Raw genomic sequence first — 115,343 nt, 5'->3', positions numbered from 1 at the left:
TGGCGTTTCAGCTCCTTGCTCAGCACTTCAGACCACGCCACATCATTGTCATTGCCACCGCTTGCAATGATCTTCGGCCGATACTGCTTCGGCGCGCGCAGGAAGGTCTCGACTTGCTTGTACAGATCCGAGTAATACTGCGGGCTCATATTGCCGCCGCAGCCCCACGCCTCATTACCCACCGCGAAGTAAGCCACCTTGAACGGCTTGTCGTGGCCATTCTTGCGGCGCAGGTTAGCCAGCGTGGACTTGCTATCGGAGGTCATGTACTCGACCCACTCCGACATCTCTTGCGCGCTGCCGGTGCCGAGGTTACCGTTGACGTAAGCGTCCGCGCCCAGCAGATCGACCAGATCGAAGAATTCGTGCGTACCGACGGCGTTGGACTCATCCACGCCGCCCCAGTTGGTGTTGACCTTGACCGGACGCTTCTCGCGCGGGCCGACGCCGTCACGCCAATGGTATTCGTCGGCGAAGCAGCCACCCGGCCAGCGTACCAGCGGCACCTTGATGTCTTTCAGCGCGCCGACTACGTCGTTACGCCAGCCTTTGGTGTTGGGCGTTTTCGATTTCGGACCAACCCAGATGCCTTCGTAGATGCCGGTGCCAAGGTGTTCGGCGAACTGGCCGTAAACGTCCTTGTTGATCACGGCGCCCGGTTTGGTGGTGTCGATGGTGAGGTTGACAGCATCGGCCGCGAACACGCCGCCCGAGGCCAGCATGCACATGGCGAGTACGCCGCGCTTAATTTGATTCATGTTTCAGTCTCCTTGATTTTATAGTTGGATGACGAAGCCGCCGTGCGGCTTGACGCTTACTGCTATTTTTTTACCAGCAGCGATGCTGCGCTGACTGAAGCTGCGGGGCTGGTCGCCGTCGGTGAAGATGACGCCCTGCTTTTTGCCGACGAAGGACAGGTCCAGCGTCAGCGTTTTTTCTTTGCCGGTGCCGTTGATGCCGGCGATGTACCAGGTGTCGCCGGCGCGGCGCGCGATCACGGCGTATTGGCCGGGATAGCCGTCTATCAGGCGGCTGTCGTCCCAGCTGATCCGCAGGTTTTGCAGGAAGTGTTTGACATAGTCTGGCGCAGTGGCCATGCCTTCCGGCGTGTCCGCGAAGTGCTGAATGCCGGACAGGTACAACACGGAGGTGGCCAGTTCAAAGCCGTTAGTGCTCGAACGTTTGATGTTGGGGATGTCGCCAAACACCATCGGCGTGAAGTCCATCGGGTCGAACAGGTTGCGCGTGAACGGCAGCATGGCGGCGTGGCTCGGCATCAGGTCCTGGTCTTTTTGTTCGAAGGTGGTGAACTCAAAGCCACGGATGGCTTCCATCGTCATCAAGTTGGGCCAGGTGCGCGACCAGCCGCGTGGCAGCGTGGAGCCGTGGAAGTTGACCAGCAGACCAGCATCCGCAGCATCACGCAGGATGTCGTTGTAATAGGCGATGACGGACTGGCCATCACCGGCGAAGAAGTCGATCTTCAAGCCTTTGATGCCCATGTCGCGTACGCGTTTGAACTCTTTCACGCGCTGTTCGTGCGTCAGCAGCTGGCTTTTGGGCGAGTACTCAGTTTTGTTCCATGCGCCGGAGGAGTTGTACCAGAGGATAAGGCCGACGTTCTTGGTGGCGGCGTAGTCGGCCAGTTCCTTGATTTTGTCGTAGCCGATATTGCGGTCCCAGTTCACGTCGATCAGGGTGTAATCCCAGTGCATGTCGGCGGCGTAGTCGATGAACTTTTTCTGAACGTCGTAGACGATGGAGTCGTCTTTCAGGATGGCCCAGCTCCAGGAGGCGTGGCCGGGTTTGACCCGTGCTGCATCGAAGGCGACTGCCGGCGCGGCAAGGTCGGTGCCGAGCGTGGAGTTGGTGACGGTGGCCAGCGAGCCCAGTGCGATCAGGCGCCACGGCGAAGTCAGTGTGCCCTCCACTTCTGCCATCAAGCCGCCGTTGGTGGTGACTTCGGCGGACATGGGGTTGCCGATGCTGTATTTGCCGCCAGTGGAGTCGGCGGCCAGGCGTGAGGCTTGCCAGCTGCCGTCCATATTGGCTTCGGAGATGGCGAGCCAGTTGCTGCCTGCTTTGAATAGCGCCGGAAAGACCCAGCCGGCTTCGGTCGGCGCTTTTGTGCCGACCGGGATATCCATCTGGTAGTGCTCTTCGTAGGATGGATTGGTGTTGCTCCAGCCGGTTTGTGCGACGGACATAGGCTGCAGCCAGGCTTTGGAACCTTTTGGCAGGGCGAAGGTGGTGTGCTCCTGCACCAGTTTTTTCAGCGGCAGCGATGGCTCGGCGACGACGTAGCGGAAAGCGACGCCGTCGTTCGAGACGCGGAAGGTGATATCGATTTTTTGCTGTTTGGCGTTTTGCAGCGAGTAGGTTTGTTCGTTTGCGCGGTAGGTGATGTCGCGCTTTTTACCGACGGCCATTTGGTAATGGTCTTCCACAATCTGCGGCGTGGAGGTGGCGACCAGCGTGAGGTCCTCGTGCAGGCCCGCGCCGGCGAGTTGCAGGCCAAGGCCGGAGGCCAGCAAGACAGGCTTGCCGTCGCGGGCGATGGCGTACGTCAGCATGCCGCCATCTTCGCGCACCGTGACTGCGATATGCTTATCGGGACTGCGCAGCGCGGCGGTGGCCGGGCCAGCAAGCGATGCGGCGACGGCCGGCTGCGGCGCAACGGCGATGATTGCTGCGGCGCTGGTCAGCGCGGCGGCGATAATTGTCTTCACCATGTTCCTACCATTTTCTATGGTTGCTATACCCCGCCGCGTCGAATGCGCGGTGTCTCCGGGGGCGAACGGTGTTACTGCGGGCGGTTTAGACCCAGCCTGCGTCGACGATGAATTCCTGCGCGGTGCACATGGCGCCATCGTCGGCGGCCAGGAACAGCACCATCGATGCCACGTGCTGCGGCATCAGTTTGTTTTGCAGGCACTGGTTACGCCTGATGTCCTGCTCACCCGCATCGTCCAGCCACAGGTCGATCTGGCGCTGGGTCATCACCCAGCCCGGTGTGACGGTGTTGACGCGGATGCCGTGCGCGCCGTACTCGCGCGCCAAACCTCGCGTCAGGCCATGCACTGCGGCCTTGGTGGTCGCATACGCTGGATAGCCTGCGTTCTTAACGTGCCACGAAATCGAGCCAACGTTAATGATGGAACCAGAGCCCTTCTTTTTCATACCTTCCAATACCGCCTGGCAGGTGAAGAACATCGGACGCTGGTTAATGGCGATGCATTTGTCCCAGTAATCCGGCGTGACTTCGGCGGTGTTGTGGCGCTGGTCGTTGGCGGCGTTGTTGACGAGAATATCGAAGTCGCCGATCAGGCTAGCCAGCTCCGACATGGTCGCTTGCAGCGCCGGAATGTCGGTGATATCGCAAGGCCGGAACAGCGGTTCTGGATAGCCAGCTTCTTTCACACGGCGAACCAGCGCCAGACTGGCGTCACGGGCGATATCGACGAAGGCGACTTGCGCGCCCTGCTCTGCGAACGAAATCACCATCGCCTCGCCGATACCGGTGCCGCCGCCGGTAATGAATACACGCTTGCCGCGCAAGCTGCCAAACTTGGCCAGTTGGGTCATACAGTCTCCATTGTTATGCGCGGGTCAATTCGCCTTCGCGGCGCAGCCATTTTGCGGAACCATTGTCACGCAGGACTTCCGGCAGCAAGGCTTGCGACAGATTCTGGTAGCACACTGGGCGCAGGAAGCGCGAGATCGCACCGGTACCAACCGAAGTGGTACGGCCGTCCGACGTCGATGGGAATGGACCGCCGTGCACCATCGCGCTGCATACCTCAACACCGGTTGGATAGCCGTTGGCCAGGATGCGTCCGACTTTGCGCTCCAATACCGGCAGCAGCGACTGCGCCGCTTCCAGGTCGCCTTCGTCCATCAGCAGCGTGGCAGTCAGCTGGCCTTCCAGCTTGTCCGCAACGGCGCGCAGCTCGGCCACGTCCTTGCAGGCCACCACCAGCGAAGCTGGGCCAAAAATTTCTTCCTGCAGCGCGTGCTGCGAGAGGAACGCTGCGGCCGACGACACGAACAACGCCGGAGCGCCCTTGCCTTCCGCTTGCGGCGCCAAGGCTAACGTCTTCACATCCGCATGCTCCACCAGCTGGCTCACACCGCGCGCGAAGTTACCGGCGATCCCCGGCGACAGCATGGAGCACGCCGCACCGCCCGCCAGCGCCTGCGAAGCGGCAGCCGTGAAGCGGTCCAGGTCCGGGCCAGCAATCCCCAGCACCAGGCCAGGATTGGTGCACATCTGCCCCTCGCCCACTGTCAGCGATGCGGCGAAACCGGCAGCGATATCTTCCGCGCGGTTCTTCAGCGCCTGCGGCAACAGGAACACAGGATTGATCGAACTCATTTCGGCATACACCGGAATCGGCACCGGACGCGCAGCCGCAGCGGCCATCAGCGCCAGGCCACCGTCACGCGAGCCCGTAAACCCCACCGCCTTGATGGCTGGATGGCGCACCAGTGCTATACCCAGCTCATTGCCCACGCCAGTCAACAGCGAGAACACGCCAGCCGGCAGGCCGCAAATCTCAACCGCCTTGACGACAGCGCGGCCAACCAGCTCGGAGGTGCCAGGATGCGCAAAGTGCGCCTTCAACACCACCGGGCAGCCGGCGGCCAGCGCCGACGCGGTGTCGCCGCCCGCTACAGAAAAAGCCAACGGGAAGTTACTGGCAGCGAAAACCGCTACTGGTCCAAGGCCGATCATGCGCATGCGCAGGTCCGGACGCGGCGGCGTCCGATCCGGCAGGGCTTTATCAAAACGCACGTCGCTCCACGAACCTTCGCGCAGCAAGTTGGCAAACAGTTTGAGCTGGCCGACGGTGCGGGCGCGCTCGCCCTCCACGCGGGGGCGTGGCAGGCTGGTTTCGGCCATCACGCGCTCGACCAGCACATCGCCCAGTTCCATAATCTGGTCGGCGATGGTTTCGAGGAATACGGCGCGCTTGTCGTCGCTCAGCGCGCGGAAGGTGTCAAAAGCTTCGTCGGCCAGGCGGCAAGCCTGGTCGATCTGCGCCGCATCAACAGTGCGGAATTCAGGATCGATCACCTGCTGCGTAGCCGGGTTGTAGGCGCGGACGCCAGCGCCGGTGCCCTTGACGGACTGGCCGCCGATCAGTGCATCGCCGGTGATGATCATAATGCCGTCACCTTGGCGACTTCGGTTTTGTAGACGGCCAGCTTGTTGCGCAGCGCCGGGCCGAATTGCGGCGAGTGGATTTCAAACGTCTCACCCGGCTGCACCGAGATGTTGTCTGCCACGCTCAAAGTGGCAGTACCGAAGAAGTGCACGTGCACATCGCCTGGCCGCTTGAACAGCGAGTACTTGAAGTGATGATGCTCCAGGTTGGCGATGGTGTGCGACATATTGTGTTCGCCGCTGAAGAACGGCTTCTCCCAGCGTACCTTGCCCTCCTTGTCGAGGATGCGCGAAGTGCCTTCGATGCTGGCTGGCGCCTCGCCCACCAGCAGTGCGGGCCCGAGGCCGCACACGCGCAGTTTGGAGTGAGCGAGATACAAATAGTTCTGGCGCTCAGTCACGTGATCCGAGAACTCGTTACCGATGGCGAAACCGACGCGGTAAGGCTGGCCGTCATCGCCGATCACGTACAGGCCCGCCACTTCCGGCTCTTCACCGCCATCCAGCGCGAAGTCCGGCATGTTCAGATCCTGGCCGCTGGCGGCCACGATGGAGCCATCGCCTTTGTAGAACCACTCCGGCTGCACGCCGGCGGCGCCCGCAGCTGGCTTGCCGCCTTCAACGCCCATGCGGAACATCTTCATCGAATCGCTCAGCGATTCAACATCGCCGCCAATTTTCTTGTGCATGGCGTCGCGGGTGTCGGCAGAACCCAAGTGAGTCAGGCCAGTGCCGGTGACGTAGGTGTGCGCATCGTCACTGTGATCCAGCGGCGACAGCAGGCGGCCGGCTGCGGCAACGGCGTCAAACGAGGTGGTTTGCGCGCCAATGGCTTTTTCCGCCAGCACTGCCAGCGATACCGATTTGCGGATCGCATCCTGCGCCAGAGCGTAGGTGGTGCTGTAGCCGTCGATGATGCGGATGATGTCTTGTTCCAGCACGCCGATCTTGCGCGCGCCGGTTTCGTTCTTGAATTGTACGAGCAGCATAGTGAGTCTCCGGAATTAGTGCGAGTGGCGTGGCACGGCCGAACCGCGATTGCCAACCAGGAAGTCGAAATCGCAACCTTCATCGGCTTGCAGCACGTGTTCGATGTAGAGCTGCTGGTAGCCAGTCTTCGGCCCCGGCGCGCTGCCTGCTACGCGTACCGCCTGACGTGCGGCGATTTCTTCGTCCGACACTTCCAGATTCAATTGACCACCAGCGCAATCGAGCGTGATGTAGTCGCCATCCTTGACGATGCCCAGCGGGCCGCCGGCCATCGCTTCCGGCGCCACGTGCAGCACCACCGTGCCGTACGCGGTGCCGCTCATACGCGCATCCGAAATCCGCACCATGTCCTTCACGCCCGCTGCCAGCAGCTTAGGCGGCAGGCCCATATTGCCCACTTCCGCCATGCCCGGATAACCTTTCGGGCCGCAGTTTTTCATCACCAGTATCGAGTCTTTATCGACATCCAGATCGGGATCCATGATGCGCGACTTGTAGTGTTCAAAGTCTTCAAACACCACCGCCTTGCCGCGATGCTGCATCAGTTCCGGCGTGGCAGCCGATGGTTTCAGCACCGCGCCGCGCGGCGCCAGGTTGCCGCGCAAGATGCAGATGCCGCCGTCCTTGCGGATCGGGTTATCCAGCGTGCGGATCACTTCTTCATCATAGATCGGCGCGTCGTTGCAGTTTTCCCAGATGGTCTTGCCGTTGACGGTCAGCGCGTTCGGGTGTGGCAGGATGTTACCGTCGCCCATGCGACGGATCACGCCCGGTAAGCCGCCGGCGTAGTAGAACTCTTCCATCAGGAAGCGGCCCGATGGCAGCAGGTCAACGATGGTCGGGGTGCCACGGCCGACGCGAGTCCAGTCTTCCAGTTCCAGATCGACACCGATACGGCCGGCGATGGCTTTCAAGTGGATCACGGCGTTGGTCGAACCACCGATAGCGGCGTTGACGCGGATCGCGTTTTCAAAATTCTCTTTGGTCAGGATCTTCGACAGCTTCAGGTCCTGCTTCACCATCTCGACGATGCGGATGCCCGACATGTGGGCCAGCACGTAGCGGCGTGCATCCACCGCAGGGATAGCGGCGTTGTGTGGTAGCGAGGTGCCCAGCGATTCAGCCATGCAGGCCATGGTCGACGCGGTGCCCATGGTGTTGCAGGTACCGGCGGAACGCGAGTGGCCCGCTTCCGCGCCAATGAACTCGTGCATCGAGATTTCACCAGCCTTGACTTGTTCGTGCAGCTGCCAGACAGCGGTGCCGGAGCCGATATTTTTGCCGTTCAGTTTACCGTTCAGCATAGGGCCACCGGTAACGACGATGGTCGGGATATCAACCGAGGCAGCGCCCATCAGCAGCGCCGGGGTGGTCTTGTCGCAACCGACCAGCAGCACCACGCCGTCCATCGGATTGCCGCGGATCGACTCTTCCACATCCATCGACGCCAGGTTACGGGTCAACATCGCGGTCGGACGCAGGTTCGATTCGCCGTTGGAGAAGACTGGGAATTCAACCGGGAAGCCGCCGGCTTCGTAGATGCCGCGCTTGACGTGTTCCGCCAGTTTGCGGAAGTGCGCGTTACAGGGAGTGAGTTCGGACCAGGTATTGCAGATGCCGATAATCGGCTTGCCTTCAAATTCGTGATCAGGAATGCCCTGATTCTTCATCCAGCTACGGTACATGAAACCGTTTTTGTCTTGGGTACCAAACCACTCGGCGGAGCGCAGCTTCACCTTTTTGTCATTCTCAGACATGCAATTCTCCTCAGTATGTTCCTGTGCGGGGACGTGGATGTCATGCCCCCGCATCGATAAAGCATACTAAGTCGGACTGAGATAACTTTCCAATAAATTGTTTATCGATATCGATATCGAAATTGATATGGCTAGACCACCGAGAAGCGGTACGCCATCACCGAGGTGTACTCCTCGTTTGGACGCAGGATCGTCGACGGGAAATCCGGGCGATTCGGCGAATCCGGGAAGTGCTGCGGTTCAAGGCAAATACCACTGCGATAACCGTAGATGCGCCCTTTTCCAGTAATCGATTCATTCAGGAAGTTCCCGCTATAGAACTGGATGCCCGGTTCTTGCGACAGTACCTCCAGCACTCGGCCCGACGAAGGATCGGCCACGCGGGCCGACACTTCCAGCTTGCCTGGCGCGGATTTATTCAGCACGAAGTTATGGTCGTAGCCGGAACCGTAGCCCAATTGATCATCTTTTTGATCGATGCGGGCGCCGATGGCGGTGGCGGCGCGGAAGTCGAACGGCGTGCCGGCCACCGGCGCCGGCGGGCCGTCCGGGATCAGACCTTTACCGACTGGCGTGTAGGCGTCAGCCGGAATAGTCAGCTCGTGGCTCAGGATATCGCCCTTGCCTGCCAAATTAAAGTACGCGTGATTGGTCAGATTCATCGGCGTGGCCTTGTCGGCCACCGCGTGGAAAGCGATACGCAATTCGTTATTGTCACGTAGTTCGTAGATGGTGGTGATTTCGGCGGTGCCCGGATAACCCTGGTCGCCGTCGATGCTCAGATAAGTCAGGATCACGCCCGCCGATTTCGGCGTGGTGAAGATTTCAGCATCCCACAACTGGCGGTGGAAGCCCTCGGTACCACCATGCAGGTGATTGGCGCCATCGTTCAGATCCAGTTGATAAGTCTCGCCGTCCAGCGTGAAGCGGCCATTGGCAATGCGGTTGCCGTAGCGGCCCACCAGCGCGCCGAAATACTGCGATTCGCCGAGGTAGGCGTCAAGATTATCGTAGCCGTGGCAGACGTCGGCCAGTACGCCGTCGCGGTCAGGCACGTGCAATTCTGCGATCACGCCGCCAAGATTGCTGATTTTGGCGACCATGCCGTTGGCGTTGGTCAGGGTGTAGAGCGTGGCCTCACGGCCGTCCGGCAGTGTGCCAAATGGGGATTCAGTGATCGATGCTTGCATGTTGACTCTCAATGACAAGGCGGCCGAGAGGTTCCCCTGCTCGGCCGCCGGAATATGTGCGTTCGCGTTTTTTCAGGCGATCGACGGCTTTCCGAAAACGGGCATACCCTGCTCGTCCCACTTCAGCGGTTTAACGTAGGTGTGACGGTCCGGATTCCACAGCGGGTCGCCGATAATCTCGGTGTAGGTGCGTGCATGATAAACCAACATCACGGTTTCGCCATCATCGCCAATGGTAAAACTGTTATGGCCGGGGCCATACACCTTGTGTTCGAAGCAGGTTTGCAGCACCGGTTCTTTGGACTTGGTCCACGATGCCGGATCCAGCACGTCGGCGTTTTCGTCCGCCCACAGCAAGCCCATTGCGTAGTTTTCGTCGGTGGCGCTGGCCGAGTAGCTGAGGAAGATTTTGCCATGCTTTTTCAGGATGGACGGGCCTTCGTTGACCCAGAAGCCGCGAATCTCCCAGTCGAATTCCGGCTTGCTCAGCATGACCGGCGCGCCGCCCAGCTGCCACGGCGTTTTCATCGGCGCGATGTAGAGGTTCGAGTTACCCTCGATGGCGTTGTCCTTCTGCGCCCACACATAGTACAACTGGCCCTTGTGGGTGAAGGTGGTGGCGTCCAGGCAGAAGGTGTCGATGCCGGTGTCGACCTGGCCTTTGAACTCCCATTCGCCCTCCAGCGGATTGGCATTGGCGTTGCGGATGGCGTACATACGGTGCTGGAACAGCTTGAACTTGATCTCGCGGCTAGGCGCGGCGGCGAAGTAGACGTACCAGGCGCCGTCGTTGAAGTGCAGCTCCGGCGCCCAAACCAGTTCGCTGTATGGGCCGGTGTCTGGTTTATGCCAGACGCTGACTTTCTCCGCATCAGCCAGGCCGGCGATGGTTTGGGCGCGGCGCAGTTCAATGCGGTCATACTCCGGCACCGATGCGACAAAGTAGTAGTAGCCATCGGTGTGGCGGTAGATATGCGGATCGGCGCGCTGCTCGATCAGCGGAGTGAGTACGTTTTCCATTTCAATTTCCAAAAAATTAGACTGCCACATAGCCCTTTGCTCCCATCTGCTGCTTGACCTCCGAGTAGTAGTCGTCGTTGATACGATACTTGAACATCAGGAGGCCCATTACGGTATGGAAGAAACCAGGGAGCAACGTCATCATCAGTACGATGCCGTGCAATGCGAAATCGGTTTGCTCTACGTTCGGCACGTAGGCAAAGTATGCCAACAACTTGCCGACCACGATGCCGGCGATGCCCATGCCTGCCTTCTGGCACACGGAGATGCCGCCGAAAGCAAAGCCCGAAACGCGTTTGCCGGTTTTGAGTGTGCCATAGTCGATGGTCTCGGCGATGGCCGACCAGAATACCGGCGCATGCAAGTCCACCACGAAGGACAGCAGGAAGTACAGCACAAATGCCAGCGCCACGTCACCCGGTTTGACGACAAAATAGATGACGGCGCTAATCACACCGACGCCGATTTGGGTCCAGCGGAACAGCTTAATCTTGCAGTAAAACTTGGTGATCCAGGTTGAAGCGATCATCGACAGGATGGCCGCCACCACACCGGTGGACAGGAAAGCCGAGATCAGGGCGGCGTCGGCATGCAGATAGTATTTGGCGTAGTAGATCGCCACCGAACCGCGCAGCACATAGCCCACGGTGCCGGTGATGCACACGCCGCACAGGATCAGCCACTGGTCGTTGCGCACCAGGACTTTGATTTGTTCCCACAGCGGCTGGCGTTTGATGTCGTGCTGCACGCGCTCTTTGGTGGTGAAGAAGCAGAACAGGAACAGTGCCACGCCCATCGCCGCCATCACCGCCATTGCCAGTTCATAGCCGGCGGCCGCGTTGCCGTTGCCGAGACGTTCGGACAGCAGCGGCACAATCACCGTCACCATGAAGGCGCCGATCTTGGCGAAGAACAGGCGGTAGCCATTGGCCGACAAGGTCTCCTGCGGATCCTTGGACAGCACGCTAGGCAGCGAAATATACGGAATGCCCACACCGGCCGTCATGATGGTCATGACGATGTAGGTGGAATAAGCCCAAACCAGCTTGGCGCTGTAGTCCCAGTCCGGCGTGAGGAAGACGAAGAACACGCTGACGCCATAAGGCACGGCCAGCAACAGCAGCCACGGACGATAGCGCCCCCAGCGCATGGTAACGCGGTCGGTGATCTGGCCCATTACCAGGTCGGCCATCGCGCCGACGAATTTAACGACGCCGAACATCAGCGCCAGGTCCGTGGTCTTCAAGCCGTAGATATCGGTGTAGAAGAAGGTAATGATCAACATCATCGACGAGATCACCACATTGAGCGCCATATCGCCCGCGCCAAAACCGATTTTCTCCAGCACCGACATTTTTTGATTCGACATCGTGATTACCTCAAAGTGCGAGGCCGCGCCCTCGCTTAAACGGGGACGCGGCCAGAAAAATCAACTAAACATCTACCAAACTTAAATCTTCCAGTTCAAGAACAAGCCCACCGAACGATCATACTTGCGCGTGTCGCGTGGGTACAGTGCCCTGCTGTTCCAGTAGTCGGTGTGCTTGAAGTTAAGCAGATTAGCGCCGGTCAGAGTGATCGACGTATTCTCGTTGATCTTGTAGCCCAGCGAACCATCCAGCGACGACATAGGCGATGCGATCAAGTCCAAGCCAGGACCGCCGTCATTGTAGACGTCCGTGAACTTCGAGCGCCAGTTGTACGCCAGTCGCGCCGACACGCCATACTTCTCATATAGGCCCACCACGTTGTACGACCATTTCGACATACCAGCAAACGGCTTACCGCTCAGGTCTGGATTGCTCGACGTGCTGGTTTCGCCTTGCGTGAATGTCGCATTCGCTTCCACGCCAAAGCCACCCAGCCAACCCGGCAGCTTATCGAAGAAGGTGCGGTAGGACACTTCGGCGCCTTGCAGATAGCCGTCATCCGTATTGAACGGACGGGTGGTATCAAAGGTCACGCCATTGAAGGTCTCCTTCACCACCTTGTTCATGATGTAGCCTTTGAACTCGTGGCGGAACAACGCAAAACTGGCCATGCCGGTCGACGAGAAGTAATACTCCAGCGAGGCGTCGTAGTTACGCGCGGTGAACGGCTTCAGCTCTGGGTTACCGCCCGATGCCGTCGCCAGCACGGTGGTGCCGTTCGGGTTGATATAAGCGGTGCCCGGATTCAGTTGAGCGAAATCTGGGCGAGTCAGCGTTTTGGTCAACGAGAAGCGGGCGATCACGTCGTCGCGCAGCGAGGCCTTGAAGTTGGCGCTCGGCAGATAGGCGGTGTCGCTCGACGTTTTCGACGTCAGTACATAGGCGCCGTTGTTCTGCGAATTGCCCAGCAAGTTCGAATCGGTCTTGGTGACGCGCATACCCACCGTGCCGTCGAACGGAATGCCGGCGGTTTCCCAGCCCAAATGAGCCTTACCGTACAAGGCGTAGTTCTTTTCTTCGTTGGAGAAGAACGAGCCCGGATCAATCGCCTTGGCGCTGCTGCTGCCGGTAACGGCCTTGCGTACATCGGCGGTATTGGAAATCAGGTAGCTGGCGCATGGCGTGTACCACGCGGTGGTGCCCCAGTTATTTTGCATCTGCGCGGTGCAGTTCATGCCCGGCAGCGAGCTAGCCAGAATGCCGGCAGGCGCCGGCACCGAACCCTCGAATGACTTGATCGACGCTGCGGTCCGTTTGGCGGCGCGCACACCGAAGCCGAAATCTTTGAACACGCCTTCATCCGGGATGGTATAGGTACCGTCAGCACGCCAATCGGTAGAAGAACCTTGGTCGTGGCCGTAACGGTCAAACAATTGCGACAGCGTGTACTTGGTCGGATCGTTCAAGTTCATGCCGCCGTACGCCACGTAAGAGCTGCCGCCGACATTGGTGTTCACCGTGGCGTTAGGCACATTGGTGATGGTGTCGAGGATAGGATTCTGCCAATCGTAGTCAGACAGCGTGCGGGCGATCTCGCTGCTCAGGCGAAGGCCCGGCGCGGCGTTCCAGCGGCCACCGATGGCGTGCTGCTGGGTCACGGTGCTAGCGCGGTTGGCCTGCGTCGACATGATGGTGTTAACGTTGTGCGAGTTCAAAGTTTGCAGTTGGTCGGTACCCGGAATCTTGGTAGCGCTCATTTGATCGCCAGGACCCCACCATGGCAGGCCGACGAAGAAATCGGTCTCGAAATTATTCAGGTAGTGGGAAGTCAGGCCTTCTGCATACAGCTCAACGTCGCTGTTTGGCTTCCACTGCAAGGCATAGTTGGCGGAGCTACGACGGCGGTCGCCCTTGATGCTTTCGAGGCCGACCAAATCAGGACCGGTCAACTTCGGCAGCAGCCAACTCTTGTCGATTGGTTTGGTGTTGAAGACCCGCTCTTCGGTGTAGTGATTGCGCAGGTAGGACACGCCGACCAACGCGCCAAATTCACCGATATCGGTTTTCCAGCGGTTAGAGATCATGCCGCTGACATTAGGATCGGTGCGCTTGGCCAGCGAGTTGTTGGTAGCGCCGCCATTAACCACAGCGGTGAATCCTTTGAAGTCGAACGGACGGTTAGTACGCACGTCTATCACGCCGGCGATACCGCCTTCCGGCAAATCGGCACTCTGCGATTTGTACACGTCCACGCGTTGCAGCATAGTCGATGGGACGTCCGCCAATTTGGTGTAACGGCCAGTGGTGGTGAACATCTCACGGCCGTTCAGCAGCGTTGCGATACCCGGCAGACCACGAATCAGCACCGTATTGGCTTCACCGCCATCGCGGCGCACTTGCACGCCGGTGACGCGAGCCAGCGTTTCGGCCACGTTCGTATCCGGGAACTTGCCGATATCGTCCGCGACGATGGAGTCGATCACATTATCGGCGTCCTTCTTGATCTTCTGGGCGGTCTGCGCAGCACGGCGCACGCCGGTCACGGTAACCGTCGCCTGCTCCGGCACATCGGCGGCTGGCGTAGCGGGCGCTTCTTGCGCCATAACAGGGAAGGTGCTCAACAGGCCTGCGGCGGCCAGCACGGCAACGCCGGATTTAAGGACGAGACGATGCTTTGCCTGGGACTCGCTAGTCCCGGATTCGGTGTGTTTCATAGGTCTCCAGTATGTGTCTATTTTTCTAAGGAGCGGCACGAGGGGGCTGCCGTCTGAGACAAATCTTAGGTGCTGGAGAAAAAACAAACCAATCAATTTTTGGCGGTTTTCGATACCGAAAAGGATATCGAGCACGGGGGAATCCACAGTGTGGAGGCTTGATCCTCCAAGCCGGTGCATGCTGGCACTACAATTTTGTAGTGAATACACAACAAACTGCAAAAAACACAAAACTCCTTCCCCTACTGAAACTAGCTGCTATTCTGAAACTAGCAGTAACAGAACTCAAGAAAAACAGGGTGGGATGGCTGGGTGTATGTCCCCAGCGTCAACATCACCTTCCAGTTTGCACAGGCCATGAATTTCTCGCAACACCGGTTCCGTAGCCATCCACCTGGGCCATGCTGCTGCCGGCCTGCTGCTGGTGGCCGGATTGCGCCGCACCCGGTCACCTCGCCGATTCTACTGGAACGCCACTTCCGTAAAGCTGCGTAGCTTGCGGGAGTGGAGTTTGTCCACACCCAGTGCGCGCAGCAGCTCCACTGCGCGGATGCCGATGCGTAAATGCTGGTCGACGCGGTCGCGGTAGAACTGGTTGGCCATGCCCGGCAGCTTGATCTCGCCGTGCATCGGCTTATCGCTCACGCACAGCAGCGTGCCGTAGGGGACGCGGAAGCGGAAGCCATTGGCGGCGATAGTCGCACTCTCCATGTCCAGCGCAATCGCTCTGCTTTGGCTGAAACGGCGTTCCGGCGTCCGCTGCGGCATCAACTCCCAGTTGCGGTTATCGGTGCTGGCCACAGTCCCGGTGCGCATCACGCGCTTGAGGTCATGGCCAGTCAGCTGCGTGACTTCGGCCACGGCAGCTTCAATCGCCACCTGCACCTCGGCCAGCGGCGGAATCGGTACCCACAGCGGCAGGTCTTCATCCAGCACATGATCTTCGCGCACGTAGCCGTGTGCCAGCACATAGTCGCCCAGCTCCTGCGTGTTGCGCAAGCCGGCGCAGTGGCCCAGCATCAGCCAGGCGTGCGGACGCAGCACCGCAATGTGATCAGTGATGGTCTTGGCATTGGCGGGGCCGACGCCGATGTTCACCATCGAGATGCCGGTACCGTCGGCGCGTACCAAATGGTAGCCCGGCATCTGCGGCATACGCGGCGGCGCGGCGCCCAGCGCATCGCCCGGCTGCACCGACTGCCCCACGCGGCGCGTCACCAGGTTGCCCGGTTCAACGAAAGCGATGTAGTCGTCGCCCGGCGCGCCGGACGGATTGGCCATCAGCTCATGTCCCAGCTTGATAAATTCGTCGATATAGAACTGGTAATTGGTGAACAGGACGAACTTCTGGAAATGCTCGCACGAGGTGCCGGTGTAGTGGCGCAGGCGCTGCAGCGAGTAGTCCACGCGCGGTGCGGTGAACAGCGACAGCGGCTGCGCCTCGCCCACCGGCGCTTCGTGCGTGCCGTTGGCGATACCGTCATCCATTGCCGCCAAATTAGGCAGGTCGAACACGTCGCGCATCAGCAGGCGGCGTTCGGCTGTCATGCTGCCTTCGATGTGCTCATGCTCGGCGAACGAAAAGTGGATCGGGATCGGCTGCGAACTGGTGCCGACTTCAATCTTGACATGGTGGCTGCCGTGATTTTTCAGCAGCAGTTTGAATTGCTGGAGGTAGTAGCGCGCAAACAGGTCGGGCCGCGTGAGCGTGGTTTCGTAGGTGCCCGGACCGGCGACAAAACCAAACGCCAGCCGCGAATCGGCACGCGCCACGGTGTCGGTATGTACGCGAACGAACGGATAACAGGCCCGCACATGTTCGCCCACGTCTTCGCCGGCGACAAAGCGCTTCATGGCGTCGCGCAGGTAGGCGATGTTGGTGTCGTAGATGGCCAGTACCTGGTCGTACGCAGCTTGGGCGTCGTCGAACTGCACGGGGGCGATGAATGGGCGGTGCGTAGTCATGCGGCTCCTTCGGTTTCTCGGCTCGTATGTCCTATTGTAAAGGCTGTAAGCAGAACTTGCATTCATCCCCTAGGGGAACCATCTGCCGTACCGTACAATGCAGGTTAAATCCGAATAAAGTATCAGCATGAATCAACCTGTAACACCGCATAATCCCGACATTCTCTTTGGCCCGCCGCAAGCAGACCTGCTGCGCGAAGAAATCCTGGCCGATTTGCTTGAGGCCAGTGCCGCGCGCCATCCCGAGCGGATCGCGCTGATTTTCGGCGCACGCTCGCTGAGTTACGGGGAGTTGAACGAGCAAGCCGACCTGGTGGCGGCACGGTTGATCGCGGCCGGCGTGCAGCCGGGCCAGATCGTCGGCCTGTTGCTGCCGCGCGGGATCGAGCTGCTGGTGCTGCAGGCGGGGATCGCCAAGGCCGGCGCCGCGTGGCTGCCGGTCGATGAAGATACGCCGGTCGAGCGTTTGCAGGTCTGCCTCGACGACGCTTCCGGCGCGGGCGTGCTGACTTGTGCGGCATTTGCGCCGCGGCTGGCCGATATCGCCGCCACCGGCCGTGCCGTGTGGACGGCGGAGGCGCTGCTTGCGCCGCTCGCCGCTGGCGAAGTGCTGGCGCGGCGCGGTGCGGTGTCGCCGGATGTACCGGCGTATGTCATCTACACCTCCGGCTCCACCGGCAAGCCGAAAGGGATTCTGATCACCCAGCGCAGCATCTGCCATTTCCTGCGCAGCGAGAACGCGGTGCTGGGCGTGACCGGCGACGACAAGGTGTACCAAGGCTTCTCGGTCGCTTTCGACATGTCGTTCGAAGAGATCTGGATCGCGTATCTGGTCGGTGCCACGCTGTGGATCGGGCCGAAGGAGATCAGCGGCGATCCGGAAACGCTACCGCGCATGCTGGAGCAAAACGGCGTGACGGTGCTGCACGCGGTGCCGACGCTGCTGGCATTGTTCAATCAGGAGGTGCCGAGCCTGCGCCTGATTAACCTCGGCGGCGAAGCATGCCCGGAATCGCTGGTACAGCGCTGGTCGCGCAAGGACAGACAGATGTTCAACACCTACGGACCGACCGAAGCGACGGTATCCGCCAGCCTCGCGCGCCTGCAGCCCGGCCAGCCGGTCACCATCGGCACGCCGCTGCCGAACTACGGCTTGCTGGTCATCGATACCAACACCGATCCCGTACCGCTGGACGGCGACGGCCTTGCTGCCACCGGCCCGGTCCTGCGCCTGCTGACGCGCGGCGAAGTCGGTGAGCTGTGCATCACCGGCCCCGGCCTGGCCGCCGGTTACCTCGGCCGCCCTGACCTGACGGCTGAAAAATTCCTGCCCAACCCGTGGTCCTGCGGACCGCACGATGATCGCCTGTACCGCACCGGCGACCTCGCGCGCATCGGCGTGGACGGCGAAGTGGTGTGCCTCGGCCGCGCTGACGACCAGGTGAAAATCCGCGGCTTCCGTGTGGAGCTGGGCGAAATCGAAGCCCTGCTCGCGCAGCAAGCGGGCGTCGGCACCGTCGCCGTCCTGCTGCGCAAGGATGACGGTATCGACCAGTTGGTCACCTACATCGTACCCGAAGGCGCCAGCGCGCTGGATCCACGCGCGCTGCGCGCCGCCCTCGCCGCCAAGCTGCCGCCATATATGGTCCCCGGCCGCTACGAAATGCTGGACGCCATGCCGCGCCTGACTTCAGGCAAAATCGACCGCAAGACGCTGAAAGCCACGCCACTGAGCGCCGCCCCCGCAGGCAGCGCCGAAGACTCAGACCTGCCCGAAACGCCCGCTGAAGAAGCCTTGTTCGCCGCACTGGCAAGCCTGTTCCCCGGCCAGCCTATCCTGCGCAACGCCGACTTCTTCACCGACCTTGGCGGCCACTCCTTCTTCGCCGCGCGCCTGGCCTCCTCGCTGCGCGCCGATCCGCGCTATGCCCACGTGACGGTACGCGACATCTACCAGCAGCGCCAGGTCGGAAAAATCGCCCAGGTGTTGGCCGAGGCGCCCAACGCCGGTGCGGAAGAACAAGACTGGACGCCGCCGCCCCGGCTGAAGCGCTGGATCTGCGGGATCGCCCAGGCGGCAGCCATGCCGCCGCTGGTCACACTGCGCATGGCGCAGTGGCTGGCACCCTTCTTCACCTACCACTTCTTCACCGGCGATCCGGGCGACTCGGTGGCGCGCGCCATCGCCGCCTCGGTCGGCGTATTCCTGCTGGCGACCGTCGGCGAATTTGCCATCGCCGTCGCAGGCAAGTGGCTGATCGCCGGTCGCCTGAAAGCTGGCATCTATCCGCTGTGGGGCATCACCTATTACCGCTGGTGGCTGGCCGACCGGTTAGTGGAAGCCGCACCGGCCTACCTGCTGAGCGGTTCCTCTCTCAACGCATGGTGGCTGCGCGCACTCGGCGCCAAAGTCGGCAAGGATGTCATCATCGGCTCCATGACACTGCGTGTACCGGACCTGCTGCGCATCGATGACCGTGTCAGCATCGGCAACGCCGTCAACTTTGAAAACGCCCGCGTCGAGCGCGGCCAGCTGCACCTCGGCCAGATCACGCTGGAACAAGATGCCTGCGTGAGCTCCTTCGCCATCATGGAAGGGAATACCCGCGTCGAAGCGCTGGGCCACCTCGAAGGCCAGTCCGCACTGGGCGACGGCGGCGCGGTGCCGGCCGGCCGCGTGTGGGCCGGCTCTCCCGCACGCGACATGGGCGCGTTTGAAAACCATCTGCCGCCGCGTCCTGCCGCCAGTGCCGCGCGCCGCGCCGGCGAGGCGCTGTTCTTCACCTTCGGCATCCTGCTGATCGTGACGCTGTTCTTCATGCCGGTATTCCCAAGCTTTGTGCTGATCGACTGGTTCGACGAAGCGGGCTGGCTGCCCTGGATTCAGGGCGACGACGTACGCATCCAGCTGCTGCGCTACTTCCTGCTGGCCTTCCCCGCTAGTACGGTGCTGATCGTGCTGACCGCGCTGGTCTCGGCGGGCATCCGCTGGAGTATGCTGCCGCGCCTGAAGCCGGGCCAGTTCCCGATCCACGGCAACACCTACTGCGCCAAGTGGCTGGTGAGCCAGATCCAGGAATCGAGCCTGAACGTTTTGCATGGCATTTACGCCACCGTGTTTGCGCCGTACTGGTACCGCCTGCTGGGCGCGAAAGTCGGCAAGGACGCCGAAATCTCCACCGCGCTGGGCGTGGTGCCGGACATGCTGACCCTCGGCGATGAGACCTTCATCGCCGATGCGGTGATGCTGGGCGACGAGGAGATCGACGGCGGCTGGATGGTGATGAAGCCGACCGTGATATCGCATCGCAGCTTCGTCGGCAACGGCGCCTACATCCCGGACGGCACCGTGCTGCCGGAGCATGTGCTGATCGGCGTGCATTCGCGCGCGCCGGAGAATGCGCAGATGAAGAGCGGCGATACGTGGCTCGGCTCCCCGCCGATCAACCTGCCCGCGCGCGAGCAGACCAGCGGCTATCCGGAACGTCTGACGTTCCATCCATCGCCGCTGCGACGCCTGGGCCGCGGCTTGATCGAAGCATTCCGCATCGTCGCGCCGCATGCGCTGGTAATTGCGGTCGGCTACACGCTGGTGCTGGCGGTGATGCCAGCCGCCGGTGCTGGTCGCTGGGGCGAAGTGATCTGGGACCTGACGCTGGCCGGTTTGGTCTACGGTGTAGGCAACTACATCTTCGTGGTGCTGCTCAAGTGGCTGCTGATCGGTCGCTATCGCAAACAATCGGAACCGATGTGGACACCGTTTGTATGGCTGTCAGAAGGCGTGACCAACCTGTATGAAGGCATCGCCGTGCCGAACTTCATGCGTTATTTGCGCGGCACGCCGTGGCTGCCGATGGCGTTTAATTTACTCGGTTCGCGCATCGGCAGAGGCGTCTACATGGACACCACCGACATCACGGAGTTCGACTGCGTGCATATCGGCGACCATAGCGAACTGAATGCGCTCAGCTGCCCGCAAACGCACTTGTTCGAGGACCGCGTGATGAAGATCGACCACGTAATGATCGGCGCACGCGTCTACATGGGCGCGCGGGCATCAGTGCTATACAGCGCCAGCGTGGGCGACAATGCGCGGCTCGGCGCGCTGACGCTGGTGATGAAAGGCGAAACTATCCCGGCCAACGGCAACTGGGCCGGCTGCCCCGCCGCTCCGGCCCGCAAATGAAACCGCTGGCCGTCCACCTCTGGCCCGGCTCCACGCCGGCGCCGCAGGACGGTCTGTTCGCTATCCTGATCCGCACTGGCGGTCCAACGGCCGCGCAACGCGACGCTGCCCGTCACGCGATCCGGCTTGCCGCACGCGAGGCCTTGGCGATGGTGCTGGGCGTGCCGCTCGACGACATCGCCATCGAATCCGCGTCCGGCACGCCGCCGCGCATCCTGCTGGCCGGCCGTGCCAGCAGCATCGGCTGCTCCTTCAGCCACGACGCCAGCTGCGCGCTGGCCGCGTTCAACCTGCAAGGCCCCATCGGCGCGGACCTGATGCAGGTGCAGGATATCCCCGACTGGCAAGCCGTCACCCGCGACTACCTCGGCCCCACCGCCCTCGCCGCGCTGCTGGCCGCAGCCGACCGTCCACACGCCTTCACGCAAGCGTGGACACAACGCGAAGCCGCGTTAAAATGCCATGCACAACAAATCAGCGAATGGCAGGCCGACCTTCCCGGCACGTCCATCCCGCTAGCCCTGCCGGTTCCCGGCCTGCTGGGCCACATACATATCGGAGACAGAAGCGCATGAAAGTCATCGCATTGATACTGGCAGCACTTGCAGGAACCGCCACCGCAGCCGACTGCGGACCGGATAAACTAAACACCTCCCGCACCATCACCCTGAAACGCGAAGGCGCAGCATACGGCGCCAATCAGAACGCCGTACTGCCGCTGGCAAAGGGCGAAGTAGTACTCACCTTCGACGATGGCCCATCATTTGAAAACACACCGGCAGTCCTGAAAGCCTTGTCCGACCAATGCGCCAAGGCGACCTTCTTCATGGTTGGCCAGAACATCGCGCAGCAGCCGGAACTCGCGCGCCGGGTGGTACGTGAAGGCCACTCGGCCGGCATCCACAGCGACACCCACGCGCACCTCGCATCGTTCACCGTCGAGCAGCAACTGGAAGACCTCAAGCGCAGCCGCGCCGCCTACAAAGCCGCCTTCGGCGTCGAGACGCCAGCCTACCGCTTCCCCTTCCTCGAAGAGACACCCGCCCTGCTGGACGCACTCAAGCAAGCCAATATCACCGTCGCCTCGATCGACCTTGGCATCACCGACTGGCTGCCAGACGACACCACCGCCATTCTCGCCCAGCGATTAAGCGAAAACCTCGATAAAGCCGGCAGCGGTATCATCCTGATGCACGACGCGAACGGACCGACCGCCAAAGCCCTGCCAACACTGCTGCAAGTCCTGAAAGACAAAGGCTACAAAGTCGTCCATCTTGAATGGCAATGAGAGGAGCGCTATGACCAACGACAAAGTGGACGCCTTCCTGGGACGGGCCAAGAACTGGCAAGAGGAATTCGTCGCCCTGCGCGAGATCATCTCCGGCAGCGACGACCTGACCGAGGACTTCAAATGGGGCCAGCCCTGCTACACGCTGGACGGCCGCAATGTGGTGCTGATGCACGGCTTCAAAGAATACTGCGCGCTGCTGTTCTTCAAGGGCGCGCTGATGAAGGATCCGAAAAACCTGCTGATCCAGCAAACCGAAAACGTACAAGCCGCGCGCCAGATCCGCTTTAACGGCCTGTCCGAAATCACCAAGCACAAAACAGCGCTGAAGAGCTACATCAAAGACGCCATCTCCCTGGAAAAGTCCGGCGCCAAAGTGGAGCTGAAGAAGACGGCCGAATTCTCCTTCCCCGAAGAGCTGGAGCGCAAAATGGACGACATCCCGGCCCTGCGCACCGCCTTCGAAGAACTCACGCCCGGCCGCCAGCGCGCCTACCTGCTGCACTTCTCATCCGCCAAACAAGCCAAGACCCGCGAGTCCCGCATCGACAAATGCGTCCAGCGCATCCTCGATGGTAAAGGCCTGGACGACTAGTTGTGCCGCTCAAGCTCGCGCGGCTTTCGGCTCACAGATTGCCGCCGCTTGGCACAAGCTACCAATGCTCGCGCACAAAACGCAGCTGACCGGAGTGAGCGCCCTGTTGCACGGGGCTTAAGTCTGCTGCGGCACGGAAGAACGTCGAAAACATCTCACGCCTGAGCGTCCTGACCTGAACCTGGTTGTCGCCGCGCCTGCGCAGGTAATGCAATGCCGCGTTATCCTTGAACTGTTTGTCGCGCAAGTGCCGCATCACATAAGGCAGGCTCCCATACGGCACCAGGAGGTCGACGATCCAGAGCTGATTCCCCTCATTCCACTCACTTTCATGCAAGTTGAAGGTCCCTTTTGCGATTACCCGCTCGGCCACTTCTTCCGCCAACCAAGCCCACGCAACATAGCCGACGATACCGCCGTCTTCATTAAAATAGAATTTGATACGCCTTTGCCGGATTGCCGGCTCAATGACCTGCCGCATATACTCAAGATTAAGTTTGTGATGCGAGCGATTCTGACTCATCAGCTGGGCGGCATAACCACATTGCTCGGCGATTTCGCGGGTCAGATCCGCTGGCGTGTCGAGAACACGAAAATGGCTGATGTAATTTAATGGCATAAAATCGATATCATCTGTTTTTGTTGGTCGGAAAAATGCAGGGGATCGAGTTCGGAAATCGCGGCATCAAGCGCCACAGGACATGCATCGTGCCCCGTTACTGCGGTAGGCGTAGCGTACAGTGGCCGGCCGGCATACCAGCTGAGGTCGACACCTGCAACACCGGTTTCGGCCAGCAGCGTACGGGCCTGGCGCAGCAGATGGTCGATAAATCCCGGTACCGCAGAGATACTGTCCGGCTGACGCTGCAATGCGAGAATCGCCGGCTCCAGCTGGTTGCGGCATAACGCCATAAAAGGTGTATTGCGGCGCATTGCTTCCATGATCATCGTAAAGCTGGCTTGCGCACGCACGGTGGCTGGCAAGCTGCTCAGGTAATGCTCACGCGCTGCGGCATAGGCCTCAATGAACTGGCGGCGTAGTGAACTATCGTCCAGCAGCGACTGCAGCTCATCTTCCATCTGCGTTGCGTCGCGGCATAGGCAAGCAGCCCGAAAAATGGCGTTCAGATTGAAGGCCCCCATTGTCTCCGGCATCTGCGGCATCTGGAACGGCTCACGGTTCTTGCGCGCGATAATGCCTTGGATGCTACGCCAGAGGTCGGCCAACTTGACACTGCCATTTTGCAGCAGGCTGGCTTCGGGAATGCCGGTTAACTTGAGGAATTCCATAGTCAGTCTGGTGTGGTAATGCGCCAGAAAATGCGCATTGAGCCGTGCACCGCTGATAATCTCGGCGCCACCAGCACCTGGCAGATAATGGCGCAGATAAAAGGCCAGGTTGTAGAAGGTGGATTTGAAGTAGGTATGAGTGCGCCAGATATCCGGTTGGCCCTTGATGACGATCACGCGGCCATAGTCGGAAATGGCAGTCATGGTGCCGAAGTCGAGGAAGCGTCCATCCAGTGCGATATTTGAGCAGTTCAGCGCGCCGTGCGGAATGCGCTTCACGTTGGATGTCGCTAACTGACAAGCAAAGCGGCGCGCCATTTCCAGCAGCCCCTCATTGATAAAACTGGGATCATGCCGGTTTGTCGGTTGGCGGCCTACCAGCGTACTCAGGCCAAGATCCATTTCAGCTACAGCGGCGCGGGTCCGCGCAGCGTCGCTACAATGAAGCTCGATGGCGGGATCGGATAAATCGCAGTCAATCGCCCGCATATAATGCGCCGGCCGCAACAGGGCCTGACGCAAAATCAACACGCGTGGAATCATGCCGTCCTCTGCGCCAGCGCCCTGGAAGTAGGTGCGCGTTCCTGTGGCCAGGATGCCATGAACGCGAGCCGCGCCATAAGGCAATGCCATTGCCGCTACTTCGCCCCAAATCGCCTCGCGGACACCTTCTTCCAGCGAAGCACCACCATTGCTATGATTGAAGTCGGTGCGCTTGCCCAGTAAGCCGTTGCGGCCGGTTCCTTTCACCTGAATTGCCCCATCCAGGCCGCAACGTACGCCACCGCCATTGCTGGCCACCCCGATGCCACCATAACGCTCCGCTTGAAACGTCTTGGTCTGCGGCAGGAATGCGGCGCTGCTGTCGTCCAGATGAGGTGCACAATATGCGTAGGCATCAAGGTCGAGATCAGCAGCGATTGCAGCGTTGCGCCAAACCAGCTGCGGTGCCGCTAGTTTGGGGACGGTAAATTCGGGCAAAGATGTTGGCGGCAGCAAGAAAGAAGGCGATGCCGCGAATGATGCTTCATGGTTTTTCATGATGGTCTCCAGGCTGTGGTGGGTCCGCCTTCTCCGCTTTTGCCAACAAATAGTCGAGCATGCGGGTGGTGGCGTGTTCGATTGATAGTGAGGGGTCTGCCGCCGCAGCGCTACTTTCCACCATTGCCGGCGAAGTCACGAAACGATCAGCGACAACAAGGGTGGGCACTGCCCTGATCGCGTAGCTGTGACGCAAGGCTAGCGCGTGCTCGACCTGTTGCTGCACAACCGGCCCGCGATAGGCGGCCAGGAAATCTGTCCGCGCAATACCCAGCTGAACCATGTAGTCGGCAATCGCACTCTCGCTATCAAGGACTATTTTTTGCTGATGTATCGCCGAGAAAATACGCCGGTGCAAAAGCTCGGCATTGGGCTGGCTCTGCACCACGTAATACAAGCGCTGCAATGGCTCGTCGCGCACACTGAACGCCATCGGAATCCGCCGGAAACGGATCGCTCCCCGCTGCTGTGACCAGGCATTGAGCGGCGCCTCCAGACGATAGCAATGGCCGCATGAATACATGAAAAATTCGACGACCTCTGCGGAGCTAGCAGATGCCGCCGGGGGCGTCAGGCCAGCGTCCAATACCGCATAGCCTGATTGACTGGCGGACTGGTCCGCTGGCGCGCAGGCGACCAGCAAACTGATGATGGCAAATGCCGAGTAGCGGTGTAAAGGTTTCAACATGATGCGATGGGTGATGGATATGTCAAACGACGGCATAGGCAAGCAACAGCATCAGGACCCACAGGCCGTTACTCAGCGCCTCCCACAGCGCAGCCGCCATATGCGGCGCTGCCGGGTGTCCTTGCGCGATTGATGGTGCTGCAAACATGCGGCTGATACGGTTGGCTGAGTCGCTGGCGCCAATCAGGACAATAGCTGTCAATACTCCAAGTTTCGGATCGGCGACGCCCAGCCACAATGGCACAGGTAAACCCACCACCAGCGCTGGTATCAGGGCCGCCCAACGCTTGCCAGCCCGGATCGCAGCTGGCGCCACTGGCGAGGATGCCAGCAAGTCCCCTGCCTGTTCGCCCCCCTCTACCAACCGTGTCAGCGTGCCGGCCACCGCCGCAGTCGCGTACACCGTAATGGCGGCAATCACCGCCGGGCGCAGGCTGCTACTGCCGGCAGCCGCAAAGGCCACGACTAGCCATGCCAGCTTGATGCCCAGCTGGCTCAGGAAGATGGGCTGGCGCAGCAGCAGCAGCCACTCTTTGTAAAGAACGACACTGCGTATGCCATGTCCAAAGCGTAAACCTATCCCCAGTGCAGGACCAGGCAGGCGGCGCGGCAGTTCGCGGCCAAGCCGGAGGGCGTTCAGGAAGCGGCGCTGGAGGAACACGACTGTAAGTTGCGCCACTCCCACCGCTGCCAGACAAAACAACGCCAGTGCCCACAGGTCGCCCTGCAACGCCTGCACGGGAAGCCACAGCGGACTGGCCGGTCCCAGCAACGCACCCGCTTCAAGCAGCGAAGAGAACGCGTTCTGGATGTCGGCAGGGATGGCTTGCAGCAGTCTGGGCATCAGATACAGCCCTACGACGACGGCAGTGCCAGGCACCTGCGCCACAATCGCCGTGCGGCGCGGCCCAATCCAGTTGGCAAGCTGGATCGTGATCATCATGGCAAAGCTGGCGGCGAGGACCGCCATCGCGAGCAGTGCGGGATACAGCGCCAATAACCGCGGCCGGCCAGTGAGCAGGCCGATATGGATGACTGGGCTGACCAGAAACAGTACCAGCAAGAGTATGCCGGCAACCACGCCGCCCAGGCGCGCGCGCAGGATAGTGGCACCCGGAACAGGCGCGCTCAGTATTAAGTCCAGATCATTGCGGGTGTACATCACATGCACGCAGCGTATCATCGCCGCCGACAGCATCAGGATGAACAGCACAGCAGCGGCAAAGCCATCAAGATGGAGCTGCCCCAGGCTTTCCGTGGGCCGCCAATAAGGCAAGGTTGGCAGCGCGCTCCAGGCGGCGACATGAAGCACCAGGTATACCGTGACAATCCAGCCTAAAATCGGCGCCGGCAAGGCGCTCTGGTTGGCGGGACGATGTAGAGCCCGGCCGATGGCCGCAGCCGACTCAGCGACAAACAAGCGATGCTCGTGCCGCATCAGCCAGGCCGCGCCGCCCGGACGCAGCGACAGCACGTCAGGCAGCGACCGCATGGGCACTCTCCGTCAGGTGCAGGAAGACGTCCTCGAGCGAAGCGTCGCTTTGTTGCGCCCGATCCTGCAACTGAGCAAGACTGCCCTCGCCGATCAGGCGCCCCCCCTGGAGAATGCCGATGCGATCCGCTATGCGCTCAGCCACATCGAGAATATGCGTCGTCATCAGCACGGCGCCGCCAGCGGCGGTATGCTGCAGCAGCAGGTCTTTGACCTGTCGCGCAGCATGCGCATCAAGTCCGGTCAGCGGTTCGTCCATCACAATCAGCGCCGGCTGGTGAATCAAGGCCCCAGCAACGGCTAGTTTTTGTTTCATACCGCGGGAGTAGGTTTCGGTCAACTGCTGCGCATGGGAACTGAGCCCCAACATCGCCAACAGCATCTCCGCGCGAGCAGCGGCCTGGGCTGCGGGAAGGCTCCAGAGGCCCGCGACAAAGGCCAGATACTCCAGCGCAGTAAGCTTGCCGTACAACAGCGGCTCGTCAAACAAGCAAGCCAGGGGACGCTTGGCCACTTCCGGCTCGGTGTGCAAATCGACGCCGCAGATGCTTACCGTGCCAGTATCGGGTAGCAGCAGTCCCGTAGCCATGCGCAGCGTAGTCGTCTTACCTGCCCCATTGGCGCCGAGCAGGGCATAAATCTCCCCACACCGCACGCTCAAATCCAACCCATTCACGACAGGCCGGTCAAACCCTTTGCTCAGCCCGCGCAGCTCAAGCGCATAGTTGTTCAAAACGGGCATGTTTGTCTCCTGAAAAATTGTCTTATTCGAAGCGCAGCGCCTCGATGGGATCTAAATTAGCGGCCTTCGCGGCAGGTAGCAGGCCAAATAGCAGACCGACGACGGTTGAGAATCCTAGTGAAAGCGTAATCGCCCACCACGGTATCGAGGGTGTCGGCAGGGCTGGAGCCAAGGCACTGACCAACAGCGAAAGTAAATAGCCAAGCGCCACCCCTATGGCGCCGCCGATCAGCGAAAGCATCGCTGCTTCCATCAGGAACTGCACGAGAATATGGTGTCGTTGCGCGCCCAGGGCCTTGCAGATACCGATTTCGCGTGTGCGCTCTGTGACTGAGATCAGCATGACATTCATGATGCCGATACCGCCTACCAGAAGCGAAATGCCAACGATGCCAGCCAGGACCAGCGTCATGGAACCCACGACGCGCGACAAGATCTCCTGCAACTGCACGGCCGTGATGATTTCGAAATCATCTTTTGCACCGGGCGGAATGCGATGCAGTTGACGCAGCAAACTGGCCGTACGTTCCTGAACCGCAGTCAATTGCTCGCTGTCGGTGACATTGAAGGTCACCGACAGATCAACCAACGCCGGATCAGCGACCAGCGATTGTCCGGTCGAGAATGGAATCAAGGCCAGATCATCCTGGGCAGCGCCGAACGTTTCGGCATGGGGCTCAGTCACCCCAACCACCTTGAACCACTGCCCGCCCAATTCGATAAATTGCCCGACCGGATTGTCCGGCAGATGCAGTTTGTCCCTCAGTTTCCTGCCAATCACACAGACTCGCCGATGGGTGGCAACGTCATCGTTACTGATATAGCGGCCATGCTGCGGTGTGGACTGGCTCAGGATCTGATAGTTGGGGGTCACCGCACTGACCCTGGCAAATACCGTGCTCGATGCATACTTAATCGCCGTGCCGTAGTCGCCAAACGGCGAAAAAGATGGCGCAATATCGCTGATGTCATCCACGTGGCGCACAATCTGGCGGTAATCACTGAGGGTGAGCCGGTTAAACCGGCCCTGCAGCGCCTGTTCAGGTGTGGTCAGCGCGCGTATGCTCATGCTGTTGCTGCCAAGTCCCTTGAAATTACTGGCGATAATGTCGCCCAGCGCCTGGCTTAAGCCAACGATGGCAATGACTGAGGCGACGCCAATGATAATCCCCAGCATGGTAAGAACACTGCGGAAACCGTGGCTCCGAATACTTGACAGCGCCAGGCTAAAACTTTCGAGCGCGTTAAACACCGGCGTCCTCCATTGACTTGGCGGCCTCGACAATCCGACCATCGAGCAGCCTGACATGGCGGCGGCAACGTGCTGCGATGTTATCGTCGTGAGTGACGATGATCAGTGTGTGCCCTTCCGCATGCAGTTCGTCAAACAACGCCAATATTTCAGCGCTGGTGGTGCTGTCCAGGTTCCCCGTCGGTTCGTCAGCCAGCAGCAATGACGGCGAACTGCACAGTGCGCGCGCAATCGCCACACGCTGGCGCTGCCCGCCAGAGAGCTGGCTGGGCAAGTGTTCCATCCGGTGTTGCAGGCCGACTTTGGCCAGGGCTGCGCGCGCGCGCCGCTCACGCTCGCTCCGCCGCACCCCTTGGTAGATCAGCGGCTGCATGACGTTTTGTAATGCACTGGCACGCGCCAGTAAATTGAAACTCTGGAAAATAAAGCCGATTTCACGGCTGCGCAGCGTTGCCAACTGGGCGTCGCTCATGGCCGCTATATCGGTTCCGCGGAACAGGTAGCGCCCTGCCGTCGGACGATCCAGGCAACCGAGGATGTTCATCAGGGTCGACTTGCCCGAGCCCGAGGTTCCCGTCAACGCCAGATAATCATTCGTCTCGACGATCAGGTTGATATTGTCGAGGGCGCCAATATATTCGCCGCCCATGAGGAAGCTACGTTGCACCGCCTGTAGCGCCAGCAACACGCTCATGGCGCCTCCGCAGGGGCTGCCACGCGGTCGCCGTTCTTCAGCTGGCGTAACACCTTGTACGGCCCGGTAATGATGGCGTCACCCGGTTTGAGACCACTGGTGATCTCCTGCCGCTCATCGTCGGCGATTCCCAATGTTACCGCCTTGCGGGTGACCACGCCGTCGCGCGCCACCATCACATAATGACTGGCGTCCGTGTCGCGCTTGCGCGATGACGCGACGCTCCGTTCACCCAGTGTGGCCTCGGCGCTGCTGCTCTTGTCGCCGGCAGGACTGAGGATGGCCTGTAGTGGCGCGCTCAAGGCTGCACCGGCGGTAGCCGTGTAGATTTCTGCACGGCAGCTCATGCCAGCATGCAGGAGCACGCCGTTTGCGTTCTCCAGTAAGAGTTTGATGAGATAGCTGCGCGCCAGGACGCCGTTACCCGCAGCACCATCGTTGCGCTGTGGGGACAACGCAATATTTTTGACCGCACCGCGCAATACCAGATCTGGATGTGCCGCAGTAAAAATCGCCACCGGCTGTCCCGCCTTGATGCGGGCGATGTCAGCTTCATCAACACTGACCTCGGCCATGAGGGTGCTGGTATTGGCGATGGTGAGTAGGCTGGAACCACGATAACCGACCTGATTGGGAACGGCAGTCTCGCCTGTCTTGATATCAACTGCCGTGACCGTACCACTGAGGGGTGCGGTCACAACCGTCTTGGCGGCACGGTCGACAGCCTGCTTAAGCACGGCTTGCGTCTGCTGCAAGGCCTCGGCGCTGTTGCGTAGCTGGATCCTGGCTTGGTCGAGCGCGTACTGCGCATCTTCCAATGCGGAAGTGGCGATCATCTGGTGGCCGTATAGCGCCTGCTTGCGCTGGAACTGGCTTTCCTGATTGGCCAGGGCGAGGCGCTGGTTGTCGATATTGATCTGCTGCTGGCGCACCACCGACTGCTGCTGTGCGACCTCGGCACGCGACAGCGCATCGTCGATGCGCAACAGCGCTTGCCCCGCAGCGACCTGATCGCCTTCATGCACCAGAATGGCCGCGACGCGACCAATCACCTCTGACGACAACTGTACCTGCTGCTGGTAGACCAGCGAGCCGGAGGCCAGCACCGATGCGCGAAGCTGGCGCGGCGCAGCGGCTTCCACCGTCACCAGGCGGACCTGCGGCGGACGTAGCATGCGTGTCAGAAGCGGCGCGGCAAATACGGTCAACAACACAGCCGCAATCATCACATTCCGTTTCACTTGATGATACCCTGCGCAATCAACACTGCCCAACCACCATAGATGATGACCGGGGGCAGCAGCGCAACGGCCAGGCAAGCGGGCCAGCGACGGCCAGTCCAGTTCTGCACGCCCAAGGCTAGCAATATGATGCTCCAGATCAGGCCCACATCAACAGCTTCGGCAAAACCCATCCACGGGCCGCTTTGCTGTTGCAACACGAGTTGATTCAGCGAGAGTGGATGCAACTGGGACATGCTGATCTGGCCGTCGGTGTTGAGCAGCATTTGCGCGGCTGCCGACACCAGCAACAGAAAGTGGGGCATATTACTCCACACTACCAGCGCAAACCACTGGCGGAACGAGCGGCCGAAGCCCAGGATTTTGGCGATACCGGCCAGGTATAGCGCCATCAAGCACCATCCGAGCGGCATCAGCAGCAGATCATGGATCAGTGCGCTGGTCATCAATAGATGCCGCTGGATCGTCAGGCGCGCAGTCTCGCGTAGGTTCACATCGGCGATGCTCAGCAGCGCTTGCTCTTTGAGCCACTCGAAATCCACCACGCTGTAGTACCAGGCGGAGACCGCCGCCGTGCTCAAGGTCAACAGCAATAAAGGCGGCAACCAGCTCGCATGCGTGTTCAGCGCCGCGAACAGCTTACGTGGTTCGGTGATGCTCTGGCTGAACAGAGCGTTAAATGTAGGCCGTGCTGAAGCAGGCGCCAGTGGCGTGCGGATATCAGAAGTATTCATATGCTTAGTCCATGAAAAAAAAGTGGTGCAACGGTTTTTATCAATCGTCCGCTAGCGGGCGGCCTGCTTCAGATCCGTGTCCCTGGAACCGCGTTCGCGCAGCTTGCCTTCGCACACCTCGAAGATGCGATCGCCCTCTGAGATGGCTCCGGAGCGGTGAGCGACAATAATGCGCGTCAACTGCAATTGCCGTATCACCGCGCTAATGCGCCGCTCATTGTCATTGTCGAGATGGCTTGTGGCTTCGTCCAAAGCCAGGATGCGCGGTTGTTTGTACAACGCACGTGCCAGCAGGATGCGCTGTTTCTGGCCGCCGGAAAACACATTTCCCATTTCGCCTACCAGCGTTTGGTAGCCCATCGGCGTCGCCATGATGTCATTGTCAATTGCCGCCCGTCTTGCGCATTCACTGATGCGCTCTGGCTCAGCGTCGCGGGCAAAAAAGCTGATGTTGTCGGCGACCGATCCTTGCTGCAGGGTGTCGTCCTGCATCACTGCACCAACGAGCTGGCGATAGTTTGACAAGCCGAGCGACGTGACCGGAATGCCGTCCACTAGCATCTCGCCTTCTGTGGGCTCCAGCAGCCCCATCAGTATTTTGCATAGCGTGGTCTTGCCGCCGCCGCTGGCACCAGTAAGAACCACGCTTTCGCCGGCGTCGATCTGCAAATCGACGCCATCTAAAATCCACGGATCGGCTGGCGAATAGCGGAAGCGTACTTGTTTAAGAATGATGGCCCCGCGTATCTGGCCAAGATCGCTGCGGGCAGGCGGCGCCGGCTCGGTAGGCTCATGGACGATGCCGCTCAGGCGCTCGCCGTGGACCCGGGTCATATTCAGGTCCGACAGGAGGTCGATAAGGCGGGTAGCACGGGTGGAAAAGATCATGGCATACATGCTGCAGGCCATCAGCATGCCGATACTCATGACTTGATCCATCACCAGGCCGGCCCCCAGATAAAATATTCCCAGCGCTTGCACGCTAAAGATTGCGGTGTTGAACACCTTGACCAGCGCGATGATGCGTTGTCGCCGGGCTTCGCAATTGATCGCATCATGCTTCAGATTGAACCAGCGCGCGCTGCGTTCGCTTTCCTGTCCATATAGACGGATCGCTGTGATCGATCGCAAGGTTTCGAGGAAATAACTATGCTCTTTGGCGTGCAGCAGCAAGCCATCATTGGTCACGTCGCGCAATGGTTTCTGTATCAGTTCGCGCATTACGCCATATACCACCACACACCCCAGTGTGAGCAGCGCCAGCTTCCCAGAGTAGACCACCATGACGATCATCGAGAGCAATGCCAACATCAGGTCGAGCACCGTCTCCAGCATCAAGTTGGTGAGGGTGTTTTGCATTATGGTGATGCTCTCGAAGCGCGAGTTGATATCACCTAGATTGCGCTTTTCAAAGTACGCGATCGGCAAGCGCGTCAGATGGCTAAACACGCGCGCTACCCACTGCAGGTTTACCTCGAAGCTCCAGCGCATCAAGAACCGGGCCCGCGCATAATCAATGGCCGTATATATCACGATCAGCAGCAGAAACGCACAGAACAGCGTAGTCAGGAAAGAGCTACTGCCCGACAAAATGACTTCATCGACAACGACCTGATTGAATATGGGCAGCATCACGGCGAACAACTCCAGCGCGGCTGACCATAACAGCAATTGCAGCGTAGCGCGGCGTAGGCCACGGACTGGACCGATCAGGCTACGCAAAGACAGCGACGCCGTGTGATCATGACGCTCGAAACGTGGTGTCGGCGTGAACTCTAGCGCGATACCGGTAAATGACGTTGACACCTGCGCCAGCGAAAGTCGGCGCTTGCCTAAAGCGGGATCGAGCACAATGACACCGCGCGCACCGCCCAGTACCCGCGTCAGCACCACGAAATGGTTCAGGTTCCAATGCAGAATGCAGGGCAACTGCAGTTCAGGAAGATCCTCAAGATCCAGTCGCAGAGGACGCGCAACCAACTCCAATGCACCGGCGTGCTTGATCAGCTCGGCCGTAGTGGCGCCTCGTTGGCTAGTAGCGAACTGACGCCGCATACCAGGCATGTCATAGATTTTTCCGTAGTGTGATGCAATCATCGCTAGACAAGCGAGGCCACACTCGCTGGATTCTCCCTGGAGCACAACTCGCTGTTTCATGCTCGGCTTCCTAACAACCATTGGGACAATGGTGTGGATGATTGCGGCAAATTGACATTGAGCAGCAGCCCCTCAGGAATCTTTTGTGTTTTACCGGCAGCTCGAATTTCTGGAGTCAATAGCGTCAGCGTTATGCGCCGGTAAGTGACAACGCCGACGTTGCCTTTATTGCCTCCGCTCCGCAACTTGGCTTGCACTCCCTCGGGGAGGCGATTTGCATATAAAAAACCACTATCAACCGCACGCACGATGCCGGTTTGCAGGCCGAATTTTTGATAGGGGTAAGCATCGTAGTGCAGCGTGACGCGTTGACCAGGAGCCAGGGCAGCGGCATTGCTGACCGGAACAAAAATAGTGGCCACGACCGCCCTGCTTTCAGGACTTAATAATATTTCCTCGGTAACACCGGCAGCCATGACATTTTTAGCGATAGAGCCGTAATTAATAAGGAGAAAAAGCGCCATCGCCATACCGAGGCTAATAAATGTAATTACCCATCCCGATATGGAGTGCAATATACGAATTTCGCCGAAGTCGCCAGAACCATTTCCTGACAAAACCTCCGCGCGAAAAAAAGTATTTCTTACGACCGAAGCCATGATGTCTCGAGTTTTTTAAATTATTTTTTAAAATTTAAAAATGGGCTGCCCCTTGAAGAATGGAAAGCAGCCCACTTCTTAATTCAGGGCATCAGGAGACGCAGAAGGTCTCACCCAGCCAGCCGCCGACGACAGTTCCGACGACGCCGCCTACGATTGCGCCGGCAGGGCCGCCAGCCGCACCAATCGCAGCACCGAAGCCAGCAGTGAAGCTGGAGTAAATATCATTGCAAACACCAGCACCACTTGCTACATCAAACTCTTCTACAGCCAATTCACGAATTGCCATTTATTTCTCCATTAAGTTATGGTTATAGACTTAAACGGAAGTCTCCACCGATTAATGACCATCAAAATGATTAGTCAAAAATTAGTTAATTTTCTTCGATATTGTTTTTGCTAACTGTTGAGTGAAGATTAATGCAATTTCTAGATGGCAACCAATGACTTTTTTATTGAAATTGATATGCTTTTTCGTATCGCGTATTACGCAGATGATTACGGCAATCCAGAAATTGCGCGCAGTTACGGAGCCGCACCATTTTTGGAAGCAAATGAGGGAGGGGATTTGGAGGAGCTGCTATTACAGAAGGAAGGTAAAATCAGAGATATCTGACTTCGCCCGGCGGGGTAACCCAGTTGTCGCTCTTCCCGTCGAGGTAGGTGATGGGTGCGTTCACCAGTTCTTCGGTGCTGACGTCATCAAGGCAGGTGACATTGACTGAGTAGAATTCGCCCCAGCGCGGGGAGCGGCCGATGCCGAATGAGCGCACGCCGCAATGGCGGCAGAACAGGTGCTTGTCGGTCTTGGTGAGGAATTGGTAGAGCGTCAGGTCGGCCTCGCCGGACTTCAGCCTGAAGGCGTCGGGTTTGATGATGGCCGGCCAGTAGCGCGCCTTCACGCAGATCGAGCAGTTGCAGCGCAGCGTGCCTTGGCTAAGATCGATATCGGCTTCAAACGTCACTGCGCCGCAGTGACAGCTACCGTGATAGGTTTTCAGCATAGCTGCGTGGCCGTGTTGTTGCGCGGCGTGGCGTTTTCGTGGAATAGGTCAGACAGGTATTCGCACAGATCTGCTTCGGCAACGTCGCCGGGGATGATGAAGTCGGCGGGGCGGCGCTTGCCTTCGGCGCCGTAGTAGAAGGCGCGCCATGCGCCCTGCTCTCCGGTCACCAAAATATAGTCGCCGAAGATTTTGAATTTCAGCTCTTTCACCGGAACGCCTCGATCACGATTTTCGCGACGTCGCCGTGAATCTCAGGACGCGTTTTGTCATCCTTGTTCGGCTGCGTGATGTACACGGCCAGCACGATCGGTGCTTTCCCCGGCGGCCAGATGACGGCAATATCATTGACCGAACCATAGTCGCCCGAGCCGGTTTTATCGGCCACCGGCCAGCCGGCCGGCACGCCCGAACGAATACGGGTCGCGCCGGTGGTGTTCCCCAGCATCCAGTCCTTGAGCTGCTTGCGCGCCGCCGTTGGCAAGGCTTCGCCCAGCACCAGCTTTTGCAGCGACTTTGCCATCGCCAGCGGCGTGGTGGTGTCGCGCGGGTCACCCGGCAACGCGGTATTCAGCTCCGTCTCCCAGCGCTCTTGCCTGTATTCGGTGTCGCCGATCGAGCGCGCGTAGGCCGTCACCGCAGCCGGTCCGCCGATCTGTTTCATCAACAGGTTGGCAGCGGCGTTGTCGCTGATTTGCAGCGTCGCTTCGCACAGCTCAGCGACGGTCATGCCCTCGCCCACATGCTTGCTGGTGACCGGGGAATACGATACCAGATCGCTCTTGTCATATGCGATGCGCTTTTTCAGCAGCGCCGGCTCACGCGACAAAATCGCCGCCGACAACATCATTTTGAAGGTGCTGCAAAACGGGAAGCGCTCATCGGCGCGATGCAGCACCGTGCGGCCATCCGCCGTGTTCAGCGCCGCCACGCCCAGCCGCCCAGCCGATTCTTTTTCCAGCCGCGCCAGCAGCGCCGCCGGCGTCAGTGGCGCGCTAGTCGGCGACTGGTCCAACAGGTCGGCGGCACGCGCCAAGGGAGTCGAGACCAGCGCCAGCATCAGCGCGCGACGGGTTGTGAAATGCTTCATCGGCTGCGAATAATAGTTAAGTAAATGAAAACACATCATACCAGTGCGTCAGGAAAAAAGCTTCACTATTGCGCGCGCCGCATTCCGCCTTGGTTGTAGACTCTTTTCATGGCTACTCAAGTGCTCATCGTCGGCGCCGGACCTACCGGCTTGGTGCTTGCCATTGCGTTGGCAAGACGGGGCGTTGCTGTCCGCATCATCGATAAAAACAGCGGCGCCGGTCAGGCTTCGCGCGCGATGGCGGTGCACGCACGTACGCTGGAGTTCTATCGCCAGCTGGGCTTTGCCGAAGTGGTGCTCAACCAGGGCATCAAAATAGAAGCCATCCATTTGCGCGAACATGGCGAGGATATCGCCGAACTGCCGCTCAAGGACATCGGCGCTGGCCTCAGTCCCTATCCTTTCGTACTGGCCTATCCGCAGGACGATCACGAACGCTTCCTGGTCGCCCAGCTGCACGCGGAAGGCGTGGACGTCGAATGGAACACCGAACTCGAATCCTTCACGCAGGACGAATGGGGCGTGCGCGCCGTGCTGCAGCAGGACGGCGACTGCCACACAGCCAGCAGCGTTTATCTTTGCGGCTGCGACGGTGCACGCAGCCGCGTACGCGAATCGCTGCGGCTCGATTTCAGCGGCGGCACGTACCAGCACCAGTTCTACGTGGCCGACGTGCAGACCGCCGGCCCGCCGAACCGCGATCTGGTCGGCCACCTCGGCGCCAATACATTTGCGCTGATGCTGCCGGTGCGCTCGCGCGGCATGCAGCGCCTGATCGGCATCCTGCCGGAAGACGCGCCGCCCGAGCCGGATTTCGAAACCGTGCGCCCGGTGCTGGAACCGCTGCTCGGCATCCGCGTCGAGCAGGTGAACTGGTTCTCGACCTACCGCGTGCATCACCGCGTGGCCGCGCACTTCCGCGTCGGCCGCTGCTTCCTGGCCGGCGACGCGGCCCACATCCACAGCCCGGCCGGCGGCCAAGGCATGAACACCGGCATCGGCGACGCCATCAACCTCGCCTGGAAGCTGGCCCACGTGCTGCAAGGCCGCGCCGACGCAGCGCTGCTCGACACCTACGAGGCCGAGCGCATCGTCTTCGCCCGCAAGCTGGTGGCCACCACCGACCGCGCGTTCCAGCTGATCGTCTCGCAGGGCGCGGGCGGACAGCTGTTGCGTAGTTGGCTGCTGCCGCATGTGTTCCCGGTGCTAAGCGGCTTTGCGACGGCGCGCCGCACGCTGTTCAAGACCTTGTCGCAAGTGCTGATCCATTATCCCGACAGCCCGCTCAGCGCCGGCCGGGCGGGCGATGTGATTGGCGGCGACCGGCTGCCGTGGCTCCCATCCGATAACTTCAGCGCCCTGCAATCGCTGGAATGGCAGCTGCACGTCTACGGCCGCACCGATCCTATGCTGGCCGCAGCCGCGCAAGCTTTGCGCCTGCCGCTGCACGCCTGGCCGTGGAGCGAGGACGCCGCCCATGCCGGCCTGCTGGAAAATGCCGCCTATCTGGTGCGCCCCGACATGCACGTGGCGCTGGCCCTGCCCCGGCAGGAAGCCGACGTGCTGCAAACGCTGGCCACACGCTTTGCATTACGATTCAGCAGGGATAGCTAAATGCCATTGACATCCCATCAGCGGACAAGCTAAGGTCATTGTCCCGCTGATACCATGCAAAGGATGCCATGACTTATTCCCGCCGCGAGTTCCTGCTGGCCGCCCTCTCCGCCACCGCCGTTCCTGGGCTGTCGTGGGCCGACACCGGCACCGCCGACGCCACTTTCAGCAAGCTGCTGGAGGATATTGCGGAAGAAGTCCTGCGCCTGTCGCCAACCAGCGCCACCGGCTTAGGCCTGGACAAGGGCGCGCGCGCCGCGCTGAAGTCTCAGCTGGAAGACCTGTCGCCAACGGGCGATGCCGCGTGGGCAGCGGAAGTCAAATCCATCCACAGCCGCCTGCGCGCCATCGACCGCAAGGCCTTGAGCGCCGACGCGCAAATCCGCTACGACACCGTCGCCTACGCAGCGGAATCGGGCATCGCCGGCCTGCGCTTTCCATTCGGCGGCGCGGCGTCCGGCTTCAATGGCGGCACCGCACCTTTCCCTGTCACGCAGCAGGACGGCACGCTGACGCGCATCCCGGAATTTCTCGATTCGCAGCACCAGATCAACGACGCCGCCGACGCCGAGGCCTACCTCGAACGCCTGGCCGGCATGGCCAAAATGCTGGACCAGGAAACCGCGCGCATCGCCGAGCAAGCCGGCAAAGGTATCATGCCGCCGGACTTCATCTGCCGCACCGCCTTGGGCCAGTTGCAGGACTTCCGCAAGACCGCAGCCGCTGAACAAAAGCTGGTGACTTCGATCACCGAACGCACGCAAAAGCAGAGCATCTCGGGCGACTGGCACGCACGCGCACTGAAACTGGTGGAAGGCTCGGTCTACCCTGCGCTGGAACGCCAGATCGACACCTTCAGCAAAGCCTCGGCCAAAGCCACCAGCGTGGCCGGCGTGCACCGCCTGCCGGACGGCGCAGCCTATTACGAGTGGGCGCTGCGCCTTGGCACCTCGACCACCCGCAGCGCGAAAGAAATCCACGCCATCGGCCTGGAACAGAACAAGCAGCTGCAGGCGCGCATCGACGCCATCCTGAAAAAGCAAGGCCTCACCCAGGGCACCGTGGGCCAGCGCCTGCTCGGGTTGTCGAAAGACCCGCAACGCTTCTACGCCGATAACGACAAGGGCCGCGAAGAGCTGATCGCCTACTGCAATGAGCGAGTACTGGCGGTGCGCAAGCTGATGCCGCAGATTTCGCACCTCGACATGAAAGTGCCGCTGCAGATCAAGCGCGTGCCGATCGATATCGAAGCCGGTGCACCGCTGGGCTATATGAACTTCGCGTCGCTGGACGGTTCGCGCCCTGCGATCTACTACATCAACCTGAAATCGACCACGCTGTGGCCGAAATCGGAAATCGCTACGCTGACCGCGCACGAAGGCTTGCCGGGCCACGCGTGGCAAGGCGCCTACCTGGCCGAGCACCACGACCAGCTGCCGCTGATCTCTTCGCTGATCGGCTTCAACGCCTTCATCGAAGGCTGGGCGCTGTATGCGGAACAACTGGTCGATGAATTCGGCCTGTACACCAACGATCCATTTAGCCAGATCGGCTATCTCCAGGCGCAGCAATTCCGCGCTTGCCGCCTGGTGGTGGACACCGGCATGCACGCTTTGAAGTGGACGCGCGAACAGGCGATCCGCTTCCTGGTCGAGAACACCGGCCGTGGCCAGCAAGCCATGACCAGCGAAATCGACCGCTACACCGTATCGCCGGGCCAGGCCTGCGGCTACAAGATGGGCCACAACGAAATCCTGCGTCAGCGCGAGCGCGCCAAGGCGGCGCTGGGTGCCAAGTTCGACCTGGCCGGCTTCAACGACGCGCTGGTGACCAGCACCGGCGTGCCGCTGACGGTGCTGCCAACCGTAATTGACCGTTACATCGCCAAACAACAGAAAGCATAAAAGTCGTTTATACGGCGATGATTTTCTTGTAAGCTTGTTATCTCAATCATGAAAACCATCGCCATCATCGGCGGCGGCGTCACCGGGGTGACCACCGCCTATGCCCTCGCCAAGCGAGGTTTCGCCGTCACCCTGCTGGAACGCCATCGCTACGCGGCGATGGAGACCTCGTATGCCAACGGCGGCCAGCTGTCGGTCTCCAATGCAGAGGTATGGAATCACCGTTCCACCATAGCCAAGGCCTTGCAATGGATGCTGCGCAGCGATGCGCCGCTGCTGTTGCATGCGCATCCTACGTGGCACAAGCTGTCATGGCTGACTGAGTTTATCGGCGCCATGCCGCAATATCACGACAACACCATCGCCCTCGCCCGCATGGCGGTCGCCGCGCGCGAGCACCTGTTCCAGTGGGCCGATGATGAGGGCATCCAGTTTGACCTGAAACGCCAGGGCATCCTGCACATTCATCGCGACCGAGAAGAGTTCGAGCATGCGCTAGCCGTCAGTAAGCTGCTGGAGCGCGGCGGCGTACCGCGCCGCGCCGTCACGCCGGACGAGATGCGCGCGATTGAACCGGCGCTGCAAGGCCAGTACTACGGCGGTCATTACACCGAGAGCGATAGCAGCGGCGATATTCATAAATTTACCAACGGGCTGGCGCAAGCTGCGCAGCGCCTCGGTGCGCAGCTGCGCTTCAATCAAGAGGTGGTGCAGCTCAGCGCCAGCGGCGGTGGCGTCAGCGTCACCGTGCTGCAAGGCGATAGCGCCGACACCACCGATTACGATGCGGTCGTGATCTGCGCCGGCGCGGCCAGCCGCGAACTGGCGGCGCAAGTTGGCGATGACGTCAACGTCTATCCGGTCAAAGGCTATTCGGTCACGCTGCAGCTGGACGATGCGGCCAGCCAGGCCGCTGCGCCGCAAGTGAGCCTGGTCGACGACACCGTGAAGCTGGTAAGCAGCCGTCTTGGCGACAACCGCCTGCGGGTGGCTGGCACTGCGGAGTTCCACGGTTTTAACCGCGACATCCGCGCCGACCGCATCGCGCCGCTGACAGAGTGGGTGCAACAGAACTTCCCCAGCGTCAGCACGCGCAGCATCACCCCCTGGGCCGGACTGCGGCCGATGATGCCGGATTTGATGCCGCGCGTTGGTCCCGGCAAGGCGCCAGGCGTGTTCTATAACACTGGCCACGGCCACCTTGGCTGGACACTGTGCGCGGCCACCGCCGACATGGTCGCCGCCAGCATCGCGGCCGCGCGCGACTCTGTACTGCAACGCACCACAGGCCCCTTGAAATTAGCGTAAACTACCTTCATCTTAGGCCTGTCTTCACCAGGAGGTATCACATGAACCATATGACGGCACAATCTATTGCACGTGTCACCATGCTGGCCGGCGCTCTGGCGTTCGCAGCCCCAGTATTTGCCGCCGAACCGACCATTCACGATATCTACGTGGCGGCAGAAGCAGGTAAATACGCTGAGGCACAAACCATGTTGGACCAAGTGCTGAAGGCGCACCCCAACAGTGCCAAAGCCTATTTTGTCGAAGCCGAGCTCCAGGCCAAGCAAGGCCAATTTGCGGCGGCTAAGGCATCCTTTAACAAGGCGCAGCAGCTGGCACCGGGCTTACCTAAAGTCGATCCGCAGGCAGTTACCAAACTGCTCACGCTAATTGAAGAAGGCCAGAAGATCAATTATTCGCAGCAGCCGGCGCGTCACGCCAGTAACGGCAGCTACAGTAATGGTGGTTACGCTAATCCTCCGCAGAGCAGCGGTATCTCGCTGGGCAGCATCCTGATTTGGGGCGCGGGCCTGGCCGGTTTTATCTGGCTGGCGACGCGCTTCATGCAACGCCGCCAGCAACAGCAAGCGGCTAACGATGGTTTCAACCCGGCCGGCTACAATCCGGGTGCAGCGCCGGGCTATCCTCCGGGGGGCGGCTATCCGCAGCAGCAAGGTTATGGTCAACCGGGTTACGGACAGCCAGGCTATCCGCAGCCTGCGCAACCGGGCATGGGCTCGCGCATCATGGGCGGCCTGGCAACTGGTGCGGCGGTAGGTGCGGGTATTGTGGCTGGTGAGGCGATTGCACGCCAGTTCACCGGCGGCCACGATTCCAATTCGGGTAACCACGACCAGCAACGCAACGACATCATGTACGACGATCCTTCGTCGCGCGATGAACTGCTGCGCCGCGACGACATGGGCGGCAACGACTTCGGCACCAGCGGTGGCTGGGACGATGGCGGCAGCAGCAGCGGTGGCGATAGCGGCGGCGGTGGCGGTGGGGGCGACTGGGACTAATCCCAGCTAACTCACCTCACGGGGCGCGACGCTCGCCCGCCCCGGCAGCCTGCATCGCAAGGTCCCAGTAAGCGGGACTGCCAAAATACTCCCTCAAATGACGTATCAATAGCTGGGCCTTGGCCTGGTTCGAACGACCCGGCATATGCACCGCATGGATCGCCGGTTCGTTCGGATCACGGCGCGCGTTGGCGATATCACGCTCCACCGGCAGCATCGGGAACACCGGCACCAGCTGCCCCGCCACGATAGCGTCACTCGCCAGCCAGTTCGCCAGATGCACAATGCCCGCGCCGCTGATGGCCGCATGCAGCAGCGAGTCGGTATCGTCACAGCGCAAGCGCCCCTTTACCGGCAAGGGCTGGTACCCATTCACGCCTTCAAAGCGCCACCAGCCGCGCGGCGGCACGCGGCCGTTCACCGTCAGGCATTCATGATTGAGCAGGTCCACCGGCGAGGTAGGCCAGCCATGCCGCTCCAGATAGGCCGGGCTGGCGCTGACCACACGGTTCATGCCTGCCAGCCGCGTCGCCACCAGATCGCTGGCCGGCAGCACGCCGGCGCGCACCGCCACGTCCACGCGGCGTGCCGACAAGTCCACCACATCATCGCTGACATGCAGGTCCACTTCGATCAGCGGATGGCGTGCCAAAAAACTGGCAATGGCCGGCGCCACGTGCAGACGGCCGAATGCGGCGGGTGCGGTCACTGTCAACAAGCCGCGCGGCTCGCTGTCCAGTTCCTGCACGGCGTTTTTACCATCGGCCAGTTCGGCCAGGATATTGCGGGCGCGCGGCAAAAAGCGTTCGCCCGCATCGGTCAGGATCACCTTGCGCGAACTGCGTAGCAGCAGGCGCGCGCCCAGCTCCTCTTCCAGCGCATCGACCTTGCGCGACACTGAGGACACCGCCATTTCCAGCTGCACCGCCGCGCGCGACAAGCTACTCAGTTCCACTACCGTAACGAAGCATTTCAAAGCATCGATCATCATCTCTCCATCGCCAGACATCTTTGCGGATTTCGCAAAGACTATTTGCTTCTTTGCGTATTGTGCCATTTATTGCAAAGCAGCATACTGCTGTTTATCGATGAATTGTTAAGGATGACAGCAATGAAATTTACCCCACTACTGGCCGCACTGGCCTTCGCCGCTCCCGTCTTCGCCGCCGCGCCACTGGCCGGCACCAACGCTCCCGGTTTCCACCGCATCATGCTGGGCGACTTTGAAGTCACCGCCGTCAGCGACGGCACCGTCGACCTGCCGATCGACAAACTGCTGCACGAACCGGCCGACGTCACCGCCAAGGCGCTAGCGCGCAATTTCCAGAGCCTGCCGACCGAGACCTCGGTCAACGGCTTCCTGATCAACACCGGCAGCAAACTGATACTGGTCGATACCGGCGCGGGCAGCTTGTTCGGCCCTACCCTCGGCAAACTGGTGGCCAACATCAAGGCTTCCGGTTACCAGCCGGAGCAAGTCGATGAAATCTACCTGACCCATTTGCACCCGGACCACGTGGGCGGACTGGCAGCCAACAGCCAGCTGGTATTCCCGAACGCTGTGGTGCGCGCCGATAAGCGCGATACCGATTTCTGGCTCAGCCAAGCCAACCAGGATAAAGCGCCAGCCGACAGCAAGGGCTTCTTCCAGGGCGCGGTGGCGTCGCTGTCACCGTATGCGGCTGCGCAGCACCTGAAGCCATTCAGCGGCGATACCGAACTGGCGCCGGGCGTACGCGCGACGTCGAGCTACGGCCACACGCCGGGCCACACCATCTACACGGTGGAAAGCAAGGGCAAGAAGCTAGTGCTGCTGGGTGACTTGATCCACGTCGCTGCAGTGCAGTTCGACCATCTAGAAGTGACCATCGGCTTCGATAGCGACGCCAAGGCCGCAGCCGCAGCGCGCGCCAAGGTGTTCCAGGCCGTGGCCAAGGACGGCACGCTAGTCGGCGTATCGCACCTGTCCTTCCCCGGTCTGGGTCACTTGCGCAGCAACGGCAAGGGCTACCAGTGGGTGCCGGTGGCCTACAGCCAGCTGCGCTGATATGAGCGACGCCATCTCGGTGCTGATCGTCGACGACCATCCGCTGCTGCGCGAAGGTCTCGGCGAAGCCATCTCCGCGCAGGCAGACATGCGCGTGGTGGGCGAGGCATCCAATGGCCGCGAGGCTGTGGATGCCCACGTGCGGCTGCGGCCCGACGTCACCATCATGGATATCGCCATGCCGGTGATGGACGGCGTCACCGCGCTACATGAGATACGGCGCGAGCAAAACAATGCGCGCGTCGTCATGCTCACTACCTACAAAGGCGATGCGCAGATTCTACGCGCCGTACAAGGCGGTGCGGCAGGCTTCCTGTTGAAGAGCACTTTGCGCAAGGACTTGCTGGATACGGTGCGCGGCGTGCACATGGGCCAGCGCCGCATTCCGCCGGAGATCGCGATGGAACTGGCCCAGCACATGGGCCAGGGGCCGTTAAGCTCGCGCGAGATGGAAGTGCTGAATTGTGCGGCGAGCGGCAACTCGAATCGCCGCATCGCCGAGCACCTGTCGATTTCTGAAGAAACCGTAAAAGCGCATATGAAGAACGTGCTGGCCAAACTGGCCGCAAACGATCGCACCCACGCGGTGACGATCGCTTTGAAGCGCGGGATTATTACGATCTAGTCGAATTTAATCTTTTGCTGCGGCGGCCAGCCAGGCCAATATCACGCACGGCAGCAGCAAGCCGTGGAAGCCCGCCAGCATAAACGCCACGCCGCCGCTCAAGCAGCCGACGGTGAACGCGAACACCGGCCACGCCAGCTTTTTGCAGCGGCCTATCGCATCGCGGTCGCCGCGCAGCGAGTCCACCATCTCGATCACCAGCGTGGTCACATTCCCCGTCATGACGGTGGTTGCCGCCACCTTGCCCAGCAATAGCTTGCCGTAAGTGTTTTGCACCGCCATCGCGCCGGCGCACAAGGCACCGGTCAACAGCGTTAGTGGTGCGGAAGCCTCCACCACCGGCGCCGCCTGCCACGCGCACAGCACCGTCGCCAGCATCGTGAAAAGCTGGAACAGGAAGCTGTTACGCAGCGCCATGCCGCCGCTGCGCTCCCAGTGCAGTATCGCCAGCCGAGCCAACGCCACGAACAGGATAAACACCGGGAACACCAGCAGCTTGATAGCGATGGTTTGCGACGGCTCGATCAGCGCACGGCCGATCAGCACGAAGTTGCCGGTCACGTGGGCCGTGAACAGGCCGAATAGCCCGACGAAGCCCAGCGTGTCCACGTAGCCAGCCAGGAAGCCCAGCGCCACGGACTGTTTGATATCACCGCGCTCCATCGCCACCCTCCCGCAGATCGAGCCATGCCACTAGCAGGAAAGCGCCGGTCAGGCCGAGATGCTCAAAGAAGCTGTTGGCCGCCATGAAGCGATCATGGCCGCCCATCTCCCAGAAGCGGTTGGCCACAAAGGTCGCCATCAGCGTGAACACGCCGAGGAACCCCGCGCCCAGCCAGCGATAAAAGCCGGTGAGGATGGCCAGCGAGGCACCCAGTTCCAGCGCGATCACCAGCGCGGCCAGCGGCCCCGCCGGCGACAAGCCGAAATGCTGCATCTCGCCGACTGCCGCGTCGAAGTCGATTAGCTTGTTGATGCCGCCCTGAAGATACGCGGCGCACAGCAGCAACAGGCACACCCAGCGTATCCACGGCGCGTGCCGCGCAGCGGCTGTCGCAATCGCAGGCGCTCGCATCACACCGCCCAACAGGCGCAACCCAGCGCACCCCAGAAGCTTTTCAGGTCCGAGGTTGGCAGCTTGCTGCCCCACGCATTGGCGTGCTGGTGACCGTGCACATTGCAGTTGTTGGCGCAGCCGCAGGCAGCGGCTTGCTGCTCACGTTCGCGCTTCTGCTGCAGCTGGCGTTTCTCCAGTTCCTTGAGCGCGGCGCGGCTGGTACCCTGCTTCTCGCCCCATCCGGCGTAACCACCGAAACGGCGCACCGGCGACCAATCCGGCATGGCCGGCGGCGGCAGCGTGTCGTGGCTGGCGAAGGCGCCGGCCGCGTAGACGATTTTTCCGCCGACGATGGTCAGGTCGGAGGTCAGGTCCCAGATTTCGCTTTCGGCGCAAGCGTAGAAATCCTTGTCCGGCACGATCAAGTCGGCTAACTGGCCGGGCTGGATGCGGCCCTTCTTGCCTTCTTCGTTGGAGAACCAGGTGGTGTTCTCGGTCCACATGCGCAGCGCAGTTTCGCGGTCGAGGCAATTAGCGCGCGGGTAGAGCTGCGCGCCGCTCACGGTTTTGCCAGTAATCATCCACGCCAGCGACACCCACGGATTGTACGAAGCCACGCGGGTGGCGTCGGTGCCGGCCGAGGTTTTCACGCCTGCTTCAATGATTTTCTTGATCGGCGGCGTGGCTTCGGCCGCGCCGTGGCCATAGCGCTCGATGAAGTACTCACCCTGATAAGCCATGCGGTGCTGCACCGCCACACCGCCGCCCAGCGCAGCGATACGGTCGATCGAACGGTCAGAGATGGTTTCCGCGTGGTCGAAGAACCAGTTCAGGCCCTCCAGCGGAATGTCCTGGTTCACGCGCTCGAACACGTCCAGCGCGCGGCTGATGGTTTCGTCGTAGGTGGCGTGCATACGCCACGGCCAGCGGTTCTGGGCCAGCACGCGCACCACGCCTTCCAGGTCGTCTTCCATGGTTTCCGGCATGTCGGGACGCGGCTGGCGGAAGTCTTCAAAGTCGGCCGCCGAGAAGGTCAGCATCTCGCCTGCGCCGTTGTGGCGGAAGTAGTCATCGCCCTGCTGGTACTTCACGCTCTGCGTCCAGTTCAGGAAGTCCTCCTTTTCCTGCTTGGGCTTCTGCGTGAACAGGTTGTAGGCCATGCGGATAGTCAGCTGCTTGGCATCAGCCAGTTGCTGGATCACCTGATAGTCTTCCGGATAATTCTGGAAGCCGCCACCGGCGTCGATCACGCCGGTCACGCCGAGGCGATTCAATTCGCGCATGAAGTGGCGGGTCGAATTGACCTGGTATTCGAGCGGCAGCTTCGGACCTTTCGACAGCGTCGAATACAGGATGGAGGCATTCGGCTTGGCCAACAGCAGGCCGTTAGGATTGCCGGCGGCGTCGCGCAGGATCTGGCCGCCCTGCGGCTCCGGCGTATCCTTGGTGTAGCCGACGGCGCGCAGCGCAGCACCGTTCAGCAGCGCGCGGTCGTACAGGTGCAGGATGAATACCGGCGTATCGGGCGCCACAGCGTTCAGCTCTTCGATGGTCGGCAGGCGCTTTTCGGCGAATTGGTGTTCGGTGAAACCGCCCACCACGCGCACCCACTGCGGCGCCGGCGTAATCGCCACTTGTGCCTTCAGCATGGCCATCGCATCGGCCAGCGAACGCACGCCGTCCCAGCGCAGCTCAAGGTTGAAATTCAGGCCGCCGCGAATGATGTGGCAGTGGTTGTCGATCAAACCTGGCAGTACCCGTTTGCCTCGCAGGTCGATGATCTTGGTCTGCGGACCGGCCAGCGCCATGATCTCGTCGGCGCGGCCGACGTGGGTGAACTTGCCATCCTTGATGGCCACCGCTTCAGCATGCGGATTGCTACGGTCCAGCGTCGTGAACAGGCCGCGGTGGAGAATCAGGTCAGGTGTTTGGGACGTTTGTGACATCAGGTGCTCCTTTTATCATCGGTCTTCTGCGCGGAAGGCAGTTGGCCGAAGCAATGCGGTTTTACGTGGTCTTCGATCCACGATACTTGTTTGCTCTCCGGCTGCCACAACTGCCGTAACAACGGCGGCAGCTGCTCGCCAAGCAGCATGCCTAGCAGGCCAACCAGCGCAATCACCGGCGGCGCCGGCGAGCGTACGTTGAGGAAGCCGTAAATCAAACCGACCAGCAAGCCAACGGCCAACGACACAATATACATTTTCATGATTTAGCATAGCTCCAGTAAGTAAATCGTACATGTAGTTTAGAGAGTACGCGGCATTCCGGCATCACCGGTAATGATCGTGCATCCCCCTCCCATTTGGGGGATCACGGCTAGCACATAGATAGGTGCTAGAATGGCAAGATGACGACCGCACGCGCACAACAGCTCTTGCAGGCCGCAGCATTGTGCGGCCTGTTATGGTGCGCGCAAGCGCTGGCGCAGCAGCCCGCAGCGCGGCCGCACCAGCAATACACTCACACGGCATGGAGCGCGCTCGATAACGCGCCAGTCGATATCCTCAACATCACACAAACCAGCGACGGCTGGTTATGGCTGGCCGCCGGCACCGGCTTGTATCGCTTCGACGGCCGCCGCTACGAACGCACCGACAGCGGGAAGGCCATGCCCTGCTCTCGTCCAATGTCCGCACCCTGTATGCACCGCCGGAAGGCGGCTTGTGGGTCGGCTATCGCATGGGCGGCGGCATCAGCTACTTCCACAACAACCAGGCGCGCCACTACACCGCCGGGCAAGGCCTGCCTTCCGGCGCTATCACCAGCATCGCGCGCGCACCAGACGGCGTGCTGTGGGTCGCCGCGCGCGACGGTCTGGCGCGGCTTGCGGGCGACCGCTTCATCACCGTTGGCGCGGAGTCCGGGCTGCCGCTGCGGCGCGCGCGGCATGTGCTGTTCGATCGCAGCGGCAGGCAGTGGGTGGCCATGCAAGGTGGGGTTTATAGCCGCGCCGACCAGCATGCGCCGTTCCGTCCCGCCTGGCCGAGCGGTGACTTTAAAAATATTTCGCTGGCGCCCGACGGCACTGTGTGGGCTTCGGATGCGGACAGCTACTTCCGTATGCAGCCCGATGCGCCGGCAGGCGGCGCCGCCGCGCGCCCGGCCTTCGCCGGCAGCGATATGCACTACGACCGCGATGGCAATATGTGGCTGTTCCGCTCCGGCGGGCTGGAACGGCGCAATGCCGGCGGCAGCGCAGGACAACAGCAGGATCTGAGCGGCGGCCTGCCGCAAAGTTTTTTCCAGGACCGCGAAGGTAATGTGTGGATCGGCAGTTCTGCGGGCCTGAACCGCTTCCGCCGCAATCGCCTGCTAACGCTACCTTTGCAAACCTTGTTCAATCATCCTGCGATTGCACCGGCAAGCGGCGGCGGCGTGTGGGCCGGCGACCGCGCCGGCGCGCTGCACGCACTGGGAACAGAGGGAGAGCGGCGCAGCGTACTGTCCGGGCGCATCTCGGCGCTGTACCGCGATCCCGACGGCGTACTCTGGGCCGGCAACGACGAAGAAGTGTGGAGCGCCAATGCGGGACGCGTGGAGCGCTATTCGCTGCCAGCGGAAGCGCGCAGCTACGAAGTGCAGGCCATGAGCCGCGCAGCCGGCGGTGGCCTGTGGGTGTCGGTGGTGCGCGAAGGCTTGTATTTGCTGAAGGACGGCCATTGGCAGCACCAGCCCCCGCCGCCGGTGACCATGCCCGGTATGGGCGACCAGTTCCCTACCAGCCTCGCGGACGGCGGCAACGGCGTGTTATGGGCCGCCTACATTCGCAACCAGATTGTGCGCATTGCGGACGGCAAGACGGATAGCTATGGTGTCGAGCAAGGCGTCGATATAGGCAATGTGCTGTCCCTGTATCGCGACAAGGACTACCTGTGGGCTGGCGGGGAACGCGGCGTCGCCTGGTTCACCGGCGAGCGCTTTGTCTCACTGCACGGCCGCAATGGCGAGATGTTCCGCGGCGTGTCCGGCATCGCCCGTACCGCGCAAGGCGATCTATGGCTGTTCGGCACCGAAGGCTTGAGCCGCGTCAGCGCGCAGCAGGTGGCGCTGGCGCAGCGCCAGCAAGGCCACGAGGTCGAATACGAACGCTTTGACGCCCACGACGGCCTGCTGGGCGCAGCCTCGCAACTGCGTCCCATGCCATCGCTGGTATTGGGTGACGACGGCTTGCTGTGGATGGCGACCGCTAACCGCATCCATTGGATCGATCCCTCGCACATCACGCGCAACCCGGTGCCGCCGGCGGTGCAGGTGCAGCGGCTGGCGATCGGCGAGCGGCGCTACAGCCCCCTGCCCGGCCTGGTGCTGCCCAAGTCCACCAGCAGCCTGCGGCTTGACTACACGGCACTGAGCCTGGGCGTGCCGGAGCGCGTGCGCTTCCGCTATCGCCTCGACGGCGTAGACAACGACTGGCAAGATCCCGGCACGCGCCGCCAGGCCTTCTACACCAACCTCGATCCCGGCGACTACCGCTTCCGCGTGATGGCAGCCAATGAAGACGGCGTTTGGAACCCTGAGGAAGCGCAACTGGCGTTCAGCATTCCGCCAGCGTTTACCGAAACCGCCTGGTTCAAGCTCCTGTGCGCGCTGGCGCTTGGGCTGCTGCTATGGATCGCCTATCGCCTGCGCATGCAGCACGTAACACGCCAGCTACGCCGCCGGCTGGAAGACCGCGCCGATGAACGCGAACGTATCGCCCGCGCGCTGCACGACACCTTCCTGCAAAGCGTACAAGGCCTGATGCTGCGCGTGCAAACACTGATCAAGCGCCTGCCGCCCGGTAGCGAGGCCGCCCTGCTGGTGGAGAAAATTCTCAACCAGGCCGACGAGGTGCTGGCCGACGGCCGCAACCAGCTCAATGGCTTGCGCAGCGTGGCAGCGTGGCAGCACGAACTACCGCGCCTGTTCAGCGAACTGGGACAGCAGCTGCGCGAAGAGCACGCGGCCGACTTTGCGCTCATCGTCACCGGCCAGCTGACGGCATTGAGCGATGCGGCGGGCGAGCACCTCTACCACATCGGCCGCGAAGCGCTGTTCAACGCCTTCCGCCATGCCAACGCCTGCCGCATCGAACTGGAACTGGGCTACGCGCAGGACTACATCACACTACAGGTGCGCGATGATGGACGCGGTATTCCGGAGCCGGTGCTGGCATGCGGCGCACTGCCCGGCCATTGGGGCCTGATCGGCATGCGCGAACGCGCCTTGAAAATTGAAGCGACATTGGATTTGTGGTGCCCACCCGGCCACGGCACGGTGGTGGCAGTGCGCGCGCCAGCGGCCGCCGCGTACCAGCGCCGGCGCAGTGCGCTGCGCCGCTGGCTGATGCGGGAAGCGGCTTAACTACCGCGCTTAGCTACAACGCTTAGTTACAACGTTGTTCCGCAGGCATGCAGGTCGAGGATGCCGCGCTCGATCGCCAGCGTAACGGCGTGCGTGCGGTCGCTGGCATTCAGCTTGGCGAGGATGCTCTTCATGTGCACCTTCACCGTTTCTTCCGAAATCACCAGGTGCATGCCGATGCGCTTATTGCTCTGGCCTCCAGCCACCAGCTGCAGCACTTCCACTTCGCGCTTGCTTAGCGCTCCCTCGTGCCAATGCTCGGCGATGCCGCTGGCCACCGCCGCCGGGATGCTGCGCCGTCCTTCGTGCACGCAGCGGATGGTCGCCAGCAGCTCCTTGCGCAGCATGCTCTTTAACAGGTAGCCCGCAGCGCCGGCCGATATCGCGCGCTGCGCCAGCACGTCGCCTTCATAGGTGGTCAGCACCACGATGCGGGCGCCGGGAAATTCCTTGCGGATCGCGATGGTAGCGTCGATACCGTTCATCTCCGGCATCTGGATATCCATCAGCGTGACGTCCGGCCGCAAGCGGCGATACGCGTCCACCGCCTGCATGCCATTGGTGGCTTCTTCCACCAGCTGCATATCGTCTTCATCGGCGATCACACTGGCTATGCCCTCGCGGAACATCGGGTGGTCATCCACACTCAGGATGGTTATAGGTCGCGCATTCATACCCTAAGCATGACATAAACGCAAGCACTTGCCTATACCTCCATCTAGGTAGGAGCCACCTCCCGTATCGGGGCGTGGCAAAACGGGATGAAAACCTTATTCTTCTATTCATGCATGGATTCAGCTCCAGTTTCCCGCGCGGGAGTGCGGGTACGGGCCTCTTGACCTTGAGGATAGCCGTGAGCCTGCAGCTGCTCATAGAGAGCGGCTGCGGCGGGATCGCGCCCTGGTGGCTGGTGCTGCTGGAGCTGGCGGTGGTACTGGCGTTGGCGTTCGGCGTGCTGACACCAGTGGCGGCGCTGGCCAGCGCAGGCTTCCAGGTCACCTGCCTGCTGCACGCCGACTGGCCGCACGCGGCCTCGCTGATGACCGCCACCGTGACGGCGATCGCCCTGGTGCTGCTGGGCGCGGGCGCCTACTCGCTGGATGCGCGCCTGTTCGGACGTCGGCGGCTGGTGGTACCGCCGGATCCGGAACGACAGTGATTGTTTTTTTATTTTTAGGAGAGTGACATGCAAAATGAGCAAGTCAACGTCAACATCGCGCACGCAGATCCCATCGTCAGCGCCGGTCTGGCCGCGCTGCTGGGCGCGCACGGCGACATACGCATCATCACCGAGGGCATGGCCGATGTCGTCATCCTCGATCACCGCAACGGCATGGAGCACATGCGCCGTAGCGCCGCAGCGATGCATAGAGAGGCACAGCCGCGCGTACTGGTGGTAACCCAGCTGGAACGCGAATGGGAAGTCCGCACCGCCATGATGGCCGGCGTGCACGGCTACCTGCTGCAAAACGCCGACGCCGAGCAGTTGCTAACCGCCGTGCGCACCCTGAGCCGCGGCATGCGCTATCTGAGCCCTGAGCTGAGCCGCTGCGTGGCCGACAGCTTCACCCGCATCGGCCTGACCAACCGCGAAAGCGATGTGCTGCAGCTGCTGGCGCAAGGCCAGTGCAACAAGTCGATCGCGCGCGAGCTGGGAATCGGCGTCGGCACCGTCAAGACCCACGTCAAAGGCTTATTTGACAAGCTAGGCGCAACGGCACGCACCCACGCCGTGGTGCTGGCCACCCGGCGCGGACTGGTAGGAGATTCATATCTGAATCAGTCACATTAAGCACACATTGATGTAGAATCCGGGAATGCACGCCCAGACTATCAACCACAGCACCTCACATCGCCAGACGCGTTATCAACGCGTCATGATGTTCTTCGTGCTGCTGTTCCTGGCCTTGCAGCTGCTGGGCGCGAGTTCGCACACCCACGCCTACACCGACCACGAACCGGATTGCGCGGCATGCTCGGTGGTGCACCTGCCGACCGGCGGCGTGCCGCCTGCCACCCTGTCGATCGCCGCACTGGCACTGCCAAGCAGCCTGCCGGTGCTGGCGCCGCAAACTACTGCGCCGGTCGCCCAGACCAGCTACCTCACCCCGCCTTCCCACGCGCCGCCCGGCGTTGCTGTTTCTTCCATCTGAATTTTTTAATTCGCTGCGCGCCGATTAACGGCTTGCGCAGCTTCGCGTTCGTACATTCAAGGATTTAACATGCAACCCCGTATCCGTATCTTGCCGCTGCTGATCGCAGCCATTTTCTGCAACCACGCCTACGCCGAAGACGACGCGGTGATCCCGCAAGTCGAAGTCACCGCCGCCCACCTGAAAAATGCGCGCATTGATTTGTCGCCTAACGTCGGCACCACCATCTACAGCATCGACAAGCACATGATCGACCAGTTGGGCCAGGGCGACAACACGCCCTTCAACGAAGTGCTGCTGCGCCTTCCGGGCGTGAGCCAGGATTCGAAAGGCTCCGGCTCCATCCACGTGCGCGATGACCATGCCAACGTACAGTACCGCGTCAACGGCGTGCAGCTGCCGGAATCGATCAGCGGCTTTGGCCAGTCGATCGACACCCGCTTCGTATCGTCCACCGATTTCATTACCGGCGCGCTGCCGGCGCAATTCGGCCTGCGCACGTCCGGCATCGTCGACATCCAGACCAAGGAAGGCCAGCCGAATAACGGCGGTCGAATCGGCGTGCTGGTTGGCAGCCATGACCACGTGGAGCCGAGCGCGGAATTCTTCGGCACCCAGGGCGCGTTCAACTACTACCTGTCCGGTAGCTACCTCTCGAACAACCTCGGTATCGAAAACCCGCTGCCGACCACCAGCGCGCTGCACGACCAGACCAAGCAAACCAAATCGTTTGGCGCCCTGTCCTACTTCGTCGACGACAACACCCGTCTCGGCCTGATGTTCGGCACCTACAACGGCCGCTTCCAGATTCCGAATAATCCGAACCAGGAACCGGCGTACACCATCGCCAACACGCCTGATTCGGCGCAGCTGGACGAACGCCAGCGCGAAGTCAATCGCTTCCTGGTGCTGTCGCTGCAAAAGAGTATGGGCGACCTGAATTACCAGCTGTCGGCCTTCCACCAGTATTCGGAGCTGCACTACACGCCGGACGCGGTGGGCGACCTGGCCTACAACGGCGTCGCCTCCAACACGCTGCGCTCCAATTCGGCCAGCGGCACGCAATTCGACGCCAGCTACAAGCTGAATGCCACCCACACCCTGCGCGCCGGCCTGGCCTACACGCGGCAGACCACGCACAGCGACAACAGCGTCGGCGTGTTTGACCTGAACGACGACGGCACCCAGGCCAGCACCACGCCGCGCACCATCATCGACAACAGCAGCAAGACCGGCAAGCTGTCCAGCGTCTACCTGCAAGATGAATGGCATATCGGCGCGCCGCTGACCATCAACTACGGCGTGCGCTTCGATAAAGTGTCGGCCTTTGTCGATGAGCAGCAATGGAGCCCGCGTATCAACGTGGCCTACCAACTGGCCAAAGGCACGGCGCTGCATGCCGGCTACTCGCGCTACTTCACGCCACCGCCGCAGGAACTGGCGGCGCAGTCCAGCATCGACAAATACGCCGGCACGTCGAACGCGCCGGCAGTGGCGCAGTCGGACAACGTCAAGTCGGAGCGCACCCACTATTTCGACGTCGGCATGAGCCACCAGCTGAGCGACTCGCTGACCGTGACGGTGGACGCCTACTACAAGAAAATCCGCAACATGCTGGACGAAGGCCAGTTCGGCCAAGCCCTGATCCTGTCGCCGTTTAACTATGACCGCGGCTACGCCAAGGGCCTGGAGCTGTCCGGCGTCTACAGCCAGAAGTACTGGGGCGCTTTCCTCAACGTGACCACGCAGAAGGCCGAAGGCACCAACATCACCTCGGGTCAGTCGCTGTTTGGCCCGGACGAATTGGCCTACATCGCCAACCACTATATCCACGTGGACCACGACCAGACACTGACCGTGTCGGGCGGCGCGCACTACCACTGGGGCGACTCGCAGATCAGCAGCGATTTCCTGTACGGTAGCGGCTTGCGCATGACGCCAGACGGCGCGGCGCCGAACTCCGGCCACCTGCCGCACTACACCACCGTCAACTTCGCGCTGACGCACACCTGGAAAGCGACGCCGGTGGGCACAGTGGAAGGCCGCCTGGCGTTGATCAACGCTTTCGACAAGTCCTACCTGCTGCGCGACGGTTCGGGCGTGGGCGTGGGTGCGCCGCAGTATGGTGAACGCCGTTCGCTGTACGCCGGCATTTCAACCAGTTTTTAACCAGCTTTTAATTAGTTAAACATTAACGCTATAATCGGCCATCCCTGACAACGATGGCCGATATATGATCGCTCTGGCGCTGGCGTTTTACCTGGTCTTTATCCTGCCCGGCAGGCACTTGTGGCGCAGCGTCCGCCCGGACGACGCGCCCAAGCCTGCGCTCACACAACGCTACCTTCTCTCGATACGCGACATCGGCCTGACGCTGCTGGTACTGCTGGCCATCTGCTGGTGGAACGGCTACAGCGCGGCTGACATGGGCCTCGCAGCGCCAACCAGCGGCGCCCCGCTATGGTACCTGGTCGCCGCCGTCGTCGCCATGACCGCGCTACTCGCCGGCAGCGCGATCCAAAGTGCCCGCATGACGCCAGAAAAAGTAACGGAAGCGCTGGACAAGGGCCGCGACACCGGCATGCCAGCCGACGCCGATGAATTACGCCTGTTCGCCATTCTCGTCCTCTCCCTCGGCGCCGGCTGGGAACTGCTGTATCGCGGCTTCCTGCTGCTGGTGCTGACACCTTACATCGGCACCTGGGGCGCGGTGGCGGTGTCCGGCCTGACCTACGGTGCGGCGCACGGCTACAAGAACCCCAGGCAATTCACGCTCAGCGTCGTCTCGGCGCTGCTGTTCGCCGCCGGCTATGCGCTGAGCGGCAGTTTGTGGTGGCTGATGGTGATCCATATCGGCATGCCGCTGAGCGGCGCGGTCAGCATGATCCAGTTGCGCAGGCGCGAGCTTCAACTAGCTTCATCGGCCGACTAAAATCCGGCCTGATTGTGGGCGCCACGCGTCACACGGGCCGGTACTTCTTGAGTATTTGGCATGGTTGTAGGCATAATCGATGCGACCTAAACGATCGTGCCTTTCTTGTGAATCCTATCGTCTTCGCCATCCCCGTCTTCATGGCTTCCATCCTGCTGGAAGTCTGGATCGCACGCCGCCGCGGCCTCAAAGCCTACAATGCGGCAGACGCCCTCACCAGCCTGCACCTCGGTGTCCTGAGCCAGATCACCGGCTTGTTCGTCAAGCTGGCGGCGTTCGGCATCTACACCGCCATCTACGACCAGTGGCGCTTCGCCTCCCTGCCGATCAGCAGCGTGTGGGTCTGGGTCGGCGCGCTGGTGGCCTACGATTTCTTCTACTACTGGGCGCACCGCATGGGCCACGAGGTGGCGGTGCTGTGGGCCGCGCACGTGGTGCACCACTCGTCCGAGTTTTACAACCTGTCCACCGCCTTGCGCCAGACCTCCAGCGGCTGGATCTTCGGCTGGATCTTCTACCTGCCGATGGCGCTGGCCGGCGTGCCGCCGATCGTGATGGGTGGCGTGGCGCTGATCGATTTGCTGTACCAGTACTGGGTCCATACCGAAATGGTGGGCCGCCTGGGATGGGCCGACCGCGTGTTCGTCACGCCGTCCAACCACCGCGTACACCACGGCCAGAACGACTACTGCATCGACCGTAATTACGGCGGCATCCTGATCCTGTGGGACCGTCTGTTCGGCACCTTTGCCGATGAACGCGACGACGAAAAAATCATCTACGGCGTGCGCTCGCCGCTGCGCAGCCTCAATCCGCTGTGGGCCAACCTGCACTACTACGTTGATCTGTGGCGCTCCACCGGCGAAGCGCAGGGACTGCGCAAGAAGCTGCAAGTCTGGCTGGCGCCACCGGGCGCGTGGACCGGCGAACCGCTGGCCCATTTCGATGGCATCCAGTTTGAACACTATCGCCCGGCCACGCCGGCGCCAGCCGCGCCTTACGCGATAATGCAATTCGCGCTGCTGGCACCGTGCGTGATGCATTTGATCGCGACTGCCACCGAGCAGCCGCGGCCCTCCCTGGTGCTGTACGCGCTGGTGCTGGCCGCCAGCACGCTGTCGATCGGCGCTTTGCTGGAAGGCCGACGCCTGGGCGCGCGCATCGAACAGGCGCGCGGCGCGGCACTGGGCCTGGCCTTCGCGCTGTTGCCGGACTGGTTTGGATACGAAGCACCGTTGCTGTTGCGTGCAACGGTGCTGGCGCTGACGCTGGGCGCCGCAGTATGGTTGGACAAAAACATAAAAGCACATCAATGGGAGACAACATGAAAACGCATCGCACCGTCATTGCCGCCAGCCTGGCTGCAGCCTTCTTCGTTCCGCCGGCATGGGCCGCCGACGATATCCAGTCAGTCGTGGTCACCGCCCAGTCGCGCAAGCAGTTGGTGCAGGACGTGCCGATGACCATGCAAGTGGTGACCGCCAAGGACATCGCCTCGATCGGCGCCAAGGACCTGGCAGACCTGAACGGCTACATCCCCGGCCTGACGGTGGACGCCACCGAACCTACCCAGCCATCGTTCGGCATTCGCGGCGTGAACGCGGGCGACTTCGGCATCGCCACCGATTCGCCGGTCGGCATTTACGTCGACGGCGTCTACACCGGCAAGACCGGCGGTGCGCTGATGAACTTCATCGATGTGCAGCGCATTGAGGTAGTCAAGGGCCCGCAAGGCACGCTTTTCGGCCGTAACAGCGCAGCCGGCGCCATCTCCATCGCCACCAATGAACCGGGCAAAGAGCTCGACGCCAATGCCCACGTCAAACTGGGCAAATTCGGCCGCGCCAATGCAGATGTGATGCTTAACTTCCCGATTACCGACACCCTGGCTACGCGTCTGGTGGTGGTGCGTTCGGGCAGCGAGGGCTGGGTCGATAACACCTACACCGGCAAGAAGTCGGGCGGCGACAAGGATTGGGCTACCCGCCTGTCCGTGCGCAAGGACTTCGACGCCGCCAAACTGGTATTCGCGTGGGAACACGAGAACATGGAGCAGTACGGCCGTCCGGCCTTTGGCGTGATCAAGAATCCGGCGCTGCCGCTGGGCGGTTATCGCGGCGTGTACGACGCGGCCTACACTGCCAACTTCGTCAATCCGTTCGATGCGCCGCTGGCCAACGACGAACCGGGCACCGAAGGCCGCATGTTCGATGGCACCACCCTGCGCTTTGAAGCGCCGCTGGCCGGCATGACCTTCAACTCCACCACCGCGTATCGCCGCTTCCAGACCCACAACCTGACTGACAACGACGGCGGCGCGCGCGCCGACCTGCACCTGACCACGCAGGACGCCAAGCACGCCCGCAGCTTCCAGCAGGAGTTCAAGCTGTCAGGTAAAACCGATCAACTAGACTGGATCGCGGGCCTGAGCTTCTACCACAACAACGAGCACCAGGACGCCGGCGCCTACATCACCACCGGCACCATCGACACCCTGAGCCAGTTCGCCGGCGGCGATCCTAATTTTGCCATGCTGTTTGGCGGTCTGGCAGCAGCGGGTCTGCCGGGCATCAGCCCGAACACCCAATACACCTGGGATGAAACTCACTACAGCGATGTGCGCACCAAATCGGCATCGATCTACGGCGACACCATCTGGCACCTGACGCCAACCACCAACGCCACCGTCGGCCTGCGCTACACCCGCGACGACAAGAGCATGCGCTGGTATGTACCGGGCCGTGTGTCACCACAGCTGGACGACTTCCTGAACCGCTTCGGTCCACTGGCCGGCGTGAATGCCGCCACCTTCCCGTCCAACGTGGTGTTCTCCACCGCAGCGCAACTGGCGTCGTCGCCGGTGTCGCGCGAGAAGAACTGGACCGACTGGAGCCCGCGCCTGGTGCTGGATCATAAACTGGACAAGAACACGCTGCTGTTCACATCCTTGTCGCGCGGCTACCAGGCCGGCGGCTTCAATATCTTCACGCCGCCGAATCCTGCCTCCGCCACCAATGCCGGCAAGGACCCGAGCTTTGAACCGGAGAAGATGACCAACTTCGAGGTGGGGACGAAAATGGTGCTGCCGGCACTGAACGCCACCGTCAATGCCTCGCTGTTTGCCTACAAGTTCAAGAACCTGCAGGACATCCAGTTGTACAGCGTCGGCACCATCCCGACCTACAACGTGATCTCCAGCGACCAGAAGGCGCATGGTCTTGACGTTGATGGCCGCATCCGCCTGTCACCGCGTGTGACGCTGTTCGGCGGTTTCGAATACATCGATCAGACCTACACCCGCTACCAGCGCCTGGACGCCAGTGGCAACGTCACGCTGGATCTCGGCGGACAGCCGGTCGGCACGCCGCGCCTGACCGCAATGGGCGGCGTCAACGTCAACTGGGAAATGGCTGATGGCCGCGCCAGCGTCAACTTCCAGGGCACCCACGCCACCGGTACCCGCTGCAACAGCGACAAGGCGGCGCTCAGCTGCCTGAGCACCGCCAAGCTGCAAACCGGTACCGCGAAGAGCAAGTTCGATCTGCGCGTCGGCTGGGATAGCCCGACCGCCCGTTATGGCGTGGCGGTCATCGTCAACAACGTGTTCGACCAGCGTTACATCGAATCGCTGGGCGGTCAAACGGAGCAATACGGCGCGCCGTATGCTTACCTCACGCCGCCGCGCGCGATCGGCGTGGAATTCAGGGCGAGCATGTAATGGCATCGAAACTCGTACTGGCTGCTGCGGCAGTAGTGGTGATTGCGGCAGGCGGTGCGGCGACTCTGGCGGCGGTGTTGGCAACTAAGCCGCCAGAGTTGTTGAAGGTTGGCGCCAACTACGGCGCCAAAATCGTATGCTCCAACGTGTTTATCGCCGGGCGCGATGCGCAGGCCGTGCTGGCCGACGATGTGCAAGCGCCCGGCCATCCTGTTCTCAAGCACCTCAACGTGAAGGTGGACATGGAGCGCAAGACTGTGCGCGCGCAGTTCCTCGGCTTTATCGGCGACGGTTTGGCGGTCTACCGACCCGGTACCGGCTGCGCAGTGGCGCCGGATGGTGACGTGGCGCAGGCGTCGCAACACCAATTCAACCCGATCAAAATCTGGGCGCCCTCGCCTAACGTGACCTGGCCTACCGGCTCGCAGGCCGAAGGCAATCCGGCGGTACAAACCTTGCTGGAGCAAGACGCATTGGCGGGGCCGGGCATGCGCGGCATCGCGGTAATCCATCGTGGCCGCCTGATCGCGCAGCGCTACGGTGCAGGCTTCAACGCCGCCACGCCGCTGCTGGGATGGTCGATGACCAAGACCGTCACCGCAGCGCTGGTCGGCATGCAGGTCGCGGACGGCAAGCTGTCCTTGCAGCAGAGCGGCTTCTGGCCCGATGCGGCCGATCCGCGCGCGCAGATCACGTTGGCGCAGCTGATGGCCATGAGCAGCGGCTTACGCTACAACGAAGGCTATGGCGACGTCTCCGACGTCACCCGCATGCTGTACCTTGAACCGGACATGGCGTCCTTCACGGCGGCGCAACCGCTGGAGCAGGCGCCGGGCAGCAAGTGGAATTATTCGAGCGGCACCACGGTGCTGATTTCGCGCATCTGGCAGCGCGCTGCGGGCGGCGGCAAGGACTCGCTGTCGCTGCCGCATAACCAGCTATTCGCACCACTGGGCATGAGCAGCGCAATGATCGAAGCCGATGCGCGCGGCAACCTGGTTGGCTCCAGTTATATGTACGCCACCACGCAAGACTGGGCACGCTTTGGCCAGTTCCTGCTGCAGGACGGCGTGTGGCAAGGCAAGCGCATTTTGCCGGCCGGCTTTGTGGAAGGCATGCAGCAAGTGGCGCCAGCCTCCGGCGGCCAGTATGGACAAGGGCAGTTGTGGCGTTGGGGCCCGTCCGGCGATACGCCGGACGGCCAGAATCCCGATACGCGCTTCCAGCTGCCGGCCGACACCTATTGGATGGAAGGCCACGACGGCCAGAGTATCGCCATCGTGCCGTCGCAGCAGCTGGTGGTGGTTCGGCTAGGCCTGACGCCGCATCGGCTGCTGTACCAACCGCAAGCCCTGCTGGCGGCCGTGGTGAAAGCAGTGCAACCATGACGGCCACGGTGCCATACGGCCTGCTACGCCATCAAGGCGCGATGCTGCTGACCGGCGCGCGCGTGGTCGGCCACACGCTGCTTAATGCGCTGGCGCCATCCTCCCGGCCGCGCACCGCGCCAGACAGCGGCGCAACCGCGCGCAGCGCCCCGGTCACGCGCGTGATCGCCGCGCCGCCGCAGGAACTGGTGGAACAATACATCACCTGGGCCGGCGCTGCGCGCTGCTACGACGGCCTGCTGCCGCCACACATGGTGTCGCAATGGAGCTTGCCGCTGGTGGGCGAACTGCTGCTGCGCATGCCGTACCGCCTGACCAGCGTGATCAACCAGGGAGTCGGCCTGCGCGTGCACGGACCGCTGCCGCGTAATATACCGCTGCATTTACGCGCCACCGTCGAATCGATCGAACAAACGCCGGGCCGTATCAAGGTGGTGGTGGCCGTCACCACCGGCACCGCGCAGGAACCGTCGCTGGTGGAGGCGCGGCTGCATATGAGCTTCCTGCAACCCGGCCCGCGCGCGCCGAAAGCAGCGCAGGATCGCGGCCCTGAGCCAGACTGGGTCACCGCCGGCTTGTGGCACGCCGACGCGCGCGATGGCCTTCGCTTCGCTCTACTGACTGGCGACTTCAATCCTATCCACTGGTGCGGTCCCTTGGCGCGGCGCTCGGTGTTCCGCAGCATGGTGCTGCACGGCTTTGGCAGTTTTGTGCGCAGCTATGAAGTGCTGGCGCAGCAAGGCGTGCGCTTCGGCGAGATCGATGTCCGCTTCGTCAAGCCGGTGGCCTTGCCCTGCACTGCGCTGTCGGTGCAAGTGGCGCCGGAACAAGCAGCCGACGCCGAGGGCTGGCGCGCGCTGCGCCTGGCCGGCAGCGGCGATGCGGTACACTTGGCGGGCCGGCTGCGATAAACCTTACCTGGAGCGCGCGATGACGATATTGGTACTGGGCCTGATCATTTTCCTCGGACTGCACTCGGTCCGCATCGTCGCCGAAGACTGGCGCACTGCCACCCGCGCACGCATAGGCGAAAATGCATGGAAAGGCGCGTACTCGGTCATATCGCTGATCGGCTTCGGGTTGATTATCTGGGGCTACAGCATGGCGCGCCAAGCGCCGCTGGTGGTGTGGTCGCCGCCTCCGTTCACGCGCCACGCCGCTGCGGCGCTGGCAACCATCGCTTTCATTTTCATCGCAGCGGCTTATGTGCCGCGCAACCGCATCAAGGCCAAGCTGCATCACCCGATGACGCTGGGCGTGAAGACATGGGCGGCAGCGCACCTGATCGCCAACGGCACGCTGCACGACATCCTGCTGTTCGGCGCTTTCCTCGTGTGGTCGGTGCTGCTGTTCCGCGCCTCGCGCCGCCGCGACCGCGCTGTGGGCACGGTCTACCCGGCCGGTACCACCGGCGCTACTGTGCTAACCATCGTGGCTGGCGTCATCACAGCCCACATCTTCGCCACGTGGCTACACGCGCCGCTGATCGGCGTGCGGCCCTACTAACGGCACTTGCCACGCGCAGCGGCGGCGACTATCCACGGTAGCGAAAGGAGTCCGCCCACGGCGATTGGTCCGATATACGCGGGCTGCAACTTGAGCGCATCGCCGTGTAAGCAGTCCGGCACCTTGGCGTCGTCGAAAGCAGCGCTCATGCGCTCTTCCATGCTCACGGTGCCGGCGCGCAGCACGCCGGCCTGCTGGTTGGCTGCAGGCGGCGGATGCGGCTCCTCGGCGATGGTTTCGCGTACCGCTTTCTTGATTATTTCATCGGTAAGCACCGGCGTTGCCGATGGCGACTTGGCGCTCAGGTCGAGCGCAGGGATGGGCGCAGGCTCCGCTTGCTGCGCGTCCGCTGGCAGCACATACGCAAGCAGCGAGACGACAACAGCGGTGACGACATGCTTCATACAGTCTCCTGCTCCGCCACCCTCACCGCATTGCGGCCGCCTTGTTTGGCCGCGTACAGCATCTTGTCGGCCTGCGCCAGCCAGTCTGCCGGCGTACGCTCTTTGTCCATATGGGTCACGCCGATGGAGATGGTGATCGGGTGCCCTTCCAGCAGCGTCGATGCCGCCACCGCTGCGCGCAAGCCTTCCGCCAGCCGCGCCGCCGCGCTCAGGCCCGCGCCGCTGGCAAGAATCGCAAACTCTTCGCCGCCGTAGCGGAACAAGCGGTCCGACGACCGCGTATGCCGCCGCATCAGCTCCGCCAACCGGATTAGTACCTTGTCGCCGGCCGCATGGCCGTATTGGTCATTGACATCCTTGAAGTGGTCGAGGTCCAGCAGCAGCAAGCTGGATTCGAGGTGCGGCCGGCGCTCCTGCGCATGGTCGGCCAGCTTGCGCTCCAGCGCGCGGCGGTTGCCGATACCGGTCAGGAAATCCAGCTCCACCGCCGTATGCAACTCCTTGTTCTGCAAGCCGGTGCGATAGGCGAAGATGTAGGCGAACAGATTCACCAGGCCGATGGTGACCACCACCGTCATCAGGTTGACCACCTCCAGCCGCGTCACCAGAATACCGACCAGCCCCGCCAACGCGGCGCTGTTGATGGTCAGCGCCATCGCCGGCCGCAGCACAAAATAGGCGGCGATCATGGTCGGATAGACCCAGTACACCAGCGCCACGCCGCGCAAATACACGGTGACCAGCATGCCGGTCGAGTAGAAAATCGTCACCAGCAGGCTGGCCGCATGATAACGGCCGGTGCGCCACACATGCACGATCACCACCAGCATGCCGATCACCAGCGCCATATCGACGAAGGCCGAAGCCCAGCTGCCCTGCAGCATCCGGTACACGCCGAACGGCAGAATGCTCGGGATGCTGAGGGCGCACAGCAGCATCAGGATAACTTCCTCCTGTCGCCGCTGGCGCCCGCCCGACAGCCAGCGCCAGCGATCGGAGCTGGCTACTTCAGGCCTGTTCATCACCGTGCTCAGTGGGCAACTTGCGGCGCCGGTGCGTCGGCCGCAGGAGCCTCCGCCTTATGCTCGCCTGCGAGGAACATATACATGGCCGGCACCACGAACAACGTGAACAAAGTACCGATCGACAGGCCGGTGAAGATCACCAGGCCCATTGCATGGCGGCCCGCAGCACCGGCGCCGGACGCGATCACCAGCGGCACCACGCCAAACACCATCGCCGCAGTGGTCATCAGGATAGGACGCAGGCGGGTGGCCGCCGCTTCCTCGATGGCCTCGCGCTTGGACTTGCCGGCCGCGCGCAAATGATTCGCCACTTCCACGATCAAGATACCGTGCTTGGAGATGAGGCCCATCAGCGTCACCAGACCAACCTGCGTGTAGATGTTGATCGATGCGAAGCCGAGGAAGATAAATGTCATCGCGCCGAACAGCGCCATCGGCACCGAGAACAAAATCACGATCGGGTCGCGGAAGCTCTCAAACTGCGCCGCCAGCGCCAGGAACACGATGATCACGGCGAACAGCATGGTAACCAGGAAGCCGCCTGACTCTTTCGAGTACTGGCGCGACTCGCCCGAGAAGTCGGCCGTGTAGCCCGATGGCGCCACTTCCTTCAAGGCGTCGCGCAGGTACTGCTGGATTTCGCCCTGCGATGCACCGGTCACGCCGGAGATGGTGGCGGAATTCAGCTGCTGGAAGCGATTGATCGATTCTGGCTGCACGCTGTACTTGATGCTGGCCACGGTGCTGGCCGGGATCATGCCGCCGCTCGGCGTCTTGATGTAGAAATCCAGCACATCGTCAGGATTCAGGCGGTCCACCTGCTGCACTTGCGGAATCACCTTGTACGAACGACCGGCGATCGAGAAGTAGTTAACGTAGCCACCACCCAGCGCCGCCCCCATGGCGTTGCCGAAGTCTTGCTGCGTCAGGCCCAGCGTGGCCAGCTTGTCGCGGTCCACTTCCACCCGTGCTTGCGGCGTATCGATTTTCAGGTCGACGTCAACAAAGTAGAACTTGTTCTCCTTGCGTGCCTTGTCCAGCACCGCCTGCGCCACTGTGTTCAGGTTCTCGAACGGTTCGGTGGTGGTGATGACGAACTGCACCGGCAAGCCAGAGCTGCCCGGCAGCGCCGGAAACTGGAACGCCGCCACGCGGCCGCCGGCGATGCCGTTCCACTTGTGCTGCAGCTCCTGCTGGATTTCATGCGCCGAGCGGCTACGCTTGTCCCACGGTTTAAACAGCACGCCGCCGATACCGGAATTCACGGTCGGCACACCGGTGATCTGGAACATCTGCGCGTATTCTGGCAAGTCCTTGGCCACTTCGAACACCTGCTTGGCGTAAGCCTGCATCTGATCAGAGGTCGCGGTAGGCGCGCCCACCACTTGCGACAGCACGATGCCCTGGTCTTCTTCCGGCGCCAGCTCGGATTGCGACATCTTGAACTGCAAAATCAGCAGCGCAAACACGATCACGCCGAACACGATCAGCACCGGCCAGGTATTCAACAGCGAGTGCAGCAAGCGCAGATAGCCGTTGTGGACCTTGTCGAACACCTTGTCAATGGCCTTGACGAACTTACCCTCGTCCTGCGAATGGTCGAAGAAGTGGCCGCACATCATCGGCGACAACGTCAGCGCCACCACGCCGGACACCGCCACCGCACCGGCCAGCGTGAACGCAAATTCGGTGAACAGCGCGCCGGTCAGGCCGCCCTGGAAGCCGATCGGCACATACACTGCAATCAGCACCACCGTCATCGCCAGGATCGGGCTACCCAGTTCGCGCGCGGCGACAATGGCGGCGTCGAACGGCGTCATACCGGCCTTCATATGGCGGTCAACGTTTTCCACCACGATGATGGCGTCGTCTACCACCAGACCGATCGCCAGCACGATGGCCAGTAGCGTCAGCAGGTTGATGGAATAACCGAGCATCAGCATCACGAAGAAGGTACCGATCAGCGACAGCGGCATCGCCACCACCGGCACGATCACCGCGCGGAAGCTGCCCAGGAACAGATAGATAACCACCGTCACGATAATCAGTGCTTCCACAAGCGTTTTCACCACTTCATCAATCGAGGTGTTGATGAACTCCGTGGAGTCGTAGACGATTTCGCCAGTCAGGCCCGAAGGCAGCTGGTCGCGGATCGGCGGGAAGGCTTCGCGTACGCGCTTGGCCACATCAAGGATGTTGGCTTCGGGCGCCACCTTGATACCGATGAACACCGAGCGTACACCGCTAAAGGCGACGTTGAAGTCATAGTTTTCCGATCCCAGCGTGACGGTGGCGATATCCTCCAGCCGCACAATGGCGCCGCCGGCCTGCTTGACGGCCAGCTGCTTGAACTCTTCCACCGTGTGTAGATCGGTGCCGGCGGTCAGCGGCACGGTCACCATCTGGCCCTTGGTCGAGCCGAGGCCGGCGAGGTAGTTGTTGGACGCCAGCGCGGCACTGACTTCGCTCGCGGTGACGCTGTGCGCCGCCATCTTGTTCGCGTCCAGCCACGCGCGCAGCGCAAACTGGCGTGCGCCCAGCAGCTCAGCGGTCTGCACGCCCTGGATCGAATCCAGCTTGGGCTTGACCACGCGGTTCAGGAAGTCGGTCACGTTATTGGTGAGCAGCGTGTCGCTGTAGAAGCCCATGTACATGGCGTCCGTGGTCTGGCCGGTCTGCACCGTCAGCACCGGTTGCTGCGCCTGTTGCGGCAACTGGTTCTTGACCGAGTTGACTTGCGTGGTGATCTCGGTCAGCGCGCGGTTGGAGTCATAGTTCAAGCGCAGCGTGGCGGTGATGGTCGACACGCCGCTGTTGGACGACGACGACAGGTAGTCGATACCCTGCGCCTGCGCGATGGCTGATTCCAGCGGTTGGGTGATAAAGCCCGCCACCGTGGCAGCATCCGCGCCGTAGTAGGTAGTGGAGATGGTCACCACCGCATTCTGCGTCTTCGGATACTGGTTGATCGGAAGGCTGAACAGCGAGCGCAAACCCAGCACCACGATCAGTAAGCTGATCACGCTGGCGAGCACCGGCCGCTTGATGAAGATGTCGGTAAAGTTCATGGCGCGCTATCCTCAGTGTTCCTGCGGCGTCGGATTCGGATTATTGGCCGGCTGTACCTTGTTATCGATCACGGCCGGCGTGCCGTTCTTCAGTTTCAGCTGCCCGGTGGTGACCACGGTCTGGCCTTCTTTCAGGCCGGTAAGGACGGCCACCTGGTCGCCACGGGTCGAACCGGTGGTGACGAACACCTGCTGCGCGACCAGGTAAGGCTGGCCTTTTTCATCCTTGAGCGGATCTTTGGCGTCAGCCGCCGGCGGCGCCAGCACGAACACGGTGGAACCATACGGGTTGTAGGTAATGGCGGTCTGCGGCAAGGTCAGGTATTTTTTCAGGTCGCCCTGCTCCAGCGCCACATTGGCGAACATGCCCGGCAACAGCTGGCGCTTTGCATTCGGCACAGTGGCCTGCACTTGCACGTTACGGGTGGCGGCGTCCACTTTCGGGCTGATGGAAGTGACCTTGGCCGGGAACGCGACGCCGGGATAGGCGTCGGCGGTCAGGTTCAGTTTCTGGCCGATGGACAGGCTGGCCAATTGTTTTTGCGGCACGAAGAAATCGACATAAACAGTATCGATGGTTTGCAGCGTCACCAGCTTGTCGCCCGGGTTCAGGTACTGGCCCGGATTGATGGCGGTGATCCCCAGCTTGCCGGCGAACGGCGCGCGGATGGTCTTCTTGTCGACCGTGGCTTTTTGCTGTGCGACCAGCGCCTGCTTGCTCTTCAGGTCCGCTTCATCGCTGTCGACCTGCGCCTGGCTGATGGCTTGCGCCGCCAATTGCAGCTTGTCGCGTTTGAGGGTGGTGGCCGAGAGGTCGGCAGAGGCCTGCAGTGCGCGCAGTTGCGCCACATCGGAATCGGCATTCAGCTCAAACAGCACCTGCCCTGCCTTCACCTCGTCGCCCGACTTGAAGCGCACTTCGCGCACCAGGCCCGCGATCTCGGTGGTCACGTCGACGCCGCGCACCGGTGCCAGCGTGCCCACGGAACTGAGCTGTGGCTGCCATTCGGCGGTCTGCGTCTTGATCGCAGTGACCACCTGCGCGCCAGGTTTCGGTGCGCTGGCAATCAGTTTTTTAATCTGCATATACTTCCCGAACGCCAGCACTGCGATCAGTAAAAGTACGCCTCCAACCATGATGAGCATACGCTTGGTCATGAAGTTTTCTCCTGCCGTTTAATTATTGATTTTTACGATTCCACCAGCCGCCACCGAGCGCCTGGAACAAGGCCGCCGTGTCGGCGTAGCGTGCTGCCTGCGCCTGCACCAGGCTGATATGCGTCTGCTGGTAGCTGCGCTGTGCATCAAGCAGCACCAGGTAGCTGATGCCACCCAGTTTGTACTGCTGCTGCGTCAGCGCCAGCGTTTCGCGCGCCAGCGATTCCGCATCCGCCTGCGATTTCAGCGCCGCCGCATCGGCTTCCAGCGCACGCAGCGCGTCGGCCACGTTCTGGAACGCGCCCAGCACCGTGGCGCGATACTGCGCCGCCGCTGCGTCGTAGGCTGCTTCCGCCGCGCGGCGCTTGGCGCTCAAGGCGCCGCCGTTGAAGATCGGCTGCGCGATGCCGGCGGCGAGGTTCCACACATTGGTATCGGAGTCAAACAGCTTGCCGAAGGTAGTCGCCGACGAGCCGTAGCTGCCGCTCAGCGTAAACTGCGGGTACTGCGCCGCCGTTGCCACGCCCACTGCGGCACTGGCCTGGTGCAGCGCTTCCTCGCTGGCGCGGATGTCGGGCCGCTGGCGCACCAGCGCCGACGGCAGCGATACCGGCAGCTGCTCCGGCAAAGTCAGCGACTCCAGCGCAAACTGCGGCATGCCCGCCTCGCCCGGCAACTTGCCCGCCAGGACCGACAGCTGATGCTGCGCCGCCGCTAGCGACTTTTCCAGCGGCGCCACGGTGGCCGCCACCTGCGCCACCTGGTTGCGCTGGCTGAGCACCGTGGCGCGTGGTATCGCGCCGTATTCAAACTGCTTCTCGATCACGCCAAGTTGCTGGTTCAGCGCATCCAGCACTTCACGCGTGGCCTTCAATTGGGCCCGCAACGACGCTTCGCGGATCGCGGTGGTGACCACGTTAGCGCTCAGGGTCAGGTAAGTCGCCTCAACCTGGAAGCGCTGGTAATCAACCGCCGCCTGCGCGCCTTCCAGCGTACGGCGCGTGGCACCAAACACGTCCGGTGTGTAGGACACATTGACCGAGGCGTTATAAAGATTGAACACACCTGCCGCAGCGCCGGCAGTGGCCGTGCTGGTCTTCTGCCGGGTGGCGCCGAGCTGGCCGTTCACCGATGGATAGACCAGGCTGCCCGATTGGGCGTTATAGCTTTCCTGCGCCTGCCGCAGCGATGCTTCAGCCGCCGCCATACTGGGATTTTGCGCCAGCGCGTTGCGGATCAGCTGATCCAGTTCCGGCGAGCGGAACAGCGTCCACCACTGGGCCGGAATCTCCTGCCCAAAAGCAAACTGCTGCGCCGCGCCGCCAAGGCCGGGCGCCGATGCTGTGGTTGAAGGAAGCGGCGTTGGTGTGTAGCTGTCGTTGGCGGCCGCCGGCGCCGCAGGAGTATTGAAATTGGGTCCAAGCGCGCAGCCGCTCAGCCCTGCGGCAAGTAGCGCCGCCGTGAAGATCCGTTTGTCCACTACAGTCTCCCCTCCACCGTGTTACTGATTAATATACATTATTTAACATGTTCGCATTTTTTCTGACTCAAGTGTAGGTTTATTGCCGTGCGGCGACAAAAAAAACGGGCTTTGCCATCGCTGGCAAAGCCCGTTTTCGGGATCAGGTAGTTATCAGGCGGGTACCGGAGCGGCCGCAGCGCCATAAGCGGTGTTGACTTCGGTCAGCGAGAAGGCGTTCGGGCCATTGGTCTGGGCATCGACCGCATCGGCATGGGCCAGGCTGCGGTAGGTCAGCGGTGCTTCGTAGCGGATGCGCTCTTCTTCACTGACCTTGCCATCGTGATTGGTGTCGGCAGCCATTTCGCTATCCGGTGGCGGCACGCCCAGGATGCCATCCTTGCCTACGCCTGGCAGCGGCTCAGGCGACAGCTGGTTGTTGACGGCGTCCGCGCCTTTGGCGGCATCAGCTTCCGCGCCGAAGCGGGCCTGGAAGATCTGGGTCTCAGGACGTTCGGTCAGCTTTTTCAAGCCCTCGTCGAACTGCTGCAGCGCGGTTTTCAGCGACTCGTCTTCCGACACGGCCTTGACCAGCGCATGAGCCTGGTCGCCAGTGTTGGTGCTCGAGCTGGTGTCGATTTGCAGCGGGCTGGTGAAGCCGGGCAGCGACAGGTAAGCAGCCACCGAGGCGCTCAGGTCCGCGTTAGTGCTTTTATCCGTTTCGGCGACGTTGACAGGCGCAAGCGCCTTGTCAGCAACCAAAGCTGCGGAAAGGGTAGCACCACCAATGTTGTTCACCATAATCATAGTCGACTCCTGCAAGAAGATTCCTCACCCCTGAATTCTATCAGCGTTTTGGCAAGAGTTACCATTTGACGCGTGTTTCTCCTGCAAAAAAGTCTTCTTTTCTTGAAAAAAAATTTCCATACAACACTATGACTATTACCAAATTCAATTGCTTTTTTGTTTTGATAGTTTTACATGTGTTTCGTTGCAAGATTGGTCAGACCACCGTAGAATTGGTCAACCAGTAACATCCCACCGCATCACAGATTTTTGACCACCCGCGAGCCCGGCCCTCCCCTGGCCTTCCTCTCGGTGGCACGGCATACGCGAGGTGTGCCGACCGGCGACCGGCATAGACCGGCGTTGTTGAACTCAAACTATCTGGAGACAAAATGCACCTCACCTTACGTAAAGCCGCAGCTGCGGCCTGCCTGCTGTTTGCCGCCGCCGGCGCCGCGCAAGCGGCCGCCCCGTTGGACCATGCTGTCATCAGTGCCAGCTACAGTGCTGCCGGCATGCTCAGCATCGGTGACGACTACGCCGGTAGTCCGGTCAGCGGGCTCGATCCGCTCAATACCAGCGTTGAATTCATTAGCGCCGACTTTTTGTTCGGCTTCGATTTTGCGCCGGACGGCCAGCTCACCATCTATAACAACGGCGCCATTCCAGCCGGCTCCTACGTTGCCAGCTTCGATTTCGGCGGCTCGCTGGGCGCAGCCATCAACGGATTTAGCGTGACCGATGCCGGTGTCACCGGCGGCGTGCCGGTGCTCAGCGTGGTCGACGGCCACACCATCCGCATCGACTTGAGCGCGGTGGAGTGGAACGGCGACTACAACCCGCTGCGAACCGCCATCACGCTGCAGGCAGCGCAGGTGCCGGAACCGGCTGCCGCATGGATGCTGGCCGCCGGCCTGCTTGGACTCGCAACACAGACGCGCCGCCGCAGCTAAAACACCCACAATTCAAGGAGCATTAGATGAAACTATCTCGTTTCAGGGCCGCGCTTTGCCTGTTGGGTATGAGCGCCGCACTGCACGCAGCCACCATCGACCCGGCGCTGCAAACCGCACCGGCCGACGGCTTCGGTGCCGACACCACCGGTGGATCGGCTGCGCTTAGCTCGCAGATCTACAGCGTGAGCACGCGCCCGCAACTGCTGGCGGCGATCCAGCGCGGCGGCCTCAATCCCAAGATCATCAAGTTAAGCGGCACCATCGACATGACCGAAGGCGTACCGTATGCGAACACTGGCGACCAGGCCATTCGCGGCCTGATACGCCTGCCCAGCAATACCACGCTGATAGGCGCGGACGGCAATGCGGGCATCGTTAATGGGCATATCGTGGTGTCCAACGTTTCGCAAATCATCATCCGTAACCTGAAGATCGTGAACCCGTGCGATGTCGGGCCGATCTGGGATCCGACCGATGGCGCGCTCGGCAACTGGAATTCGGCCTACGACGGCATCGGCGTCTCGGGCTCGGACCACGTGTGGGTGGACCACGTCAGCTTCACCGACGGCGCCAAGACCGACGACCTGCTGCCGATCGAGAACGGTCAGGTCAAGCAATGCCACGACGGCGCGCTGGATATCACCAACGCTTCGGACTATGTGACGGTGTCGTACAACGTCTTCGGCCAGCACCGCAAAAATAACCTGATCGGTTCCAGCGATACGGCGATGGCAGACAACGGCAAGCTGCATGTCACCTTCAGTAATAATGTGTTCCGCGATATCGTCAGCCGTGCGCCGCGCGTGCGCTATGGGCAGGTCCACCTGTTCAACAACTACTTCGTGGGCAGCAAATCGCATCCGGCCTACCCGTACGAATACAGCGTGGGCGTGGGCCAGCAGGCGCAGATCCTGTCCAACAATAACGTGTTCGAAATCGCCGGCGTGTCGCGCTGCGACGAGGTGGTGACGCCGATCGGCGGCACCGTGCCGGGCGCGTTCAAGGATGCAGGATCGGCGCTGAACGGCGCCACGCTGGCCGGTTGCTCGACGCCGAGTAGCGTGGCCTACAGCGTGCCGTATGCTTACAGTGCACGTCCCGTGGCGCTGGTGAAGGCCAATGCCGTCGCGCAGGCCGGCGTCGGCAAGCTCAGTTCCACCATCAGCGGCAGCGGCAATGTCACGCCCGATGCGACCATCACCCTCACCTGCCCCGCCACCGGCTTGTACTTCTGCGACGACTTCCAGAACAGCAGCATGGCCAACTGGAACCTGCTGCCGGTGGCCGGCCCGAACGGCAGCTTTAGCGTGAAAGCCGAAAGCGTGGGCGCGTCGAACATCGTGATGCAGTACACGGCCGCCACCACCGGAGGCGTGCTGGCCACGCTCAAGCCTACGGCGATGAGCAGCGTACCGTCCGGCGATTACTTCGTCGAAGCGCGCATCAAGCCTATGACCAACAGCACCACCAGCAACAAGCTGCTTTACCTGCTGACGCGCTACAAGGACGCCAGCAACTGGTATGGCGCGGGCCTGAACGTGCAAGCCGCCACCACCAGCACGCAGGTCGAAATCGCCAAGATGCTGGCAGGGACGCTGACGCGGCCCAAGCAGGTGAAGAAAGCTATCCAGCTGGATGCGCAGTTCTACACCGTACGCTTTGAGATGAAGGGGACCACGCTGACCGTGTACCTGGATGGCGAATCACTGGGCTCCATCACCGACGCCAGCTTCGCGGAGCGCGGCATGGTAGGCCTGTACACCACCAACAAATCGTTCCAGATCGATGATGTGCGCATCGGCGATCCGTCGCTGAAACCTTCGCAGCTGACGCTCAATCCTTCTTCTCTGAGCTACGCGGCGGAAGTGGGCGATACGCCGCTGGCAGTGAGCGTGACCGCCATCAAACCGAATGGCACGCTGGATAGCTTCACCGCTTCGTCCAGCAATCCTGCAGTGGCGGCGGTCGGCGTGAACGGCACGGTGCTGAGCGTAACGCCGGTGGGCGCTGGTACGGCCACCATCACCGTCACCAGTGATTCCGATCCGACCTTGATGCGCACCATCGCGGTCACTATCAGCCCGCAGTTCATCCAGCCGACGCAGGCCTATGCCTTATCCGGCGCCGCCCTGCCGGCCGCGCATGCGGACGCAGTCAATATCGACGCCTCGCTCAAGCTGACTTTCGATGGCCCGCCAACCTTGGGTAGCGGCGGCAGCATCCGCATCTTCCGCAAGACCGATAACGCACTGGTGGACGTGATCCGCCTGTCCGGCGAAAGCGATATTCTCGGCTACGCTGGGCAAGCCAATGTACGCAAGGTCAACACCACGCCGGTCAGCATCAGCGGCAACACCGTCACCATCAAGCCGCACGCCAATAAACTGGCGTACGGCGTTGAATACTACGTGGCGATTTCCAACGGCGTGTTCACCGGCGCATCGCTGGGTGGTGTGCCATTCGTCGGCATCGGTGCGCTGGGCGACTGGTCCTTCACCACGCGTGGCAGCGCACCTGCATCAGCGGCCAGCCTCACCGTGGGCGATGCTGCCGATACCGACTTCACTACCGTACAAGGCGCGCTGAATTTCGCCATGCAGACGCTGGGCGCTTCAGATCCGGTCACCATCCACGTTCACAATGGCGTGTACAACGAGCTGCTCTACCTGCGCGGCAAGGATAATGTCACGCTGGTCGGCGAAAGCCGCGACGGCGCCATCATCCAGTACGCCAACTACGACACGTTAAATACCGGCTCCGGCGCCAGCCAGGCCAGCGTCGATGGGGCAGCTGCCGGTGGACGTGCGGTAATGCTGGTGGAGTCGTCCGACATGCTGGTGCTGGACACCATCACCTTGAAGAATACGACTTTGCGCTCCGCATCCATTTCAGCGCAAGCCGAAACGCTGTACTTCAACAACGACAGCGGACGCCTGGTCGCAAAAAACGCCAATTTCTACAGCGAGCAGGATACGCTCAACCTGAAAGGCTACGCGTGGTTCTGGCACTCGCTGGTCGCCGGCAATGTGGACTTCATCTGGGGCAGCAGCCGTGCCGCCCTGTTTGAGGAAAGCGAGATCCGCTCGGTGGGCGATACAAGCAACGCCAACAGCGGCGGCTACATCCTGCAGGCGCGCGCGGCCAACGCCAGCGACAAAGGCTACGTGTTCCTCAACAGCCGCCTGACGCACGGCCCCGGCCCCGGTCCATTGCACGGCGATGTGCCAAACGGCGCCACCTACCTGGCGCGCAGCGCGGGCAGCACCAGCTACTGGGACAACGTCGCCTTCATCAACACCAAGATGGATACGCATATCGCCATCGTAGGCTGGGCTGCGGCAGGCATGAACGGCCAGCCGGCGCCGAATCCTGCCGCCGCCACCGCAGCCAGCGGCTGGCGCGAATATGGCAGCACTACGCTGGCTGGCGATGCCATCAACCTGGCGGCGCGCGTCGGCGGCTTCCAGTTGAGCGCTAGCGACGTGGCGGCAGGTTTCGCCGATCGCGCCAAAGTGTTTGCGGCGTATGGCGGCGGCGCCGGCTGGAATCCAACGCCATAAGCTGCGTCATCGTTTCGTCACAAGAATGGGATAACATTGCATGTTATTCCATTCATTATCCCATTCAACCTGACGACGACCTATGACGAAAAAAATGTCCTTGCGCGCCATCGTACTGGCGGCATCCTGCCTCGCCCTGACCAGCTGCTACGCCGCACCGGCAGCCACCACCGCATCCACCCTGCCCAAGCTCGTCGTCGTGCTGGTGGTGGACGGCCTGCCGAACGAACAAGTGCAGCGCTACCGCGACCAGTTCGGCGAAGGCGGTTTGCGCCGCATGCTGGACCAGGGTGCGTCCTTCAGCAATGCGCACCAGGCGCATGGCGTGACCGTCACCGCCATCGGCCACAGCGCCGTGCTGACGGGTGCTTATCCTTATATGCACGGCATCATCGGCAATAACTGGATCGACCCAGTGACCAAGAAATCGGTCTACTGCACAGAAGACAGCAACTACACCTACATCGGTGAAGAGACCAAACCGTCCGACGGCACCTCGCCGGCCAAGCTGAAAGTCAACACCCTGGGCGATGAACTGCGCTATGCCACCGGCAGCCGCAGCAAGGTCGTTACCGTGTCAGGCAAGGACCGCGGCGCCATCCTGTTGGCGGGCAAAACCGGCACCGCCTATATGTATATGGACAAAACCGGCAACTTCGCCAGCAGCACCTATTACATGAAGCAGCATCCAGAATGGGCTACCAAGTATCTGGCGACCAAACCGCAAGACCGCTACTACGGCAAGACCTGGTCCGCCCTGCTGCCGGAAGCTGCCTACGCCGGCGACGCGCCGGAAGACCTGAATCTACCCAAAGCCGGCTCGCACAACCGCCTGCCATATAGCTACTACAGCGAAAGCGGCGAGATCGATTCCGGCTACTACGCCAGCCTGCGCGTCGGTCCGTATCTGGATCAACTGACGCTGGACTTCGCACGCGCAGCGGTAGAAGGCGAGAACCTGGGCAGCAATCCTGCCGGCGTGCCGGACCTGCTGGGCGTCAGCCTGTCGGCGCATGATTATGTGAACCATGCGTTTGGCCCGGAGAGCAAACTGTCGCACGACCACCTGCAGCGCCTCGATCGCATGCTGGCGGAGTTCTTCACCTATCTCGATAAACGCGTCGGCATGGATAACGTGCTGGTGGTGCTGACCGCCGATCACGGCTTCCCGAACACGCCGGAATTCGCGCAAACGCAGCATCTGGATGCGCAGCGTCTCGATGGCGACAAGCTGATGGCCGCGCTGGACAAGCACCTCGAAGGCAAATTTGGCGTCGCCAAGCTTGTACAAGCTTGGTCGCTGCCGAACATCCATCTGGACTACGCGCTGGCTGACCAAAACAAACTGAAACGCGAAGATGTGGAAACCGCAGCGGCCCGCTTCCTGTTAGCGCAGAACGGCATCGTCGACGCCTTCACGCGTACGCAGTTTGAAAGCGGCGCAGTACAAGGCACCCATATCAACACCCTGATGCGCCGCGCATGGAACCGCGAATCGTCGGGCGACCTGATGGTGATCACCAAGCCGTTCTGGTACTTCGGCACCGGCACCAGCGGCACTTCACACGGCTCGCCGTACGCCTACGACACCAACGTGCCGCTGATGATCATGGGTAAACGCTGGATCAAGGCGGGCGCCTACGGACAATACGCGGAAGTAGTCGACATCGCGCCTACCCTCGCCAATCTGCTGCACGTACGTCCTCCAGCCGGCGCCGAAGGCCGCGTGCTGACCGAGACCTTGCGCTAGCGATTCCCCGCTTAACTTCGAACTTAACTCAAGTTATTGAGATACTGGTTCAGATGGTCGAAGTTAAGCGGCTTTGAAAAGTGCTGTGTGAAGCCCGCTGCCACGGCCTTGCGGGCCGAATCGCGGTCTGCAGATCCCGTCAACGCAATGATCGGAAGCGACTGCGCACCGGGAATTCTGCGAATCGCACTCACGGCGCTAAATCCGTCCATCCAAGGCATGCCAAGGTCCATGATGATGGCCTTCGGCATCGCCTCACGCACCCAGTCGCAGGCTTCATAGCCGTTATGGGCGGCAGCAGTTTCGTAACCCTGGCATGCCAATAAGGCCGACAAGGACTCCACGACGTCGACGTTATCGTCCACTACTAATACCTGCTGCGTGCTTGCCATGATATGCCTCACATTGTTTGAATTCGTGTAGCCATCCTAGCAATGTGTGGAACAGTGGTATGTTCGCTACCGTACCTTCCTGACGTACGACAAGGCTGCTGTATCTTCAGATGCTAGCCGCGTACGGCCGCTTCGATTTTGGCGATGTCGATTTTGCGCATTTCCATCATGGCGCGGAAGGCGCGTTGGGCGACGTCACCGCCTTGGGACATCGCATCGGTCAGCGCGCGCGGCGTGATTTGCCATGACAGGCCCCACTTGTCCTTGCACCAGCCGCATGCGCTTTCCACTCCGCCGTTGCCGACGATGGCGTCCCAATAGCGATCGGTCTCGGCCTGGTCATCGGTGGCGATCTGGAAGGAGAATGCTTCGCTATGCTTGAAGATTGGGCCGCCGTTAAGGCCCATGCAGGAAATGCCGCACACAGTGAATTCCACCGTCAGCACCTGTCCTGCTTTCCCTCCCGGGAAATCGGACGGTGCGCGATGGACTGCGCCTACCGCACTGTCGGGAAACGTGCGGGCGTAAAAGTTCGCGGCTTCTTCCGCGTCCTGGTCGTACCACAGGCAAAGCGTGTTCTTGTTCTTCATCGTCCCTCTCCTCTGTTCGCCGCAACGGCAGCCAGAATGACTGCCGTTGCGGCGATTTTACAGCGTTGGGACTAGGCGCAGCACACTTCTTAGCTGACCATCAGCTTAGTCGATTTAAGGTTCACGCTATCCGGACCGGCGTGAATGGTGAAACTGCCCGGCTCCACCACGCGCTTCATCTCGGTGTTGTAGAACCACAGGTCCGACGGTTTGATATCAAAGCTCAGCGTGCGCTTCTCACCCGGCTGCAGCGTAACGCGCTTGAACGCCTTCAGCTCCAGCACCGGACGCGTGACCGAACTTACATCGTCGCGGATATAGATCTGCACCACTTCATCGCCCGTACGCTTGCCAGTGTTGGTCACATCCACTTCCACCTTGGTCGATTCGTTCACGCCGATGGTGGCCTTGGCCAGTCGCGGTTCGGAAATCGCAAACGTGGTGTAGCTCAAGCCGAAGCCAAATGGATACAGCGGCTTGGTCGAACCATCGATATAACCACGGCGCGCCGAAGGTTTGTGGTTATAGAAAATCGGCAGCTGGCCGACACTACGCGCAATCGACACCGGCAACTTGCCGCCCGGGTTGGCGCGGCCGAACAGCAGGTCGGCCGCAGCGTGGCCGGTTTCCTGACCCATGTACCAGCCTTCGATGATGGCGTCAGCCTTCTCGGCCAGCAGGTTGACCGACAGCGGACGGCCATTCAGCAGGAACACCACAGTCGGTTTTCCCAGTGCGAAGATGGCGCGCGCCAAATCATTCTGCTGGCCCATCAGGTCCAGCGAATCACGGTCACCGAGGTGATTATCGGCCCACGCCTCACGGCTGGTCTGCTCGTTATCGCCCAACACCATGATGATGGTGTCGGCCGACTTGGCCGCTTCCACCGCATCGGCGATCAGCTTTGCATTCACTTCCGGCGACACGAATTTGATTTCGTCCGAGCCCCACACGCGGCTCTCGGTAATGCGTACGCCTTCCGAGTACGACAGCGAGAAGCCCTGCGCCTTGGCCTCAGCTTCCAGGCCATCGTGAATCGACACCACATGACGCGGAATATCCGAGTAGCCGCCTATCGGCGTGTCCTTGGCGTGGGTGCCGATCAGCAGTAGTTTGCCGACCTTCTTGCCGTCCAGCGGCAGCAGGCCTTTGTCGTTCTTCAGCAGCACCGGCGTGCGCGTCGCGGCCACGCGGGCTAGCGCGACAGCGTCCGGCGCAGCGGTCAGGCCGTCAGCCGCATTGGCATCCACATACGGCTGCTCGAACAAGCCGGATTGGAATTTCATGGTCAGGATGCGACGCACCACGACGTCGATCTCTTTTTCGGAGATGCGCTTCTCCTTCACCAGCGCACCCAACTCCTTGTAGGCCAAACCGTCCGGCGTTTCCACATCCACGCCTGCCTTGATGGCGCGGTAGGCCGCTTCCTTCGGCGTCGCCGCCAGCTTGTGGCGCGTAATCAGTTCATTGATGCCGAAATAGTCCGACACCGTGATGCCTTTGAAGCCCCACTCTTCGCGCAGCACTTTGTGCAGTAGCCAGTGGTTGGCGTGCGACGGCACACCGCCAATCTCGTTATACGACGGCATAACGCAACCCACATTCGCTTCCTTGATCGCTTTTTCAAACGGCGGGAAGAACTCCTCGCGCAACGTGCGTTCGCTGACTTCCGCAGGGCCGATGTTGGTGCCGCTTTCCGGTTGGCCGTGGCCCGTCATGTGCTTCAGCGTGACGAACACTTTGTCCTTGGCCAGCTTGGGGCTGGTGCCGGCGAAACCAAGAATCGCCGCCTTGCCCATCTCGCCGCAGACATGCGGATCTTCACCGTAGGTTTCCTCGATACGTCCCCAGCGCGGTTCACGCGCCACGTCCACCACCGGCGCCAGCGCCAGGTTGGCGCCGCGTGCGCGCATCTCACGTGCGGCCACGCTGAAAATCCTGGTGGTCAAATCCGTATCGAACGACGACGCAATACCAATCGCCTGCGGGAAGCAGGTCGCATCCGGCGCCACGTAGCCATGCAGCGCTTCTTCGTGCATGAACAGCGGGATGCCGAGGCGGGTCTGTTCCACCGCCCATTTCTGGATGGCGTTGACGTAGGTAGCGGTTTCCAGCGCATTGCGGTTCTTCTGCGCACCGGTGTCGCCCGCGCCTGCGGCCTGTCCCAGCTGGCGGTCCGACGGACGGGCGATCATACCCAAACCGTTCGGATAAGCCTTCTGCGCCTTGGACGCCGAGAACTCGCCTTTGGCGTCCTGCATCTCGGTCTTCGCCTGCCAGGTGCACTGCATCTGTGCGATCTTTTCTTCCAGCGTCATGCGGCCCAGCAGGTCGTCGACGCGCTTTTCGAGCGGCAGCGACGCATTCTTGTACGGCGCTTGCGCGGTGGCGGCAAACGCCGGCAGCACGGTCATCCCGGCCAGGCCGGACACGGAAGTAAGGAACTGCCTACGGTGATTGGTCATGCGTTGTCTCCTCCTTGGATTTATTTTGTTTTATCGTTTGCCTGCACGGGTGCTGACGTCCACCCAGACAGCGAGCGTCAAAATCGCGCCCTTGACGATCATTTGCCAGTACGTGTCCACGTCCAGCATCGACATGCCGTTATCCAGCGACGCCATCACCAGCGCGCCGATCAGCGCACCGTGAACGGTGCCCGAACCGCCGCGCATCGAGGTGCCGCCGATGAAGCACGCCGCAATCGCATCCAGTTCGCCTGAAGTACCAGCCGATGGCGAACCTGCAGCCAAACGTGCGGTATTCACCAAGCCAGCCAATGCGCACATCAGGCCCATGATCCCGAAGATCCACAGCTTGATCGATTTGACGTTGATGCCGGACAGGCGGGTCGCCTCCATATTCGAACCGACCGAGTACACCCGGCGGCCAAACACGGTCTGCGTGGTGACGTAGCTGAATATACCCAGCAGCGCCAGGAGCAGCAGCACCGGCAGCGGAATGCCCTCATACGAATTGAAGGTGACCACGAAAGCCGCCAGTACCACGCCCAGGCCGGCCAGCTTGGCGGCGTCACGCCACACCGGCGCCACTTCCAGCGCGTGTGTTGCGCGGCTGCGGCGCTGCGCGAAGATCAGGTACACGGCCACCAGGAACAACAGGAAGCCCAGCGCAATGCCCAGCGTCGGCGACAGATAGGCCTGACCGATGTAGACCATATCGTCCGATACCGGTGCGATGGTGGTGCCACCGGTCACGCCCAGCACGATGCCGCGATAGGCCAGCATGCCACCCAGGCCAACGATGAACGATGGAATGCCTAGATACGCAGTCAGGTAACCGTTGAACAGGCCTATCGCCAGACCCACCACCAGTACCACAACCAGCGTGAGTGGCAGCGGCAAATGGTGCGTGACATCCAGCACCGCAGCCACGCCGCCCAGCAGGCCAAGCAGCGAACCAACCGACAAATCAATCTCACCGGCGATAATCACCAGCGACATGCCGCAAGCGACGATGCCGGTAATCGCCATCTGGCGCATCAGGTTCGACAGGTTACGAGGCGTGACGAAGCCACCCTCGGTGTGATAGCTAAAGAAAGCCCAGATCAATGCGACCGCAATCAGCAAGGCCAGCATCTTGTACTGCGTGAACAGCTGTTTCAAATTACTTTTCATGAGTAGTCCTAAAATCAGTGCGCTTGATCCAGCGCCGCAGCCAGCACGGTTTCCTGGCTCAGGTTATCGTTGACGAAATCGCCGCGCAGTTTGCCCTCGCCGATCACCAGCACGCGGTCCGAAATGCCCAGCACTTCGGCCAGTTCCGACGACACCATAATGATCGACATGCCCTGTTTCGCCAGATTGAAAATCAGCTGGTAGATCTCGAACTTGGCGCCGACGTCCACACCGCGCGTCGGTTCATCGAGAATCAGGATTTTCGGTTTGGTCAGCAGCATCTTGGACAGCACCGCCTTTTGCTGGTTACCGCCGGACAGGCCGGTAATCGGCAGGAACGGGCTGGAAGTTTTCAGCTTGACGCTCTTGATCTCCTGGCGGATGGTTGCCAGCTCGGCTTCCTGGTCGATGCGCGTGGCGCGTGCGAAATCCTTCAGCACCGCCAGCGTCATATTGTGACCCACGCCCAGGTCCGGCACAATGCCGTGATGCTTACGGTCTTCCGGCACCATCGCCAGGCCGTTGCGGATGGCCTTGACCGGCGTGCTGGTATCGAGCTTGACGCCGTTGAGATACACCTCCGCCTCGCTCGGTCCCGGATACGCGCCGAAGATGGCGGATACCAGCTCCGTGCGGCCCGCGCCAACCAGTCCTGCAATGCCCAGCACCTCGCCCTTGCGCAGCTTGAACGAGATATTGTCCACGCGCTTGCGCTCAGGATTATCGGCGTCGTAGCAGGTCACGTTACGGGCTTCGAAAACCACCTCGCCCGGCGTATGCTCGCGCTGTGGGTACAACTGCGTCATCTCGCGGCCCACCATTTGTGCGATGATGCGGTCGATATTCATCTCCGACATCGGCGTGGTGGCGATATGCTGGCCGTCGCGGATGGTCACGATGGTGTCGCAAATGTCCGCCACTTCATCCAGCTTGTGCGAGATGTAGACGCAGGTAACGCCCTTGGCTTTAAGCGAATGGATAATCGCCAACAGCACCTTGATCTCGGACGCGGTCAGCGAAGACGAAGGCTCGTCGAGAATCAGCAGGCGCGCATTTTTATTGAGCGCCTTGGCGATCTCGATCAGCTGCTGGTGGCCGCCGCCGTACTGCTTCACCGGCAGCACCACGTTCACATCGTTGATGTTCAGCTCTTTCAGCAGCTCCTCGGCGCGACGGTTCATGGCCGCGTAGTCCATGCGGCCGCCCGGCAGCGTGATCTCGTTACCGAGGAAGATGTTCTCCGCCACCGACAATTCAGGCACCAGCATCAGTTCCTGGTGAATGATGACGATGCCGGCCGCCTCGGTCTCACGGATCGACTGCGCCTGCAGCGGCTTGCCATCCCAGACAATCTCGCCGTCCCAGGTACCGTACGGGTACACGGCGGACAGCACTTTCATTAACGTCGACTTGCCGGCGCCGTTCTCGCCGCACAAACCAGCGCACTCGCCGGCTTTGAGCTTGATGTCGATGCCGTTCAAAGCGCGCACACCGCCAAACTCCTTGACGATGTTGCGCATTTCCAGAAGATATTCGGCCATGCTGATTCCTTAGTTGGCGCTCAGCTGGGCCTTGGTGTAAAAGCCGTCGTCAGACAGTACGTTGACATTCGCCTTGGTCAGCGCGATCGGCGCCAGCAGCAGCGTGCTGACGTTCTTCATGCCGTTCGGGTAGCTGGCATTGAAGGCCGGCGCTTCGTTGCGCACCAACTTCACCGACAGGCGCGCCGCTTCGGTAGCGATTATTTTGAGCGGTTTGTAGACGGTCATGGCCTGCGTTCCGGCGATCACGCGCTTGACGGCGGCGAGGTCGGCATCCTGGCCGGAGACCGGCACTTTTCCGGCCAGCTTTTGTGCAGCCAGCGCTTGAATCGCACCGCCGGCGGTGGCGTCGTTGGATGCGACCACGGCGTCGATCTTGTTGCCGTTGGCGGTCAGCGCGTTTTCCACGATGGACAGCGCTTCCGACGCACTCCAGTCCTTGGTCCACTGCTTGCCCACCACTTTGATGTCGCCCTTGTCGATCAGCGGTTGCAGCACTTTCAGCTGGCCTTCGCGCAGCACCTTGGCGTTGTTGTCGGTCGGCGCGCCGCCCAGCAGGTAGTAGTTACCCTTTGGCTTGATGGCCACCAGGCTGCTGGCTTGCAGCTCGCCGACCTTGGCGTTGTCGAAGGAGATGTAGGCGTCGATATCGGCGTTCAGGATCAGGCGGTCGTAGGACACCACTTTGATCTTGGCCTTCTTCGCTTCGCGCACGGCGTTGTTCAGCACCGTGGCGTTGTAGGGAACGATAACCAGCACGTCCACACCGCGCGAGATCAGGTTTTCGATCTGCGAGATCTGACGCTGTTCGCTAGCGTCAGCCGACTGCACAAACACCTTGGCGCCCAGCTTCTCCGCTTCTGCGGTGAAGTACTCACGGTCGCGCGCCCAGCGTTCCAGGCGCAGGTCGTCGATCGAGAAACCGATCTTCGGGTTCTTGGCGTCGGCCATGGCGCTGCCGCCGGCCAGTGCCATCATGGCGCCGAGTACGGCGCTGGCTACAATCTTCTTCATCTGTTTCGTCTCCTGTTATTTTTTGATATTAGTGGTTGTGGCGCGCCAGATTCTGCCCCACTCCCCTGTATTCGAGTGCCAGTTCCATGCAGGCGCCGGTATCCATCTGGCCGACGGTGGAGCGATACAGCTGCTGCCACGGCGTCTGGCTGGCTGGTATCGGCGGAATGCCTTCGGCTTTGCGCTTGGCCAGTTCCTCGTCGCTGATCAGCATATTGCAGCTGCCTTGGTTCAGGTCCACGCGGACGGTGTCGCCAGTGCGGATGTAGGCCAGGCCACCACCGACTGCGCTTTCCGGCGCGGCGTTCAGGATCGACGGGCTGTCCGAGGTGCCGGACTGACGGCCGTCGCCCAGCGTCGGCAACCAGTTCACACCGCGCTTGATCAGCGCATCCGGCGGTTGCATGTTCACGACTTCCGCCGAACCTGGCCAGCCAATCGGGCCTGCGCCACGGATCACCAGCATGCAGTCCTCGTCAATGTTCAGCGCCGGATCGTTGATGCGGTCGTGGTAATCGCCAGAACCGTCAAACACGATGGCGCGTGATTCAAACACATTTTCCTGACCGGGCTTGCTCAGGTAGCGCTGGCGGAATTCCGGCGAAATCACGCTGGTCTTCATGATGGCAAAGTCGAACAGGTTGCCCTTCAGGACGAAGAAGCCTGCGTCTTCCTTCAGCGGCGCATTGAACGGGTAAATCACTTCGCGGTCGTTGGTCTCGCGGTTCACCAGGTTCTCTTTCATGGTGGCGCCGGTGACGGTGAGGCGGTTGGAGCGCAGTTTGCCCTGCTGCTCCAGTTCCCACATCACGGCAGGCACGCCGCCCGCGCGGTGGAACCGCTCGCCGAGGAATTTGCCGGACGGCTGCATATTCAGCAGCAACGGCACTTTGTGGCCGTATTCCATCCAGTCGGTGGACTTCAGTTCCACGCCAGCGTGGCGCGCCATCGCGACGATGTGCTGCTGGGCGTTGGTCGATCCGCCAATGGCGGCGTTGACCACAATCGCGTCGAGGAAGGCATCGCGGTTCAGGATTTGCGACGGACGCAGGTCCAACTTGGCCATTTCAACGATGCGCTTACCGGTTTCGTAAGCCATCTGGCCACGTTCGCGGTAAGGCGCAGGAATCGCCGAGCAGCCGGTCAGCGACATGCCCAGTGCTTCGGCGATGGCGTTCATGGTCGATGCGGTGCCCATGGTGTTGCAGTGGCCCGCCGATGGCGCCGAGGCGGCAGCGATTTCCAGGAACTTTTCGTTATCGATTTTGCCTGCGGCCAGCTGCTTGCGGCCTTTCCAGATCGCCGAACCGGAACCTACCAGCTCACCATCGAGCCAGCCGTCCAGCATCGGACCGCCGGACAGCACGATGGCAGGAATGTCGATGGTGGCTGCAGCCATCAGCTGCGACGGCGTGGTCTTGTCGCAGCCGGTGGTCAGCACCACCGCGTCGATCGGGTAGCCGTGCAGGATTTCGACCAGGCCCATATACGCCAGGTTGCGGTCAATCGCAGCGGTAGGACGGCGGCAGTTTTCGAAGATTGGATGCAGCGGGAATTCCATCGCAATGCCGCCCGCATCGCGGATGCCGTCACGTACGCGCTTGGCCAATTCCAAGTGGATGCGGTTGCACGGGCTGATATCGCTGCCCGATTGAGCGATGCCGATGATAGGACGGCCGGAACGCAGTTCCTCCGGCGTGATCCCATAGTTCATGAAGCGCTCGAGATACAGCGCGGTCATATCGATGTGGTCCGGATTATCGAACCAGTCCTGCGAGCGGTAGCGACGCGATTGGGTGCTCATAAAGTGCCTATTCTGGTAAATACAAGTGCTGCAGTTGTCCCGGCGAGGCCACGCGGAAGCTGAATACGCCCCCTGCCAGCGGCTCGCGGCTTAATTCTTCGTCCGTCAAACCCTTGCGGGCCGTGGTCACGAACACGGTGCGCAAATCCTCGCCGCCGAAAGTGACCTTGGTGATATTCGAACACGGCATCGATACGGTGTCCAGCAATTCGCCCGATGCGGCATAACGCTCGATGCGCCCACCGGCGAACAGGCCGACCCACAGCGCGCCGTCGGCATCCACCGCCGTGCCGTCCGGGTATCCGCTGCCTTCGATACGCACGAACACGCGCTTGTTGGACAGCTCGCCCTCTTCATCAAGATCGAACGCGTAGATGGTTTTTTCCAGCGTGTCGGTGTGATAGAAGGTGCGGCCGTCCGGGCTGACGCACGGACCGTTGGTAATGATGTAGCCACTGTCCATGCGCAGCATGCGTTGATTGCCACTCAAACGATATAACGATCCGCTGGCCGCCACTTCGGCGTTATCCATGGAGCCGAACCACAGCGCACCGTGGCGATCGATGTAGCCATCATTGAGGCGATTACCCGGCAAGTCCGATTCCAGCTCGTGGATGGTCGTCAGCTCGCCGGTCTCGAACGAGAAGCGTTCAATGCGGCCCGGCAGGCCGCACACGAAATCGCCGCCGTGCATCGGCAAGGCAAAGCCCACTTCGGCCGGCACCGTCCAGCTTTGACGGCGGCTGCCGTCTTCTGCGCAACGGTGGATGGCGCGCTGCTTGATGTCGACGAAGTACAGCGCCTTGTCTTCCGGGTGCCATACCGGGCCTTCACCCAGGGTCGCGCCCAGCGACCAGATGCACTCAGGCTGGTAGAGGTTCATGCTCCATACCATCCGGCGTCTACGAAATAATCGCGGCCGGAGCAGCGGCGCGCATTGTTCGACGACAGGAACAGCACCATCGCGGCGATGTCCTCGGTTTCGACCGGCTCTGGCAAGCACTGTGCGGAGAGGATGGCCTGGCCGCCTTCTTCGTCATGCCACAGCGCCTTCTGGCGTGGCGTCAGCACCGATCCCGGAACTACGCAGTTGACGCGGATGCCGTCCTTGCCCAAGTCACGCGACAGGCCGCGCGTCAGCCCTTCGATGGCCGCTTTGGCAGTCATGTACAGCGTCAGCTCAGGCAATGCGAGGTGCCACGAGATCGAACCGAAGTTCAGGATCACGCCGCCGCCGGCCTTCTTCATACCCGGCGCCACGGCCTGCGCGCAGAAGAACTGGTGGCGCAGGTTGACGGCCAGGCTGTCGTCCCAGTACTTGGCGGTGACATCCTGCACTTGATGGCGGTGATCGTTGGCAGCGTTGTTGATCAGGATCTCAATCGCGCCATGGTCTTTCTCGATTTGCGCGATCACGTTGGACAGCGCATCGAGGTCGGTCAGGTCGCAATGGAAGAACACCGGTGCATGCTTGCCGCCTTTCAGGCTATCTGCCAGCTGTTGCGAAGCTTCGGCCGCGATGTCGACGAAGAACACCTGCGCACCTTGTTGAACGAAGGCGTCCACGATGCCGGCGCCGATGCCGGTGCCGCCACCGGTAATCAGGACCCGCTTGTCGGCGAGGTCCGGGTAAGTCGCGTAGACCAATGGTTGGCCCATATATATTCTCTCCAGTGATACGTTGTTTTTAGTTGAGCAGGCCGCGTTGGGCCAGATTGCGATATAGGGCACGCACGCCGAAGGTCCAGGGCGTGACTGCGTCGCTAAGATAAACGTGATTCACCAGCATGCCGAGCGACGGACTGCTGATACTGACGCGGTCTCCCAGCTTGTGGGTGAAGCCGGCTCCCGGCGCGCCACGGTCTTTAATCGGCGAGAACATGGTGCCGAGGAAGAGCATGAAGCCATCCGGGTATTGGTGGTGCGCGCCGCTGGTTTGAGCGACCAGGTCCAGCGGATCGCGGCTGATTTGGCGCATGCGGCTCTCGCCGTCGAGGCGGAAGCCATCTTCCGCGCCTTCGATCACCAGGCGCAGTTCTGCATTGCGCACGGTGTCGATGGTGAAGCGCTCATCGAACAGGCGGATGAACGGACCCACGCCGCAAGAGGCGTTGTTATCCTTGGCTTTACCTAGCAGCAGCGCGCTGCGGCCTTCGATGTCGCGCAGGTTGACATCGTTCCCCAGCGTAGCGCCGACGACTTCCGCGCGGCTGTTCACGGCCAGCACGATTTCAGGCTCAGGATTGTTCCATTTCGATTCAGGGTGCAGGCCGACGTCCGCGCCGAAGCCCACCGCCGACATAGGCTGCGACTTGGAGAACACTTCGGCGTAAGGGCCGATGCCCACTTCCATATACTGCGACCAGGCGCCGCGCGCGATGAATTCCTGCTTCAGTTTTTCCGCTTCCGGCGAGCCAGGTTTGATGGCCGACAGGTCGGCGCCGATGTCTTTCAGCAGCGAGGCGCGCAGTTCGTCGGCCTTGGCGGGATTGCCGCCCGCTTGCTCTTCAATCACGCGTTCCAGCAGGCTGACGGCGAAAGTTACGCCGCAGGCTTTGATGGCTTGCACATCGCACGGTGCCAGCAGGCGGACCGGCACGTTATCAGTGCCGACCAGCGCCGCTTCAACCAGCGCTTCCGCGCGGCCCAGCGATTCACCTTGCGCCGAGTGGGCAAACGCCACCACATCATCGCGGTCCAGCAGGTCCGAGACGGTCGGCGCGTGTGCCGTAATATCGAATACTTCGCCTTTGCGTACTACGACCACGCTTGGGCCATTGACGTCACTACGCCATACGCGGCCAACCAGCAGTGCATCGGGCAGGTCGGCGGGGAGGTGCGACAGCACCGGCGCATGTTTCAGGGTATTTTTCACAGGGTCTCCTTGAATTAACGTCCAAGACTTGGTTTTTTAGGGGAGTAAGTCCAGCCAGGTACTAAATAGCGCATCGCCATCGCGTCGTCGCGCGCCGTGGTGGCGACTTTTTTATAAAGCTCGTGGGCCGCCTCGATGCGGTCCATGTCCGGTTCGATGCCAAGGCCCGGTGCTTGTGGCACCTTCACCTCGCCGCCGACGATTTTCAGCGGCTCGCGGGTCAGGCGTTCCTGCCCTTCCTGCCAGATCCAGTGGGTATCGATGGCAGTGATCTTGCCCGGCGCTGCGGCGGCAGCGTGGGTAAACATCGCCAGCGATACATCAAAGTGATTATTCGAATGCGAGCCCCAGGTCAGGCCCCAATCGTCGCACAGTTGCGCGAGCCGTACGGAACCCTGCATGGTCCAGAAGTGCGGGTCGGCCAGCGGGATATCGACTGCGCCCAGCAAGTGCGAGTGCGCCATCTGGCGCCAGTCGGTGGCAATCATGTTGGTGGCGGTCGGGATGCCGGTGGCGCGGCGGAATTCAGCCATGATCTCGCGGCCGGAATAGCCATTCTCCGGGCCGCACGGGTCTTCGGCGTAGGCCATGATGTGGCCCTGGCCACGGCACAGGTCTATCGCTTCGCGCAGCGACCATGCGCCGTTCGGGTCCAGCGTCACGCGCGACTCGGGGAAGCGGGCCTTGATGGCGGCAATGGCTTCCATCTCCTCGGCGCCATGCATTACGCCGCCTTTCAGCTTAAAGTCGCGGAAGCCGTATTTGGCGACGGTGGTTTCGGCCAGTTCCACGATGGCGGCTGGCGTCATCGCTTCCTGGTTGCGGCGGTGATACCAGTCGGATGCTCCCTCGCCGCTCAGATAAGGCAGGTCGGTGCGATTACGGTCGCCGATGTAGAACAGATAGGCCAGCATCGGCACACTGTCACGTTGCTGGCCCGCGCCCAGCAGCTCGCACACCGGCACATTCAGGTGTTGGCCCAGCAGGTCGAGCAGCGCCGCTTCCACGGCGGTGACCACATTCTCAAGGCGCAGATTGATTTCGTGCGGCTGTTTCAGGACTTCGGCTTCGGCGGCATCGGTAACCTGGTGCTGGCCGCTGATGGATGCGCGGATGCTGTTCAAGGTGCGGTTGTAGCGGCCAATCGAGGTACCCACCACCAGCGACACGGCGTTTTGTAGCGCGCGCAGGATGCCAGCGCCGCCCGGCACTTCGCCCATGCCGGTGTGGCCGGCGCTATCTTTCAGCAGCACCAGGTTACGGGTGAAATACGGTGCATGCGCACCGCACAGATTAAGCAGCATGCTATCGTGACCTGCTACCGGGATTACCCGCATCTCCGTTATAACCGGACTGCCTGCATCCGGCGTTTTTGTTGCATGTACCATCTCTTTACCCTAAAATGAATAGCGCTAACATTTTATGAGTGTGAAGGATTTATGCGATCAAGTCAACACGCATTACGCAGCAGTTTAGGCGCCGTCCTTGCGGCCTTTATGATGCATGCACCGGCTGCAGAACCGGCCTCGCACTGGGTGGCGAGTTGGGGTGCGGCGCAGCAAATCCCGGAGCCGGCCAATGAGTTGGCAGCTGAATACTGGCGCGATGGGAGTATCCGCCAAGTGCTGCATCTCACTCTGGGCGGCAAGCAGTTCCGGGTCCGCATCAGCAATGCATACGGCACCGCACCATTGATGCTTGATGCAGCCAGCGTGATGGTCGCCAGCGCCGGCGCGCCGCGCGCCCTCACCTTCGATGGACGCAGCTCGGTCATGATTCCAGCCGGCGCGGAATACTACAGCGATGCGGTCAATATGACGCTCAAACCGGCCGCCGACGTCGCAGTATCACTCTATTTTAAAGAAGCACCGGCGCGCCAAACCGGCCATCCCGGCGCACGCGCCACTACTTTCCTCGCCAAGGGCAACCGCGTGAACGACGCGGCATGGGACGACGCGGCCAAAGTCACGCGCTGGTATGCGCTAAGTGATGTCGAGGTGCTGGCGCCGCGCAAGGTTGGCGCATTGGTAGCTATCGGCGATTCGATCACCGACGGCTATGGCGTTCCGGCCGACACCAACACCCGCTGGCCGGACGTATTGGCAGCGCGCCTGCGTGATAACGGCCTGGCACTGGGCGTGGTCAATGCGGGCATCGGCGGCGGGCGCATGCTGCGCGATGGCCTGGGTCCGAATCTAGTGGCGCGCTTCGAGCGCGACGTGCTGTCGCGAGCCGGCGTCACGCACGCGCTGGTGCTGGCCGGCGTGAATGATCTCGGCGGCCAGCATCGCAACACGCCGGATACGCAGGCTGACCGTCAACAGCTGTTGGCCGACCTGAAACTGGCGCACCGCCAGCTGGCCGAACGCGCGCGAGCCCATGGAATCTGTCTGATCGGCGCCACGGTCACGCCATATGTCGGCAGCGACTACTATCATCCCGAGCCGGAAAACGAGGCGGACCGCCAGCAATTGAACCAGTGGATACGCACTTCCGGCGTGTTCGACGCGGTGGCTGATTTCGACGCCGCGCTGCGTGATCCCGCACGGCCAGACCGCATCAAACCAGTTTACGATTCCGGCGACCACCTGCACCCATCGCTTGCCGGCTACCGCGCGCTGGCGGAAACCGTGCCGCTGGCCGCGCTGCGCAAGCAATGCGGAGCTGCGAAATGATGGCCCTACCCGCGCGCAAAACGCTGTCCGCCCTGTTGGCGGCCATCTCGCTGGCTGGTCCCGCAATGGCTGCGCCGACAGCAACTTACACCAATCCGATACTGAGCGGCTTTCACGCCGACCCTAGCATCTGCAGGGTTGGCAGCGACTACTACCTGGCCACTAGCAGCTTCGAATACTTCCCCGGTGTGCCGATCTACCACAGCAAGGACCTGGTCCACTGGCGCCAGATCGGCCACGCGCTCACGCGCGTGAGCCAACTCAATTTGGCACACACCCGTAGTTCGCAGGGCATCTACGCGCCGACGTTGCGCTGCCACGAAGGCGAGTTCTATATGGTCACCACTAATATGGAGGGTGGCGGCGCATTTTATGTTCATACCAAAGACCCGGCTGGGGAATGGTCGGAACCAGTGTGGCTCAACGATCCAAGCTTCGCCATGGATCCATCGCTGTTCTTCGACGACGATGGCAAAGTCTATTACACGCGCCACGGCGGCGGGGAACACGGCGGTGTGTACCAGGCGGAGATTGACCTCAAGGCCGGCAAGCTGCTGGAACAACCACGCCTGGTCTGGCCAGGCACCGGCGGCGTATGGCCGGAAGGCCCGCATTTATATAAGCACGATGGCCTGTACTACCTGATGATCTCCGAAGGTGGCACCTCATATAACCACAGCCTGACGATGACCCGCGCATCATCGCCGTGGGGACCGTTCATCGCCAACCCCGCCAATCCGATACTCACACATCGCGGCCATCCTGACCTGCCGCTGCAAGCCACCGGCCACGGCGACCTTGTACAAACGCCGGAAGGCAAATGGTGGGTGCCACTGCTTGGCATCCGTCCGGTCGCGCAGCAGCACCACCTCGGGCGCGAAACTTTGCTCGCACCTGCCGCATGGAACGACCAGGGCTGGCTAACCGTGAACAATGGTCGCCCGCTGTCGCTGGAGATGCCGGCCAATGGACTGCCGCCGTCCACGCCATGGCCTTCAGAACCGGTGCGCGACGATTTCAACACACCCAAGCTTGGCCTGCAATGGTCGCAACTGCGTGGCCCCGGCGACGGATTGTGGTCACTGGCCGAACGTCCCGGCTATCTGCGCCTGAAAGGCAGCAGCGTCACCATGAATGACATCGCGCAGCCGGCCTTCATCGCCCGCCGCCAGGAACACATGCGCATGCGCGCTGCAACGCAGCTGGAGTTCGAACCATCCGCCGCCACACATGCCGCAGGCCTGGTGCTGCGCCAGAACGAAAACAATTACTACGAATTGCGCGTGACCGGCACGCCGCAGCGCCGGCTGGAACTGCTGGCGCGCACCGGCGGCGTCACTTCGCTGCAGGCCACGGCACCGTTGCCGGCTGGTCCCGTCGTGCTGCAAGTGGAGTCGTGGGCCACCCGCTATGAATTCAGTTACAGCGTGGGCGGCGAGCCGCTCAAGCAGGTCGGCTCTTTGCCAACTGCTGCGCTGTCGTCGGAAGCGGCTGGCGGATTTACCGGCGTCTTTATCGGCATGTACGCCGAAGGCGCCCGGCAGCAAGCCATGTCTGCCGCAGATTTTGCATGGTTCGACTACCAGCCACTGGAAAAATAAAACAAAATGAGACAACGTGTTATCGCCGCTGGGGCCATGTTATTGGCCCTGCTCTCCCACGCCCTGCCCGCGCAAGCGCTGGGCCAGAAAAAACTGGCGTGGTTCGACACGCCGCCTGCCGATGCAGTGGCGCTGGTGCGCAATGGCCAGGCTGCGCGCCTGTACGTCGATGCCGCCGATTACCCCGGCGTGGTGCGCGCGGCGGGTGACCTGCAAGCGGATATCGCACGTGTCAGCGCCGTATGGCCGGCGCTCAACACTGGCGGCAAGCCATCCGGCGCGGACGTGATCATTATCGGTACGGTCGGCAAAAGCACCTTGATCGACAAGCTGGTGGCAGAAGGTAAGCTGGATGTCTCGGGCATTAAAGGAAAATGGGAAGGCTGGCAAGTGCAAACTCTGCGCAAACCGCTGCCGGGCGTGGAACGCGCACTGGTGATCGCAGGCAGCGACAAGCGCGGCACCGTCTACGGAATTTATGAAATGTCCGAGCAGATCGGCGTCTCGCCATGGAACTGGTGGGCCGACGTGCCGGCGGCGAAGCATGCCAACGTCTACGCATCGGCTGAAGCGGCAGTGAGCGATGCGCCGGTGGTGCAGTATCGCGGCATTTTCCTGAACGACGAAGCGCCGGCATTAACCGGCTGGGCTAAGCAGCATTACGGCGGCTTTAATCACCAGTTCTATTCAAAGGTGTTTGAACTAATACTGCGCCTGCGCGGCAATTACCTGTGGCCCGCCATGTGGGGTGAGGCTTTCTACGATGATGATAAATTGAACGGCAAAACCGCCGACGACTACGGCATCGTCATGGGCACCTCGCACCACGAGCCGATGATGCGCGCGCACGACGAGTGGCGGCGCTACGGCGGCGGCCAGCCCTGGGACTACAATCGCAGCGGCGAGAAGCTACGCGAATTCTGGACCCAAGGCCTGCGCACCTCCCAAGGCCAGGAAAAACTGATCACGCTCGGCATGCGCGGCGATGGCGATGAGCCGATGTCGCGCGATGCCAACGTATCGCTGCTGGAACGCATCGTCGGCGACCAGCGCAGCATCATCGCGAAGGAGATCAATCCTGACGTCACCAAAGTGCCGCAGATATGGGCGCTGTACAAGGAAGTGCAGGACTACTACGAGAAAGGCATGCGTGTGCCGGACGACGTGATGCTGCTGTGGTGCGACGACAACTGGGGCAATATCCGCCGCCTGCCAACGCCGGAAGAGCGCAAACGCAGCGGCGGCGCGGGCATCTACTACCACTTCGATTATGTCGGCGGCCCGCGTTCTTACAAGTGGATCAACGTAACGCCACTGCCGAAAGTGTGGGAGCAGATGCACCTGGCATGGCAGTACCAAGCCAACCGCATGTGGATAGTCAATGTCGGCGACCTGAAACCAATGGAGGTACCGATTGAGTTCTTCCTGACGTATGCGTGGAATCCTGCGGCATGGCCGGCCGAACGCCTGCCGGATTACCTGAAACTGTGGGCGACACGCGAGTTCGGACCAGAATATGCAGACGACATCGCAGACATCGTCGCCAGGTACGCCAAGTACAACGGCCGCCGCAAGCCCGAGCAACTGGAGGCGGATACCTACAGTCTGGTGAACTATAACGAGGCGGCACGCATCGTTGACGAGTACAAGTCGATTGCGGCCCGGGCCGAGAAGATTTCGGCTGCGCTGCCTGCAGCGAAGCGCGATGCGTTCTATCAGCTGGTGCTGTATCCGGCGAAGGCTGGTGCGGTGATGAACGAGTTGTACGTCACCGCAGGCATGAACCGCTTGTACGGCTTGCAGGGACGCGCATCCACCAACGATCTGGCGGCGCGTGCGCGCGCGCTGTTCGCGGAAGATGCAGAACTGGTGCGCCGCTATCACGAAGACATCAGCGGCGGAAAATGGAATCACATGATGTCGCAAACGCACCTGGGCTACACCTACTGGAACCATCCGCAGCGCAATGTGATGCCGCCTGTGACGGAGATACAGCTGCCGAAAGCTGCCGATATGGGCGTGGCAGTGGAAGGCAGCGAGCAGGCATGGCCTGGACCGGGCGGCGATGCGCTCTCGCTGCCCGCACTGGATGTCTTCGATCAGCGTACTCGCTTTGTTGATATTTTCAATCGCGGCCAGCAGCCGTTCGATTACAAGGTCGTGGCCAGCGAACCTTGGATTACGCTGGATAAGCCAACCGGCAAAGTCGCACGCGAACAGCGCGTGATGGTAGGTGTGCGCTGGACTGACGTGCCGGAAGGTGTGCGCACCGCGACGCTGAACATCAGCGGTGCCGGCGGCAAGACAGTGGTGAAGGTCCCGCTGCACAAGCCGGAGGGCACGGCAGCGATGACGGGCTTTATCGAAACCAATGGCGTGGTTGCCATGGAAGCGGAGCATTACACGCGAGCGGTGGCGGCCGGCCCGCGCACCTGGCTGAAAGTGCCGGATCATGGCCGTACCTTGTCCGGCATGACAGTGCTACCGGTGGATGCGCCGGCCGATGCTGCGCCGGCCATGCGGCTGGAGTATGAAATGCAGCTATTCAGCGCTGGCAAATTCGAAGTGCAAACCACGCTGGCGCCAACGCAGAAATTCCAGCCCGGCGAAGGCTTGCGCTATGCGATCTCGTTTGACGACGAGGCGCCGCAAATCATCAACGTGCATGCGGATGCTAGCGAAAAGGCCTGGGAGCGTTCGGTGTCCGATGGCGCAACGGTACTGGTTTCGCGCCACCAGATCGGCCAGCCCGGCAAGCATACGCTCAAGTTCTGGGCGCTGGATTCAGGGCTGGTGCTGCAAAAACTGGTGGTCAACGCCGGCGGCCAGAAACCGAGTTATCTTGGGCCGCCGGAGAGTCCGCGTAAATAATCAAGTTCGGTTTGGTGCGGCGTTGATTGCACCTGCAATCGCGTCGCGCAGCGGCTTGGCGCGCAACTGGTCGTCGAACGGCGTTGGACGCTGCTTCTGCCCATCCGTGCGCGGTGCCTCGTCCCATCCCTGTAGCCAGCTGGCGTTATCCGACATGCCCCACATTAGGAAGTCGCGGCACTGTGGATAGCTGAAGGTCACATCCAGATAATCCTTGGCCAACGCCGCCACGCCAGCATCGCGCACTTTCACGTCGGCCGGCAGCTTGCGGTCGTTCACATCGAACTCGGTGATCAGCAGATCCAGTCCCATGCCCGTTACCTCATCGAGGAACTTGCGCCAGTCACGCTGGTAAGTCGCACCGTTGCTATCGTCCCACGAACCGATATGGCTTTGCAGGCCCAGTGCATGTACCGGCGCGCCGCGAGATTTCAGATCATGCAGCAGCTTGAGCACACCGGCGCGATGCTTGGCGCTGCCCTCATCACCGCGCATATAATCGTTGTAGACCAGTTGCGCTTTCGGCGCGCGCTCGTGGGCGAGGCGGAAGCAAAGATCGATCTGCTCCACCGCGCCGAGACGCTGCGTGAACACATTCGAGCGCATCCCGCCAGTGGCCGGATCCACTGCTTCATTCACCACGTCATAGCTATAAATCGCATCGCCGAAGTGATCGCACACGGCGATGATATGCTCGCGCAGCAGCGCTTCCGCCGCTTTTGCCGGCTGCGCGCCGAAGTCGTATTCATTTACCCACTTCGGCATCCATTTACTTTCCTGCCAAACCAAGTTATGCCCGCGCACCAGCATGCCCTGGGCTTTGGCCCATGCATACATCTCATCGGCCGGCGCGAAGTTGGGCGGGCCCGGTACGCGCTGCAGCGCGCCCCACTTCCCTTCGTTCTCCGCCACCAGCATATTGCACTCGCGCGCCATCAAGGCTTTGTAGGCTGGATCGCGGAAGTAGCCGCCGCCAATGGCGTTACCGATATTGATACCTTTGCGTTTACCCAGTGTTTTCAGGGGTTCCTGCATTTCTGCAGCGTGCAAGGGAATAGCGCTGGCGGCAGCCATCAGCGCCATGAAGCTGCGACGAGATATCGTCATGGTGTCTCCTTCTTAGTTTAAATTATTCATTAACATCGTGGCATAATGAAATGGTTACGCTAACATAAAAATGGAGACATCATGCGTTTTTTCGTGCACGCGGCCCTGACGGCGCTGCTGCTTTCGCTCGCCGCTACCGCTTTTGGCGCGGACGAAGATGGCTACGATTTGTGGCTGCGCTATCGGCCACTGGAACGCGCCTCGCAACAGCGTGTGCAGGCGCAGGCTCGTAGCATCGTTCTGGCAGGCGCTTCATCACCGACGACGGATGCGGCGCTGGCGGAGTTGGATAAGGGCTTGTCCGGCACGATGGGACGTGCTCCGGCCCACACCGCGCGCATCGGCGATGGCGCTCTGCTGCTCGCCACGCCCGCGCGCTTGCCGGCGTTGGCCGACACCGCGTCACCATTGCGCACCGAGTTGGCAACGCTGGGCGACGAAGGCTATCTACTGCGCCAGACGCGCATGCAAGGCCACCAGGTGACACTTATCGCGGCCAACACCGACATCGGCCTGCTCTACGGCGCCTTCGCCTGGCTGCGCGAAGCCGCTATCGGCAACATGCGTGCTGCATCGTCCGCGCCCAAGCTACAACTGCGCTTACTGAATCACTGGGATAACCTGGACCGCACCGTGGAACGCGGCTACGCTGGCCAATCGATCTGGGACTGGTGGGCGCTGCCGGATATCAAAGACCAGCGCTACACCGACTACGCCCGCGCCAACGCCTCGCTGGGCATCAACGGCACGGTGCTCAACAACGTCAACTCCAAACCGGAAATCCTGACCGCCCCCTTCATCGCCAAAGCCGCCGCCGTGGCAGACATCCTGCGCCCCTACGGCATCAAGGTCTACTTGTCCGCCCGCTTCTCCACGCCGCTGGAGCTACACGAAACCAGCACCGCCGATCCACTCGCACCTGAAGTCCAGCAATGGTGGAACAAAAAGGCCGACGAAATCTACAAGTCCATCCCCGACTTCGGTGGCTTCCTCGTGAAGGCTAACTCCGAAGGCCAACCGGGCCCGCAGGACTACCATCGCACCCACGCCGACGGCGCCAACATGCTGGCCGCCGCCGTCGCACCGCACAAAGGCATCGTTATGTGGCGTGCCTTCGTCTATGCACCAAAAGGCGCGCACCTCGCCGACGACCGTGCCAAACAAGCCTACGAAGAATTCAAGCCGCTCGACGGCACATTCGCCGCCAACGTACTGGTACAAGTGAAGAACGGCGCCATCGACTTCCAGCCGCGCGAGCCATTCCATCCACTCTTCGGAGCGATGCCGAAAACACCGCTGATGATGGAGTTCCAGATCACCAAGGAGTACCTCGGCTACTCCACCGACCTCGCCTACCTCGGCACCCTGTTCGAAGAAACACTGGACAGCGACACCAGGACCGGCAAGACCGTCGCGCAAACCCTGAGCGGCATGGCCGGAGTGGCCAACATCGGCAGCGACCGTAACTGGGCCGGCTCGCACTTCGACCAGGCCAACTGGTACGCCTTCGGCAAACTCGCATGGAATCCGCAAGCGACAGCAAGCGACATCGCCATCGAATGGGCCGCCCTCACCTTCGGTCCGGACCAGCGCGTGACTACGCCAGTCACCGAGATGCTGATGATGTCGCGCGAAACAGTGGTGAACTACATGACGCCACTGGGCCTGCATCACATGATGGGCACCAGCCACCACTTCGGACCTGCACCGTGGGTCGACAATCTCGAACGTCCGGACTGGAATCCCGTCTACTATCACCGCGCGGACCGCAACGGCATAGGCTTCAACCGCACAGCAATAGGCAGCAACGCACTTGAGCAATACGCGCCGGAGATCGCGCGTCAGTACGCCGATCCACACACCACGCCGCAGCAACTGCTGCTGTGGTTCCATCATCTGCCGTGGGATTATGCGATGCCGTCGGGCCGCACTTTATGGGCCGAACTGTTGGCTCGATACGACAAAGGCGTCGCCGATACAAAATTATTACACGCACGCTGGACCGCACTAAAACCATTCATCGACACACGCCGCTACACCGAAGTCGAACAGCGGCTGGTGCGACAAACACAGAATGCCATCTTGTGGCGCGACGCCTGCATCGCGTACTTCCAATCGGTTTCCGGCCTTCCTCTGCCGCCCGGCGTGCAAGCCCCTGCGCATCCGCTCGAATACTACAAAGCCCTGCGCTATCCATACGCACCGGGACGCGGATAACAAAAATCCCGTTTGACTTGTCTTATGACTCGCTCTACACTGAAATGGTTGCGTTACCATTTACTGGTACATGATGTTATATAGCGACATAAAACTAATCAAATAAAGAGGAGACACTATATGAACCGAAGGACCGGCAAGGTGCTGTTTGGCCTGACGACGATGGCCAGCATGATTGCGCAAGCGTACGCGCAGGACGCAGCCCCGATGCAGCAAGTGCAAGTGACCGGCTATCGCGCCAGCCTTGAAACCTCCGCCAAGGACAAGCGCGAGGCCGTCGGCTTCCAGGATTCCGTGTTCGCTGAAGACCTGGGCAAATTCCCTGACTCGAATATCGCCGAATCGCTGAACCGCATTCCCGGCATCCAGATTTCGCGCGAGATCGACGGCGAAGGTCTGAACATCCAGATCCGCGGCCTGGGTACCAGCTTCACCAAGGTGCTGCTGAACGGCGCGCCGATCGCCGTTGCCTCCACCGGCCGCACCGACAACCAGAACACCAACCGCGAGGTGGATCTGGACCTGCTGCCGACTGACTTGTTCCGCAAGCTCACCGTCAGCAAGAGCCCTACCGCTGCGCAGATTGAAGGCGGCGCCGCTGGTGTCGTCGACATGCGCACTGCGCGTCCGTTCGATGATCCGGGCCGCCACTTTGCGCTTAACGTCACCGGCACCAACAACACCGTCGCCGACAAATGGGGCAATCGCGGCTCCATGCTGGGCAGCCAGACCTGGGGCAAGGAGTTCGGTATCCTCGGCGGCTTCGCGTGGTCGCAAGCCAAAGTCCACACCACCGGTTTTGAATCGGTCGGCTGGACCAACGCCAACCTGAGTGCAGCGCAGGACAGCGCGGCAAACCGCAACAGCACCGGCGGTGGCAACTTCACCGTGCCGTCCACCGTGCCTGCCACTGCGGGCAATGGACTGGCAGCGGGCACCGTAATCGACCAGGCCTTCCTGCTGGCGCATAACCCGGGCCTCACCATACAGCAAATTGATAACGCAATCATTCCGCGTCTCGGCCGTGTGATGGACGAAAGCGGCACCAAGGACAAGTACACCGCCGTGTTCAGCGCCGAGTATCGCCCGCTCGACTCGCTACGCTTCTACGTCGATACGATGTACAGCAAGAAGAACACCAAGATGGCGCGCCAGGACATGAACTGGAGCCTGCGTAACGGCTCCGTCATCCCGCTCAACATGAAGGTTGATGGCAGCTGCGAAAATGGTTGCGTTGCCACTGGCGGCACCTTTGCCAACACCCAGTCCTTCCTGGAATTCCGCCCGTACACCGAAGACACCAAACTGTGGGGCCTGAACCCTGGCGTGGAATGGGACCTCGGTGACAAGTGGAAGCTGGATGGCCAGGTCAATCTGACCAAGTCGGACTTCAAGCGCCAGTCGCCAACCGTGTTGCTCACCACCGGCAGCTCGACTATCACCTACGCCAACAACGGCGCCATTCCGAGCATCACCTCCAACCTGGACCTGAACAATCCAGCGAGCTTCGGCTACAACAGCGGCTCGCGCGTCAACGTGCAGGATGAACTGCGCAACACCCAGACCAAGGGCGCGCACACGAACCTAAGCTGGGGCGACAAAGCCTTTACCATTAAGGGCGGGCTGGCGTACGACGACATTTCGCGCCGCATCACCAGCCTGGATAACTCGGGCGCATGGCAGGCCGCCGTTTGCGGCAACAACCCTAGCCAGTGGATCAACGGGAATGCGCCTAGTGTGGCCTGCAACGGCATCGTCGCACCGGGCAGCGCAGCCGCCCTGTATCCGGGCTACGGCACCGGCTACACCGCCGGCCAGACCACGCCTATCGTCTATCAAGGTTCGCTGATTCCTGCTACCGCGCTGACCAACTACATCCACGCGAACCCTTCCACCGGCTTTGTCACCGTCGACTGGGATAAATTCTCCAAGGATTCCAACTACAACTACTACGAGTCGACCGCACCGCAAACCGGTTCGGCCAACACCGGCGCGTCGGCCGGCTACATCAGCGAAAAGACCAAGGCGATCTACCTGGAAGCCAGCGGCGCCACCGACGTTGCCGGCCTGCCGCTACGCTACGACGCCGGCGTGCGCTATGTGCGCACCAGCCAGGTGGTGGGCGGTTTCATCTCGGCGGCCGATCCGCGCAATGCAGCACAGAACCTGACGCTCAACGGCAGCAAGTACCCATCGATCAATAGCTTCTACTACCTGGACAACAACTACAGCAACACCCTGCCGTCGGCCAGCGCTGCGCTGAACCTGACCAAGGACCTGGTGGCGCGCGCCTCGGTCTCGCGTTCGATGACGCGCGCCGACCCGAATGCCATGCGTCCAGGGACCAATTTTAGCTCGCCGTCGGCGGATACCGGCTCGATCGGCAACCCAGCGCTGACGCCTTACATCTCGGATAACCTGGACCTGGGCCTGGAGTGGTACACCGGCCGCGAAGGCTACGTCAGCGCCACCGTGTTCCAGAAGCAGATTAACGGCTTCACGGTGCAGGAAAACGTCACCATGCCGTTCAGCGATTTGGCGGCGCAAGGCGTGACCTACGCGAGCCTGAGCCAGTCGCAGAAGGATGCGATCGATGCGCGCGGCGGTCCGACCACCGCCACCGTGGTAATGACCCGTTCACGTAACGCCACCGGCAAGCTGAAAATCCAGGGTCTGGAACTGGGCTGGGTGCAGCCGCTGGACAAATGGCTACCTAATATGCTGCGCGGCTTTGGCTTCAGCGAAAGCGCTACCCTGATCAACCAGAGCGCATCGGGCGAAGGTTCGAACGGCTTCATCGCACTGGGTGTACCGAAGAAGACCAACAGCTTCACGGCTTATTACCAGCAGCACGGCTACAGCGCGCGCCTGTCGCACACCTACTCGGACGGCAGCCAGGTATCGGGCGCGAACCAGAACGGCATCACCAAGGCCGCGATCTTCTCGGATCCTTACAAGCAGCTGGACCTGTCGACCAGCATCGACCTGGAACATGTGCTGGATCGCGATGGCTGGCCGACGCTGACCTTCGACATCGTCAACCTGAATCGCAACTCGCAACGTACCTACTTCCAATTCTCGAATGCGACGTACACCGAGTACAAACCTGGCCGCACGTTTAACATCGGTTTGCGCGCCAAGTTCTAAGTAAAAAGGCCGCCGAATGGGGCATTCCCTGCCCCGGCCGGCGGTCGCTTGTGGTAAAGTCTGACGCTGAACATAGCTTGATTTATAAATCGAGGTTACCAAGGCAGATGACAAAGAATAAGGTGAAACCGGCGCCGGTAACGGCCGTGCAGAGCCGCTCGCAGGCCCCGACTATGGCCGATGTGGCCGAGCTGGCAGGCGTGTCCCCGATGACGGTGTCGCGCGTGATGAACGGCGATACCAACGTCCGCGAAAAAACCCGCAATCGCGTTGATGCGGCCGTTGCCGCCCTCAATTACGTTCCCAATCAGGCCGCGCGCCGTCTCGCCGGATCGCGCCCGATCCGCGTCGGCTTCCTGTACTCGAATCCGAGCGCGGGCTACCTGAGCGAATTCCTGGTCGGCCTGTTGAACCAGGCCAGCCCAAACAATGTGCAGCTGGTGGTAGAAAAGTGCGAAGCCGATGAACACGGCGTCGAACAGGCGCGCCGTTTGATCGCCAATGGCGTGGACGGCATCATCCTGCCGCCGCCGCTGTGCGACACGCGCAAGCTGATCGACCTGATCGCCGCTTCCGGCACGCCGGCCATTACCGTCGCTTGCGGCCAGCCCGACCCGCGCGTGGCCGGCGTCAGCATCGACGACTATCAAGCTGCATATGCCATGACCTGCCACCTGATCGCGCTGGGCCACCAGCGCATCGGCTTCGTCATCGGCCATCCGAACCAGAGCGCCAGTGCGCGCCGTTTGGCCGGCTTCAAGGCCGCCATCGCGGAGAAGAATGCGCAGAGCGCCAAAGAGCTGATCGTGCAAGGCCTGTTCACGTATCGTTCCGGCCTCGATGCGGCGGAACAGCTGCTCGGCCTTGAGCAGCGCCCGACCGCCATCTTCGCCAGCAATGACGATATGGCCGCCGCCGTGGTGGCAATCGCACACCGCCTCGGCCTCGATGTGCCGGGCGACCTGACCGTGGCCGGCTTCGATGATACCGCGCTGGCGACCACCATCTGGCCCGAACTGACCACCGTGCGCCAGCCGATTACCGACATGGCGGAGGCCGCCGTGCAGTCGCTGGTGCGCCTGATCCGCGCCCAGCGCAACGGCACGCCGGAAGCGCCGGAACATGTCGTCATGGAACACGCACTGATACGCCGCCAGTCCGATGCTGCACCGCGTTTGCGGCCCAAACACTAAAAACATACCGAGACAATGACCAAACTCCATGTGCTGTTGATTGCTGCTAGCGTTATCTCCTCTTCTGCTTATGCCACCAACAGCGCACCGCGCGCCCCTTCCGCCAGTACCGCCTCCGGTGCGGTGAGCGGCGTGCAGGAGGCGTCTGGCGTCAAGGCGTTCAAAGGCATTCCGTATGCCGCGCCGCCGGTCGGCAAGCTGCGTTGGGCTGCGCCGCAAGCAGCGGCCAAGTGGAAAGGCGTGCGCAAGGCCGATCATTTCGCAGCGCGCTGCATGCAGCTGCCGCTGTTCAGCGATATGGTGTTCCGTTCCGACGGCGTGAGCGAAGACTGCCTGTATCTCAACGTCTGGACGCCTGCCAAATCAGCGAAAGAAAAGCTGCCGGTGCTGGTCTACTTCTACGGCGGCGGCTTTGCAGCAGGCGATGGCTCGGAGCCGCGCTACGACGGCGAGAGCATGGCGGCCAAAGGCATCGTCACGCTGACCGTCAACTACCGCCTCAACGTGTTCGGCTTCATGGCGCATCCGGAGCTAACCAAGGAATCGCCGCACCACGCGTCCGGCAACTACGGCCTGATGGACCAGGCGGCGGCGCTGCAGTGGGTGAAGCAGAATATTGCAGCCTTCGGCGGCGATCCAGCGCGCGTGACCATCGCGGGCGAATCGGCGGGTTCGTTCTCGGTCAGCGCGCAGATGATCAACCCGCAGGCTAAAGGCTTGATCTCGGGCGCGATAGGCGAAAGCGGCTCACTGCTTGGACTGATGGCGCCTGCCCCGCTCAAGGTCGCCGAACAAATCGGCACGGCATTCGCGCAAGGCGCCGGGGCGCCAACGCTGAAAGAACTGCGCGCCCTGCCCGCCCAGCAGTTGCTGGATGCGACCAAAAAACCGGGCGCATGGTTCTTCGCGATCCAGGATGGCTACGTGATCCCGCGCTCCCCGGTCGCCATCTACGCTGCCGGCGAACAAGCCAAAGTGCCTTTGCTGGCGGGCTGGAATTCGTATGAAGGCCACTACAAGCAAATCCTCGGCGAGACCGAAGCGACTAACGACAACTTCGCCGCCGCGCTACAAAAAATTTACGGCGACGAGGCCGCCGCCGCGCAGCAAGCCTACAGCGGCGATGTGAAGCAAGCTGCCACCGAGTTGGCGAGCGATCGCTTTATCGGCTATGGCACGTGGAAATGGATAGACTCGCACGCGCGCACCAGCGGCAAGCCGACCTACCGCTATTACTACACCCGTCCACGTCCGGGCCAGGATGGCGCTGGCCATTCGGTGGAAATCGAATACGCGCTCGGCAACCTGGCAGGGAATAAAGTCTATTCATGGACCGACGACGATCGCGCACTGTCGGCGCAGATGCAGGATTACTTCGCCAACTTCATCAAGACCGGCAATCCTAACGGCGCCGGCTTGCCGGAGTGGCCGCAAGCCAGCAGCAGCAAGGGCTCACGCTTAATGAAGCTTGATGTTCCGTCAACTGCCATCACCGCGACGGACGACGCGCACCAGCAATTCCAGGAGTCGCAAGTTAAAAAAGTTGAATAGGTGGTTTGTATATTTTTGTATCAGCAGGTAATCATGTGAAAACCTGCTATACAATTTATCCTCTTATCCAGAGGAACAACCCACATGCGCAAAAAAATTGGCTTCCTGGCCCTTTGCCTGACGGTGTCCGCTTATGCAGCGGAGCCGTTCGACGACAAATTCCGTCAACTCGACGAGATCCTGCCGACTCCTAACGTCTACCGCACCGCTTCCGGCGCGCCGGGCCACGCTTACTGGCAGCAGCGCGCCGACTACACCATCAGCGCCACGCTGGACGAAGCCAAACGCGCCCTTACCGGCAGCGAGCAAATCACCTATCACAATAACTCGCCGGACACGCTGAGCTACCTGTGGGTGCAGCTGGACCAGAACATCTACAAAAAAGATTCCGACGCCCGCATGATGCTCACCCAGCCTTCGCGCGAAGCGTGGGCCAAGGCGTCGCCGGAAGAAGGCTACAAGTTTGAAGGCATGCGCGGCATCCTGGCTGGCGGTGAATTCGACGGCGGCTTCAAGATCAAGAGCGTAGGCGCTGACGGCAAACCGCTGAAGTACGTGATCAACCGCACCATGATGCGCATCGACCTGCCAACGCCATTGAAGCCGGGCCAAAAGTTCGTCTTCAATATCGACTGGTCCTACAACATCAACGAGCAGTTGGTGCTGGGCGGCCGTTCCGGCTACGAACACTTTGAAGAAGACAAGAACGACCTGTTCGAAATCGCCCAGTGGTTCCCGCGCATGGCGGCCTACTACGACGTCTATGGCTGGCAGCACAAGCAGTTCCTGGGCACCGGCGAATTCACGCTGGAATTCGGCAACTACGATGTACAGCTGACCGTGCCGGCAGATCACGTGGTTGCGGCCACCGGCCAACTGCAAAATGCTAACGACGTACTGAGCGCCGTGCAGCGCGAGCGCCTGGAAAAAGCCAAGACCGCAACCGCACCGGTTGTTATCGTCACGCAGGAAGAGGCCACCAAGGCCGAGAAGTCGCACAGCAGCGCCACAAAGACCTGGCACTTCACCGCATCCAACGTGCGCGATTTCGCGTGGGCTTCGAGCCGCAAATTCATCTGGGATGCGCAAGGCTACAAGAAGGACTCCACCGACGTGCTGGCGATGTCCTACTATCCGAAGGAAGGCAATCCGCTGTGGGGCAAGTACAGCACGCAGGCCATCATCCACACCATCGACAAGTACAACAAGTACAGTTTCGACTACCCGTATCCGACCGCGATTTCGGTCAACGGTCCGGTGGGCGGCATGGAGTACCCGATGATTTCCTTCAATGGCCCGCGTCCAGCCAAGGATAAGAAAACTGGCGCGCTGACCTGGTCGCAGCAGACCAAGTACGGCTTGATCGGTGTGATCATCCACGAAGTAGGCCACAACTACTACCCGATGATCATCAACTCTGACGAGCGCCAGTGGACCTGGATGGATGAAGGCCTGAACACCTTCGTGCAGTATCTCGCCGAGCAGGAGTGGGAAGACAAGTACCCGTCGCGCCGCGGCGAGCCGCGCAACATCGTCGACTACATGCGCAGCCATAACCAGGTGCCGATCATGACCAACTCGGAGTCGCTGCTCCAGGTTGGGAATAACGCCTACGCCAAGCCAGCCACCGGTTTGAACATCCTGCGCGAGACGATTCTGGGCCGCGAGCTGTTCGACTATGCATTCCGCGAATACGCCCAGCGCTGGAAGTTCAAGCGCCCAACGCCTGCGGATTTCTTCCGCACCATGGAAGACGCTTCCGGCACGGACCTCGACTGGTTCTGGCGCGGCTGGTTCTACACCACCGATCCGGTGGATATCAGCATCGACGGCATCACCGAGTACGGCGTGAGTACCAAGGATCCTGAAAAGGAAAAGGCATGGAAGAAGGCGCAGAAGGACGCGCAGCCAATCTCGCTGTCCGAGCAGCGCAACAAGGCCCTGCCGAAACGCCTGGATGCACATCCGGAGCTGAAGGACTTCTACAACGATCACGATGAGTTCACGGTCACCAACAAGGACCGTAACACCTACGCTGAAGAAGTCGAGAAGCTGGAGCCGTGGGAGAAAAAACTGCTGGACCAGGGCAAGCACCTGTACCTGGTGGACTTCTCCAACCTTGGCGGCATGGTGATGCCGCTGATCCTGGAGATTGAACTCAAGAGCGGCAAGAAGTACATCGAGCGCGTTCCGGCCGAAGTATGGCGCTACAACTCGAAGAAGATCACCAAGTTGATCGTCACCGACGAACCGATGGTGGGCCTGACCCAGGATCCGAACTGGGAGACCGCCGACATCGACACGTCCAACAACTCGTGGCCGCGCAAGGTAACGGAGTCCCGCCTCGAACTGTTCAAGACCGAGCGTGATAAAAATAACCTGATGCGCGACTTTAATATGCCGCTGAAGAAGGACGAGAAAAAGTGATGTTACGCCGCCTGCGCGTCGTTGTCGCTACTGTGCTGACCTTGGCCAGCACGATGTCCCACGCCCACAACTTCCATATGGGCATAGCGGACATCAGCTACAACGAGCGCACCGGCAGCACCGAGATCGTGCACACCTACACCGCGCACGATCTCGCCACGCTGCTGACCAATCTCTATGGCCGCCAGTTTGACCTTGGCCGCGCCGACAGCGAAGCGCCACTGCAGCGCTACGTCGAAAAGCAGTTCACCATCGCCGACAAGGACGGCAAGCGCCTGCCGTTGCAATGGGTGGGCGTGAAGGTGGATGCCGACAGCGTCGTGATTTTCCAGGAAATCCCAAGTGTAAAACTGACGCAGGGTAGCCGCATTCACAACGGTTTGCTGATAGACTTCCTGCCGTCGCAAAAGAACACCGTGAACCTGCAAACCAATGGCGCCACCAAAACCCTCCTCTTCGATCAAAGCAGCATCGATCAAATCGCCCCTTAAATACCTGCTGTTGCTGGCCTTCGGTGCCGCGCAGGCCGACGACCAGATCCTGCAAAAGATTCTCGTCGAAGGCTCGCGCAGCAACCAGCTGGGCGTCGCCGATTCCGCCAGCGCGGGCAGCGTCACGCAGGAAGAGCTGGCGGCGCGCACCGTGTACCGGCCCGGCGAAGTGCTGGAGGCGGTGCCTGGCCTAGTGGTCAGCCAGCATAGCGGCGAGGGCAAGGCCAACCAGTTCTACCTGCGCGGTTTCAACCTCGATCACGGCACCGACTTGCGCACCAGCGTGGACGGCATGCCAGTCAACCAGCGCAGCCACGCGCATGGCCAGGGCTGGACCGACCTGAATTTCCTGATCCCTGAACTGGCGGTGCGGCTCGATTACAAGAAAGGCCCCTACTCCGCCGAGGAAGGCGACTTTGCATCGGCTGGCACCGCGTCCGTGGTGTATGCAAGCCGCTTGCTGCAAGGCGTGGCCAGCATCTCGGCTGGGCAAAACGGCTACGGCCGTGCGCTGCTGGCCGATTCGGTCGACACCTCGCGCGGCAGCCTGCTATACGCCATCGAAGCGATGCACAACGACGGTCCATTCACGCATCCAGACGATTACCAGAAACTGAATGCTGTGCTGCGTTACAGCGAGGGTTATACCAACAACGGTTTCAACGTCAGCCTGATGGCGTACAAGGCGGACTGGAATTCCACCGACCAGATTCCGCTGCGTGCCGTGCAGGATGGGCAGATCGGCCGCAACGATGCCATCGACAGCACGGACGGCGGCAAGGCCCACCGTTACAGCCTTTCCGGAGGGTGGCGACGCACCACCGACGACAGCGCGTTCAAGGTCAACGCCTACATCATCGCCAACCTGCTGGACTTGTGGTCCAACTTCACCTACTTCATGGACGATCCGCTACATGGCGACCAGTTTGCACAGCCGGACCGGCGCGTCACCAGCGGGCTGAATGCGTCTCACAGCTGGCACCATCATACCGAGACCGGCAACAGCGAAACCACGGTCGGCGTGCAGCTCCAGAACGACAATATCTTCAACGGTTTGTACAACACGCAGGCGCGCCGCACGCTGTCGGTGACGCGGCAGGATCATATCGTTGAATCCAGCGCCGGCCTGTACGTCGAGAATAATACGCGCTGGGATGCAGCCTTCCGCACCGTGGTCGGCGCGCGGGTGGACGGCTACCGCTTCGATGTGCAGAGCGACCTTGCAGCCAATTCGGGCAAGGCCAATGATCATTTGGTCAGCCCTAGTGTGAGCCTGATCTACGGGCCGTGGCAGACGGCCGAGGTGTACGCCAACTTTGGCAGCGGCTTCCATAGCAACGACGCGCGCGGCACCACTATCACCATCGATCCCAAGACCGGCCTTGCGGCGAACAAGGTCACGCCGCTGGTGCGTTCACGCGGCATGGAGCTGGGGGCGCGTACTGCGTGGCTGCCAGGCCTGCAAACCTCGCTATCGCTGTACCGCCTGGACTTTGATTCGGAACTGGTCTACATCGGCGACGCTGGCGCCACTGAAGCCGGTCCGCCAAGCCGCCGTTATGGCGTCGAGTTCTCCAACTACTACAAACCTTTGAAATGGCTGTCGGTCGACCTGGACTTGGCCTATGCGCGCGCGCGTTCACGCGGCTACGAGGAAGAAGGCAGCTACATTCCCGGTGCAATTGAAGGCACAGGGCAACTGGCGGTAACGGTGGATGATGGCGGACCGTATTCGGCCTCGCTCAAGCTGCGCTACTTCGGCCCGCGCCCGCTGATCGAAGATAACAGCGTGCGATCCAAAGCCAGCATGACGCTGAATGGCCGCTTCGGCTGGAAGATTCGCAAGAACCTGTCGCTGGAGCTGGAAGCCTTCAACATCACCAACCGCCGCGACTCCGCCATCGACTACTACTATGAGTCCCAACTAAAGGGCGAAGCGGCCGCCGTTGCCGACATCCACTTCCACCCTATCGAATCGCGCTCACTGCGCGCGACACTGGTCAAGAACTTCTAATTCAGAACTCTTCCCACTCATCGCCAGAGGCGGAAGCAGCTTTCTGTTTTTGCGGAGCGGGCTTCGGCAGCAGCTTGGCGCGCGGAGCGCCTTTCGCCAGTGGCGTTACCGAAGCGCTTGAGCGCGGCGCCGGACGTGCTACCGGCGGCACATAGGCGGCGCGCGAAGCATTAATCTTGAACGCGCTGACTACTTGATCCAGCTTGTCCGCCTGATCGCGCAGCGTGGTCGCAGCGGCGGCGGTCTGCTCCACCAGCGAAGAGTTCTGCTGCGTGGTCTGGTCCATCTCCGTCACGGCGCGATGCACTTGCGCGATGCCGTCGTTCTGCTCCTGTGTCGCCGCGCTGATCTCGCCGACAATGTCGGTCACCTGCTTGATACTGGAGACCACTTCGTTCATGGTGCTGCCGGCTTGCTCCACCAGCTTGGTGCCCGAGCCCACCTTCTCCACCGAATCATCAATCAGCGCCTTAATCTCCTTGGCCGCCGCCGCAGAACGCTGCGCCAGGTTACGCACCTCGGTCGCCACCACCGCAAAGCCACGGCCCTGCTCACCGGCACGCGCCGCTTCAACCGCCGCATTCAAGGCCAGGATATTGGTCTGGAACGCAATGCCGTCGATGACCGAAATAATATCCACAATCTTGCGCGACGATTCGTTGATGGAGCCCATCGTCACCACCACTTGCTCTACCACCGAACCGCCCTGCGTTGCCACTTCGGACGCGGAACGCGCCAGCTGGTTGGCCTGCCGCGCGTTGTCCGCATTCTGGCCGACGGTGGACGTCAGCTGCTCCATGCTGGCCGCAGTCTGTTCCAGTGCCGCCGCTTGCGACGAAGTACGCTGCGACAGGTCGCCGGTACCAGCCGCAATCTGCTGCGAAGCCGCGCCCACCGCGCTGGTGGACGCACGCACTGTCTCAATCACGCCTGCAATCTGCTCCAGTAGTTTGTTGAACGCCACCGCCGTGTGACCGATTTCGTCCATGCGCTCCACCTTGATTTGGTGCGTCAGGTCCAGCGACTGGCTCACATCTTCCAGCGTGCTGCGGATCGATTCCAGGCTGCCTTTGATGGTGACGTACAGCTGCCACGCCAATGCACCGGTAACCAGCACCGCCAGCACAATGACCGTCACCAGCAAGTTGAAAGCAAAGTTATACGCCGCCACGCTTTCAGCGCGCACGTCATCACTCAGCTTGTTGTTGTAGGCGATATGATCGTCAAAGGCTTTTTTAACAGCAGCCGCAGACGTGGCCAGCGGGGTGCCGGCTTGCAGCGTGGCGCGCACCGCATCCAGATCGCCGGCATGCGCGCCGGCCAGGAACGGAATCAGCGCCTGGCGATACGCGGCCATCGCGGCCTTGTCGGCCTCCAGCATCTTGCGGTCGGTGTCGTCGAAGATGCGTTCCTTCTCGTAGTTCGCGATCACCTCGTCGAACTTGGCGTGAGCATCGTTGTAGGCCTTGTCCAGCGCCGTCTTGTCGGACAAGTTGGAGAACACCGACAGGCGATAACCGGCAAGGCGGCTATCAGCCAGGTAGCCTTTCGCCAAATTCAGGCCGGCGATACTTGGAATCAGGTTGGTCTGCACCATGTCCAACCGGTGCTGCGCGCGCGAGAGCTGGGTAAGGCCGGTGACGCCAACAAAAATCAGCGCCACCAAAGCCAACGACAGGGTTAATATCAGTCGCTTCGTAATCGTCATTGTGACTTTTCTCATGTAAGTAGAAGGGATCCGGCCATCTATGCAGCCTGAAACCAGTATAACGCATGAGAAAAATCCGTCGAGGTCAAACTACGCGAAAACCATGCGTCCCATCGCGCCCCAATTGCGCCACCAGCCCGAACTCCCAATCGAGATAGGCTTGCATCGCTTCGGCACGATTGTCGGTGCCTTCATACGGACGGCGATAACGGTCGATCAGCGGCGAGGCCAAACGCGTAGCGCCTGATTCTACGGGCTTTCCAGCCGCAGCCCATGCACCCGTTCCACCAGTGAGCACCACCACCGGCAGCTTGGTTAGCACACGCAAGTCGGCGGCAACATAACGCGCCAGCAGGCTGCTGCCGCACGTGAGCACATAACGCTGCACGCCTTCCGGTAGCTGCGCCAGTGCCGCCGCCAGCTGCGAACGCAACGCAAACCAAGCACCGGGAATATGCCGCTTCTGGTAGTTGAAGCCGGAGGTGAAGTCCAGCACCGCCGTCTGTTGTGGTGCTTCTTCCAGCCACTGCGCCAGCGTATCGATGCTGATCTCCTCCACTTGCGGCTGCGGCGGCAGCTCGTCCTTCCACCCGCCTGGGATGCTGAAGTCCCCTGCTTGCAGGCCGTCTATCACATAGACATCGTGATTCATCTGGCGCAGCCAGTGTGCGGTGAGGTTGGCACGAACGCCGTCGCTATCAGCCAGTACGATGCGCGCGCCGCGCACCGGCGCAAATTGTTCGGTCTCCTGCACCAGCTGCCCGCCCGGCGCGTTGCGGAAGTGCGGTAACCTGCCGTCCCCATACTCGCCGGGGCTGCGCACGTCGAAGAAGTAGTTGGAACGCGTGCGGTCCGCATGCAGTGCTTCAAGCTGCGAGCGATCCAGCCGCTGCACGCCGGCGCGGTCGGCCAGCGCGCGTGCATCGCGCGCCGCCGTTTGCCGGTTGGCGTCCGATGCCGGCGGATAGCTGCGCGACTGGCCATGCTCCAGCTGCTGCTCGGCCAAGGTCCAGCCGATGGTGCCATTGCGTAGCGCCGATACGGGATTCGGCACACCAGCATTAATTAGCGACTGCGTGCCGATGATGCTGCGCGTGCGGCCGGCGCAATTGACGATGATGCGGGTCGATGGATCCGGCGCCAGCTCGCGCGCGCGCAAAGCCAACTCTGCTCCCGGCACGCTAATGCTGCCGGGGATGCTCATGGTCTGGTACTCATCGTAGCGGCGCGCATCAAGGATGACGATGTTCTCGCCTTTGTCGATCAGCGCCTTCACTTCCGGCGCGGACAGGGATGGCGTGTGGCGCTCATGCTCCACCAATTCACCAAACGATTTGCTCGGCACATTCACATCGCGGAATAACTCACCGCCTGCATCGCGCCAGCCGGACACGCCGCCTTCCAACACCGCCACGTTGGTGTAGCCCAGCTGATGCAAACGCAACGCCGACGGCAGCGCCAGGCCTTCGCCGTCATCCAGCACCACGATGGGCACATCGCGGCGCGGCAGCTTGGTGTAAGCGTCGATTTCGATACGGCCATATGGGAAGTTGGCCGCGAACAGCGGATGCGCCTGCGCGTGGGGATCTTCCTCGCGTACATCAAGCAAGGCGATTTCGCGGCCGGCCAGCAGCTCCGCCCTCACCTGCTGGTAGCTGCGGTAAGGGATCTGTGGCGTGTAGCCGGAGCGGAAAGGCTTGACCTGTCCATCCAGCGTGTACACACTGCGATCAACCGCGCCGATATCCGCACCATAGACGTGGATGCCTATCGATACGCGGTCGCTATACGCGTTGTAGACCTGATGGATATCGCCCAGCGTCGGCGACACCGCCACCACCGTGCCGGCCTCCAGGCGTTGTGGCTCGCCGTGGCGTTCCAGTTTGCCGTCGGCGCTGCGGCGGAAGTCATGCGAAATCTCCGCGCCGCGCAGCAAGCCTATCAAGCCCCAAACCGTGTGGTCGTGGATAGGCGTCGACTGGCCCGGTCCCCACACAAAGCTCACCACCGAAAAACGCGCGGCTGGATCGCGGTACAACAGGTACTGGCGATAGAACTGCGGATGCGGCGCAGCCGCTTCCGGCGGCAGCCAGTCGTCATGCGCCACCAAGTCGCGCAGCAGCGCCGAACCTTGTTCGACAACCTGCGCTTCTTCCTGCCCGATTACGGATTCCAGTTGCGTGACGAAATGCTGCAGGCGTTGTGGTAAATGCTGTACTTCACTCATCGTGTCTCCTCCTTACGCTGCCTTGCGGCGTGCCGCGGTATTCTGGTTTTCCGGCACATCGAGGCCCAGATTACCACGTAAGGTGCTGTGTTCATATTCGCGCCGGAACAGACCGCGCTCCTGCAGCACTGGCACCACTTCGGCCACGAAAGCATCCAACTGGCGGGGCAGCGATTCGAACAGAATAAAGCCATCGGCCGCACCGCCGTCGAACCAGTGCTGGATGGCGTCTGCCACCTGCACGCCTGTGCCAACGAATTCACGGCGCGGACTGGCGAAGCGCAATGCCGTTTCGCGCAGCGTGAGATTTTCTTCGCGGGCGATGCGGATGATGCGCTCGGACGAGCTGCGGTTGCTCTCAGCCCCGTATTGCGCGATGTCCGGGAATGGTCCGTCCAGCGGGTACTGCGTCAGGTCATGCTCATTGAAGGATCGAGCCAAAGCCACCAACGCGTCCTCAACGCGGATCAGGGCCACCGCTTCCTTGTACAGCCGCTCTGCATCTTCCTCGGTACGGCCGACGATGGCGCGCAAAGCTGGCAGCACGTTCAGGCGTTCCGGCGCACGGCCAAAGGCTGCGGCGCGTTTCTTGATGTCGGCGTAGTAGATTTGCGACGCTTCGAACGACGAATTCTCCGTGAAGAAGGCATCCGCGTAACGGGCCGAGAAATTGCGGCCATCTTCCGAAGCACCGGCCTGGAAGATCACCGGCTGGCCTTGCGGCGAGCGGCTGATGTTGAGCGGACCACGCACCGAGAAGAAATCGCCCTTGTGGTTCAGCGTGTGCAGCTTGGATGGATCGAAGAATTCGCCGCTGGCTTTATCGCGCAACAGCGCATCATCTTCCCACGAGTCCCACAGGCCGCGCACCGTTTCGAGATGCTCGGCAGCGATGCGGTAGCGGACTTCATGTGGCGGGTGCGTCGGTTTGCCGTAATTCTCTGCGCTGCCGGACAGCCACGAGGTCACCACGTTCCAGCCTGCGCGGCCCTTGCTGATATGGTCCAGTGAAGCAAACTGGCGCGCCACCGTGTATGGCTCGCTATAGCTGACGGTTAGCGTGCCGACCAGGCCAATTTTTTGCGTGGCCGTCGCCAGTGCCGACAAAATCGTCAGCGGTTCGAAGCGGTTCAGGTAGTGCGGGCTGGATTTCTCGGTAATGTGCACACTATCCGCGACAAACAAGAAATCGAACTTGGCCTGCTCCGCCAGTTTCGCCTGGCGCAGGTAAA

At 61.3% G+C, this 115,343-nt stretch carries 88 protein-coding genes (2 of these 88 cut by a window edge); 35 read left to right on the top strand and 53 right to left on the bottom strand.

The window, feature by feature from the left end:
- From GTP46_RS17190 to GTP46_RS17140, 11 genes are all read right to left on the bottom strand, one after another.
- On the bottom strand, positions 1-758 hold the 5' end (the start) of the coding sequence (locus GTP46_RS17190) for an alpha-N-arabinofuranosidase (protein WP_161007858.1). Its footprint begins 793 nt before the window's first position; the window shows 758 of its 1,551 coding nt (coding positions 1-758); the start codon lies at positions 756-758; its stop codon lies off the left edge, out of view.
- A gap of 18 nt (positions 759-776) precedes the next feature.
- The gene (locus GTP46_RS17185; RefSeq protein WP_161007857.1) at positions 777-2,732 is read right to left on the bottom strand and encodes a glycoside hydrolase family 97 protein; all 1,956 of its coding nucleotides are present in this window, start codon (positions 2,730-2,732) and stop codon (positions 777-779) included.
- Between the two features lie 85 nt (positions 2,733-2,817).
- A complete protein-coding gene (locus GTP46_RS17180; protein WP_161007856.1) occupies positions 2,818-3,585 on the bottom strand; it encodes an SDR family NAD(P)-dependent oxidoreductase in 768 nt (255 codons plus the stop codon).
- Between the two features lie 13 nt (positions 3,586-3,598).
- Positions 3,599-5,167, bottom strand: a complete 1,569-nt coding sequence (locus GTP46_RS17175) for an aldehyde dehydrogenase (NADP(+)) (RefSeq protein ID WP_161007855.1) — start codon at positions 5,165-5,167, stop codon at positions 3,599-3,601.
- Positions 5,164-6,156, bottom strand: coding sequence for an AraD1 family protein (araD1, locus tag GTP46_RS17170; protein ID WP_161007854.1), 993 nt, complete (start codon positions 6,154-6,156; stop codon positions 5,164-5,166). Before araD1 ends, GTP46_RS17175 begins: the two co-directional genes overlap by 4 nt.
- Before the next feature lie 15 nt (positions 6,157-6,171).
- Positions 6,172-7,914, bottom strand: coding sequence for an IlvD/Edd family dehydratase (locus GTP46_RS17165; RefSeq protein ID WP_161007853.1), 1,743 nt, complete (start codon positions 7,912-7,914; stop codon positions 6,172-6,174).
- 131 nt (positions 7,915-8,045) lie between these two features.
- Positions 8,046-9,104 carry an aldose epimerase family protein gene (locus GTP46_RS17160; protein ID WP_161007852.1) on the bottom strand — a complete coding sequence of 353 codons (1,059 nt, stop codon included), beginning with the start codon at positions 9,102-9,104 and terminating at the stop codon, positions 8,046-8,048.
- A gap of 72 nt (positions 9,105-9,176) precedes the next feature.
- Complete coding sequence (locus GTP46_RS17155) at positions 9,177-10,124, bottom strand: glycoside hydrolase family 43 protein (protein ID WP_161007851.1); 948 nt, start codon at positions 10,122-10,124, stop codon at positions 9,177-9,179.
- A 16-nt stretch (positions 10,125-10,140) separates the two neighbouring features.
- Entirely contained in the window at positions 10,141-11,493 is a 1,353-nt protein-coding gene (locus GTP46_RS17150; protein WP_161007850.1) for an MFS transporter, read from the bottom strand.
- Positions 11,494-11,574: 81 nt separating this feature from the next.
- Positions 11,575-14,208 carry a TonB-dependent receptor gene (locus tag GTP46_RS17145; RefSeq protein WP_161007849.1) on the bottom strand — a complete coding sequence of 878 codons (2,634 nt, stop codon included), beginning with the start codon at positions 14,206-14,208 and terminating at the stop codon, positions 11,575-11,577.
- A gap of 462 nt (positions 14,209-14,670) precedes the next feature.
- On the bottom strand, positions 14,671-16,173 hold the full coding sequence (locus GTP46_RS17140; RefSeq protein WP_161007848.1) for an AMP nucleosidase: 1,503 nt from the start codon (positions 16,171-16,173) through the stop codon (positions 14,671-14,673).
- Positions 16,174-16,300: 127 nt separating this feature from the next.
- Here GTP46_RS17140 and GTP46_RS17135 point away from each other — a divergent pair, with 127 nt between their 5' ends.
- From GTP46_RS17135 to GTP46_RS17120, 4 genes are read left to right on the top strand one after another with little or no spacing between them, the layout of a single operon-like run.
- Positions 16,301-20,359 carry a Pls/PosA family non-ribosomal peptide synthetase gene (locus GTP46_RS17135; RefSeq protein WP_161007847.1) on the top strand — a complete coding sequence of 1,353 codons (4,059 nt, stop codon included), beginning with the start codon at positions 16,301-16,303 and terminating at the stop codon, positions 20,357-20,359.
- Positions 20,356-20,934 (top strand): 4'-phosphopantetheinyl transferase family protein, encoded by a 579-nt coding sequence (locus tag GTP46_RS17130; protein ID WP_161007846.1) that lies wholly within the window; start codon positions 20,356-20,358, stop codon positions 20,932-20,934. Before GTP46_RS17135 ends, GTP46_RS17130 begins: the two co-directional genes overlap by 4 nt.
- Positions 20,931-21,647 (top strand): polysaccharide deacetylase family protein, encoded by a 717-nt coding sequence (locus GTP46_RS17125; RefSeq protein ID WP_161007845.1) that lies wholly within the window; start codon positions 20,931-20,933, stop codon positions 21,645-21,647. The genes GTP46_RS17130 and GTP46_RS17125 overlap by 4 nt, the downstream gene beginning before the upstream one ends.
- A gap of 10 nt (positions 21,648-21,657) precedes the next feature.
- Complete coding sequence (locus GTP46_RS17120; RefSeq protein ID WP_161007844.1) at positions 21,658-22,242, top strand: YdeI/OmpD-associated family protein; 585 nt, start codon at positions 21,658-21,660, stop codon at positions 22,240-22,242.
- A gap of 58 nt (positions 22,243-22,300) precedes the next feature.
- Here the strand turns inward: GTP46_RS17120 and GTP46_RS17115 are convergent, their stop codons facing one another.
- The 12 genes from GTP46_RS17115 to GTP46_RS29500 form a co-directional block, all read right to left on the bottom strand.
- Positions 22,301-22,861, bottom strand: a complete 561-nt coding sequence (locus tag GTP46_RS17115) for a toxin-activating lysine-acyltransferase (RefSeq protein WP_161007843.1) — start codon at positions 22,859-22,861, stop codon at positions 22,301-22,303.
- Positions 22,852-24,573, bottom strand: a complete 1,722-nt coding sequence (locus GTP46_RS17110) for a hypothetical protein (protein WP_161007842.1) — start codon at positions 24,571-24,573, stop codon at positions 22,852-22,854. Before GTP46_RS17110 ends, GTP46_RS17115 begins: the two co-directional genes overlap by 10 nt.
- The gene (locus GTP46_RS17105) at positions 24,560-25,297 is read right to left on the bottom strand and encodes a thiol:disulfide interchange protein DsbA/DsbL (protein ID WP_161007841.1); all 738 of its coding nucleotides are present in this window, start codon (positions 25,295-25,297) and stop codon (positions 24,560-24,562) included. Before GTP46_RS17105 ends, GTP46_RS17110 begins: the two co-directional genes overlap by 14 nt.
- The gene (locus GTP46_RS17100) at positions 25,284-26,753 is read right to left on the bottom strand and encodes a hypothetical protein (protein WP_161007840.1); all 1,470 of its coding nucleotides are present in this window, start codon (positions 26,751-26,753) and stop codon (positions 25,284-25,286) included. Before GTP46_RS17100 ends, GTP46_RS17105 begins: the two co-directional genes overlap by 14 nt.
- Positions 26,737-27,495: an ABC transporter ATP-binding protein gene (locus GTP46_RS17095; RefSeq protein WP_161007839.1), complete on the bottom strand. Its 759-nt coding sequence runs from the start codon at positions 27,493-27,495 to the stop codon at positions 26,737-26,739. Before GTP46_RS17095 ends, GTP46_RS17100 begins: the two co-directional genes overlap by 17 nt.
- 22 nt (positions 27,496-27,517) lie before the next feature.
- Positions 27,518-28,747: an ABC transporter permease gene (locus GTP46_RS17090; protein WP_161007838.1), complete on the bottom strand. Its 1,230-nt coding sequence runs from the start codon at positions 28,745-28,747 to the stop codon at positions 27,518-27,520.
- Positions 28,740-29,441, bottom strand: a complete 702-nt coding sequence (locus tag GTP46_RS17085; protein WP_161007837.1) for an ABC transporter ATP-binding protein — start codon at positions 29,439-29,441, stop codon at positions 28,740-28,742. The genes GTP46_RS17090 and GTP46_RS17085 overlap by 8 nt, the downstream gene beginning before the upstream one ends.
- The gene (locus GTP46_RS17080) at positions 29,438-30,616 is read right to left on the bottom strand and encodes an efflux RND transporter periplasmic adaptor subunit (RefSeq protein ID WP_161007836.1); all 1,179 of its coding nucleotides are present in this window, start codon (positions 30,614-30,616) and stop codon (positions 29,438-29,440) included. The genes GTP46_RS17085 and GTP46_RS17080 overlap by 4 nt, the downstream gene beginning before the upstream one ends.
- A 62-nt stretch (positions 30,617-30,678) precedes the next feature.
- Entirely contained in the window at positions 30,679-31,416 is a 738-nt protein-coding gene (locus tag GTP46_RS17075) for a YIP1 family protein (RefSeq protein WP_161007835.1), read from the bottom strand.
- Positions 31,417-31,467: 51 nt separating this feature from the next.
- The gene (locus tag GTP46_RS17070; RefSeq protein ID WP_161007834.1) at positions 31,468-33,573 is read right to left on the bottom strand and encodes a peptidase domain-containing ABC transporter; all 2,106 of its coding nucleotides are present in this window, start codon (positions 33,571-33,573) and stop codon (positions 31,468-31,470) included.
- Complete coding sequence (locus tag GTP46_RS17065; RefSeq protein ID WP_161007833.1) at positions 33,570-34,172, bottom strand: hypothetical protein; 603 nt, start codon at positions 34,170-34,172, stop codon at positions 33,570-33,572. Before GTP46_RS17065 ends, GTP46_RS17070 begins: the two co-directional genes overlap by 4 nt.
- Positions 34,173-34,263: 91 nt before the next feature.
- Positions 34,264-34,461 carry a hypothetical protein gene (locus GTP46_RS29500; protein ID WP_202414313.1) on the bottom strand — a complete coding sequence of 66 codons (198 nt, stop codon included), beginning with the start codon at positions 34,459-34,461 and terminating at the stop codon, positions 34,264-34,266.
- Between the two features lie 144 nt (positions 34,462-34,605).
- On the opposite strand from GTP46_RS29500, the gene GTP46_RS17060 reads away from it, so the two are divergent.
- A complete protein-coding gene (locus GTP46_RS17060) occupies positions 34,606-34,788 on the top strand; it encodes a hypothetical protein (RefSeq protein WP_161007832.1) in 183 nt (60 codons plus the stop codon).
- Here the strand turns inward: GTP46_RS17060 and GTP46_RS17055 are convergent.
- The 3 genes from GTP46_RS17055 to bla are packed head-to-tail and all read right to left on the bottom strand — an operon-like array spanning position 34,775 to position 36,266.
- Positions 34,775-35,176: a GFA family protein gene (locus tag GTP46_RS17055; RefSeq protein ID WP_161007831.1), complete on the bottom strand. Its 402-nt coding sequence runs from the start codon at positions 35,174-35,176 to the stop codon at positions 34,775-34,777. The genes GTP46_RS17060 and GTP46_RS17055 overlap by 14 nt on opposite strands.
- Complete coding sequence (locus GTP46_RS17050) at positions 35,170-35,388, bottom strand: DUF7661 family protein (protein ID WP_161007830.1); 219 nt, start codon at positions 35,386-35,388, stop codon at positions 35,170-35,172. The genes GTP46_RS17055 and GTP46_RS17050 overlap by 7 nt, the downstream gene beginning before the upstream one ends.
- Positions 35,385-36,266: a class A beta-lactamase gene (gene bla / locus GTP46_RS17045; RefSeq protein ID WP_161007829.1), complete on the bottom strand. Its 882-nt coding sequence runs from the start codon at positions 36,264-36,266 to the stop codon at positions 35,385-35,387. The genes GTP46_RS17050 and bla overlap by 4 nt, the downstream gene beginning before the upstream one ends.
- Positions 36,267-36,374: 108 nt before the next feature.
- Here bla and GTP46_RS17040 point away from each other — a divergent pair, with 108 nt between their 5' ends.
- The 4 genes from GTP46_RS17040 (at position 36,375) to GTP46_RS17025 (ending at position 42,093) form a co-directional block, all read left to right on the top strand.
- A complete protein-coding gene (locus tag GTP46_RS17040; RefSeq protein WP_161007828.1) occupies positions 36,375-37,880 on the top strand; it encodes an FAD-dependent monooxygenase in 1,506 nt (501 codons plus the stop codon).
- Between the two features lie 68 nt (positions 37,881-37,948).
- Positions 37,949-39,784: a DUF885 domain-containing protein gene (locus GTP46_RS17035; protein WP_161007827.1), complete on the top strand. Its 1,836-nt coding sequence runs from the start codon at positions 37,949-37,951 to the stop codon at positions 39,782-39,784.
- A 48-nt stretch (positions 39,785-39,832) separates the two neighbouring features.
- Positions 39,833-41,092, top strand: a complete 1,260-nt coding sequence (locus GTP46_RS17030) for a D-amino acid dehydrogenase (protein ID WP_161007826.1) — start codon at positions 39,833-39,835, stop codon at positions 41,090-41,092.
- A gap of 41 nt (positions 41,093-41,133) precedes the next feature.
- Positions 41,134-42,093, top strand: a complete 960-nt coding sequence (locus tag GTP46_RS17025) for a tetratricopeptide repeat protein (RefSeq protein WP_229258986.1) — start codon at positions 41,134-41,136, stop codon at positions 42,091-42,093.
- 16 nt (positions 42,094-42,109) lie between these two features.
- Here the strand turns inward: GTP46_RS17025 and GTP46_RS17020 are convergent, their stop codons facing one another.
- The gene (locus GTP46_RS17020) at positions 42,110-43,084 is read right to left on the bottom strand and encodes a LysR family transcriptional regulator (protein WP_229258985.1); all 975 of its coding nucleotides are present in this window, start codon (positions 43,082-43,084) and stop codon (positions 42,110-42,112) included.
- 120 nt (positions 43,085-43,204) lie between these two features.
- Between GTP46_RS17020 and GTP46_RS17015 the strand changes: the two genes are divergently transcribed.
- Positions 43,205-44,140, top strand: coding sequence for an MBL fold metallo-hydrolase (locus tag GTP46_RS17015; protein WP_229258984.1), 936 nt, complete (start codon positions 43,205-43,207; stop codon positions 44,138-44,140).
- Position 44,141: 1 nt separating this feature from the next.
- Entirely contained in the window at positions 44,142-44,765 is a 624-nt protein-coding gene (locus tag GTP46_RS17010) for a response regulator (protein ID WP_161007824.1), read from the top strand.
- Positions 44,766-44,771: 6 nt separating this feature from the next.
- On the opposite strand, the gene GTP46_RS17005 is transcribed toward GTP46_RS17010, so the two are convergent.
- Genes GTP46_RS17005 through GTP46_RS16990 form a run of 4 tightly spaced genes read right to left on the bottom strand, consistent with a single transcriptional unit; the run spans position 44,772 to position 48,031 of the window.
- Complete coding sequence (locus tag GTP46_RS17005) at positions 44,772-45,428, bottom strand: YoaK family protein (RefSeq protein WP_161007823.1); 657 nt, start codon at positions 45,426-45,428, stop codon at positions 44,772-44,774.
- Positions 45,415-45,840, bottom strand: coding sequence for a DoxX family protein (locus GTP46_RS17000; protein WP_161007822.1), 426 nt, complete (start codon positions 45,838-45,840; stop codon positions 45,415-45,417). Before GTP46_RS17000 ends, GTP46_RS17005 begins: the two co-directional genes overlap by 14 nt.
- Positions 45,840-47,768, bottom strand: coding sequence for an amidohydrolase (locus tag GTP46_RS16995; RefSeq protein ID WP_161007821.1), 1,929 nt, complete (start codon positions 47,766-47,768; stop codon positions 45,840-45,842). Before GTP46_RS16995 ends, GTP46_RS17000 begins: the two co-directional genes overlap by 1 nt.
- Positions 47,768-48,031, bottom strand: coding sequence for a DUF1427 family protein (locus GTP46_RS16990; protein ID WP_161007820.1), 264 nt, complete (start codon positions 48,029-48,031; stop codon positions 47,768-47,770). The genes GTP46_RS16995 and GTP46_RS16990 overlap by 1 nt, the downstream gene beginning before the upstream one ends.
- Before the next feature lie 455 nt (positions 48,032-48,486).
- On the opposite strand from GTP46_RS16990, the gene GTP46_RS16985 reads away from it, so the two are divergent.
- Positions 48,487-51,168: a sensor histidine kinase gene (locus GTP46_RS16985; protein WP_161007819.1), complete on the top strand. Its 2,682-nt coding sequence runs from the start codon at positions 48,487-48,489 to the stop codon at positions 51,166-51,168.
- Between the two features lie 26 nt (positions 51,169-51,194).
- Here GTP46_RS16985 and GTP46_RS16980 read toward each other — a convergent pair whose 3' ends face one another.
- A complete protein-coding gene (locus GTP46_RS16980) occupies positions 51,195-51,842 on the bottom strand; it encodes a response regulator (protein ID WP_161007818.1) in 648 nt (215 codons plus the stop codon).
- 167 nt (positions 51,843-52,009) lie between these two features.
- On the opposite strand from GTP46_RS16980, the gene GTP46_RS16975 reads away from it, so the two are divergent.
- From GTP46_RS16975 to GTP46_RS16930, 10 genes are all read left to right on the top strand, one after another.
- Positions 52,010-52,327: a DoxX family protein gene (locus GTP46_RS16975; RefSeq protein WP_161007817.1), complete on the top strand. Its 318-nt coding sequence runs from the start codon at positions 52,010-52,012 to the stop codon at positions 52,325-52,327.
- A gap of 27 nt (positions 52,328-52,354) precedes the next feature.
- Positions 52,355-52,960: a LuxR C-terminal-related transcriptional regulator gene (locus GTP46_RS16970; protein ID WP_161007816.1), complete on the top strand. Its 606-nt coding sequence runs from the start codon at positions 52,355-52,357 to the stop codon at positions 52,958-52,960.
- A gap of 25 nt (positions 52,961-52,985) precedes the next feature.
- A complete protein-coding gene (locus tag GTP46_RS16965; RefSeq protein ID WP_229258983.1) occupies positions 52,986-53,321 on the top strand; it encodes a hypothetical protein in 336 nt (111 codons plus the stop codon).
- 69 nt (positions 53,322-53,390) lie between these two features.
- Positions 53,391-55,490 (top strand): TonB-dependent receptor, encoded by a 2,100-nt coding sequence (locus GTP46_RS16960; protein ID WP_161007815.1) that lies wholly within the window; start codon positions 53,391-53,393, stop codon positions 55,488-55,490.
- Between the two features lie 64 nt (positions 55,491-55,554).
- Positions 55,555-56,253 (top strand): CPBP family intramembrane glutamic endopeptidase, encoded by a 699-nt coding sequence (locus tag GTP46_RS16955; protein WP_161007814.1) that lies wholly within the window; start codon positions 55,555-55,557, stop codon positions 56,251-56,253.
- Between the two features lie 107 nt (positions 56,254-56,360).
- The gene (locus tag GTP46_RS16950) at positions 56,361-57,581 is read left to right on the top strand and encodes a sterol desaturase family protein (protein ID WP_161007813.1); all 1,221 of its coding nucleotides are present in this window, start codon (positions 56,361-56,363) and stop codon (positions 57,579-57,581) included.
- On the top strand, positions 57,578-59,971 hold the full coding sequence (locus GTP46_RS16945; RefSeq protein WP_161007812.1) for a TonB-dependent receptor: 2,394 nt from the start codon (positions 57,578-57,580) through the stop codon (positions 59,969-59,971). Before GTP46_RS16950 ends, GTP46_RS16945 begins: the two co-directional genes overlap by 4 nt.
- A complete protein-coding gene (locus GTP46_RS16940; protein WP_161007811.1) occupies positions 59,971-61,359 on the top strand; it encodes a serine hydrolase domain-containing protein in 1,389 nt (462 codons plus the stop codon). The genes GTP46_RS16945 and GTP46_RS16940 overlap by 1 nt, the downstream gene beginning before the upstream one ends.
- Complete coding sequence (locus GTP46_RS16935; protein WP_161007810.1) at positions 61,356-62,270, top strand: MaoC/PaaZ C-terminal domain-containing protein; 915 nt, start codon at positions 61,356-61,358, stop codon at positions 62,268-62,270. Before GTP46_RS16940 ends, GTP46_RS16935 begins: the two co-directional genes overlap by 4 nt.
- Before the next feature lie 19 nt (positions 62,271-62,289).
- Positions 62,290-62,865: an NnrU family protein gene (locus GTP46_RS16930; RefSeq protein ID WP_161007809.1), complete on the top strand. Its 576-nt coding sequence runs from the start codon at positions 62,290-62,292 to the stop codon at positions 62,863-62,865.
- Here the strand turns inward: GTP46_RS16930 and GTP46_RS16925 are convergent.
- From GTP46_RS16925 to GTP46_RS16900, 6 genes are all read right to left on the bottom strand, one after another.
- Complete coding sequence (locus GTP46_RS16925) at positions 62,862-63,269, bottom strand: hypothetical protein (protein ID WP_161007808.1); 408 nt, start codon at positions 63,267-63,269, stop codon at positions 62,862-62,864. The genes GTP46_RS16930 and GTP46_RS16925 overlap by 4 nt on opposite strands.
- Positions 63,266-64,291: a GGDEF domain-containing protein gene (locus GTP46_RS16920; protein WP_161007807.1), complete on the bottom strand. Its 1,026-nt coding sequence runs from the start codon at positions 64,289-64,291 to the stop codon at positions 63,266-63,268. Before GTP46_RS16920 ends, GTP46_RS16925 begins: the two co-directional genes overlap by 4 nt.
- A gap of 8 nt (positions 64,292-64,299) precedes the next feature.
- Entirely contained in the window at positions 64,300-67,362 is a 3,063-nt protein-coding gene (locus GTP46_RS16915) for an efflux RND transporter permease subunit (protein WP_161007806.1), read from the bottom strand.
- 12 nt (positions 67,363-67,374) lie between these two features.
- A complete protein-coding gene (locus GTP46_RS16910) occupies positions 67,375-68,520 on the bottom strand; it encodes an efflux RND transporter periplasmic adaptor subunit (protein WP_161007805.1) in 1,146 nt (381 codons plus the stop codon).
- 22 nt (positions 68,521-68,542) lie between these two features.
- Entirely contained in the window at positions 68,543-70,000 is a 1,458-nt protein-coding gene (locus tag GTP46_RS16905) for an efflux transporter outer membrane subunit (RefSeq protein WP_161007804.1), read from the bottom strand.
- Between the two features lie 153 nt (positions 70,001-70,153).
- Positions 70,154-70,786 (bottom strand): hypothetical protein, encoded by a 633-nt coding sequence (locus GTP46_RS16900; protein ID WP_161007803.1) that lies wholly within the window; start codon positions 70,784-70,786, stop codon positions 70,154-70,156.
- A 371-nt stretch (positions 70,787-71,157) separates the two neighbouring features.
- On the opposite strand from GTP46_RS16900, the gene GTP46_RS16895 reads away from it, so the two are divergent.
- The 3 genes from GTP46_RS16895 (at position 71,158) to GTP46_RS16885 (ending at position 77,031) form a co-directional block, all read left to right on the top strand.
- Positions 71,158-71,718 (top strand): VPLPA-CTERM sorting domain-containing protein, encoded by a 561-nt coding sequence (locus GTP46_RS16895; protein ID WP_161007802.1) that lies wholly within the window; start codon positions 71,158-71,160, stop codon positions 71,716-71,718.
- A 26-nt stretch (positions 71,719-71,744) separates the two neighbouring features.
- Complete coding sequence (locus tag GTP46_RS16890; RefSeq protein WP_161007801.1) at positions 71,745-75,281, top strand: pectinesterase family protein; 3,537 nt, start codon at positions 71,745-71,747, stop codon at positions 75,279-75,281.
- Between the two features lie 82 nt (positions 75,282-75,363).
- Complete coding sequence (locus tag GTP46_RS16885) at positions 75,364-77,031, top strand: alkaline phosphatase family protein (RefSeq protein WP_161007800.1); 1,668 nt, start codon at positions 75,364-75,366, stop codon at positions 77,029-77,031.
- A gap of 23 nt (positions 77,032-77,054) precedes the next feature.
- Here the strand turns inward: GTP46_RS16885 and GTP46_RS16880 are convergent, their stop codons facing one another.
- The 11 genes from GTP46_RS16880 to GTP46_RS16830 all read right to left on the bottom strand — a co-directional run bounded on the left by GTP46_RS16880 (position 77,055) and on the right by GTP46_RS16830 (position 90,270).
- Entirely contained in the window at positions 77,055-77,423 is a 369-nt protein-coding gene (locus tag GTP46_RS16880; RefSeq protein WP_161007799.1) for a response regulator, read from the bottom strand.
- Positions 77,424-77,536: 113 nt separating this feature from the next.
- Entirely contained in the window at positions 77,537-78,013 is a 477-nt protein-coding gene (locus tag GTP46_RS16875) for a VOC family protein (RefSeq protein WP_161007798.1), read from the bottom strand.
- 89 nt (positions 78,014-78,102) lie between these two features.
- Positions 78,103-80,478, bottom strand: coding sequence for a glycoside hydrolase family 3 N-terminal domain-containing protein (locus GTP46_RS16870; RefSeq protein WP_161007797.1), 2,376 nt, complete (start codon positions 80,476-80,478; stop codon positions 78,103-78,105).
- Positions 80,479-80,508: 30 nt separating this feature from the next.
- The gene (locus GTP46_RS16865) at positions 80,509-81,648 is read right to left on the bottom strand and encodes a sugar ABC transporter permease (RefSeq protein WP_161007796.1); all 1,140 of its coding nucleotides are present in this window, start codon (positions 81,646-81,648) and stop codon (positions 80,509-80,511) included.
- A gap of 14 nt (positions 81,649-81,662) precedes the next feature.
- A complete protein-coding gene (gene xylG, locus GTP46_RS16860) occupies positions 81,663-83,189 on the bottom strand; it encodes a D-xylose ABC transporter ATP-binding protein (protein ID WP_161007795.1) in 1,527 nt (508 codons plus the stop codon).
- Between the two features lie 9 nt (positions 83,190-83,198).
- Positions 83,199-84,203, bottom strand: coding sequence for a D-xylose ABC transporter substrate-binding protein (gene xylF / locus GTP46_RS16855; protein ID WP_161007794.1), 1,005 nt, complete (start codon positions 84,201-84,203; stop codon positions 83,199-83,201).
- Between the two features lie 28 nt (positions 84,204-84,231).
- Positions 84,232-86,007 (bottom strand): IlvD/Edd family dehydratase, encoded by a 1,776-nt coding sequence (locus GTP46_RS16850; RefSeq protein ID WP_161007793.1) that lies wholly within the window; start codon positions 86,005-86,007, stop codon positions 84,232-84,234.
- A 7-nt stretch (positions 86,008-86,014) separates the two neighbouring features.
- Positions 86,015-86,890 (bottom strand): SMP-30/gluconolactonase/LRE family protein, encoded by an 876-nt coding sequence (locus tag GTP46_RS16845; protein WP_161007792.1) that lies wholly within the window; start codon positions 86,888-86,890, stop codon positions 86,015-86,017.
- Complete coding sequence (gene xylB / locus GTP46_RS16840) at positions 86,887-87,666, bottom strand: D-xylose 1-dehydrogenase (protein ID WP_308495432.1); 780 nt, start codon at positions 87,664-87,666, stop codon at positions 86,887-86,889. Before xylB ends, GTP46_RS16845 begins: the two co-directional genes overlap by 4 nt.
- Positions 87,667-87,694: 28 nt before the next feature.
- Positions 87,695-88,882: a fumarylacetoacetate hydrolase family protein gene (locus tag GTP46_RS16835; RefSeq protein ID WP_371869681.1), complete on the bottom strand. Its 1,188-nt coding sequence runs from the start codon at positions 88,880-88,882 to the stop codon at positions 87,695-87,697.
- Positions 88,883-88,896: 14 nt separating this feature from the next.
- Entirely contained in the window at positions 88,897-90,270 is a 1,374-nt protein-coding gene (locus GTP46_RS16830) for an enolase C-terminal domain-like protein (protein ID WP_161007791.1), read from the bottom strand.
- Between the two features lie 108 nt (positions 90,271-90,378).
- Here GTP46_RS16830 and GTP46_RS16825 point away from each other — a divergent pair, with 108 nt between their 5' ends.
- The 3 genes from GTP46_RS16825 to GTP46_RS16815 are packed head-to-tail and all read left to right on the top strand — an operon-like array spanning position 90,379 to position 96,029.
- Positions 90,379-91,557 carry an SGNH/GDSL hydrolase family protein gene (locus GTP46_RS16825; RefSeq protein ID WP_202414312.1) on the top strand — a complete coding sequence of 393 codons (1,179 nt, stop codon included), beginning with the start codon at positions 90,379-90,381 and terminating at the stop codon, positions 91,555-91,557.
- A complete protein-coding gene (locus GTP46_RS16820; protein ID WP_202414311.1) occupies positions 91,554-93,158 on the top strand; it encodes a glycoside hydrolase family 43 protein in 1,605 nt (534 codons plus the stop codon). Before GTP46_RS16825 ends, GTP46_RS16820 begins: the two co-directional genes overlap by 4 nt.
- A 6-nt stretch (positions 93,159-93,164) precedes the next feature.
- Positions 93,165-96,029 (top strand): glycosyl hydrolase 115 family protein, encoded by a 2,865-nt coding sequence (locus tag GTP46_RS16815; RefSeq protein ID WP_161007789.1) that lies wholly within the window; start codon positions 93,165-93,167, stop codon positions 96,027-96,029.
- On the opposite strand, the gene GTP46_RS16810 is transcribed toward GTP46_RS16815, so the two are convergent.
- Entirely contained in the window at positions 96,030-97,136 is a 1,107-nt protein-coding gene (locus GTP46_RS16810) for an endo-1,4-beta-xylanase (RefSeq protein ID WP_161007788.1), read from the bottom strand.
- 81 nt (positions 97,137-97,217) lie between these two features.
- On the opposite strand from GTP46_RS16810, the gene GTP46_RS16805 reads away from it, so the two are divergent.
- The 7 genes from GTP46_RS16805 (at position 97,218) to GTP46_RS16775 (ending at position 110,176) form a co-directional block, all read left to right on the top strand.
- The gene (locus tag GTP46_RS16805) at positions 97,218-99,353 is read left to right on the top strand and encodes an alpha-glucuronidase family glycosyl hydrolase (RefSeq protein ID WP_161007787.1); all 2,136 of its coding nucleotides are present in this window, start codon (positions 97,218-97,220) and stop codon (positions 99,351-99,353) included.
- Between the two features lie 120 nt (positions 99,354-99,473).
- Positions 99,474-102,500: a TonB-dependent receptor gene (locus tag GTP46_RS16800; RefSeq protein ID WP_161007786.1), complete on the top strand. Its 3,027-nt coding sequence runs from the start codon at positions 99,474-99,476 to the stop codon at positions 102,498-102,500.
- A gap of 107 nt (positions 102,501-102,607) precedes the next feature.
- The gene (locus tag GTP46_RS16795; protein WP_161007785.1) at positions 102,608-103,693 is read left to right on the top strand and encodes a LacI family DNA-binding transcriptional regulator; all 1,086 of its coding nucleotides are present in this window, start codon (positions 102,608-102,610) and stop codon (positions 103,691-103,693) included.
- A 15-nt stretch (positions 103,694-103,708) separates the two neighbouring features.
- Entirely contained in the window at positions 103,709-105,244 is a 1,536-nt protein-coding gene (locus GTP46_RS16790; RefSeq protein WP_161007784.1) for a carboxylesterase/lipase family protein, read from the top strand.
- An 84-nt stretch (positions 105,245-105,328) separates the two neighbouring features.
- A complete protein-coding gene (locus GTP46_RS16785; RefSeq protein WP_161007783.1) occupies positions 105,329-107,671 on the top strand; it encodes a M1 family metallopeptidase in 2,343 nt (780 codons plus the stop codon).
- A complete protein-coding gene (locus GTP46_RS16780) occupies positions 107,671-108,162 on the top strand; it encodes a DUF6702 family protein (protein WP_202414319.1) in 492 nt (163 codons plus the stop codon). The genes GTP46_RS16785 and GTP46_RS16780 overlap by 1 nt, the downstream gene beginning before the upstream one ends.
- Complete coding sequence (locus GTP46_RS16775) at positions 108,104-110,176, top strand: TonB-dependent receptor (protein WP_161007781.1); 2,073 nt, start codon at positions 108,104-108,106, stop codon at positions 110,174-110,176. The genes GTP46_RS16780 and GTP46_RS16775 overlap by 59 nt, the downstream gene beginning before the upstream one ends.
- 1 nt (position 110,177) lies before the next feature.
- On the opposite strand, the gene GTP46_RS16770 is transcribed toward GTP46_RS16775, so the two are convergent.
- From GTP46_RS16770 to GTP46_RS16760, 3 genes are all read right to left on the bottom strand, one after another.
- A complete protein-coding gene (locus GTP46_RS16770) occupies positions 110,178-111,884 on the bottom strand; it encodes a methyl-accepting chemotaxis protein (protein ID WP_161007780.1) in 1,707 nt (568 codons plus the stop codon).
- A gap of 85 nt (positions 111,885-111,969) precedes the next feature.
- A complete protein-coding gene (locus tag GTP46_RS16765) occupies positions 111,970-113,553 on the bottom strand; it encodes a rhodanese-related sulfurtransferase (RefSeq protein ID WP_371869685.1) in 1,584 nt (527 codons plus the stop codon).
- 570 nt (positions 113,554-114,123) lie between these two features.
- A protein-coding gene (locus GTP46_RS16760) for an LLM class flavin-dependent oxidoreductase (RefSeq protein WP_161007778.1) crosses the window boundary here: on the bottom strand, positions 114,124-115,343 show its 3' portion. It continues 109 nt past the right edge of the window; only the last 1,220 of its 1,329 coding nucleotides appear in the window; its start codon lies beyond the right edge, outside the window; it ends in the stop codon at positions 114,124-114,126.

Source organism: Duganella flavida (assembly GCF_009857445.1).
Classification (GTDB): Bacteria; Pseudomonadota; Gammaproteobacteria; order Burkholderiales; family Burkholderiaceae_D; genus Rugamonas; species Rugamonas flavida.
The sequence above is the reverse complement of the archived record's forward strand: the minus strand, read 5'-3'. Positions and strand labels throughout refer to the sequence as shown.

Coding starts and splice junctions, on each gene's coding strand:
- GTP46_RS17185 (WP_161007857.1), bottom strand. CDS start 2,732: ATGGTGAAGACAATTATCGCCGCCGCGCTGACCAGCGCCGCAGCAATC.
- GTP46_RS17180 (WP_161007856.1), bottom strand. CDS start 3,585: ATGACCCAACTGGCCAAGTTTGGCAGCTTGCGCGGCAAGCGTGTATTC.
- GTP46_RS17175 (WP_161007855.1), bottom strand. CDS start 5,167: ATGATCATCACCGGCGATGCACTGATCGGCGGCCAGTCCGTCAAGGGC.
- araD1 (WP_161007854.1), bottom strand. CDS start 6,156: ATGCTGCTCGTACAATTCAAGAACGAAACCGGCGCGCGCAAGATCGGC.
- GTP46_RS17165 (WP_161007853.1), bottom strand. CDS start 7,914: ATGTCTGAGAATGACAAAAAGGTGAAGCTGCGCTCCGCCGAGTGGTTT.
- GTP46_RS17160 (WP_161007852.1), bottom strand. CDS start 9,104: ATGCAAGCATCGATCACTGAATCCCCATTTGGCACACTGCCGGACGGC.
- GTP46_RS17155 (WP_161007851.1), bottom strand. CDS start 10,124: ATGGAAAACGTACTCACTCCGCTGATCGAGCAGCGCGCCGATCCGCAT.
- GTP46_RS17150 (WP_161007850.1), bottom strand. CDS start 11,493: ATGTCGAATCAAAAAATGTCGGTGCTGGAGAAAATCGGTTTTGGCGCG.
- GTP46_RS17145 (WP_161007849.1), bottom strand. CDS start 14,208: ATGAAACACACCGAATCCGGGACTAGCGAGTCCCAGGCAAAGCATCGT.
- GTP46_RS17140 (WP_161007848.1), bottom strand. CDS start 16,173: ATGACTACGCACCGCCCATTCATCGCCCCCGTGCAGTTCGACGACGCC.
- GTP46_RS17135 (WP_161007847.1), top strand. CDS start 16,301: ATGAATCAACCTGTAACACCGCATAATCCCGACATTCTCTTTGGCCCG.
- GTP46_RS17130 (WP_161007846.1), top strand. CDS start 20,356: ATGAAACCGCTGGCCGTCCACCTCTGGCCCGGCTCCACGCCGGCGCCG.
- GTP46_RS17125 (WP_161007845.1), top strand. CDS start 20,931: ATGAAAGTCATCGCATTGATACTGGCAGCACTTGCAGGAACCGCCACC.
- GTP46_RS17120 (WP_161007844.1), top strand. CDS start 21,658: ATGACCAACGACAAAGTGGACGCCTTCCTGGGACGGGCCAAGAACTGG.
- GTP46_RS17115 (WP_161007843.1), bottom strand. CDS start 22,861: ATGCCATTAAATTACATCAGCCATTTTCGTGTTCTCGACACGCCAGCG.
- GTP46_RS17110 (WP_161007842.1), bottom strand. CDS start 24,573: ATGAAAAACCATGAAGCATCATTCGCGGCATCGCCTTCTTTCTTGCTG.
- GTP46_RS17105 (WP_161007841.1), bottom strand. CDS start 25,297: ATGCCGTCGTTTGACATATCCATCACCCATCGCATCATGTTGAAACCT.
- GTP46_RS17100 (WP_161007840.1), bottom strand. CDS start 26,753: ATGCGGTCGCTGCCTGACGTGCTGTCGCTGCGTCCGGGCGGCGCGGCC.
- GTP46_RS17095 (WP_161007839.1), bottom strand. CDS start 27,495: ATGCCCGTTTTGAACAACTATGCGCTTGAGCTGCGCGGGCTGAGCAAA.
- GTP46_RS17085 (WP_161007837.1), bottom strand. CDS start 29,441: ATGAGCGTGTTGCTGGCGCTACAGGCGGTGCAACGTAGCTTCCTCATG.
- GTP46_RS17080 (WP_161007836.1), bottom strand. CDS start 30,616: ATGCTACGTCCGCCGCAGGTCCGCCTGGTGACGGTGGAAGCCGCTGCG.
- GTP46_RS17075 (WP_161007835.1), bottom strand. CDS start 31,416: ATGAATACTTCTGATATCCGCACGCCACTGGCGCCTGCTTCAGCACGG.
- GTP46_RS17070 (WP_161007834.1), bottom strand. CDS start 33,573: ATGAAACAGCGAGTTGTGCTCCAGGGAGAATCCAGCGAGTGTGGCCTC.
- GTP46_RS17065 (WP_161007833.1), bottom strand. CDS start 34,172: ATGGCTTCGGTCGTAAGAAATACTTTTTTTCGCGCGGAGGTTTTGTCA.
- GTP46_RS29500 (WP_202414313.1), bottom strand. CDS start 34,461: ATGGCAATTCGTGAATTGGCTGTAGAAGAGTTTGATGTAGCAAGTGGT.
- GTP46_RS17060 (WP_161007832.1), top strand. CDS start 34,606: ATGGCAACCAATGACTTTTTTATTGAAATTGATATGCTTTTTCGTATC.
- GTP46_RS17055 (WP_161007831.1), bottom strand. CDS start 35,176: ATGCTGAAAACCTATCACGGTAGCTGTCACTGCGGCGCAGTGACGTTT.
- bla (WP_161007829.1), bottom strand. CDS start 36,266: ATGAAGCATTTCACAACCCGTCGCGCGCTGATGCTGGCGCTGGTCTCG.
- GTP46_RS17040 (WP_161007828.1), top strand. CDS start 36,375: ATGGCTACTCAAGTGCTCATCGTCGGCGCCGGACCTACCGGCTTGGTG.
- GTP46_RS17035 (WP_161007827.1), top strand. CDS start 37,949: ATGACTTATTCCCGCCGCGAGTTCCTGCTGGCCGCCCTCTCCGCCACC.
- GTP46_RS17030 (WP_161007826.1), top strand. CDS start 39,833: ATGAAAACCATCGCCATCATCGGCGGCGGCGTCACCGGGGTGACCACC.
- GTP46_RS17025 (WP_229258986.1), top strand. CDS start 41,134: ATGAACCATATGACGGCACAATCTATTGCACGTGTCACCATGCTGGCC.
- GTP46_RS17020 (WP_229258985.1), bottom strand. CDS start 43,084: ATGATGATCGATGCTTTGAAATGCTTCGTTACGGTAGTGGAACTGAGT.
- GTP46_RS17015 (WP_229258984.1), top strand. CDS start 43,205: ATGAAATTTACCCCACTACTGGCCGCACTGGCCTTCGCCGCTCCCGTC.
- GTP46_RS17010 (WP_161007824.1), top strand. CDS start 44,142: ATGAGCGACGCCATCTCGGTGCTGATCGTCGACGACCATCCGCTGCTG.
- GTP46_RS17005 (WP_161007823.1), bottom strand. CDS start 45,428: ATGGAGCGCGGTGATATCAAACAGTCCGTGGCGCTGGGCTTCCTGGCT.
- GTP46_RS17000 (WP_161007822.1), bottom strand. CDS start 45,840: ATGCGAGCGCCTGCGATTGCGACAGCCGCTGCGCGGCACGCGCCGTGG.
- GTP46_RS16995 (WP_161007821.1), bottom strand. CDS start 47,768: ATGTCACAAACGTCCCAAACACCTGACCTGATTCTCCACCGCGGCCTG.
- GTP46_RS16990 (WP_161007820.1), bottom strand. CDS start 48,031: ATGAAAATGTATATTGTGTCGTTGGCCGTTGGCTTGCTGGTCGGTTTG.
- GTP46_RS16980 (WP_161007818.1), bottom strand. CDS start 51,842: ATGAATGCGCGACCTATAACCATCCTGAGTGTGGATGACCACCCGATG.
- GTP46_RS16970 (WP_161007816.1), top strand. CDS start 52,355: ATGCAAAATGAGCAAGTCAACGTCAACATCGCGCACGCAGATCCCATC.
- GTP46_RS16965 (WP_229258983.1), top strand. CDS start 52,986: ATGCACGCCCAGACTATCAACCACAGCACCTCACATCGCCAGACGCGT.
- GTP46_RS16960 (WP_161007815.1), top strand. CDS start 53,391: ATGCAACCCCGTATCCGTATCTTGCCGCTGCTGATCGCAGCCATTTTC.
- GTP46_RS16955 (WP_161007814.1), top strand. CDS start 55,555: ATGATCGCTCTGGCGCTGGCGTTTTACCTGGTCTTTATCCTGCCCGGC.
- GTP46_RS16945 (WP_161007812.1), top strand. CDS start 57,578: ATGAAAACGCATCGCACCGTCATTGCCGCCAGCCTGGCTGCAGCCTTC.
- GTP46_RS16940 (WP_161007811.1), top strand. CDS start 59,971: ATGGCATCGAAACTCGTACTGGCTGCTGCGGCAGTAGTGGTGATTGCG.
- GTP46_RS16935 (WP_161007810.1), top strand. CDS start 61,356: ATGACGGCCACGGTGCCATACGGCCTGCTACGCCATCAAGGCGCGATG.
- GTP46_RS16930 (WP_161007809.1), top strand. CDS start 62,290: ATGACGATATTGGTACTGGGCCTGATCATTTTCCTCGGACTGCACTCG.
- GTP46_RS16925 (WP_161007808.1), bottom strand. CDS start 63,269: ATGAAGCATGTCGTCACCGCTGTTGTCGTCTCGCTGCTTGCGTATGTG.
- GTP46_RS16920 (WP_161007807.1), bottom strand. CDS start 64,291: ATGAACAGGCCTGAAGTAGCCAGCTCCGATCGCTGGCGCTGGCTGTCG.
- GTP46_RS16915 (WP_161007806.1), bottom strand. CDS start 67,362: ATGAACTTTACCGACATCTTCATCAAGCGGCCGGTGCTCGCCAGCGTG.
- GTP46_RS16910 (WP_161007805.1), bottom strand. CDS start 68,520: ATGACCAAGCGTATGCTCATCATGGTTGGAGGCGTACTTTTACTGATC.
- GTP46_RS16900 (WP_161007803.1), bottom strand. CDS start 70,786: ATGATTATGGTGAACAACATTGGTGGTGCTACCCTTTCCGCAGCTTTG.
- GTP46_RS16895 (WP_161007802.1), top strand. CDS start 71,158: ATGCACCTCACCTTACGTAAAGCCGCAGCTGCGGCCTGCCTGCTGTTT.
- GTP46_RS16890 (WP_161007801.1), top strand. CDS start 71,745: ATGAAACTATCTCGTTTCAGGGCCGCGCTTTGCCTGTTGGGTATGAGC.
- GTP46_RS16885 (WP_161007800.1), top strand. CDS start 75,364: ATGACGAAAAAAATGTCCTTGCGCGCCATCGTACTGGCGGCATCCTGC.
- GTP46_RS16880 (WP_161007799.1), bottom strand. CDS start 77,423: ATGGCAAGCACGCAGCAGGTATTAGTAGTGGACGATAACGTCGACGTC.
- GTP46_RS16875 (WP_161007798.1), bottom strand. CDS start 78,013: ATGAAGAACAAGAACACGCTTTGCCTGTGGTACGACCAGGACGCGGAA.
- GTP46_RS16870 (WP_161007797.1), bottom strand. CDS start 80,478: ATGACCAATCACCGTAGGCAGTTCCTTACTTCCGTGTCCGGCCTGGCC.
- GTP46_RS16865 (WP_161007796.1), bottom strand. CDS start 81,648: ATGAAAAGTAATTTGAAACAGCTGTTCACGCAGTACAAGATGCTGGCC.
- xylG (WP_161007795.1), bottom strand. CDS start 83,189: ATGGCCGAATATCTTCTGGAAATGCGCAACATCGTCAAGGAGTTTGGC.
- xylF (WP_161007794.1), bottom strand. CDS start 84,203: ATGAAGAAGATTGTAGCCAGCGCCGTACTCGGCGCCATGATGGCACTG.
- GTP46_RS16850 (WP_161007793.1), bottom strand. CDS start 86,007: ATGAGCACCCAATCGCGTCGCTACCGCTCGCAGGACTGGTTCGATAAT.
- GTP46_RS16845 (WP_161007792.1), bottom strand. CDS start 86,890: ATGAACCTCTACCAGCCTGAGTGCATCTGGTCGCTGGGCGCGACCCTG.
- xylB (WP_308495432.1), bottom strand. CDS start 87,666: ATGGGCCAACCATTGGTCTACGCGACTTACCCGGACCTCGCCGACAAG.
- GTP46_RS16830 (WP_161007791.1), bottom strand. CDS start 90,270: ATGGTACATGCAACAAAAACGCCGGATGCAGGCAGTCCGGTTATAACG.
- GTP46_RS16825 (WP_202414312.1), top strand. CDS start 90,379: ATGATGCATGCACCGGCTGCAGAACCGGCCTCGCACTGGGTGGCGAGT.
- GTP46_RS16820 (WP_202414311.1), top strand. CDS start 91,554: ATGATGGCCCTACCCGCGCGCAAAACGCTGTCCGCCCTGTTGGCGGCC.
- GTP46_RS16815 (WP_161007789.1), top strand. CDS start 93,165: ATGAGACAACGTGTTATCGCCGCTGGGGCCATGTTATTGGCCCTGCTC.
- GTP46_RS16810 (WP_161007788.1), bottom strand. CDS start 97,136: ATGACGATATCTCGTCGCAGCTTCATGGCGCTGATGGCTGCCGCCAGC.
- GTP46_RS16805 (WP_161007787.1), top strand. CDS start 97,218: ATGCGTTTTTTCGTGCACGCGGCCCTGACGGCGCTGCTGCTTTCGCTC.
- GTP46_RS16800 (WP_161007786.1), top strand. CDS start 99,474: ATGAACCGAAGGACCGGCAAGGTGCTGTTTGGCCTGACGACGATGGCC.
- GTP46_RS16795 (WP_161007785.1), top strand. CDS start 102,608: ATGACAAAGAATAAGGTGAAACCGGCGCCGGTAACGGCCGTGCAGAGC.
- GTP46_RS16790 (WP_161007784.1), top strand. CDS start 103,709: ATGACCAAACTCCATGTGCTGTTGATTGCTGCTAGCGTTATCTCCTCT.
- GTP46_RS16785 (WP_161007783.1), top strand. CDS start 105,329: ATGCGCAAAAAAATTGGCTTCCTGGCCCTTTGCCTGACGGTGTCCGCT.
- GTP46_RS16780 (WP_202414319.1), top strand. CDS start 107,671: ATGTTACGCCGCCTGCGCGTCGTTGTCGCTACTGTGCTGACCTTGGCC.
- GTP46_RS16775 (WP_161007781.1), top strand. CDS start 108,104: ATGGCGCCACCAAAACCCTCCTCTTCGATCAAAGCAGCATCGATCAAA.
- GTP46_RS16770 (WP_161007780.1), bottom strand. CDS start 111,884: ATGACGATTACGAAGCGACTGATATTAACCCTGTCGTTGGCTTTGGTG.